Consider the following 112041-nt stretch of genomic DNA (forward strand, 5'->3'; position numbering starts at 1 on the left):
CGCTTCTCCCCCCCCGCCCCCCCCCCCGCCCCCCCCCCCCCCCCCCCCCCCCCCCCCCCCCCCCCCCCCCCCGGCCCGCCCCCACCGAGGGGGGTGTCTTGGCACCAGACATTGGCGGCGGGCGCAAGAGCCAATCGATGCGGCCTTCGATCCTGGCAGAACCCGGCAGCAGCCCGGCAATGGCAAGCGCCAGCGTGCTCTTGCCCGAACCGCTCTCGCCGATGATGGCAAAGCGCTCGCCGGCGGGAATGTCGAGGCTGACACTCTTTAGTGCCGTCACCTCGGAGCCATCGCGGCGATAGGTCACCGTCAGATTGCGGATCGAAAGCAGCGCCGTCACGACAGGCCCCTCCTCACCGCCGTCGTCTCGACGACGCCTTCGCCGGCGAGATACACACCTAGCACCGTGAGCACGAGTGCTATTCCCGGAACGATCGACAGGAACGGCGCGGTGCGCAGCACGGCACGGCCTTCGGCGATCATGCCGCCCCAGGTAACGCGGTTGGGGTCGCCGAGGCCGAGAAAGGACAATGCCGCTTCGGTGAGAATCGCCGCGGCGACGATCACCGACGACAATGCCAGTACCGGCGGCAATGCGTTGGGCAGCACCTCGCGAAAGGCGATCTCCAGCGGATGCATGCCGATGACGCGGGCGCCCGCTACAAAATCGCGCTCGCGGATCGACAGCACTTCGGCTCGCGCCACGCGTGCCGGTCCGGTCCAGGCGCCCAGTGCGATCGCCGCGACGACGACGCCGAGCGACGGCCCGACGATGCTGACGAAAGCCAAAGCCAGCAGAAAAGCTGGCACGGTCTGGAAAGCGTCGGTGATGCGCATCAGCACTTCGTCGATAAGGCCGCCGGCGAAGCCGGCCAGCGTGCCGATCACTGCGCCGACGGCAAGGGCGGCGGCGGCGGCCGCCAGGCCGACCGCCAGCGAGGTGCGGGCGCCGTGGAAAAGCTCGGCCAGCATGTCACGGCCGAGGCGGTCGGTGCCTAGTGGTAGCGACCAGTCCTGGAACGGCGGCAGCAATGCCGGCCCGGCAATGGCCTGCGGATCGCCGGGAAAGAACAAAGGTGCGGCAAGCGCCACGGTAAACAGCGCCGCCAGGATGACAATGCCGGCGATCGCTTCCGGCGTCCGGAGAAAACGGCGAAGCGGGTTCACGCGCCGGCCTCATTGGCTCCGACGCGCGGATCGAGGACGGCGTAGGCGATGTCGACGAGAAGGTTGATGATGACGACCAGAACGGCGCTGACGAGAATGATGCCGAGCAGCAACGGCGTGTCGCGTGCCGCCACCGCTTCCTGCGCCAATCGGCCAAGGCCTGGCACCGAAAAGACGCTTTCGATGACGACGCTGCCGCCCAGCATTTGCGCGGACTGCAGGCCAAGCATGGTGACCAGCGGCAACAGCGCGTTGCGGGCGACATGGGCGAGCACGACGCGACGGCGGGAAAGTCCCCTGGCGCGAGCGGCGAGGACAAAATCCTGCCGCCAGACCTCGGCCATGCCGGCGCGCATCATGCGCAGATAGAGCGCGAGATAAATGAAGCCGAGCGCGGAGACCGGCAGGACGAGATGGCGGGCGATGTCGCCAGCGCGATCAAGGCCGGTCCTGGCCGAGGCGATGCTCTCGATGCCGCCGATCGGAAACCAGCGCAGGTCGACGGCAAAGACGATGATCAGCACCAGCCCGAGCCAGAAGCCCGGTATGGCATAGACCGCCAGCGAGCCGATAGACAGGAAGCGATCACGGACGCTGCCGGGTCTGGCGCCGGCATAGATGCCGAGCACCGAGCCGAGTCCGACGGAGAGCGCGGTGGCGCTGCCCATCAACAGCAGCGTGTTGGGCAGGCGCTCGGTGATGACATCGCGGATCGGCCGCGAAAAGGTGACGGACTGGCCAAGGTCGAGATGCAGCAGCGCCCAAAGGTAATTGGCCAGCCGCGTCAGCTCAGATTGGTCGAGCCCCCAGCGGTGACGCAACAGCTCGATCATGCCGGCGTCGCCGCCGGTCGAGACGATGTAGGCATCGACCGCATCGCCGGGAGCGGCTTCGAGCAACAGGAAGGTGCCGATGACGACAATCAGCAACACGAAGATGCTGCCGACGAGGCGACGGCGAAGGAGGGTGAGGGCGCGGCTCATGGCGTAGCGCTGATAGGAGAGCCAAGTCTTCGGTGCCGCGCTCTACGGCGCCCCCCTCTGTCCTGCCGGACATCTCCCCCACAGGGAGGGAGATTGGCAGCTTCGGCGTTGCCGGCCGTCTTGCAACGCTGGAGATTGGCGAAAGCGATAATGACAGCCGATCTCCCCCCTCGTGGGGGAGATGTCCGGCAGGACAGAGGGGGGCGCGAAGGGACTCTCATCGCTGAAGCTGAGCACCCACACAAGCGGCGCGCAAGTCTGGAGAGACTTCCTTACCCCTCCAGCCAAGTGTCCGCCCAGTTCGACACCGCCCAGCGCGGGGTGTTGGCGATGTTCTTGACCGTATCGCGGGCGACGCTGATGAAACTCCATTCGGCGACGTTGATCAGTGGCAGGTCGGCGGCAACTTTTCTCTGGAACTCCTTGTAGAGTTCGGTGCGGGCGGCGGTGTCAAGCGTCTCCGATGCCTTGGCGATCAGAGCGTCGAGATCGGCGTTCTTGTAGCCGCCCTGGTTGGAGAAAGGCACCCCGTCGGGAATGCCGCTCTGCACCAGGATGGTGGTCGAGATCGCCGGATCGCCGCGGAACACCGGCGGCCCGACCGCAAGGTCGAAGGCGTGGTCGGTGTAAACCGCCTTGATATGCGCGGCAGAGTCGTTGTTGACCAGCTGGGCGTCGATGCCGATGGCGGCGAGCGCCTGACGAAGATAGTCGCCGAACTGCTTGGTCTCGTTGAAATAGGGCGCCGGCAGCAGTTTCAGCGAAAAGCGCTTGCCATCATCGCCTCGGCTGTAGCCGGCCTCGTCGAGCAAGGCGTTGGCCTTGGCGACGTCGAAAGCATAGGTCGGCACGTCGGCGGTGTAGAATTGCGGGTCGTTTTTCGGCACCGGGCCAGTGGCGGTAGCGGCATAGCCGAGAAACACCGTCTTGACGACGAAATCCTTGTCGATAGCGTGAGCGATCGCCTGGCGCACTTTCAGGTCGGCCAGCTCCTTGCGGCGATGGTTGATCTCGACGACCAGTTGGTAAGTCAGCCCTTCGTATCCTTTGGTGATCACCTTGAGGCCGGGCACTTTGGAGATGCGGTCGAGATCGGCCAGGGGCACGGCGGAGAAGGCGGCGAGCTGGATCTCTTCGGCCTCGAGCGCGCTGGCCGCCGACGTGCGGTCCGGCAGCACCTGATAGATGATCTCATCGAGATAGGGCTCGTCCTTGCCCCAATAGTCGGTGTTCTTCTCCAGCCCGTAATATTCGCCGGGCTTGTATTCGGCAAATTTGAACGGTCCGGTGCCGACCGGGGCGTTGTTGGCCGGGTTGTCCTCGATCTTTCCGGTCTCGTAGATGTGCTTGGGCACCACGCTGCTCAGCGCCGGCAAGGCGTTGCGGATCAGCTGGAACGGGGTCGGCTTGGCGAATTTGAACACGGCGGTCGCCTCGTCCGGCGTGTCGACCGCCTCCAGATCCTTGAACACGGTGCGGCCGAGATTCTGCAGCGGTTTCCAGACCTGCAGCGCCGAGAAGGCGACATCGGCTGAGGTGAAGGGCTTCCCGTCATGCCATTTGACGTCCTCGCGCAGTTTGAACGTCACCGACAGGCCGTCGGCGGCGCCTTCCCAGCTGAGCGCCAGCCGTGGCTCGAGCCCGTCCTTGCCGCCGAAGGAGGCCTCGGCCAAGGTTTCCACGATCTTGCTCGAGATGAAGAAGACGCCGTTCGAGGCGACAATCGCCGGATTAAGATTGCGCGGCTCGGAATCAGCGGCGACAACCAGTCGTCCGCCCTTTTTCGGCGTCTGCGCCCAGCCGATCGTCGGCATGGCGGTGGAGGCCAGCAGCAATGCCGAACCCGCAAGCATCGTACGCCTGGAAATGGTGAACTCTGGCATGATCGAACTCCGTCCTCTCCGCGACCCGGCCGGGTGCGCCGTACCCTTCGGACGCTCGTGAGCATCCTGCAAAGCTGATTATGGCCCTTGTCCGGGGTTTCGCCAGAGACGGAATTGGCGCATCCTCACGTGGCTTTGAAATTTCCGTCCGCTGGACCAGTTACAGGGAAGCGGTCCAATGCGCTGATCTGGCCGGACCAGATTAGACCATGCCGGTAGCGGAATGAGCTTTTGGCGCCCGCTCGACCCATTCTGGCTGGACCAGACCGGGCAAAATGATGCAGATTTGAGGGGAGCCAAGGCTCTAAAACCAGAAAGGCCGGCGCCACGTGCGGTCGGTCATGGCACTTCAGGGAGAGAGACAATGAACGTTGCTCCGGGCAAGAATGTCGTCGGCAGCGTGCCGTTCGACCAGGCCAGGGTGGACGGGCTGATGGAGGAAGCCGGCATCGACGTGCTGCTCGCCACCTCCAAGCACAACACGCAATATCTGCTTGGCGGCTACAAGTTCATCTTCTTCGCCGCCATGGATGCGATCGGCCATAGCCGCTATCTGCCTGTCGTCGTCTACGAGAAAGGCGGGCCGGAGCATGCCGCCTATATCGGCAACCGCATGGAGGGCGGCGAGCACCAGAACCATCCGTTCTGGACGCCGACACTGCATGCCGCCTGCTGGGGCACGCTCGATGCCGCCAACCTGGCGGTCGAGCATTTGCGGAAGATCGGCAAGGGCAATGCCCGCATTGGCATCGAGCCCGCCTTCCTGCCCTCCGACGCCTATATGCTGATCCGCAACGCGCTGCCGGACGCCAAGCTGATCGACGCCACGCACATGCTGGAGCGCATGCGAGCAATCAAAACCGAAGCCGAGCTGGAGAAGCTGCGCATTGCTTCGGAGCTGATCACCGATTCCATGCTGGCGACCATCGGCTGGGCACGCGAAGGCACAACCAAGAGCGAGATCATCGAACAGCTCAGGCGCGAGGAGACCAATCGCGGCGCGCATTTCGAATATTGCCTGTTGACGCTAGGCTCCAGTCACAACCGCGCGGCCTCGCCGCAAACGTGGAAGAAGGGCGAGGTGATGTCGATCGATTCCGGCGGCAACTACCACGGCTATATCGGCGACCTTTGCCGCATGGGCGTGCTGGGTGAGCCTGACGCCGAACTCGAGGATCTGCTGGCCGAGATCGAGACGGTGCAGCAGGCGGCCTTCTCCAAGGTAAAGGCGGGCACGCTGGGCGGTGACATGATTTCTCATGCCGAAGGCGTGCTGAAGAAATCCAAGGTTGCGGCCTATACCGATTTCTTCGCGCATGGCATGGGGCTGATCACGCACGAAGCGCCGTTCCTGATGACCAACCATCCGGTGACCTATGAAGGCACCTATGCCGCAAAGCCGCTGGAGAAGAACATGGTGCTTTCGGTCGAGACGACCATGCTCCACCCGACGCGCGGCTTCATCAAGCTGGAGGACACGGTGGCGGTGACCGGCGCCGGTTACATTATGTTCGGCGATCGGGGTAGGGGCTGGAACAGGGGCGGGGCTTAGGCGCCGTCTATCTCAATTCCCACCTGACGGCAGCAGCCTGAAATCCGGCAGGTCGCGCAGTGCCAATTCCGGCCCGGCCGGCGAATAGACGACGAAAAGCTGCATCGGCGCGTCGCCGGTATTGAGCGTCGAATGGAAGCGGCTTTCCGGCACATAGATGGTGCAACCGGGGCCGACCTTCTCGACGACCGGATTGCCCTTCTCGTCTTCGACCATCTGCTCGCCATTGCCTGAGATGACGAAAATGATCTCCTCGGCACCCGGATGGTTATGACGCGTATGGCCCTTGCCCGACGGCAGGTCGACGACACCACCGGAAAAGCGCTTCGCGCCGTTCACTTCGGGAGCGACCGTCAGCGACAGCCTGCCCCAGTCGAAGCCGAAGGCGCTGACGTCTTTTGGGTATACGAACACCTTGCTGTTGTCGGTCATCGTCTCACCCCTTCTTCTACGCAGCGCCGAACGTGACGGCCTTGAAATCCGCCGTTTGCCTGGCGATCGAAGCTTCCGCCGGCAGCCGTTCCATCGAACTCGCGCCGTAGAAACCGTGCAGGCCCTTGCAGCGCTCGAGAATATATTTGGCGTCGTCCGGCATCGAGATCGGCCCGCCATGGCAAAGCAGGATGATATCCTCGCGCACTGAGCGTGCCGCTTCGGCAATGGCGTCGATCTCCTTCACACAGTCGTCCAGCGATTTAGCCGAGGTCGCACCGATCGAACCGCCGGTGGTCACCCCCATATGGGCGACGACGATGTCGGCGCCGGCTTGTGTCATGGCGCGAGCCTCGTCTGGATTGAAGACGTAGGGCGTGGTCAACAGGTCGAGTTTGTGAGCCTCGGCGATCATGTCGACCTCGAGCCCGAAGCCCATGCCGGTTTCTTCAAAACTCTGCCGCATCTGGCCGTCGAACAGGCCGATGGTCGGAAAGTTCTGCACACCGGAAAAGCCCATCGTCTTCAACTCGGCCAAAAGCAGCGGCATGATGACGAAGGGATCGGTGCCGTTGACGCCGGCCAGCACCGGCGTCTTCTTCACTACCGGCAGCACTTCGTAGGCCATCTCCTTGACGATCTCGTTGGCGTTGCCATAGGCGAGCAGGCCGGCGGCCGAGCCGCGCCCGGCCATGCGGTAGCGGCCGGAATTGTAGATGATGATCAGGTCGATGCCGCCAGCTTCCTCTGCCTTGGCCGACAGGCCGGTGCCGGCACCGCCGCCGACGATCGGAACGCCGTCCGCGATCATCTTGCCGAATTTCTCCAGGATTTTCTTGCGCGGTATGGCGGCCATATCTTGGTGTCTCACTGTCTGGCGATGTCGAGGAAGGCCGTTGTGGCGGCCCAGGCGAATTCGGGGTCGTTGATATGCAGCGGCAGGCGCAGAACGCGCCGCGTTTTGGCGGGTTTGATGGTGCGCTCGATCGCCTCGAACAAAGCTGCATCGGCTTCAGGGTCGAAGAAGGCGCCGCCTTCGATGTCGAGCGCCGACACGCCTTTCTCCGGAATGAGGAAACGAACCGGACCCTGGCAGAGGCTCAGCCTTGTACCGATCCATTCGCCGATCATTCTGCTTTCGTCGGCGGTGGTGCGCATCAGTGTGACGTTTGGATTGTGCTCATAGAATAGCCGGCCGCGATAGCGTTCCGGAATTGTTGGCGGCGCCCAGAAATTGACCATGTCGAGCGCGCCGACCGAGCCGACATAAGGCAGCCCGGTGCGGGCGATGGCACCAAAGCGATCGTCCGTCGCCGGCAGCACGCCGCCAAACAGCAAGTCGCAGACTTCGGTCGTTGTGATGTCGATGACGCCGGACAACAGGCCGCTGTCGGCCAATTTTTCCATGGTGCGGCCGCCGGTGCCGGTGGCGTGGAAGACCATACAGTCATAGGTGGAACGAAGCTCATCGGCGATCGCGGTCACGCATGGCGTGGTGACGCCGAACATGGTGAGGCCGAGCGACGGTTTGCCGTCGGGCGGCGGCGCCGGATTTGCCGCCATGGCTGATATCGCCTGGGCGGCATTGTGCAGCACGACACGGGAAAGCCGGTTGAGGCCGGCCATGTCGGTCACCGACGGCATCATGACGATGTCGGAGACGTCGACATAAGGCGCGGTGTCGCCGGAGGCCAAGGTCGAAACCATGATCTTGGGCAGGCCGAGCGGCAGCGTGCGCATGCCTGTGGTGATGATCGAGGTGCCGCCGCCACCGCCGATACCGATAATCCCGGCAATATCGCTACGCGATTGAACAAATCGGGCAAAGGCGGCAGCCATCGCCGCCACTGCGGTGCCGCGGTCGTCGACGCCGAGCACGGCATTGCGACCCTCTGAATGGTGGCTGGCGACCTCGTCTGCCGAAACATCGACCGGCACGGTCGCGCCGCGTGTTCCGATGTCGACACGGGCAATCGAAGCGCCGGTTGCGGCGACCGCATCGGCCAGAAAAGCGAGTTCCTCGCCCTTGGTGTCGGCGGTACCCACCACATAGATGCGCTTCATCGCGTTTCTCCGGTCCTGGGCGTGTCCGGCGCTGCCGCCCCTTTGCCTGGCCATTCGACGGCGCGAAGGGCCATTGCAATTTTTTGAGACGCGCGTATCGTATTGACATGAATGTCTCACGTCAACAAGCCGCAACGGACGACGATGCCGGCCAAGGGCCGAACCCGCGGGTAGAGCGCGGGGCGCGCGCGCGCACCAGGCGGCTGATGCTGGAGACGGCGACAAAGCTGATGCAGGCGGGCGCCACGCCCTCGGTCAGCGAGGTGGCGGAGGCGGCGGAAGTCTCACGCGCCACCGCCTATCGGTATTTTCCGAGCCAGGCGGCGCTGGTGCAGGCGGTGGTCGATGAGGGGCTTGGGCCGATCCTTACCTGGAAATCGAGCTCTGCCGATCCCGAGCGCCGGGTGGCCGAGCTGTTCGAGACCGCCATGCCCCGCATCGAGGCCTTCGAAGCGACGTTCAAGGCGGCGCTGAAACTGTCGCTCGACCAGTGGGCGCAGCGACAGGCAGGCACGCTTGACGGCGAACCGGCGTTCACGCGCGGCCATCGCGTCGATCTTTTGAAAGATGCGATCGCGCCACTCAAAGGCCGGTTGCCGCCGCGCGAATTCAAGCGGCTCGCGCAGGCGCTGTCATTGATCTTCGGTGTTGAGATGCTGATCGTACTGAAGGATATATGGGGATTGGATAGCCGCAGAATGATGTCGGTCGCGCAATGGGCCGCCAGCGCGCTGGTACGCGCAGCTGTGACGGAATCGATGATTGAAGGAGATGGGATCGCACCGATGACGGCCGCTAGATGACGCCAATCTGGTTCGACCAGATTTTCAACCTGACTATTCATGCTACTAGCGATGCAGCGGTCCAAGTAAGGCATTCATGTATCAAGGAGTAGGAAAATTCAGGGAAAACAGGCAGATATCGCAGAAACCAACTTGTCTGCGTGTCCGCCACCGTCCAAGAAAGGGCTTGACGTTCGTCTGAAATTGGTAATACCAGATCAGGACAAATAAAGCGGATCAAAGGGTGAAGGCTAATATCCGTTTCGGTCGAACGAGGAGGCTCAAAAACCGGAACGGTGCCGTCACGGGAGGACTACCAGGGCCGGCCTCGCCGCCGGCTCGCATGACGCGGTAGAATGCGCACAAGGGAGGAAATCATTATGCGCAAGACAATGACCAGCTTGCTTGCTGGTATCGGCCTAGTGCTCGCCTGCGGAACGTCCGTCTACGCGCAGGAAAAGGAACTTACAATCTTCTGGGCGGAATGGGATCCGGCCAATTACCTGCAGGAACTCGGCAACGAGTACGAGAAGGAAACCGGCGTCAAGATCACGGTGGAAACCACACCGTGGCCCGACTTCCAGACCAAGGCCTTCACCGAGTTCAACGCCCATGGCGACGCCTATGATATGGTCGTCGGCGACTCGCAATGGCTCGGTGCCGGCTCGACCGGTGGCCACTATGTCGACCTGACCGACTTCTTCAACAAGCACAAGGTCGGCGATGTGATGGCACCGGCGACGGTGAAGTACTACGCCGAATATCCGGGCGGCAGCAGCAAGTACTGGGCCATCCCGCTTGAAGGCGACGCTGTCGGCTGGTCCTACCGCAAGGACTGGTTCGAGGATCCGAAGGAAAAGGAAGCCTTCAAGGCCAAGTATGGCTACGATCTCGACGTGCCGAAGGATTTCAAGGCGCTGCGCGACATCGCCGAGTTCTTCTACCGGCCGGACCAGAAAAAATACGGCATCGCCATCTACACCGACAATTCCTATGACGCGATGGCGATGGGCTTCGAAAACGCGCTGTTCTCCTTTGGCGGCGAGCTGGGTGACTATAAGACCTACAAGGTCGATGGCTTCATCAACTCCGACAAGGCGATCGCGGCGCTCGACGCCTACAAGGAACTCTACAAGTTCACGCCTCCGGGCTGGGCCAAGTCGTTCTTCGTCGAGGACAACCAGGCGATCACTGAAAACCTGGCGGCGATGAGCATGAACTACTTCGCGTTCTTCCCCTCGCTGATCAACGAGGCGTCGAACCCGAACGCCAAGAACACCGGCTTCTTCGCCAATCCTCCCGGCCCGAACGGGGACCAGTTCGCCGCACTCGGCGGTCAGGGCATCTCTATCGTTTCCTACTCGCAGAAGCAGGAAGAGGCGACCAAGTTCCTGGAATGGTTCATCAAGGACGAGACCCAGAAGAAATGGGCAGCGCTTGGCGGCTACACCTGCAGTGCCGCCGTGCTCAAGTCGCCCGAATTCCAGAACGCCACGCCCTACAACAAGGCGTTCTACGAGACCATGTTCAAGGTCAAGGACTTCTGGGCGGTTCCGGAATATGCCGAACTGCTGCAGCAGCTCAACCAGCGTATCTATCCCTACATGATCGGCGGCGAAGGCACCGCCAAGGAGACGCTGGACGCACTGGCAGCCGACTGGAACGCGACCTTCAAGAAATACGGCCGCGGCCAATAAGTATGAAGCTTCACGGAGGGGGCGTTCGTGCCTCCTCCGTTTCTTTTTCTGATTTTTGAACCGGGAGCAGGGTCTTGGCGACCACGATGATCACCACGCTGGACAGGTCCTCGCGGGCCGCTGCTCGCGGTCTAAGCGACATTTCGATCCGCAATCTCTTCATCATCCCGACGATCCTGTTTCTGATCGTCTTCAACATCTTCCCGCTGATCTATTCGCTGGGCTATTCGTTCACCGATTTCCGCGCCTCGACCAGCGCGGCGGCGAATTTCGTCGGGCTGCAAAACTATCGCGACCTGCTCAGCGATCCCTATGTCTGGTCCAATTTCGCCATCACCGCAAAATACGTCATCATCTCGGTCGCCGGCCAGCTGCTCGTCGGCTTCGGCGTGGCCATGCTGCTCAACCGCGACATTCCGCTCAAGGGCCTGCTGACGACGCTCCTGTTGTTGCCGATGATGCTGTCTATGGCCGTCGTCGGCCTGTTCTGGAAACTGCTCTACGATCCGTCCTTCGGCATCATCAATTATGCGCTCGGCCTCGGCACCTTCGAATGGCTGTCGGATCCGAAAATGGCGCTCTATGCGGTCGCGCTGACCGATATCTGGATGTGGTCGCCCTTCGTCATGCTGTTGTCGCTGGCCGGCCTGTCGGCCGTGCCCAAGCATCTCTACGAGGCCGCCGCGATCGACAGGGCCGGGCCGTTCTACACCTTCTTCCGCATCACGCTGCCGCTGGTCGCGCCGATCCTGATGATCGCGGTCATCTTCCGCACCATGGAAGCGTTCAAGACCTTCGACCTCGCCTATATCCTGACCAGCCAGCCGACGGCCGAGCTGATCTCGATCCGGCTCTACAAGATGGCGTTCCAGGAATGGCAGACCGGGCGCTCCTGCGCGCTCGCCTACATCGTGCTGATCATGGTGCTGGCGATCACCAACATCTATGTCAAATACCTCAACAAGGTGAAGGAGCGCTGAGATGGCCGCAGTCCGCACTTCTTCCGAAATCACCTTCAACCGGGTCGCCATCGTCGCCGTCCTGCTGGTGACGATCATCTTCCTGGCGCCGATCTACTGGATAGCCTCGACGGCGTTCAAGCCGCGCAACCTCGCCACCACCATTCCGCCGACGGTGATTTTCCAGCCGGAGATATCGCCCTTCGTCAAGTTGTTCACCAAGCGTTCGCAGCTGCGCAGCCCGCCATCACCGGAGGAGTACGCGGCTGCGCCGTGGTGGGAGCGCGTCGTCTTCAATGGTGGCGAAAAGATCGTGCGCGACGGCAAGGGCCAGGTGCAGTGGTCGGGCTATCCGAGCCGTTTCATGAACTCGCTGATCGTTGCCATAACCTCGACCGTCCTGGCCGTCGGCATGGGCACCTTTACCGCCTATGGGTTCTCGCGCTTCAAGGTGAAAGGCGAGGCAGACCTGCTGTTCTTCATCCTGTCGACGCGCATGCTGCCGCCGGTGGTCGTCGCCATTCCGATGTTCCTGATGTACCGGGCGGTCGGCCTCAACGATTCCCATATCGGCCTGATCATCCTTTACACCGCCTTCAACCTGTCCTTCTCGGTGTGGCTGATGAAAGGCTTCATGGACGAGATCCCCAAGGAGTATGAGGAGGCGGCCCTCGTCGACGGCTATACGCGCATGGAGGCCTTCTTCAAGATCGTGCTGCCCGAGGCCGCCACCGGCATCGCCGCCACCGCCGTGTTCTGCTTCATCACGGCGTGGAACGAATATGCCTTCGCACTGATCATGACCAGCCGCCGCGCCCAGACGGCGCCGCCTTTCATTCCCAGCCAGGTCGGCGCCGGCCTGCCGGACTGGACGGTGATTGCCGCCGGAACCTTCCTGTTCCTGCTGCCGGTCGCGATCTTCACCTTCCTGCTCCGCAACCATCTGCTGCGCGGCATGTCCTTCGGAGCGATCCGCAAATGAGTTTTCGCGACATCAATCAGAAATATCTCGAACCGGGCAGCCAGGTGCTGATGGTGCTCGGCATCATCGCGCTCTGCCAGCCATGGCACATGCTGCTGCACAGCTACGGCGTGACCATCATCCTGATCGGCCTGATCGGCTTCAACATCACCTCCAAGATCGCGCCGGAGGAGAAGGCCGGCACCGGGCAAGGGGCAAACCCGGGGGCGCAGCATTGACCCAGATCGAGCTTCGCGGCGTCCAGAAATTTTTCGGCGCCGTCCAGGTCATCAAGGACCTCAACCTGAAGATCGACGACAACGAGTTCATCGTGCTGCTCGGCCAGTCGGGCTGCGGCAAGACGACGACGCTCAGGGCCGTTGCCGGACTGGAGACGATCGACGGCGGCGACATCCTCATCGACGGCAAGCCGGTCCAGCATCTCAAGGCCGCCGACCGCGACATAGCCATGGTCTTCCAATCGTTCTCGCTCTATCCGCATATGAGCGTCTACGAGAACATCGCCTTTCCACTGAGGGCGACGCGCAAGAGCAAGGCCGAGATCGACAGCGAGGTGCGCTCGGTCGCCAAGACGCTGCAGATCAGCGATCTCCTCGCCAAGAAACCATCCGCCCTGTCGGGCGGCGACATGCAGCGCGTCGCGATCGGCCGAGCCTTGGTGCGGCGGCCGAAGGCGATGCTGATGGACGAGCCGATCGGCGCGCTCGATGCCAAGCTGCGCGAGGAGATGAGGGCCGAGATCAAGCGGCTGCACATCAAGCAGGGCTCGACCAGCATCTACGTCACTCACGACCAGATCGAGGCGATGAGCCTCGCCGACCGCATCGTCATCATGCATGAGGGCGTACTGCAGCAGGTCGGCTCGCCGGACGAGGTCTATTCGCATCCGGCGAATCTTTTCGTCGCGCAGTTTGTCGGCAGCCCGGTGATGAACGTCGCCGACGCTTCGGTGACCGAGAAAGCCTCGTCGGCCTCGGTCACGGTCGGCGATGCGGCCGCCGGCTTCGAATTCCCGCGCACCTTGCTGTCGAAGCTCAACGGCCATGTCGGCGGCCAGCTCGCGCTCGGCATCCGGCCGGAAGGCGTTCTCGTTCGCCGCGAAGCCGCCGAGGGGTTCTTGCCGGTGGAGACGCAGATCGTTGAGCCGCTCGGCTCCTTCGATATCGTCGACCTCAAGGTCGGCTCCAAGATGCTGCGTGCACGCACCAAGAGCGGCTTCATCGGCGGCCCCGGCGAAAGGGTCTTCGTCAGAATCGATCCCAGCCAGGCGCATTTCTTCGACACGGCGAGCGGCAAATCGCTGGGAGTGAGACTCTGATGGCCCACATCCAGCTCAAGAACATTTCGAAGAAATTCGGCAACCACACCGCTTTGACCGGGCTCGACCTCGACATCGCCGACGGCGAGTTCTTCGTCCTGCTCGGCGAGACCGGCGCCGGCAAGACGACGACGCTGCGCATGATTGCCGGCCTGGAAAAACCGAGCGAAGGCCAGGTCTTTATCGACGGCGTCGATGTCGCCGATTGGGGCGCGGCCGAGCGCGACGTGGCGCTGGTGCTGCAGCAATATTCGCTCTATCCGCGTTATACGGTGCGCGAAAACCTCGAATTTCCGCTGAAGCCGAAGATCCGCCGGTTGCCCGATGCCGAGATCAAGGATCGTGTCGACCGCGCTGCCAGGACACTGCGGATCGAGCATCTGCTCGACCGCAAGACCGACCGGCTTTCAGGCGGCGAGATGCAGCGCGTCTCGATCGGCCGCGCCATCGTGCGCAAGCCGCGGGTATTCCTGATGGACGAGCCGTTGTCGGCGCTCGACGCCAAATTGCGCGAGGCGCTGCGCACCGAATTGAAGAACCTGCAGATGCAGCTCGGCGCCACCTTCCTGTTCGTGACGCACGATCAGATCGAGGCGATGTCGATGGGTGACAAGGTCGGCGTGCTCAACCATGGCCGCATCGTCCAGACCGGCACGCCATACGAGATTTACAACAATCCGCGCGACACCTACGTGGCGAGCTTCGTCGGCTCGCCGCCGATGAATCTCATCGACGGCAAGCTTGTTAACGGGCGTGCGGTGATGGCACCGCTGAATTCCGACTTGCCGTTGGCGGGGGGGCCCAAGCCTTCGGGGGGGGCCAAGACGGGCGGGGCGACCGACGGTCGCCCGCTCGTCTTCGGTATTCGTCCCGAGGACGTCTATCTTGAGACCGGCGCGCCGGTCGAGGCGCGGGTCCATGACGTCGAGAACCATGGCGTCGAGAAGATCCTGACGCTGCGGGTCGGCGACGCCATGCTGCGCGCCACTGTGCCGGCCAGGACCGACGTGCAGATAGAGCAGCCGGTGCGCTTTGCCTGGAACCCGGACAAGGTGGTGCTGTTCGACAAGGGCAGCGGAATAAGCCTGCGTCACGCCGGCTAAGTACAAGCCTCTTTACTGCAGCTAGAGCGGGATGCGTTCAAATTGACCGTGCATCCCGCTCTAGCTATCTATTTTAGTCGCATTTGTGCGACGCCGTGTGATTCCACTTGGCTGCGAAATGCTCGAGTCTTCCCGTCATCCCCCGTACGGGGGATGCGGATGCTCCGATTTGTCGAATAGGCTGATCCTTTGGTCCCAAACGGGCTTTGCACGCCCAATTTGGAGACCCAAAACGGAGGGTTGGCTATGGGAAATCTGTTACGCAGCTTTGCGATGATCCTGCTTGTCGCGGGTATGGGATTGTCGGCGGTGCATCTGAGCGACGCGCAGGCAGCCAAGAAAGTTGTCGCCGGTGCGAAGGTCGACGCCAAGAAGATCAAGGATCTCAACGGCACGGTCAATCTGTCCACCAGTGACTGCAAGCTGCTGTTGAGCGGCACCGTCGTCGAAGTCTCGGATGGCAGGTGCGGGGCTTCCGGCAAATATTGCAAGAGCAGCGCCGGCTCGGCCTGCATCACCGAGCAATAACATGGCCAATGTTTAGCCGGCCTGGCGGATCTCCGCCTGTTCCTCGGCCCGGAAATGGCTGGGCGGCGATCCGATGACCCGCTTGAAGGCGCGGCTGAAGGAGGCGTCGGATTCGTAGCCGAGGCGCGCCGCGACGACGGAAATCTTGAGCCGGTCGCGGACCAGCCATTGCCGCGCCTGGTGCATCCGTACCTGCGTGACGTACTTTGCCGGTGTTTCGCCGACAATGGTTGCGAAGCGCTCGGCGAAACCTGATCGTGAGGCGCCCATCATCTTCGCCAGAGCCACCACCGTCCAGTCGCGGTTCGGTTCCAGATGGATCGCGGCGAGCACCCGACCGATCTCGCGGTCCCTGACGGCCGCAATCCATCCGGAAGAGTCGCCGCAGCCGCGCTCGACCCATGAGCGGATGACGGTCGCGGCAAGCACATCGGCTAGCCGCGCCAGGATGCCGCCGGAGCCGACGCGCTCCATCGTCACCTCGCGGGCCATCGCCTCCAGCAAATGCGGGATACCTGGCTCATAGGCTTCCAACTCATGCGCGCGCATCACGTCCGGCATCATGCCGAGCAAGGGGTGCAAGCCATCGAGATTGAAATACATGCTGCCGAAAAACAGCAAGGTGCCCGGACGGCAGCCGGGCACGCCGTCATTCGACATGCAATAGACACCCTTGCAGATCTCCTCGACCTCATAGCCGTGGATCGGCGCCGCCTCGATACCCGGCTCGCTCGCCAGCGTGTGGGCTGAACCGCGCGGCAACAACACAGCGTCGCCCGCCTTGAGCTCGACCCAGTCGCCGGACGGCTGCAGCAACCAGCAGCCTTTGCTACCGATGAAATGAAACCGTGCCGCCGCCTGAGCCGGAAAATGGATGCCCCAGGGTTCCTTCATCTCGCAACGGCCGTAATCGACGCCTTCGAGGCGCAATCCGCGCAATATGTCTGTCAGTGGATCACCGGTGACAGGGATTTTGGACGAACGGTCAAGCATAATGGTGTTTCTAGCATGGAAACTCCGGACAGTCACTCCCTATGTTGCACTGCAGCCAGATGCTGCGCTGCAACCAGATCGGAGATCCCTCATGACCGAACCCGCGACAGGCGTCATGGACGCCGTTCTCGACGCATCGGAAACCGGCGAACGGTCCGAGCCCGCATGGGGAGCGGTGGTCTCCCTGGCGCTCGGAGTCTTCGGCCTGGTGACCGCAGAATTTCTGCCGGCCAGCCTGCTGACGCCGCTTGCGCAGGATCTCGGCATCACCGAAGGCGCCGCCGGGCAGGCGGTAACGGCCACCGCCGTCATTGGCGCGATTGCGGCGCCGACCATGGCCATTGTCACCAAGCGGCTGGACCGCAGGCTGGTCATGTGGGCGCTGACGGTGCTGCTTGTGCTGTCAAATCTGGTAGCCGCGTTTGCGTCGTCGCTTCCCGTTCTTCTGATCGCCCGCATCATGCTTGGCATTAGTCTCGGTGGCTTCTGGTCGATGTCGGCAGCCATGGCGATGCGGCTCGTTCCGATGCGGCTGATGCCGCGCGCCATGTCGATCATCCTCACCGGGGTTTCGGTGGCGACGGTCTGTGCGGCTCCGGTCGGCGCATATGTCGGCGACATCTGGGGATGGCGGACGGCCTTCATGATCGCCGCCGTGGTCGGCGCGCTGGCGCTGCTGGTGCAGGTGGCTACCATTCCGAAGCTGCCACCGGCAGGTACGGCAGGTTTTCGCACGCTGCTGGAGGTGATGAAGCGGCCGATGATCAGGGTGGCACTGCTGGTGGTCCTGCTGGTCGCCTCGGGACACTTTGCCGGCTTCACCTATGTCCGCCCGTTTCTCGAGAAGGTGCCCGCGCTGGACATCGAGACGATCTCGCTTGTGCTGCTCGCCTACGGCATTGGTGGCTTCTTCGGCAATTTTGCCGGCGGCTTCATTGCCGAACGCAGCCTCAGGGCAGCCGTCAGCCTGGCGCCTCTGCTGATCGCGTTTTCGGCGCTCCTGCTGCTGGTGGTCGGAGGCTCACCCGTCGTGGCTGCAATAGCGGTGGCCAGCTGGGGCGTTGCCTTCGGTGCCGTTCCAGTCGGGCTGCAGACCTGGCTGGTGCGGGCCGCCCCCGATCAGGCGGAAAGCGCCGGCGGGCTGATGGTTATGACGTTCCAGGTCGCCATCGCGTTGGGCGCCGTCTTCGGCGGCCTGCTGGTCGACAATACCGGCGTTGCCAGCGCCTTCGCCTATTGCGCGGCGGCGACGTTGCTTGCGGCACTGGCGGCGTTCTTACTTGGCCCCAAGGCGATCGACGGTCCCAAGGCCTAAAGCGCGTCGCACTCGATCGGCCTTATGCGACGCGCTTTAGATTCTTTTTTTTATGCATGTCGTTATCACAAAACCGCTGCACACTTTTGCGCGACATGCATTAGACGGAACGGCCGTCGAAGTCGAAGACCGGCACCGCGGCGACGTCCAACGCCTCGATGCAATGGATATTGATATAGGCACTTCGCCCGCTCCCTTCGCCGACATCCTCGGCGAAGGGGTGGATGCCGCAGCTGCGGCAGAAGCGGTGGGCGATGACATGGTTGCCGAAGCTGTAGCGGCCGAGATCATCGCCCCAGGCAAGCACCCGCATGCTCTCATGCGGCACTGCCCATAGCAGTGCACCCTTGCGCGAGCAGATCGAGCAATTGCACCGTACGGCTCCGGTCAGCTCGCCTTCGACCTCGAACGCGACCTTGCCGCAGTGGCAGCTGCCTTTGTAGAGCATCGGGCCTTCCTCCTTCGGTTCGACAGGTGCAAACCCGACCGTGCCGGGTTATGTCTCCTGCGGCCAGTTTGTGGCTGCTACATTAAGACGTTGCAAGCGTGCGGAGTCCGACACCGAAAATGCAATCAGCCCGTGATCGCCTCGAAAAAATTGTTTCGCGTCTTGCTGCTCGCGTGGGCGATGAGAGCGTTTTCGTAAAGCTCTATCCTGAAGCAGCACGGGCGGCGGCCGACGCCGCCGATGCGCGGCGAAAAGCCGGCGTCACGCTCGGGCCGCTCGATGGGGCTATCGTCTCGATCAAGGATCTGTTCGATGTCGCTGGCGAGCCGACCACGGCGGGCTCGCTGCTGCTCGCCACCGCAGCGCCGGCGCTGCGGGATGCCATTGTCGTGCGACGGCTGCGCCAGGCCGGTGCGGTCATCCTCGGCAAGACCAACATGACCGAGTTCGCCTTTACCGCGATCGGCGTCAACCCACATTACGGCACGCCCGGCAATGCAAGTGATGCCAGCCGTATTCCGGGCGGCTCGTCCTCAGGCGCCGCGGTTTCGGTCGGCGAGGGCACCAGCCAAATCTCTATCGGTTCCGATACCGGCGGATCGGTGCGCATTCCGGCATCGTTGAATGGCGTCGTCGGTTTCAAGCCGACGGCGCGGCGCGTGCCGCTCGCGGGTGCGTTTCCGCTGTCGGCCACGCTGGACTCGATCGGTCCGCTGGCCCGCACCGTCGCCGAATGTGCGGCGGGCGATGCGGTGATGGCGGGCGAAAACCTGGCGGCACTGTTGCCGCTGCCGCTGGACGGCCTGCGCATCGGTATTCCGCGCGGCGTGCTGTTCGATGATACGCAGGAAGAGGTCGCGACGACGTTCGACCGGTGTCTGCGCAAGATAGAGCTTAGCGGCGCACGGCTTGTGGAGCGGTCGATCGACGACCTGCTTGCCGATCTGCGCGCGGCAACCCAACGCGCGTCGATCGCGGCGATGGAAGGGGCGGAGATCCATGCCGACTGGCTGGCGACGGGAGCGACGACGCCGGTCGACCCGCGGGTAAGCGGGCCATTGTCGCGCGCCGGCGCCATTCCGGCCACGGTCTATATCAGGGCAATGCGCCGTCGCGCAGCACTTGCCGCCGCGATGGATGACCGGCTGGCGTCGGTCGACGTGCTGGCCCTGCCGACCACGCCGATGGCCGCGCCGACGATCGTCTCGATGACCGGCGACGAGGCCCTGTGCGACAGGACGGAAGGCCTTCTGCTGCGCAACACGCAGGTCGCCAACCAGTTCGATCTTTCAGCCATCTCGCTGCCGATGCCCGGAATGATGCGTCCGGCCGGGCTGATGCTGGTGGCGCGCAATGGCCATGACCACCACCTGCTGCGTATCGCAGCGGGGGTCGAGGCACTGCTTGCAAATTGATCCGATAGCGCGTGTCAGCGCGACGAGCAGTGGCCGCGTTCGCTATCCTTGGCGGCGCGTTCGATGCCAGTCGCGACCAGCCAAGGCAGGGTGTATCGCTTGCCGTTGAAGGTCCGGGTGCGGTTCTCGATCGAGCCGACAACAACGACCTTGCCGGCATAGAGCTTGTCCGAAAGATCGAGGCCCTTGTCTTGCTGCGGCAGGCGATCGATGTCGATCGAAACGCCTTTGACGAACTTGCCGGTGTCGAGGTCGAGCGCGCTGTTCGATGGACAGGGTGCCATCACGCAGCGCAAGCCGTTGTCGCAGAACACGTAGCTGCCCTGTCCGTTGGCCAAGGCATGCGCCGCCGCCATGCAGACACTGGCGGTCAGCAGGAATTTTGTGGTGTTTCCCATACCGGCAACGTCGCTGGCGAATTCGGGAAAATTGAGGCGTAGCCTTTGCTTAGAAATCGGCAGGGAACCGCCGCCGGTAGTGCTCGACCACTTCGGGATTGCGCAGATTGACCGGCAATCTGTTGGCCAGCACCAGCAAGGCTTCGCCAGCCGCGCCGACGCCCATGCGCATCATCGACTGTTCGGTGATCCCGGCCATGTGCGGGGTGACGATGACGTTGTCGAAGCCGAAGTAGGGATGGTTGGGCGGCAGCGGTTGTGTCGCAAAAACGTCGAGCGCGGCGCCGCCGATGCGGCCCTTCTGCAAGGCCTCGATCAGCGCGTCGTCGTCGATCACCGGCCCGCGCGAAACATTGATTAGCAGCGCATCCGGCTTCATCCGGTCAATACGTTCCCGGCTAATCAGCCCCCGCGTTTCGGGCGTCAGCGGGCAGCACAGAACGATGATGTCGCTCTGCTCGATGAGCGCATCGATCGACAAGAAGCCGACGCTGTCCGGCGCCGGCTGCATGCTGCGCGTCGTTGCCACCACATTCAGATCGAAACCATGGGCGGCGATGTGGCCGACCGCCTGGCCAATTGCGCCGAGGCCGACAATGCCGATCGTCTTGCCGGCAAGCTCATTGGCCATGACGGTGTGTTCGCGGCCGGCCAGCCAGCCCTTCGCCCGCAAGTCGCGGTCCAACACACGAAAGCGCCGAAGCAGCGCCAGTGCCGCGAACATCACATATTCGGCGACCGAGCGCGCGTTCACTCCCGGAACGTTCGCCACCAGCACGCCCGCCGCGTTGGCCGCTTCCATCGGTACCATGTCCAGCCCGGCGCCGTGGCGGATCGCGGCCCTGAGCCTGGTCGCGCCTTCGAAAAGCGCCGCAGGCAACGGAGCGCGAACAATGATGACATCGGCGTCCCTTGCCTCGGCGGCCAGCGTGGCCGCGTCGAGAGCGGAGGCAACGACGAGTTCGCCGGCCCCTGTCAGCATGGAAGAGGCACGGGGGTGCAGTCTGTGTGTCGACAGGATCTTGGGCATTTCAGGCCTTTTCGAGCGCTGGGCTTTGCGGTTCCGCCTCACGCCCCTCGATCAGCCCCTTCCAATAGCTTTCGGCGCCTTGCAGATGAGCGCTCATCAGCGCCTGGGCGAGGTTGCCGTCGCGGCGCAGCAGCGCCTCGTAGATCTGGATGTGCTCGGCATGCGAGCGCACGCTGCGTTCGGGATCGTTGAAATAGATCGGCAGGCGCATCTCGCCCATCATGTAGTAGACGCTGCAGACATTGTGGAACACACTGTTCTTGGTCGCCCGCACGATCTCGAGGTGGAACTCGCGGTCTTCCCTGGCAAGGCCTTCGCCGGCCGCTATGCGATCCTCTGAGGCCTTCAGGATCTCGCGCAGCCGCTCGAAATTCTCCTCGGTGGCGCGGGAACAGGCAAGTTCGGCGGCCTTGATCTCGTGGATCTTCCGCAACTCGACCGTCTCGTAGATCTGGACAGGATCGAGCGGCAGGCCGGCGCGGGCGAACAGCGCCATAGCCTCGACGCTCGCCTGCTTTGTATCGATGTAGATGCCGGACTTCGCCCGTCGTTCGACGATGCGCATGGCCTCGAGAATGGCCAGCGCCTCGCGGATCTGACCGCGGCTGACGCTGAAATGCTCTGCCAGTTCGCGCTCCGACGGCGTGCGGCCCGTCTCCTTGTCCGAATGGGAGAACAGGTAGGCGGCGAGTTCCGCGAGAAGGTTCTTTTCTTTCATGTCAGCCGTGTTGCGCGTGCGCCTCCAGGAACCGCTCCGAAATAGTGAATCCCAGCCCGGGTCTATCAGGGATCGCTACCATACCGTCCTTTGCTTCGACAGTCTCTTCGATCAGATCGTGGATCATCGGGTTGGCCCCGAGTGAATATTCGACGGTGAAGCTCGCCGGCGAAGCGGCGCAAACATGCAGCCCGGCAAAAAAGCAGGGCGCGCCCGCCCAAAGGTGCGGCGCAAAGCGCAGATTGAAGGCGCTGGCGATGGTTCCGATCTTCATCGCCTCGCTGATGCCGCCGCAAAAGGCCGGATCCGGCTGGAAGATATCGGCGGATTTGAGTACGGCGAGATCGCGGAAGGCGTAGCGCGTCGCCTCACTCTCGCCGGTGGCAATCGGGATCGAGCCGCAGGCGCGCACCTCAGCCATGCCGCGCTTGTCGTCGGCGATCACCGGCTCCTCGAACCAGGCGAGATCGAGGTCGCCGGCGAGATGGATGAAGCGCTTGGCTTCGGCCACCGTGTAGGTGCCGTGCGCGTCGACCATCAGGTCGATGTCGGGACCGAGCGCCTGTCTTGCAGCGCGGACGCGGGCGGCGGAGACGTGCGGGGCGCCGTCCATGGCGCCGACGCGCATCTTCAGCGCCTTGAAGCCGCCCTTGGCGACGTAGGATTGCAGCTGATCGCCGATGGCTTCCGCAGTGGCCCAGCCGCCGGAAGCATAGGCCGGCATGCGGTCCAGCTTGCGGCCGCCGAGCAGTCGCCAGACCGGAACGCCGAGTGATTTGCCGAGAATGTCCCACAATGCGATGTCGACGGCGCTGATAGCGGCGATGCTCATGCCGCGTCGCGCCAATTGCGGCATGGCGTGGCCGGCGCGGGCGGCGCTGTCGTGACGCGCGCCATTGTAGAGCATCTCCCAGATGACGCCGATGTCGGCCGGGTCGAGGCCGACCAGCTGCGGCCCGACCTCATGGTTCAGCAAATGGACAAGGGCGCCGTAGCTGCCGGCGCTGCCGGCGGCGTTCTTGCCTTCGCCCCAGCCGACAAGCCCGTCGTCGGTTTCGATGCGCAGGATGGCGGCGTCGAACGTCGCCACCTGACCGAAGTCGCTGCGGTGCTGCTTCGCGGCTTCGATCGGTATGCGAACCCACCAGGCTTGGACCGTCTTGATGCGCATGTTCATCCTCGGCCCGGCCGCTGTGAGGCGGAAGGGCTTTTTCCAAACGGCTTGGCTACTTGATCAGCGGCAGCAGCGTTTCCGCATTGATGCGCATCTGGTCAGTGTAGAATTTTTCCGTGAGCACGCTGGAGCCGTGGTCCTGAATGAATTTCAGCTGCTCTGGCGAGATGTCGACCGGATTGCGTTCGACCATGTCGGGATAGGGGGCTGCCGGCGTGCGGTCGACTGGGGCGACGAATTCATTGGTCAGCGCGCCGTCATAGCCGATCTCCTTCAGCGTGCCGACAATCTTCGGCCAGTCGATCTGCCCGAGGCCGGCAGCGAAGCGGTTGTTGTCGGCGACATGGAAGTCGTACAGGCGCTTGCCGACCTGCCGGATGGCGTCATAGACGTTAAATTCTTCCATGTGGATGTGGTAGGCGTCGAGGCAGACGCCGCATTCGGGGCTGACCGCATCGGCAAGGGCCAGTGCCTGGGCGCCGCGGTTGAACAGGTAGGTTTCGAAGCGGTTGAGCGGCTCGACCGCGATCTTGACGCCGACCTTCTTGGCGTGGGTGAAGCATTCCCGGGTGGCGTCGACCACCCATTTCCATTCCTCTTCCTCGGTGCCGTCCGGCACGACCTTGCCGACGGTGGCGGGAACCAGCGTGATGATCTCGCCGTCGAGCTCGCTGACCATGGTCAGCACGTCCTTGACATATTGCACCGAGCGCTCGCGCTGGCCCTGGTCCTTGGCGGCGAGATTGCGCTCGCCCAGCATCAGCGTCACCGCTCCCCAGCAACGGATGCCGTACTCGTTCAGCAGCGCGCGTGTTTCCTTGGTCTTGTACTGTTCGGGTTCGCCGGAAATCTCGATCGACTCATAGCCGAATTTCTTGATGCGCTTGAGCGTCGTTTCCAGCGGCTCCGCCCGCATCCAATTGTGCGTCGAAAGATGCATGGTCTATCCTTCCCAGAATCGCCTGTACCAGTTCGCCTGCGACGCACTCTGCCGAAGTGCGCTGCATGATTCCTCCCCAAGGCCTCCCAGCATTTTTTTGGCAAACTGGTTCGACCAATTGGGCTTGATGGGAGGTCTACAGTAATTTCATCTGGACGGCAAGAAGTGCTACCATCAAGCGCCGTCTCTTGCTTACAGCATTGATTACGTTGAATTATGTTGGGCAGCTCGGCATGGTTGCAGGACTACGGCCGCGCGTCAAATGGCTTGACCAGATTTCGGCATTTGGTAATACCAGAATAGCGGCGCCGAGCGCGCTGTGCAAAGAGACCAAAGAGGCTGGCCCTGTTTTCAATCGGCGCTATGCTTGGTCGCGAAACATAGGGAGATGCCGATGCCGACGACGATGAAGGGGCCTGGTCTGTTCCTGGCGCAGTTTGCGGGCGACGCCGCTCCGTTCAACTCGCTGGCCTCGATCACCAAATGGGCGGCCGGTCTGGGCTACAAGGGCGTGCAGATCCCGACATGGGACGCCCGGCTGTTCGATCTCGAGAAGGCAGCGTCGTCGAAGGCCTATTGCGACGAGGTGAAGGGCATCTGCGCCGATGCCGGCGTCGAGATCACTGAACTGTCGACGCATCTGCAGGGTCAGCTGGTGGCGGTGCATCCGGCCTACGACGCACAATTCGACGGCTTCGCTCCACCTGCGGTGCACAACAATCCAAAAGCCAGGCAGCAATGGGCGGTCGAGCAGATGAAGTTCGGCGCCAAGGCGTCGAAGAATCTCGGGCTCAAGGCGTCGGTGTCGTTTTGCGGGGCGTTGGCCTTCCCTTACCTCTACCCGTGGCCGCAGCGGCCGGCGGGATTGATCGAGGAAGCATTTGCCGAACTCGGCAAGCGCTGGAAGCCGATCCTCGACGTCTATGACGAGAACGGCGTCGATGTCGGCTACGAAATCCATCCGGGCGAGGACGTGTTCGACGGCGCGACATTCGAGATGTTCCTCGATGCGGTCGGCGGCCACAAGCGCTGCAACATCAACTACGACCCGTCGCACTTCCTGCTGCAGCAGCTCGATTATCTCGAATTCATCGACATCTACCACGAGCGGATCAAGGCGTTCCACGTCAAGGATGCCGAGTTCAATCCGACCGGGCGGCAAGGCGTCTATTCGGGCTACCAGAGCTGGACCAACCGTGCCGGGCGGTTCCGCTCGCTCGGCGACGGACAGGTGGATTTCGGCGGCATCTTCTCCAAGCTTACCCAATACAACTATGATTCATGGGCGGTGCTGGAATGGGAATGCTGCCTGAAGCACCCGGAGGATGGTGCTGCCGAGGGCGCTCCCTTCATCCAGCATCATATCATCAGGGTTACGGAAAAGGCATTCGACGATTTCGCCGGCGGCACGACCGACAAAAAGGTGCTGCGCGGGATGATGGGGATCTAACACAGCTTTCCCTCCCCCTTGAGGGGAGGGTCGATCCGCGCAGCGGATCGGGGTGGGGTCGCTGGGTTGAGCTCGGCATTGACCGACCCTCCCGGCCCTTCGGGCCACCCTCCCTCAAGGGGGAGGGGTATCTCAGACAACGAGGGAGAAAATCATGGTCGGCGCATCGAAGGCGGAAACCGGGGGCGGTCCGATCCGCTACGGCATGGTTGGCGGCGGACAAGGCGCCTTTATCGGCGCGGTGCACCGCATCGCGGCGCGCATGGACAACGAGTTCGTGCTGGTCGCCGGCGCGCTGTCATCGAATCCGGAGCGCGCCAAGGCCTCGGCGGCCGAGCTTGGGCTCGATCCGGCACGCAGCTACGGCTCCTATGCCGAGATGGCCAAGGCGGAGGCCAAGCGGCCGGACGGCATCGAGGTGGTCGCCATCGTCACGCCGAACAATGTGCACGTGCCGGCTGCCAAGGCTTTTCTCGAGGCCGGCATCCACGTCATCTGCGACAAGCCGCTGGCGACGACGCTGGCCGAGGCAAAGAAGCTGGCGGCGCTGGTCGAAAAGACCGGCAAAGTGTTCGTGCTGACGCATAACTACACCGCCTATCCGATGGTGCGGCAGGCACGCGAGATGGTGGCCAAGGGGCAGCTCGGCGATATCCGCATCGTGCAGTCGGAATATCCGCAGGACTGGCTGACCGAGGACCTGGCCGCCACCGGCCAGAAGCAGGCTGCGTGGCGCTCAGACCCCAAGCAGGCGGGTGCGGGCGGTGCGCTGGGTGATATCGGCACCCATGCCTACAACCTTGCCCGTTTCGTCTCCGGGCTGGAGCTCGATTCGTTGTCGGCCGATCTCGATGCCTTCGTGCCGGGGAGGCTGCTCGACGACAACATCAATGTGCTGCTGCGCTTCAAGCCGGTCGGCGGGTCGCACCCGGCCAAGGGCATGGTCTGGGCCAGCCAGGTGGCGCCCGGCCACGAGAACGGGCTGAAATTGCGTATCTACGGCTCGAAGGGCGGGCTCGAATGGGTGCAGGCCGACCCGAACTATCTCTGGTACACGCCGTTCGGCGAGCCGAAGCAGTTGATTACCCGAAATGGCGCCGGCGCGCTCCCCGTCGCGGGGCGCGTCAGCCGCGTCCCGCCAGGGCATCCGGAAGGCTATCTCGAAGGTTTCGCCAACATCTACCAGGAAGCCGCGCGGGCTATTCGTGCGGCGCGCCGGACGGGCGGCAAGCCGGCTAAGGATGTCGTCTTCCCAACCGTGCAAGACGGCGTCGAAGGCATGGCCTTCATCGAAGCCTGCGTGAAGTCGTCTAAGAAGAATGGGGCGTGGACGAAGCTTTGAAGGGGTGGTGATATTCAGGTCAGGCCGAGCCGAAAATGGCAGTTTTCCTGCGCTTCCGGTGCTCACGTACCAAAAGTACGCTCCGCTCCGGTTCTCGGAACCTACCATTTTCGGCTCGGCCTGACCTGAATCTACCACTCCTCGGGGGCGATCGAGCGAATGAAGGGAGGGGCGTCGATGAAGATCGGCATGTGCATGCTGTTGTGGACGACGGCCGTGTCGAAAAAACACGAGCCGCTGTTGAGAGACATCAAGACGACCGGCTTCGACGGCGTCGAAATACCGGTCTTCTCCGGCGCGCCGGACGGCTACAAGAAGCTCGGTGATCTGCTCGACCGAATCGGGCTGCAACGCACCGCCGTCTCGGCCATGGGCGATCCGGCGATGAACCTGATCTCGCCGGATGCCTCGACGCGCAAGGCCGGTATCGACTACATGAAATGGGCGATCGACTGCGCGCAGGCGCTTGGCGCAGACACGTTGAGCGGCCCGTTGCATTCGACGCTCGGGGCCTTCTCGGGCAGCGGGCCGACGGCGGCCGAGAAAAAACGTTCGATCGCTTCGCAACGCGCTATTGGCGACCATGCCGGCAACAAGAGCGTCACCATCGGGCTGGAGGCGCTCAACCGCTTCGAATGCTATCTGCTCAACACGATGGACGATTTGTCGGAGCATATCGACGCGATCGACCGGCCGCACATCAAGGCGATGTACGACACCTTCCATGCCAACATCGAAGAGGCCGACCCGATCGGCGCCTATACACGCAACCGCAAGAACGTCGTCCATATCCACATTTCGGAGAACGACCGCGGCGTGCCGGGCCGCGGTCACATCCCCTGGAAGGAGACTTTCTCCGCCATCCGCGAGAGCGACTATGACGATTGGCTGACGATCGAGGCGTTCGGCCGCTCGCTGAAGGATCTGGCCGCGGCCACCAAGGTGTGGCGCGACTTTTCCGAAGGCCCGGAAGCTGTTTACCGCGACGGCTACAGGCACATCAGGAGCGGCTGGAAGAAGGCGGCCTAACTGCCGCCGGCGCAACGCGGCCGTCACCCCTGGCCGGCCTGGATCCTGTTGTAGTCGTGGATCGTCCTGCTCAAGCGGCGGCGCAGGAAATTGGAAATGTTGTCGAAGATGAAAACGACGAGCAGGACCAAGAGCACCATGTAGAAGACATTGGCCCAGTTGGAGTTGGTGCGCATCGCTTCCCAAAGCTTCAGGCCGATACCGCCGGCACCGACAGCGCCGATGATCGTTGCGCCCCTGGTGTTGGATTCCCACTGGTAGAGCGTCTGGCTGATGAAGACCGGAATCACTTCCGGCAGCACGCCATAGCGCTGCACCAGCAAGCCGTTGGCGCCGGTCGACTGGATGCCCTCGCGCGGCTTGTCGTCGATGTTCTCGAGGCCTTCCGAATAGACTTTGCCGAGCGTGCCGATCTCGGTGAAGAAGATCGCGGCGCTGCCGGCAAGCGGGCCCGGGCCGAAGGCGCGGGTGAAGAACAGCGCCCAGATCAGCATGTCGACCGAACGCATGAAATCGAAGAAGCGCTTGAGCACCTGACTGATCACGCCGCTCGGGGTGATGTTGCGGGCGGCAAAGAAGGCGAGCGGGAAGGCGACGATGCCGCCGAGCAAGGTGCCGAGAAATGCCATGACGATGGTCTGGGACAGCTTCGTCCAGACATCGCCATGCTGCCACTGGGCGTTGTACCAGATATTGTCGGCGGCCAGCGTGATGTTAGATGTGCCCGGCTTGAGCTGGGGTCCGGACATCAGCAACGAGACCACCTCGCCGGGCGACTTGCCGAAGAAGGGCGAGCGTGTGTCGAAGACGAAATTCGCCCAGCCGAGGAAGCGCTTGCGGACCTTGACGCGATCGACGGTTATGCGGACCTCGCCGGCAAAGCCCATCCTGGCGACGATTTCGTCGTCGTGTGCGGTGATCCAGTCCGGCACCAGGCCGGATATCACCGGCTTGCCGCTGGCCAAGGACACCGGCACCGTCTGGCCATTGGCGACCAGCATCGCCTCGGTCTTGTCGAAGGTAACCGATTTGGCCCGGCCGTCGATCAGAATGGTGTAGGAGCCGTTCGCACTGGTGATGACCCAGTCGGGATGAGGATCTTCGCCGAGCGCGGAAAAACGCGGGTATTTGGGCGTGATCTGAGGCTGATCGAAACGGAATTCCGGCTGCAGATCGTAGCTGATCCATTGCGTCAGAAAGAGCGGCAGGCGCTCCCAGTGGGATTCCCTCAGAACTTGCGGCAGGCTGAAGAACCACAAGGTGTAGACGAGGTAGAGCAGGATGCCGGCGAACAGGACCAGCGGGCCGAAGCGTTTGTACAGGGGCCGCCGGAACACATGGGGGAAGCGCTCCTCGATCGACTGCATCTCATCGGCGGTCATTGCGGCCATGCTCAGGCGCCCATCATGAAAGCCTGCTCGCCGACGAGCTTGCGGCGAAGCCAGGCAGAGAACTGATCGACGAGGAAGATGGTGGTGAACAACAGCAGCACCAGAGCCAGCGTCTTGGCGCCGAAGCCGCGCGAGATGGAGAGCTTCAGCTCCTCGCCGATGCCACCACCCCCGACCGCGCCGATGATGGTCGAGATGCGGACATTGATCTCGATCCTGAGCAGCGTGTAGGACGTGAAATTGGGCAGCACCTGCGGCAGGGCAGCGAAGCGCATGCGCTCGAACCAGTTGGCGCCGACGGCGCGCAGGCCTTCTTCGGCGCGCATGTCGATGTTTTCGTTGATCTCGTAGAAGAGCTTGCCGAGGGCGCCGATCGAATGCAGGCCGATGGCGATGATGGCTGCGACCGGGCCGGTCGAGAGGATGGCTGCGAACAGGCCGGCAATGACGATCTCCGGGAAGGCGCGAAGCAGTTCCATGAAGCGCTTGACGACGAGCCTGAGCACCGGACTGGGCGTCAAGTTGCGCGCCGCGATGAAGGAGAAGGGCACCGCAAAGACGAAGCCGATGAAAGTGGAAACCAGCGCCACGTTGAGCGTGGTGAGCATCAGCTCGAAATATTCGGGTAGATAAAAGCCGCGCCAGAGATAGACGCGGCCAAGCGGGAAGTTGAACTCCTGGCTGCCTTTGTCGTGCGGCGATGCGATGTCGAACAGCGCGCGCCAGACGTCATTCCAGTCCTTGGGAACAAGCCAGCTAAGGAAATCCAGTATGTGCGGCAGCCGATCGAAGAAATGTCCGGCATTGGCCTCGTCGGCGAACCACATGGCTGTGCACATGGCAACAAGCAGCAAGCCGATGCCGAGCGCGGTGTAGAACCGGCGCAAGGACGTCTGGCGTCGCCAGGTGTCGGCCGTCCGCCGGGTCGCGTCTGAACGGATCGTGGCTGAGATGGTCATGATCGGCATGCAAAAAGGGCGGCGCTGGTAAGGCCGCCCTTTTCAATTGCATTCACCCGCCGATCGCGGCTTTGCGGGCTTCGACGATGACGCTGTAGAAGTCCGGCTTCACTGGAACGTAGCCAGTGAAATCGCCGCCTTCGATGGCTTCGAAGCAAGGCTTGTCCTTGGCCGGCAAGCTGGTGAAGAAGTTGGCGAGCTTGGCGCTCATATCGCCGCCGAGCGCGGTGCGCACGACCAGCGGGCCATTCGGGATCAGGCCGGAGCGCCAGACTTCGACGAAGTCGTTGGGGTCGACGGCGCCCTTGGCGACTTCCTTGTGGAAGGTGCCGGACGTGTAACCGTTCTTGAAGTCGCCGATGCCCGAGGAGTCGTCAACCGCCACGTCGACCTTGCCGTCGCGGACGGCGAGAAGGTTGTTCTCGTGGCCGCCATTGAACTGGGTCGAGGCGAAGAAGGTTTCGTTCGAAGCGCCGGTGTCCTTCGGGATCTGGGTCAGCGGGATCAGATAGCCCGACGTCGAATCCGGGTCGGCATAACCGAGCTTCTTGCCCTTGGCCGATTTGATGTCGGTGATGCCGGACGACTTCAGCGCCAGGCCTATCGAATAATAACCGGTCGCACCGTCGGTCTGCTGGGTGGTGAGGATCGGGGTCACCGCGTTCGGATCCTTGAGGTAGACGCTGGCATAGCCCGACGCACCAAGCTCGGCGAAATCGAGCGTGCCGCCGAGCAGGCCCTGGATGACGCCGTCGTAGTCGGCGGCCGGGAACAGCGAGACCTTCTCGAAGCCGAATTCGGACGTCAGGTGATCGGCGAGGCACTGAAAATTGCGCAGCCGGTCCGCTTCATTTTCACCGCCAAGGATACCGATGCGGAATTCCTTGATATCCTGGGCGTGAGCGGCACTGGCCGCGATGGCGAGCAATGAAACCGCGCCAAAAACCATCTTCCTGAACATTGGGTCTCTCTCCTTTGATCCGGCCTCGCGCCGGTTGCGATCGAATTTTGACGAGTGCCTTTGACGCGGGCGGCGATCAGGCCGTTCTCAATAACCAGGAAACGCTGGCTCGAGCGGTCCGGCGGATGCAGCGATTTTCTGTTTGATGGCGACACTGGTCGAGGTGATGGCCTCGGAGATTTCGCCGCCATTGCTGTCGGCGCCATAGACCATGCGCACCGCCTCGCGATTGAGGTCTTCGGGCGGGCCGTCGAAGACGACCTTGCCGGCGGCCATGCCGATGATGCGGTTGCAATAGTTGCGCGCCGTATCCAGCGTATGCAGATTGGTGATGACGGTGATACCCTCGCGCAAATTGATATCCTGCAGCGAATCCATCACCACTTTGGCGTTGAGCGGATCGAGCGAGGCAATCGGCTCGTCGGCGAGCAACACCTTCGGCTGCTGCATCATGGCACGCGCGATCGCAACGCGCTGCTGCTGGCCGCCGGAAAGCGTGCCGGCGGGCTGCAGCGCGGTGCGGGCGATGTCCAGGCGCTCGAGGGCTGCAACCGCCTCGGCGCATTCGTTGCGGGAGAACATGCCGAACAGGTTGGACAGGGTCGAGCGGTGGTTGAGCCGGCCGAGCAGCACATTGGTCAGCACATCGAGGCGCGGCACCAGATTGAACTGCTGGAAGATCATGGCACAGTCGCGTTGCCAACGCCGGAGCGGCGAGCCGCGCAACCCGGAAACCTCGACGCCGTCGAACAGGATGGATCCCTGGCTGGGATCGATGAGGCGGTTGATCATGCGCAGAAGGGTCGATTTGCCGGCGCCGGAGCGGCCGATGACGCCGACCATCTGTCCTTGCGGGATCGAGATGTGAACATTGCTGACGGCGGTGTTCTTGCCGAACCGGCGGGTGACGCCGCGGATTTCGAGCGTAGCTGACATGGTGCAGGCTCCAGTCCAATCGCAATTGAAGGTCTGTTAACCCTCGCTAGCGCAGCTACGTGAACCTGCGGTGTCTGATTGATGTCAGTTTTGTTACCGCCCACAGCCTGGAGCGGGGCGGGATCAACTCGGCGCGAGAAGCTCGAATGGTGAATGGTGATAAGAAAGGCTTTCCTGAGCCTCGAAATTTATTCGCTGCCCGCCATTACCATTCACGATCCTTAGCCACCATACTTCTCCAGAAAAGCCTCCGCCGACAGCTCCCGGAAATCGTCGAGCGCGGCGCGCAGCCTTGCATGATCCCAATCCCACCAGGCGAGCGCCTGATAGCGCTCCGCGGTGCGGCGGTCGAAGCGCTCGCGGATCGGCTTGGCCGGTACGCCGCCGACGATGGTGTAGGGAGCGACGTCCTTCGATACCACTGCGCCGGCACCGACCGCCGCACCGTCGCCAACGGTGACGCCGGGCAGGACGGTCGAGCCATGGCCGAGCCAGGTGTCGTGGCCGATGGTGACGCGTTTGGCGCGGCGCTGAGCGAAGAATTCGCTCTCGTGCTCGGCGTCGTCCCAATAGTCGGAGGCGCGATAGGTGAAATGGTGCAGCGTCGGCCGCCAGGTCGGATGATTGGTGGCATTGATGCGGACGCTGGCGGCGATGTTGGCGAATTTGCCGATTGTCGCGCACCAGACGCTGCAGTCCTGCATCATGTAGGAATAGTCGCCGATCATGCTTTCCGAAACCCGGCTTCGGTCGGCGATCTCGGTCCAGCGGCCGAGCGTCGAGTTCTCGATCTCCGCCGTCTCGTGGACCAGCGGGGCCTCCGACAATTTCCTGGTCATGCGGCGATTTTCCCAGCGGCGAAGGCGGTCACGTCTATGATGCGATCGGCGACGGCTTCGCGCACGTCGTAATCGTGGAAGATGCCGAGCAAAGCGACGCCCGCCGCCTTCTTGGCGGCGATCAGGGAAATCACCACGTCCCGGTTCTTCGCATCAAGCGAAGCGGTCGGCTCGTCGAGCAGCAGGATCGGATGCTCGGTGATGAAGCCGCGCGCGATGTTGACGCGCTGCTGTTCGCCGCCGGAGAACGTCGCCGGCGGCAGCGCCCAGAGTTTTTCCGGCAGGTTCAATTGGGCCAGCAAGTCGCGTGCCTTGCCGCGCGCGGCTTCGCGCTCCTCGCCGCGCTCGACCAGCGGTTCGGCGACGACATCGAGCGCCGAGACGCGCGGCACGGTGCGCAGGAACTGGCTGACATAGCCGATCGTGAGCCGGCGCACGGCTAGCACGGTGCGCGGGCTGGCCGTGGCGAGATCGATGAGCCCGTCCTCGTGCTGGACGATGATCTGGCCTGCGTCGACGGCATAATTGCCGTAGAGCATTTTCAGGATCGAGCTCTTGCCGGCGCCGGACGGGCCGCCGAGCACGGAGCATTCGCCGGCCCTGATCGCGAAAGAGACACCGGCGACGACAGGCAGTTTGATGCCGTCGCGCAGATGCATGGTGAAGCTCTTGGCGACATCGGAGACGACGAGCGGGGTTGCCATCAGAGGGTGCTCCATTCGCCAGTCGTTTGCGGGCCAACACCCCCCTCTGGCCTGCCGGCCATCTCCCCCTCAAGGGGGGAGATGGGCAGCCTGACTATCTCGCTCGTTCTGCAACGTTGTAGGATGGCGAAACCGGGAGTGATAGCCAATCTCTCCCCTTGAGGGGGAGATGCCAAGCGATGCCAAAGAGGGCAGGCCAGAGGGGGGTACGCCGGAGCAATCATCGTCACACCTGCAGAATCGAGGAGACAAGCAACTGGGTGTAGGGCGCGCGCGGATCGTCGAGGACGCGGTCGGTGAGGCCGCTTTCGACAACACGGCCGTCCTTCATCACCATCATGCGCTGCGACAACAGCCGCGCCACGGCGAGATCGTGGGTGACGACGATGGCCGCCAGGCCGAGATCGGTGACCAGCCCCCGCAGCAGATCGAGCAGGCGTGCCTGTACCGAAACGTCGAGGCCACCGGTCGGCTCGTCCATGAACACCAGCCGCGGCCCTGTGACCAGGTTGCGGGCGATCTGCAGGCGCTGGCGCATGCCGCCGGAGAAGGCGCGCGGCTCGTCGTCGATGCGGTCCTCGTCGATCTCGACGCGCGACAGCCAGTCGACCGCCGTCGCGCGGATCCTGCCATAGTGGCGGTCGCCGACCGCCATCAGCCGTTCGCCGACATTGGCGCCGGCCGACACCGTCATGCGCAGCCCGTCGGCGGGGTTCTGATGGACAAAGCCCCAGTCGGTGCGCATCAGGAAGCGGCGCTCGGCCTCGCTCATGCGGTAAAGCTCACGGAACTGGCCGTCGCGCATGCGGTAGCTGGCGGTGCCGGAGCTGGGCAGCAGCCGAGTCGACAGGCAGTTGAGCAAAGTCGTCTTGCCGGAACCGGATTCGCCAACCACCGCCAGCACCTCGCCCGGCCACAGGTCAAAGGTGACGTTCTCGCAGCCGACGCGCGCGCCGTAGAATTTGGACAGCGCCGAAACGCGCAGCAGCGGTGCGTCGGTCATTCAGCTGGCTCCATTTTTCCTGGGGCAAGATGGGTCTCGGGCGCGAGGTGGCCGCGATGGCCTTCGGCGCGCCGCTTCTCGCAATGATCGGTATCGGAGCAGACGAACATGTGGCCGCCATGGTCGTCGAGGATGACCTCGTCGAGATAGACGTTCTCGGCCGCGCACAGCGCGCAGGGCTGGTCGAAGGTCTGCACTTCGAAGGGATGATCCTCGAAGTCGAGGCTGACCACCTCGGTAAAGGGCGGCAGTGCATAGATGCGCTTTTCACGGCCGGCGCCGAACAATTGCAAAGCCGGCGAACGATGCATCTTCGGATTATCGAATTTCGGCGTCGGCGAGGGGTCCATGACATAGCGGCCCTCGACCTTGACCGGGTAGGCGTAGGTGGTGGCGATGCGGCCGTGCTTGGCGATGTCCTCGTAGAGCTTCACATGCATGAGGCCGTATTCCTCCAGCGCATGCATTTTGCGCGTCTCGGTCTCGCGCGGCTCGAGGAAGCGCAGCGGCTCGGGGATCGGCACCTGATAGACCAGCACCTGACCGGCACTCAGCGGATATTCAGGGATGCGGTGGCGCGTCTGGATGATGGTCGCCTTGGCCGTCTCGGTGGTGACGGCGACATTGGCGACCTTCTTGAAGAAAGCGCGGATCGAAACCGCATTGGTGGTGTCGTCGGCGCCCTGGTCGATGACCTTGAGTACATCGTCCGGGCCGATGATCGAAGCGGTGACCTGCACGCCGCCGGTGCCCCAGCCATAGGGCATCGGCATTTCGCGCGACGCGAACGGCACCTGATAGCCGGGGATGGCAATGCCCTTGAGGATGGCGCGGCGGATCATCCGCTTGGTCTGCTCGTCGAGATAGGCGAAGTTGTAGGTGGCGATGTCGGTCGGTTGTCCGGTCATTCGGCGGCCTCCCTCTTCTCTTCGGCCTTGCCGGCGTTTTCGCGGGCGTCGTGCGCGGCGCGCATGCGGCGCACGAGGTCGAGCTCGGCCTGAAAATCAACATAGTGTGGCAGCTTCAAATGCTCGACGAAGCCGGTCGCCTGGACATTGTCGGAATGCGAGATGACGAACTCTTCGTCTTGCGCGGCGGCGACGACATCTTCGCCGAATTCGGTTGCACGAAGAGCGCGGTCGCATAGCGCCATGGCCATCGCCTTGCGCTCGCTCTGGCCGAAGACGAGGCCGTACCCGCGGGTGAATTGCGGCGGCGCCTTGGCCGAGCCCTTGAACTGGTTGACCATCTGGCATTCGGTGACGCGGATGCTGCCGAGCGGCACGGCAAAGGGCAGTTCCGGCACGTCCAGTTCCAGTTCGACCTCGCCGATACGAACCTCGCCGACGAAAGGATGGTTGCGCGCATAGCCGCGCTGGGTGGAATAGCCGAGCGCCAGCAGAAACCCCTCGTCACCGCGCGACAGCGCCTGCAGGCGGATATCACGCGCCATCGGGAATTCGAGCGGCTCGCGGGTGATGTCGCCGGGGACATGATCCCCGGGCATGTCGCCGTCGGGTTCGATCAGGCCTTCGCGAGCGAGGATGGCCGAGACGCGCGGCATCGCCTCCGCTTCGCCTGCACGCTGCTCCGGTTCGGCGACTTCGCCGCCGGCGGCAAGCTCGGGATCGAGCAGCCGGTGGGTGTAGTCGAAAGTCGGGCCGAGCAACTGCCCGCCGGGCAGGTCCTTGTAGGTCGCCGACACGCGCCGTTCGACCAGCATCGAGCCGGTTTCGATCGCCCTGGTATAGCCGAAGCGCGGCAGCGTCGTGCGATAGGCGCGAACCAGGAAGATCGCCTCGATCATGTCGCCGCGCGCCTGGACGATGGCGAGTGCCGCCAATTCCCTGTCGTAGAGCGAACCTTCGCTCATCACCCGGTCGATGCCGAGCGCCAGCTGCTCGACGATCTGGTCGAGCCGAAGTGCGGGCACCGAGCGATCGCCGCGCCGGCGGTCGGCGAGCAATTTGTGGGCGTTGCGGATGGCTGCTTCACCGCCTTTTACCGCGACATACATCCTACGCCTCCATCGTCTTAATGCGCGTCGTGCGCGGCAGGCAGGCAATTGCGTCGGACGTGGCGAGGATGATGTCGACACCCCGCGGAAAGCGCTGATTGTTCTGCTTCCATTGCTCGACGAAATGACGCGGCATTTGCGCCGGCGCGATCGTCGCCGTCTTCTCGATGCCCGGGCCTTCGAGCAGCAGCGGAGCGCCGGAGACGAGATCGCCGACCTCAAGGATCAGCGTCGTCGAACGATCGGGATAATCCTGGGTGCCTTGCGAAAACCCGTCGAGCGCCATCATCTCGGCCGGCGTGGCAATCAGCGCGAAATGCGCGTCGGCCGGGGTGTTGGCCAGCGGCGCGCCGGTATGGAAGCCAAGCCAGGATTTCACCGCCGCCGACCCCTGCAAAGCCGGGTCGAGCCAGAGCGGCGTGTCGTTGTCGCACAGCGCCAGAGCAATGGCACCGGCGGTGGCCGACAGCGGCACGGGGGGGTGGGCGAGGGCCGGCAAGGGCTGCACGCTGCCCGGCCGCGCCATCGCGTCCATCACAGCGCGGAATACGGTCTGCGCGTTGAATACCGGATCGGCGAAGCCGCCTTCGATCGATTGAGTGGCGAGGTCCATCAGTCTTCTCCGCGCACCATTGTGAAGAAATCGACCTTGGTCGCCGCCGTCTCGGCGCGGCGCTGGTCACGGGCCTTGGCCAGTGCCGCCTGCAAGGGCGCGACGAGCCTGGTCTCGACCCCGTTGCGGTGGGCCGGGTCCTGCCACAGCGCATCGGCGATTGCTGCCAGCCTTGCCTTCTGCTTGTCGCGGCCGAGCGCATAGCAGTGGCCGACATGGCCGGACGCAAGCCGCACCGTGGCACGGGTGACCGTCGCCTCGCCGACATTGAACGGCGCGCCGCCGCCGCCGATGCGGCCGCGCACGGTAACCAGGCCGGTTTCGGGGCCACGCAGAAGTTCCGCTTCACAAGGCAGGCCGGCTTCGTCCCAGAGGCGGACAATGTCGTCCCCGGCCGATTGCGCCAGCGTCGCCATTACGGCCTTGCGCTCGGCCTGCTCTCGCGCTTCCCGTCCTCGCATGGCCGCTACTCCTCGTCTGCGTGCATTTGTCGATTGATATAGACAACTATACAAATTATATCTATTATCTAGCGCGTGTCTATGACGTGTACGTGACACGGGCCAAAAGGTCGGCGCAAAGATTGGGGCGGGAAATGATCGGGCAAGCAAACAGCATCGAGCGGCGCAGCGGTGTCGCGCTATGGCGGCAGATCGCCGACCAGATCCTGCACTCGATCGCCGTCGGCGATTTTCCCGAGAATGCCGCGCTGCCGCCGGAGGTGGCACTTGCCGAACGCTATGGCGTCAACCGCCATACGGTGCGCAGCGCTATCGCAGCCCTGGTGCAGGAGGGTGTGCTCAAGGCGGAGCAAGGGCGTGGCACCTTCGTGCTGTCGCGAAAGCGGCTGTCCTATCCGATCGGCGCCCGCACCCGCTTTTCCGAGGGATTGCAAGGACAGGCGTCCGAGCGGCATATCACCTTGCTCGCCTCATCGGTCGAGCCGGCCAACCGTCGTGTCGCAGAGGGCTTAGGCCTTGCGCAGGGGGCCGACGTGATACGCCTGGAAACGCGGGGCGAAGCCGATGGAATGCCGGTGTCCCGCGCTGCCGGCTGGTTCGATGCCAGGCGCTTTGCCGGCATCGATGCTGCCATGGCAGAAACCGGTTCGATCACGGCATCGCTGGCACGTTTCGGCATCGACGACTATCTCCGGCAATCGACCGTGCTGTCGGCGCGCCATGCCGATGCCGCCGACCTTGCCGACCTCGACCTGCAGCCCGGCGCCATCGTGCTGGTGACGGTCGCCGTCAACGTCACGCCCGACGGTCAGCCGATCCAGTTTTCGGAGTCGCGCTTCCCGGCCGAGCGCATCGAACTCAAACTGTCGGCGCTTTGAGACGCGGCTATCGTTGTGTCATCCGACCTGGATGACCGCCTTGATCAGCCCGGATTTCTCATGTGCCCAGCGGGCGAGGTCGCGCGGCGTCTCGCCAAGCGTGGTGCGGTGGGTGACTAGCTTTGCCAGCGGCACCGCACCGTTGCGGATTGAAGCGGCGACATGGTCGAAATCGGCGCGCAGAGCGTTGCGGCTGCCGATCAGCATCATCTCGCGCTTGTGGAATTCGGGATCGGAAAAGGCGATGTCGTCCTTGACGACGCTGACCAGCACCAGCGTGCCGCCATGCGCGACATGGGCGAAGGCCGACTGCACCGACTGGGTGTTGCCGGTGGCGTCGAAGACCGCGTCAAAACCATCGCCGTCGGTCGCCTGCCGCACCAGATCAGCGGCGGCGCCCTGCGAGCCGTTGAGGGTCGCGAAGCCGAGTTCGCTTTCGGCGAAACCCAGCCTCTCGGCACTCATGTCGAGCAGCGTCACGTCGAGCCCGGCGATGCGGGCGAACAGCGCCGTGCCGAGCCCGATCGGGCCGGCGCCGATGACCAGCGTGCGCGCACCTGGATCAGCCAGCGAGCGCCGCACGGCATGGGCGCCAATCGCCAGGAATTCGACGGCTGCCGCATCGCCCAGCGACAGGCCGTTTGCCGGATAAAGATTTTGCGCCGGCACCAGGATCTGCTCGCACATGGCGCCGTCGCGATGGACACCGAGCACCTCGATCCTGACGCAGCAATTCGGCTTGCCTTGCCGGCAGGCGATGCATTTGCCGCAGGCGAGATAGGGATTGACGATCACCGGCTCGCCGACGGTGAGATCGACGCCCTCGCCAACCTCGATCACGGTGCCCGAAACCTCGTGGCCCATGATGCGGGGATAGGCGAGGAACGGGTGCTTGCCGTCGAAAATGTGATAATCGGTGCCGCAGATGCCGACATGGTTGACCGCGACCAGCGCCCAGCCCGAGGGCGGCGCGCCAGGCGCCGGGCGATCTTCCAGGACAAGTTCGCCGGGCGAGCGGCAGACGACGGCTTTCATGCTTCAATCCAGTCGGTTCATGGCACCGCCGGCTCTGCTGTTGCGAGGCCGGCGGCTGTTAGGGGGCGATCTATTTGCCGCGGCGGCGCAGCCCGTCGAAATAGACGATGACGATGATCAGCACCCCGGTGATGATGCGCTGCCAGAAGGCGTTGACGTTGAGCAGATTGGCGCCGTTGTTGATGGTGGCAAGGATGAAGGCGCCGAGCAGCGGCCCGTGCACGGAGCCGACAGCGCCGAACAGCGACGTGCCGCCGATCACCGAAGAAGCGATCGCCTGCAATTCCCAGCCCTCGGCCTGCGTCGGATTGCCGATGCCGATGCGCGACGCGAGCAGCACGCCGACGAAGGCCGCACACAGCCCCGACAACGTATAGGCCATGTAGATTGTGCGCTGGACGTTGACGCCCGACAGACGCGATGCCTCGGCGTTGGAGCCGACCGAGAACAGGTAACGGCCCCAGCGGCTGTGGTGCAGGAAGATGTAGGCCGGAATGCCGACCAGGATCACCATCCAGAACAGATTGGGGACGCCGACGAAGGAACTGCGCGAGAACGTCTGGAAGGCGTCGTTGTTGATCGAGATCGAGTTGCCGTTGGTCATCAACAGGCCGATGCCGCGCAGCGAGGTCAGCGTCGCCAGGGTGATGATGAAGGGTGGCAAGCCCATCTTGACGATGCCGAAGCCATGGAACATGCCAATGGCGACGCCGACCAGCAAGGTAATCAGGATGGCTAGGAAAACCGGTGTGCCGGCGTTGATCAGCATCGCGACGATGACGGTGGCGAAGCCGACAACGGCGCCGACGGAAAGGTCGATGCCGCCGGTGATGATGACGAAGGTCTGGCCGACCGCCAGGATGGCGATCATCGACCCTTGCCGCAACAGGTTCGAGATGTTGTTGGCCGAGGCGAAGCTCGGCGTCGCCACCGACAAGATGATCCACAAAAGAACCAGCAGTGCCAGCAGTGTCAGCCCGAACAGGGCGTTGTAGTTGCGTTTCGGCCTTTCGGCAGCGATCGCCTCGGTGCTCATATCCGTCCTCCCGGTCTTTCTTGTTTCTCGGCCAGCGCCTGGGTGAGGATCTCCTCGTGATCAGCGGTATGAAACCCATGCGTGGCCACCAGCTTGCCGCGCCGGAACACGTGCAGCGTGTCGGCGAGCTCATAGACCTCGGGCAGGTAGGACGAGATCAGGATGATGCCGGCGCCCTTGGATAACAGCGCGCCAAACAGGCGGTAGATCTCGGCCTTGGTGCCGACATCGACGCCGACGGTCGGCTCGTCGAAGATGAACAGCTTGGCGCCGTGCGCGAGCCATTTGCCGATGACGATCTTCTGCTGATTGCCGCCGGACAGGCTGGAGGCCAGCGCACTTCGCGTCGGCGTCTTGATGCGCAGGTCGGCGATCTGGCGATCGGCCTGGGCTTTTTCCTGCGCGCGGGAGATCAGCAGATTGCTTGAGATGCGCTTGTAGATCGGCAGATTGAGGTTGAGCCCGACCGGCAGGTTGAGGCAGAGGCCCTGGTCGCGGCGGCTTTCCGGGGCCAGCGCCATGCCGAGCCTGATCGCGTCATGTTCTGAATTGACCTTGACCTCCTTGCCCTCCCAGAGGATCTGGCCGGCCGCCTTGCGGTGGCGGCCATAGAGCGTGGTGACGAACTCGCTGCGGCCGGCGCCGATCAGCCCGTAGAGGCCGACGATCTCGCCGGCGCGGACGGACATCGAGACATTTTCGAAACCCTTGCCGGACAGGTTCCTGGTTTCTACAAGCATCGCGCCCGGGGTGAAATGCTCCTTGTGGTAGACCTGCTCGATCGAGCGGTTGATCATCATCTTGACCAGCTCGGCGTCATTGGTCTCGGCGATATTCCTGGTGCCGACCAGCGTGCCGTCGCGCAGCACCGAGACGCGGTCGGCGAGCTCGAACACTTCTTCCATGCGATGGCTGATGTAGATGATGGTGACGCCTTCGCCCTTCAGCCGGCGGATCAGCGTGAACAGCTGGTCGGCCTCCTTGCGGGTGAGGTAGGCGGTCGGTTCGTCGAAGATCAGGAATTTGGTGCCGCGCACGGTGGCGCGGGCGGCGGCGATCAACTGCTGCTGACCGATGGTCAGGTCACCCAGCTTGACATGCGCCGGCAGGTCGAAGCCGAGATCGTCGATGATCTTCTGCGCCTGCCTGACCATCGCCCGCTGCTGCAGGATACCGAAACGGGAATCCTCCTCGCCGAGGAACATGTTGGCGGCGACGGTGAGATGGCGGCACAGGACGACTTCCTGATGCACGGCATTGATGCCGAGCGCCATCGCCTCATGCGGCGTCGCCAATGCGGCAGGCTTGCCCTCCCAGATGACGTCGCCGGAGGTGCGCGGCATGACGCCGGTCAGAAGCTTGATCAGGGTGGATTTGCCGGCGCCGTTCTCGCCGACGATGGCGTGGATCTCGCCGGCCTTGAAGGCGAGGTCGACCGGCTTCAGCGCGTGGGTGCCGGGATAGCGCTTTTCCAGCCCGCAGAGTTCGAGGATGGTCCTGCCCGGTTCAAGCGTTGGGGCCGGATGGAGTTCCTGCGCCGTCGACATCATGACAATCCTCCCAAATTGGCCCCCAAAGATTGGCCTCGCGATTGGCACGAGTGGGATGTTTCCGGGGCGAAAAGGCCCCGGAAACAGTTCACAGCGGCGATGCTCAGTCGAGCTTCGGGTTGAGCAGCGCGTCGATCTTCGGATCCTTCATGTTGGCCTTGGTGACCAGGTTGGCGCCGGTGTCGACATTGGCTTCGACCTTCTCGCCCTTCGAGGCGGCAAGCGCCGTCTTGATGCCGTCATAGCCCATCCGGTACGGATCCTGGACGACGAGCGCCGAAATGACGCCGTCATTGAGGAACTTGATCAGCTTCTCGTCGCTGTCGAAGCCGACCAGCCCGACCTTGCCTGCGAGGCTGTTCTCGGCGATCGCCTGACCGACGCCCTGCGCCATGATCAGGTTGGAGGCGAAGATGCCCTTGAGGTTGGGGTTGGCGGTAATCAGGTCGGTGGCGATGTTGAGGCCGGTGGTGGCCTGGCCGTCGGCGTATTTGTCGGCGACCAGCTTGAGGCCCGGATATTTGGCGGCGAGCTGTTCCTTAAAACCCTGGGCGCGCTGTTCGAGCGAGCCGGCGCCCGGAAGCGCGGTGATCAGGGCGACGTCGCCCTCGACCTTGCCGCCATTGGCTTCGCCGATGGCTGCTGCAAGGCCGTCAGCGGCGACGCGGCCGCCCTGAATGTTATCGGTGGTCAGGAACGAGGTGAAGGCCTTGGAGTCGGCACCGGAGTCGATACCGATGATCTTGACCTTGGTGGCGGCCTCGTCGATCGGCTTGCCGAGCGCCTTGGCTTCGGTTGGCGCGATGACGACAGCGGCCGGGTTGCCGGCGACGGCATTTTCGAGGATCGAGATCTGGCCGTTGACGTCGGTCTCGGCCTGGGCGCCGAGCTCCGGCACGTTGACGCCCAGGTCCTTGCCGGCCTTGCGGGCGCCGGCCAGGACGATCTGCCAGTAGAAGGACGTGGTGTCCTTGACGATGATCGGAATGGTCACGTCGGCCGCGGATGCCGGGGCCGAATGCATCACGCCGGCAAGCATCGAGGCGGCTGTGAGTGCCACGAAGGCGCGGCGATTGAGAATGCTGGTCACGAATTTCATTAGGAGTCCTCCCTAAGTCGCCCGGTGAATGTTATGGAAGCTCCATTCGGATGGCGCGGCCGAAACGGAACTTTATCAATAAAAAACATTTACCGCATTTTGATAATGCATCATCTCGGTAGGCGCAAGCGCTGTTTGATGCCTGCTTCGAATGGCTGGGCGGAAGAGTTCTTTCTGTCGGAGCTCCGCTGCCAATCTCCTCCAATATCCCGCATGGAATATTAATTCCATCACTCAGTCAATATGGAATGTTCATTCTTTTTTTGGGATGTACGAACTGTGACACCTGGCGATCACGTCAGGTGTTCGCGACTGCCGCGAGCGGTCCGGCTTAGAGCGTCGCTCCGAGGTGCCACGGCACGAACTCGTTGTCGCCGTAGCCGAATTCCTCGCTCTTGGTCTTGCGGCCCGAAGCTGTCTCGACGATCAGTTCGAAGATCTCGCGGCCCATGCCGGCAATGGTCTTTTCGCCCGAGGCGATGACGCCGCAATTCACGTCCATGTCCTCTTCCATGGTGTGGTACATGGTCGAGTTGCTGGCGACCTTGATCGACGGCGTCGGCCGGCAGCCGAAGCAGGAGCCGCGGCCGGTGGTGAAGACGATGACGTTCGCGCCACCCGCCACCTGGCCGGTGGCCGAGACCGGGTCGTAGCCGGGCGTGTCCATGAACACCAGCCCGTGCCCGGTGACCTTTTCGGCATAGCCGAAGACGCCGTTGAGCGGCGTCTGGCCGCCCTTGGCGACCGCGCCGAGCGACTTTTCCAGGATGGTGGTCAGGCCGCCGCGCTTGTTGCCCGGCGAGGGATTGTTGTCGATGGATGCGCCATGCTTGGCGACATGGTCTTCCCACCATTTCACGTAGCCGTCGAGCTTGGCGGCGATCTCGGGAGTTGCGGCGCGATAGGCAAGCAGGTGCTCGGCGCCGTAGATCTCCGTCGTTTCGGAGAGGATGCCGACGCCGCCGACGCCGGCCAAAATGTCGACGGCCGCACCCAGCGCCGGGTTGGCAGTGATGCCGGACATGCCGTCGGAGCCGCCGCATTGCAGGCCGACGACGATCTCGCTGACCGGGATCGGCTCACGCTGAAGCTTGCCGACCTCTTCGGCGATCTCGGCCAGCACGACCAGCGCCTTCTCGACCGATTTGCGCGAGCCGCCGGCTTCCTGGATGTTGAAATGGCGTTTTCCCGCGGCGACGCCCTTCTGGCCATAGAGGGTGAGCTGGTTGACCTCGCAGCCGAGCCCGACCATCAGCACGCCGCCGAAATTCGGATGACGTGCATAGCCGGCCAGCGTACGGTGCAGCACCATCATGCCATCGCCGGTGGCGCTCATGCCGCAGCCCTGGCCGTGGACGATCGGGACGAAGCCGTCGATGCCGGGATATTGCGGCAGAAGCGTGCGGTTCGCCGCGTCGGCGATGGCATGGCAGACGGTGGCCGAGCAATTGACGCTGGCGAGAATGCCGATGAAGTTGCGCGTGCCGGCACGGCCGTCGGCACGGCGGTAGCCCATGAAGGTGCGGGCGCGGTCGGCCTCGGTCGCGTGCACGGCCTCGCTCGGCGGCACCACCGGCAAACGCCCGCTTTCGAAGACCAGATTGTGCGAATGGACATGCTCGCCGGGCGCGATATCCTGCGTGGCACGGCCGATTGCCTGGGCGTATTTGACCACGGCTTCGCCGGCGGCAATCGGCTTGATCGCCACCTTGTGGCCCGGCTCGATCAGCGCGGCGGCGGCGGCGCCGCCCGGCAGTACGGTGCCGATCTCGATGCGGCCATTGGCGACCGCGACATTGTCGGCGGGAGACAGAAGAATGCTGTTTGCGGCGTTCACGGGAGCTTCCTGGGTATGTTCCTGGGTGCGCGAGCGGATTGACACGCGGCTCTTAACATATAATGTCTTTTATCGTGAAAAAACATTTTTGCGTCAATTGTTTTTTCGCCAGAGCGCGACGCGTCTTTTGGATGCGCGACGTAGGCTCTACAACCAAAACTAGCGTTGCGCATGATGTTTTCCGAAGCGATTCCGATTTCATGCGCGAGAAAAGCTTCACGCCGGCCGCAAACGCCGGCGCGCCACGGGGCAGGGGATGTCGAAGAGCAACAACGTATACAAGGACGCCTATAATCGCGGTCTTAGGCTGCTCGACGAAACCAGGAGCCTGCCTTCGGAGCCGGAGCTGGGCACGCTGCTCGGCGTCAGCCGCACGACCGTCCGCACCATCCTTGCCCGCATGGAAGAGACCGGGCTGATCGATTGGAACAAGCGCAGCAAGACGGTTCTGCGCGAGCCGCGCCCGGACGATTTTTTTCCCGAGGAAGAGACCGACACGCTGGCCGAGATCATCGAACGCTCCTTCATGCGGCGGCTGCTTGCCGGTGGCGCCGAGGCCGGCATGCAGATCAACGAACTCGAACTGGCGCGCGAGATCGGCGTCGGCACCACCAGCGTGCGCGAATTCCTGATCCGCTTCTCGCGCTTCGGCCTGATCGAGAAGCGCCGCAACAGTCATTGGGTGCTGAAAGGCTTTACCCGCGCCTTCGCGCTGGAGCTGACCGAAATCCGCGAGATGTTCGAACTGCGCTCGGCCGCCGCCTTTGCCGCTCTGCCCGAGGACAGCCCGGTCTGGGCCGACCTCGACAGCCTGGAAGACGAGCATCGCCTGCTGGCGCGCGAGATCGCCGTGCGCTTCAACGCGTTCTCCGAGCTCGACGAGCGCTTTCACCGGCTGATCCACCGCGCCTCGCACAACCGCTTCATCGTCGATTTCTACGACGTCATCGCCATGATCTTCCACTACCACTACCAGTGGAACAAGGCGCAGGAGCGCGAGCGCAACGAAGTCGCGGTCCAGGAGCATCTCGCCTATATCGCCGCGCTCAAATCGCGCGATCTCGCCAAGGTCGACGCCGCCTGCCGCAAGCACCTGAAATCGGCCCGCCACACGCTGCTGACGTCGATCCCGGAGGGCAGGCAGCCGCTGCGCGCGTGATTGTGTTGCGTTGCCGCAGCAACGTTTTGGCGATTTTCCGGCCGCCGGCTCCGTGCTAGAGAGCTGACGTTGCTGCGTGAAGAGGCTGGTTCTTGACCATACGCCGGAGACGATGGAGCATGCCGGTCGCGTTCGCCGCGGCCTGGCTTTTCGTGCTCCAGTCGATGTTCGGCGCGTTTGCTTCCGGCATCGAGCCGAACGCCTCGCAATTCGATGCTTTCGGCAACACGATCTGCACCCATGACGGTGCGGCGCAACTCCCGGCCGGGGATCCGCATCAGCAGCACATGCCGGCTTGCTGCATGCTTGGCTGCAACCTCGTTTCGGCGGTCTACGCGCCGCCCGATGCCACCGGGAGCCTGTCTCGCAGCCCTTCCGTCGAAACCATCGCCTTTTTCCTGCCGGCCTTCCGGCATCGCGATTTCGCCCGCGCCCGCACTCCGTCCAATCCGCGCGCACCACCGGCGACGGCCTGATCCGTTCTGGTTTGCGCCGCGCACACCCTTGGCCGGCGCGTTTATCGACATCGTTCGCGACCGGCATCGGCGCGATCTCTTAAAATCCACGGAGCAATCATGTCTCACTCTTTTCGCGCTGCCGCATCCAGCCGCAGGCGCTTCTCACTGGGTAGTTTCGAGCAGCGTCTCGGCGTCGCCCTTTGCGTTCTTGCCCTCCTGTTCGCCAACGCCCAGACGGTGTTGGCACATGAGTTCAAGCTTGGCGGTCTCGAGATCGGGCACCCCTGGTCGCGCGCCACGCCAGCCGGCGCCAAGGTAGCCGGCGGCTACTTCACCATCACCAACACCGGCAGTGCGCCGGATCGCCTGCTGTCGATCACCTCCGACATTTCGGCCAAGGCCGAACTGCACGAGATGGGCGTCAGCAATGGCGTCATGACCATGCGGCCGGTCACCGGCGGCCTCGAAATCCCGGCCGGTGGCAAGGTCGCATTGGCGCCCAACGGCTATCATTTGATGTTCATGGATTTGAAGCGGCAGCCCAAGGAGGGCGAAATGTTCTCCGCCACGCTGACCTTCGAGAAAGCCGGGCCCGTGCAGATTGAATTCGCCGTGCAAGGCATAGGCAGCCCGGCACCCCAGGACGACGACTGACTTGGCCGCTTCGAGAGGTAGCATCATGAAGAAATCTCTTTTGCCCGGCTGCGCGCTTCTCGTCCTCGGGACCAGCGCGGCCTTCGCCCACATCACGCTCGAAACGCCGGAGGCGGCGGTCGGCTCGACCTACAAGGCGGTTCTTCGGGTGCCGCATGGCTGCGAGGGCAAGGCGACGACCGCCTTGCGCGTGCAGATCCCGGAAGGGGTGCTCTCGGTCAAACCGATGCCGAAGCCGGGTTGGACGCTGCAGGTCAAGAACGGCAAATACGAGAAGTCCTACCAGCTTTACGGCCAGGCAGTGACCAGCGGCGTCAAGGAGGTCGACTGGAGCGCCGGCAGCCTGCCGGACGAATTCTACGACGAATTCGTCTTTCGCGCGACACTGGCATCCGACCTGCCGGCAGGCCAGACGCTGCATTTCCCTGTGGTGCAGGAATGTGACGGCGTTGCCGATCGCTGGATCGAGATTCCGGCGGCCGGGCAGGCTGAGGACGCGCTGGAATTTCCGGCGCCCGGCCTCAAGCTGCTGCCGAAGAAGTGAGCTCCAGCGGCGCGCTTTGGCGGATGAGCGCGCCGCTGCTCTTGGCGGTGAGATGAGCGCGGCATCCTTCCTGCGGCAAGCTTGCATGGCCGGCAACTATTCTGGCCGGCTTGTGGCTGGCCTGCTGGCCGCCGTCCTGCTGCTCGCCGTAATTGCCGCGCCGAACCCCGCCTTCGCCCATGCGGCGCTGATCAAGGCCGAGCCGGCTGACGGTGCGGTGCTGGCGCAGAGCCCGTCGCAGATGTCGCTGACCTTCAGCGAGCCGGTTTCGCCGCTGGTGCTGACGCTGGTGCGGCCCGACGGCACGGCGGTCCCGCTGAGCTCTTTCCAGCTCAGCGGCCAGACCGTCGAGATCGACAATCCGCAGGCGCTGACATCCGGCACGCATGTGCTGAGCTGGCGAGTGATCTCCGCCGACGGGCATCCGGTCGGTGGCTCGGTGCTGTTCTCGGTCGGCGCACCGAGTGCTGCGCCGGCCGCCTCCGAAGCCGTCGACCGGGTGCTTCGAACGGCGATCTGGATCGGCAAGATTTTTCTATATATCGGCCTGTTTTTCGGCGTCGGGGGTGCCTTTGCGCTGGCCTGGCTGGCGCAAGGCGGGCGATCCGGCCAGCGCCTGATCGTCGCGGCAATCCTGTGCGGGCTGGCCGCCGCACCGCTGTCGCTCGGCCTGCAGGGGCTGGATGCGCTTGGCGCGCCGCTTGCCCGGCTGGCGCAGCCGGTCATCTGGCAGACCGGGCTGGGCACCAGCTTCGGCTGGACGGTGCTGATCGCGCTGATGGCGCTCGGCCTCAGCCTATTATCGCTGGTCGTGCCGCCCGCCGACGCAAAGCCGCTCGCCTTGGCCGGACTGGCTGGCGTCGGCGCAGCACTTGCCGCCAGCGGGCATGCCAGTGCCGCCGAGCCGCAATGGCTGACCAGGCCGATGGTGTTTCTGCACGGAACTGGTATCGCCGTCTGGGCCGGGGCGCTGGCGCCGCTTGGTCTTGCCTTGAAACGGCAGCCGGCCAAAGCCGGGCCATTGCTGCGACGGTTTTCGCGAGCGATCCTGTTCGTCGTGGCCGTGCTTGCGGCAGCCGGCATCGTGCTCGCCGTCATCCAGGTGCAAACGCCGTCGGCGCTGGTCCACACCGCTTATGGCCGGCTGCTGCTGCTCAAGCTCGTGCTGCTCGTCTTTCTGTTCACGCTCGCCGCCGTCAACCGCTTCAAGCTCACGGCCTCGGCCGAGGCAGGAAATACGGAAGTCCAGCGGCGGCTGGCCCGCTCGATCGCCATCGAGGTGCTGATCGTGGTGGCGATCTTCGGAGTTGGCGCCGGCTGGCGCTTCACGCCGCCGCCGCGGGCGCTGGCAATCGCCGCGGCACAGCCGGCATCGGTGCATATCCACACGCAGCAAGCGATGGCCGATCTCAGCATTGCGCCCGGCCACACCGGACCTGTTGCTGCTTCGATCTTCATCATGAGCGGCGATTTCGGCCCGCTCGACGCCAAGCAGGTGACGCTGGTGCTGTCAAAGCCCGATTCCGGCATCGAGCCGATAAAACGCCCTGCGACGAAGCCCGGCGACGGCACCTGGCGCGTCGACGATCTCGTCATTCCGGTCGCCGGCCGGTGGACAGCGCGGCTCGATATCCTGGTCTCGGATTTCGAGATGGTGAAGATCGAAGCGCCGATCGATATCCGGCCATGAAGACGGCGCTGGTCTGCGCAACACAATTCGGCGAGACGGTTGACGCGGCCTTGAAGGCCCGTCAATCATCGTCATCAAGAATGGGCATCCAACCCAATCGCGGGCTCAAACCAACAAGATCCGAAAGCAGGGAAGAAACGATGGAAAAAGCCGAAATCGGCCTGATCGGCCTTGGCACGATGGGCTCCAACCTCGCGCTCAATATCGCCGAGAAGGGGCACCGCATCGCCGTCTTCAACCGCACCGCGGCGCGCACCGATGCCTTTGTCGAAAATGCCGGCGCGCTCAGGGATAGGGTGGTGCCTTGCTACAGCCTCGAGGAACTGGCCGCCGCGATCCGGCCGCCGCGGCCGATCATCATCATGGTGCTGGCCGGCAAGCCGGTCGACGAGCAGATCACGGCATTGCGCGGCGTGCTGTCGGCCAACGACATCGTCATCGACGCTGGCAATGCCAATTTCCGCGATACGATGCGGCGCTTCTCCGAGCTTACCGATTCGGGCCTGACCTTCATCGGCATGGGCGTGTCCGGCGGCGAGGAGGGCGCACGCCACGGTCCCTCGATCATGGTCGGCGGCACCGAAGAGTCCTGGAAGCGCGTCGAAAAGGTGCTGACCGCCATCTCGGCCAAGTTCAAGGGCGAGCCTTGCGCGGCGTGGCTTGGCACTGACGGGGCCGGCCATTTCGTCAAGACCATCCACAACGGCATCGAATATGCCGACATGCAGATGATCGCCGAGATCTACGGCATCTTGCGTGACGGGCTGGGCATGGGACCGAAAGAAATCGCTGAGGTGTTTTCCCAGTGGAACACGGGCAGGCTCAACTCGTACCTGATCGAGATCACCGCCAAGGTGCTGGCCGCCGACGACCCCAAGACCGGCAAACCGGTGGTCGACATCATCCTCGACCGCGCCGGCCAGAAAGGCACCGGCAAATGGTCGGTGATCGAGGCGCAGCAGCTCGGGATTCCGGCCACCGCGATCGAGGCGGCTGTGGCGGCCCGCGTGCTGTCGTCGATCAAGGACGAGCGGCTGGCCGCCGAAAAGGTCTATGGCGGCGGCGTGAGCAGGATTTCCGGAGACAGGGACGCCCTGCTCGGCGATCTCGAGCTGGCGCTGTTTGCCGGCAAGATCGCCGCCTACGCGCAAGGCTTCGCGGTGATGAGCGGCGCGTCGAAGGAATTCAACTGGAACCTGCCGATGCCGGTCATCGCCAAGATCTGGCGGGCAGGCTGCATCATCCGCTCGCAATTGCTGGATACGATGGCGGAGGCCTTCGGCGCCGGCGGCGCAGCCACCAACCTGTTGATGGCGCCGGCTTTCGTCTCGTTGATGCAGGAGGCACATCCGTCGCTTCGCCGTGTCGTGGCAAGGGCGGCCGAAGCAGGCTCGCCGGTGCCGGCCCTGTCATCCGCACTTGCCTATTTCGTCAGCTACCGGCAGGGTCGCGGCACTTCGAACCTGATCCAGGCGCAGCGCGATTTCTTCGGCGCGCACGGCTTCGAGCGCATCGATGGGCAGGGTGCTTTCCATGGCCCGTGGGGGAGTGGCGCGGCGGGTTAGCGCCCTATTTCGGCCGTCCAAGCCGCCTCGGCGACTTCCCAATAGCTGCCGTTCTTTCGCCGGGGCAACGCCGCAACTGTCTGCTGCGCATCATAGCGCGTCCAAAAGCAAGGCACCCCGAGCCGATCCGACCAATGCTTGTGGCAGCTTCGGCGCGCGCCGCTATCCGACCACGAAAAAAGCGTGACCCGCGCAGGACGAAACGAAGCGGAGGCGAACGTTGGAGCTACCTCAATGCCCGATTGGAAGCGGTCAGTGGCGGTCGTTTGACCTGTGCGGGGCCGCCAATCGGCAGGCCCCGCAGGCTGCTGCCTCAGTGGCCGTTGGCCGCTATCGAAACCGCCTCCCAATCCTTCCAGGTCTGGAGGCGCTTGGCGTAGATATCCACGATGGTCTTGGTTGGGGTGAGCCCGAAAAAGATCCGGGTCGGGGGCTCGGCGGCATCGACGACCTGCAGGATCGCCGGACCCGTCGCCGTCGGTTCGCCAATGAACTCCGCGGGCAGGTTGGCCCAGATGTCTGCCTGGCCACGGCGCAGAGGGTCATACTGCGGCGCCGGGTTGGCGTGGACGGCCGAGCCCCTGCCCCAGTCGGTGGCATAGCCGCCCGGTTCCACCAAGGTCACTTTGATGCCGAACGGGGCAACCTCCTGCGCCAGCGACTCGGTGAGGCCTTCGACCGCCCACTTGGAGGCGTGATAGGCCCCCAGATTGGGGTAGGACATCAGGCCACCGATGCTGGACACCTGGATGATGTGGCCATGCCCCTGCTTGCGCAGGATGGGCAAGACAGCCTGCGTGACGTTCAGCACACCGAAGAAATTCACTTCGAGCTGATCGCGCACCTGCTGCTCCGTGACTTCTTCGACCGCACCGAAAAGGCCGTAGCCGGCATTGTTGACGACAACGTCGAGACCACCAAATGTTTTGGCAGCCTGTCCGACAGCGGCAATTGCGGCGGCGCGATCGGTCACATCCAGCCGCAGGGGCAGGACCGCATCGCGGAATTGAGTGACGAGATCCTGCAAGGCCTCAGGCTGCCGGCTCGTCGCGGCAACCCTGTCGCCGCGCTTAAGTGCGGCTTCCGCCCACACTCGACCAAAGCCACGGTTGGCGCCTGTAATGAACCAGACTTTCGACATCGATCTACCTCATGGTTGCGTGCCATTGGGCACTTCTCTTGAGGTAGGCAGGCCCCCTGTCGAATTCATTTGCAGGTTGCGACAGAAAACTGGCGATGGGCGCCAATCTCTAGTTTAGGCGAGAGGCCTCGGTGTTCTGCTCGCGCCACCGTGCGGGGGTGACACCTTCCCATTCGCGGAAGGCGCGATAGAACGAGCTGGTATCCTGATACCCTAATAGATAGGCAATCTCATCAGCCGCGTTCGCGCCGCTGGCCAGCATTTCGCGACCGAGTTCCTGGCGGGAAGCCTCCAGCAGCAGCCTGAAACTTGTCCCAGATTCCGAAATACGGCGCTGCAGCGTGCGTTCGCTCATCCCCAGGACGTTGGCCACGTCCGATAGTTCGGGCTTGCCGCTGGCCAACCGCCGCTTCAGGACAATCTTCACTTGTTCTGGCAACGAGCTTTGCGCATCGATCTCGTCGAGCGAGGCCAACAGTGCCGGTGTAAGGATGGCGAGCAGCTCGGGGTTGTGCCCAGCGAACGGTCGATCCAGATCATCGGCACGCAGCACCAGCTGGTTCTTGGGCGCCCCGAAGGTTATTGGCGCTCCGAGGTACTCCTTGTGCGCTCGGGTCGTCGGGCCTTTTCGGGTCATGTCCACTCGCAGCGGGACGATGTGACGACCTGTTCCGCGTCGTCCCAGTTCAAGGATTGCTGCAAACGTCACATCGACCGCTACGTCAGGCTCCGTGCCAACGGCGTGGATCCAGTCGAAGCTGACAAAAGCCTCACCATCACGTTCTATCACGTGCAGCTCTTCCGGGGTGCAAAGCCGCTTGAACCTGGCAAGACGGTTGAGGCCGTCACGGAAATCCTTGGCGAAGAAGGCCGACATGGTCGCGGGGGGATGGACCGATGTATCTGCCGCGACTGTGATATGCAGCCCGATCGCAGGGTCGCCCGACAGCTCCTCCAGTGCTTGCCAGAGTTCGAAGTATTGGGCGGTATTGACCCAAGCGTCTTCGGAAATGTGGAGGGTCGCAGGCAACCGAGCTTGCCTCAACAATGCCGCTGGTGAGATGCCAGCCCGCTCTACAGCGCGCCAAAAGGCCTGTGGGACTTTGCCTCTGTCGATTGGTAGCCGTGTCATGGCAGTCTTTCACTCACCCGTAATGGCGGCATATGAGCGCCGCTGTCCTATCGTCGTCTAGCCCGGCCCCAGGTCGATCACAGCGTACCCGAATCCGCCACCGATCCAGTCATCCATCTGCCCTACCGGGTCGTCCACTGTGTGACCGGCAGGGTGGACCGTAACGGTTGCATGCTCAACTGCGTGGCGCTAGCGCGTCGGGCGGCGTGAGTGCTGGTGAGGACACTGCGCAGCTTAGCGGCCTGCTGGTCGATGGCCTGCGGGCCGTTGCCGGTGAGCAGCCGCACGGACGGCTCGTAGGCCAGTAGCGGGGCGGCGATGTTGAGGGAGGTCGCGAGTGTGGAGCCAGCTTCCTTGATGGCCGCGTCGACGAAGTAGGAGGTTCGGGTCTTTTTGCCGGGGACGCGTGGGTAGAGGAACCGCAGCGCGAACAGCTCGCCGATCGTGGGGACGGTCGAGATGGTGGCGGCGAGGAACGGGTTGTCGCTGACGAGGTAGGGGTGGCCCTGAGCGTCGATGCGCTGCCGGGTGGAGGTCACCGCCACAGGCGCGTGGCAGATCAGCGAGATGATGACGCCGTTCTCCCGGGCTATGTGGAGGGTTTCGCCGAGCCACGGGTTGTCACGGAAGTCGACCATGGGGGCGTGACCGCCGGGGGTGTGGATGAAGTCAAAGTCGGCGAAAGTGAACGGGTCGGCCGAGTCGCGGTGACGCTGGACGAGTTCCTGTAGCGAGTGGAAGGTGCCCTCGGGCAGCTTGTCGAGGCGGCGAACCAGTTCGGGGCGGTACTCGGCGAGCTCCGGCTCGCTGTTAGGCAATAGTTCGGAGACCGGGACCCGGCCGATGTGCCGCTCCAGCAGCTGAACTTCCTGCTCGCGGCGGGCGACCAACGCGGGGTGGCGCTGCCGGAAGCTGTTGACGTCGAACGAGCGGCGGCGCTGCTGCATACGGAGGGGGATGGTCATGGCGCCGGTCTTCTCGATGGATTGCACGGACAGGGCCATGCCGTTGATGTCGAGTTGAGGGGCGTTGCCGTCGGGGGTAGCGAAGGTGAACTCGTAGTCGTTCTCGAACTCCTTGAGCACTTGAGCCATCTCGACCAGGAAGAACCCGGTCGAGATCGACTTGACGTCGGCCGGTTCGGCCAGCGGCAGCTGGCGGCCGGACGAGATGAGGATCAGTGCGCGGCGCTTGGTGGTGGGCATGACTTGTTCCTTTCAATGCTTTCGGCCGGGGTGAGGGTCAGGCCGTCCCTGCCATTCATCGGCGGATTTAGGCACGCCTCCTGTCGCATTCACTTACAGGATGCGACAGAAAACTTGCGATGGCCGCCAATCTCTCGGTGTTCTGCTCGCGCCACTGTGCGGGGGTGACGCCTGTCACCTGAGCACGCGTCAGTACGCGCGGCTGGTCGACGAGTGGGGGACCGCGATTGGGCTGACACCTGAGGACTACGGCACTCACTCGCTGCGCAGGACGAAAGCGTCGCTCATATACAAGGCGACCGGCAATCTACGAGCGATTCAGACTTTGCTCGGACATAGCAAGATCGAGAACACAGTTCGATGCCGGACGGGCGCAAAACTTTCCTGCGCCGGGCAACATATAGCTTTCCGGCCCCTGCCAGATTGCCGAGGTCGAGACTACGCGTGTTGTAACCGCATCATAACACGAAAAAGCATCTGCGGATCGCCCGTTTCGCGAACCGTCTCGAGCGCCGCGGGTTCCTGAAGGTCCGCTTCTTAAGATCCGATCCTCGAAGCTGCCGGTCAACTACCGGCCCCAAGGTTGCCAGTCAGCAGCGCGCATTTTGCAACCAAGTGGAATCACTTGGCGCCGCAGAAATGCGGCTATGACAAATAGATGGAGCGGGAGTTCAATTTGAACGTATCCCGCTCTGGTCGGGAGGGCGATAAGCCTGCACTTCGCCCGGCTTGCTCAGGCTCTGCAGGGAGCCAGGTGCGGCGCCGCCGATCCAGCCCAGCACCGAGCGGGCGAGTTCGGCGCCGGCAAGCCGGAAGTTCTCGTTAACGACCAGCAATTCGCTGCGAAACAGGTGCAGAAGCTCCGACGATTGTTTGGACACCACATCGACATCGCGGCCAAGCTTGAGGCCGGCGTCTTCGATGCCGGCGACGATGGCGAGCGTCGCGGCGGCGGCGCTGCTGATGAAACCGTCCGGGCGGCTTTCGCGGCGCATCAGCTGCGCCGTCCGCATTCTGATCTGCTCGATCGAATGATCGATCGAAACGGTGTTGAACGGAATCTCGCTGGCGCCGACCTCGCTCAGCGCATCGGCAAAGCCGGCGAGCGTGTGGCCGTGATAGGTCAGCTCGACCGGCGGCGCCAACAGAGCCAGCCGGCGGCGGCCGAGGCCGGCCAGATGGCGCACCGCCTCGGCTGCGAAAGCGTAATTGTCGAAATCATGATAGGGATGGATCAGCCCCATGTCGGTGCGGCCATGCGTGGCAAAGGGGATGCCGCGCTCCAGCATATAACGGGCCCTCGGATCGTTCGGCTGCGTGCGCGAAATGATGACGCCGTCGGCTGAACCGGTTTCCACCAGGTAACGGATCGGGTCGAGCGGATCCTGGGAGCGCGAATAGGGCGTCACGATCAAATGATAGGGTGTGTCGGCGATGACTTCGGAAACGCCGTAGATGATGTCCGAGACAAAGCTCATGATCTCGTGCTCGGTGTTGAGCACCAGGCTGATGACATTGGTCTTGCCGGTGCGCAGGCGGACGCCGGCACGGTTGGGGCGATAGCCGATCTGCTTGGCGACAAGCTGGACGCGCCGCCTGGTCTCGGCGCCGATCTCGGGGGCGTCCTTCAGCGCGCGCGACACGGTGGTGACGCCCAGCCCGGTCATGAAGGCGAGCGTCTTCAGCGTCGGCCGGCCCTGGCCCGACGCGTCGTCGGCCTTCTCTTTTTGATGCCTGTTCATTCGTCCCGCCCCGTCAGGCGCATAACAGTTGCCGGACAGCCCGGCAATCGGCCGGCCGCGCACGCCGCGGCCTTCACCGAATGAGACCGCTATATACTGAAACGTTACAGATTGTCACTGCCGTCGCGATATACTGGTGACATGCGCAAAACGAGCGGTACTCCGGTCGGCGCAAAAACGAACGATTGAAACGGGCTTTTCCGGTTTTCTGGCGTCGCAGCATCAATTTTTTGCAATGCAACCTCGCTTGTTGCAATGCGGTAGCTCGGCGGGCTAGGCGATTTTATTCGCGCTTCGAAAAAAATTGATGCCGGATTTGCCTGAGGGGTTGCGCGTCCGAAGCAATTGCCGTATCCAAAATCTGTAACGTTTCAGATTCTGGGAGGAACGAAATGCGATACCAACTCATGACTGCTGCGCTGGCATTGACGACCGCGCTGCAATTCGCCGGCCCGGCGGCCGCGACGGATCTGGAAGTCACCCATTGGTGGACCTCCGGCGGCGAAGCGGCAGCGGTCGCCGAACTCGCCAAGGCTTTCGACGCAACCGGCAATCATTGGGTGGACGGCGCTATCGCCGGCTCCGGCGGCACGGCGCGGCCGATCATGATCAGCCGCATCACCGGCGGCGACCCGATGGGCGCGACCCAGTTCAATCACGGCCGGCAGGCGGAAGAATTGGTGCAGGCCGGATTGATGCGCGACCTCACCGATCTCGCCACCAAGGAAAAGTGGACGGAAATCGTGCAGCCGAAGAGCCTGCTCGACGGCTGTACCCTCGACGGCAAAATCTATTGCGTGCCGGTCAATATCCACTCCTGGCAGTGGCTGTGGCTGTCGAATGCCGCCTTCGAAAAGGCCGGCGTGCCGGTGCCGAAGAACTGGAATGAATATGTCGCTGCGGCGCCCGCGCTTGAAAAAGCAGGCATCCAGCCGCTCGCGGTCGGCGGCCAGCCCTGGCAGGCCTCCGGCGCTTTCGACGTGCTGCTCGCGGCGGTCGGCGGCACCGATGCCTTCCTCAAGGTCTATAAGGACAAGGACGCGGAATTCGCCGCCGGACCCGAAGTCGCCAAGGTCTTCAAGGCCGCGGACGACGCCCGCAAGATGGCGAAGAACACCAATGTGCAGGACTGGAACCAGGCCACCAATCTGGTCATCACCGGCAAGGCCGGCGGCCAGATCATGGGTGACTGGGCGCAGGGCGAGTTCCAGGTTGCCGGCCAGACCGCCGGCAAGGACTATACTTGCCTTCCGGGCCTCGGCCTCAACGAGATGATCGCCACCGGCGGCGACGCTTTTTACTTCCCGCTGCTGAAGGATCCCGAAAAATCGAAGGCGCAGGAAGTGCTGGCCCACACGCTGCTTGATCCCAAGACGCAGGTCGCCTTCAATCTCAAGAAGGGTTCGCTGCCGGTGCGCGGCGACGTCGACCTCAAGGCGGCGAACGACTGCATGAAGAAGGGGCTCGAAATCCTCGCCAAGGGCAATGTCATGCCTTGGACGGACCAGTTGCTTTCGCAGGATACGCAGAAGCAGAAGGAGGATCTGTTCTCCGAGTTCTTCGCCAAGCAGGACATGACCGTGGAAGATGCGCAGAAGCGCTTCGCCGCCATCGTCGGTTCGGCCGATTGAGCGATCGACCAACCGCCTCACTCCCGCCCCTGCGAGCGCAGGGTCGGGAACTCGGGTCAAGGCCTCTTGACCCTCCCGCCCTTACCCGATCCAGCGCGGCTGTGCAGATGAGCAAGAGCGAACGCCCCAGCCAACTCTTTCGCAACCTCAATGCGAAAATCGCCTCGATCCCAATGATCTTCACCGCGCTGGTGATCTTTGTCGGCGGCACCGTCTGGACGGTGTTCTATTCCTTCACCAATTCCAAGTTGCTGCCGCGGCTGCACTTCGTCGGTCTCGACCAGTATTACCGGCTGTGGGCGACGCCGCGCTGGCTGATCTCGATCGAGAACCTGCTGATCTACGGCGTGCTGTCGCTGGTGTTCTCGCTGGTAATCGGTTTCCTGCTTGCTGCCCTGCTCGACCAGAAGATCCGGTTCGAGGACACGTTCCGGACCATTTTCCTCTATCCCTTCGCCCTGTCCTTCATCGTCACCGGTCTCGTCTGGCAGTGGCTGCTCAACCCCGAGTTCGGTGTCCAGGCAGTGGTGCGCAGCCTCGGCTGGACGAGCTTCAGCTTCAATCCGCTCTATGATTCCAGCATCGTCATCTACGGCATATTGATCGCCGCTCTCTGGCAAGGCACCGGGCTCATCATGTGCCTGATGCTGGCGGGCCTGCGTGGCATTGATGAGGATATCTGGAAGGCCGCGCGGGTCGACGGGATACCGACCTGGAAGACCTATCTGTTCATCATCATACCGATGATGCGGCCGGTCTTCATCACCACGCTGGTCATCGTCGCCTCCAACATCGTTCGCGTCTATGACCTTGTCGTCGCGCAGACCAGCGGCGGGCCTGGTATCGCCTCCGAAGTCCCGGCCAAGTATGTCTATGATTACATGTTCTTCGCCCAGAACCTCGGCCAAGGGTTCGCCGCTTCGACGATGATGCTGCTGTCGGTGATCATCGTCATCGTGCCGTGGGCCTATCTCGAGTTCGGAGGCAAGAAGCGTGTCTGACCATGCCGTTTCATTGCCCGCCATTGGCGGCGCCGGCGGGCTCGAAGCCTACGGGCCGAGCGGGCCGAAGCCGCGCCACACGTTCTCGCGCCGCAACATCTTCCTCTACGGCACGCTGATCGTGGTCGCGCTCTATTATCTCTTGCCGCTCTACGTGATGGTGGTGACATCGCTCAAAGGCATGCCCGAGATACGTCTCGGCAACATCTTCTCGCCGCCGATGGAGATCACCTTCGAGCCCTGGGTCAAGGCCTGGTCGAGCGCCTGCACCGGGCTCAACTGCGACGGGCTGTCGCGTGGTTTCTGGAATTCGGTGCGCATCACCATCCCGTCGGTGATCCTGTCGATCGCGCTCGCCTCGGTGAACGGCTATGCGCTGGCCAATTGGCGCTTCAAAGGGGCCGACACTTTCTTCATCATCCTGATCGTCGGCGCCTTCATCCCCTATCAGGTGATGATCTACCCGATCGTCATCATCCTGCGCGAGGTTGGCCTCTACGGCAGCCTCAGCGGCCTGGTGATCGTCCATTCCATCTTCGGCATGCCGATCCTCACACTTTTGTTCCGCAACTATTTTACCTCCATGCCGGAGGAGCTGTTCCGGGCAGCGCGTGTCGACGGCGCCGGCTTCTGGGGCATCTATTTCCGCATCATGCTGCCGATGTCGCTGCCGATCTTCGTCGTCGCCATCATCCTGCAGGTGACCGGCATCTGGAACGACTTCCTGTTCGGCGTCGTCTACACCCGCCCCGACACCTATCCGATGACGGTGCAGCTCAACAACATCGTCAACTCGGTGCAAGGCGTGAAGGAATACAACGTCAACATGGCAGCCACCATCCTGACCGGCCTGGTGCCGCTGATCGTCTATTTCCTGTCCGGAAAATTGTTTGTGCGCGGCATCGCCGCCGGCGCGGTGAAAGGATGATGGCGATGAACGCAAACGGCAGCGTTGAGGTAAACGGCAACAGCGGGGCAAACGGCACCAGCGTCTCGATCCAGAACCTGTCGCTGAATTTCGGTGCGATATCGGTGCTGCAGACGCTCAACCTCGATGTCGCGGAAGGCGAGTTCATCGTGCTACTCGGCCCGTCCGGCTGCGGCAAGTCGACCTTGCTCAACTGCATTGCCGGGCTGCTCGACGTTTCTGAAGGCCGCATCTTCATCAAGGGCAAGAACGTCACCTGGGAAGAGCCAAAGGATCGCGGCATCGGCATGGTGTTCCAATCCTACGCACTCTATCCGCAGATGACGGTGGAGAAGAACCTGTCGTTCGGGCTGCGCGTTGCCGGCCTTGCCAAGGACGAGATCGCCAAGCGCATCGCCCGAGCCGCCGAGATCCTGCAGATCGAACCGCTTTTGCACCGCAAGCCGGCGGCCCTGTCCGGTGGCCAGCGCCAGCGCGTGGCGATCGGGCGCGCACTTGTGCGTGACGTCGATGTCTTTCTGTTCGACGAGCCGCTCTCCAACCTCGACGCCAAGCTGCGCGCGGAATTGCGCGTCGAGATAAAACTGCTGCATCGCAAGCTCGAGAACACCATGATCTACGTCACCCACGACCAGATCGAGGCGATGACGCTGGCCGACCGCATCGCGGTGATGAAGGGCGGCGTCATCCAGCAGCTCGATGCACCGCAGACCATCTATAACCGGCCGGTCAACCGGTTTGTCGCCGGCTTCCTCGGCTCGCCGGCAATGAACTTTCTCGACGGCAGGCTGGAGCAGGCGGACGGCGACTGGCACTTCGTCGCCGAGGATGTGCGGATACCGCTTGCCACCTATGCTTTCGAGAAGGACCCGGTGGCGGGGCCGGCCGTGTTCGGCATCCGCCCCGAGCATGTCGCGTTCAACAGCGGCACGGGATGGCCATTCGCAGCCACGGCAAATGTCGAAGTCGTCGAGCCGATGGGTTCCGACACGCTGGTCTGGCTGAAGCTCGGCGGCCAGAATTTCACGGTACGGGTGACAGCCGAGCGTACGCCAAACAACGCCGAGGCGGTCGGCATCGGTTTTGATCCGATGCGCGCTTCGCTTTTCGACGCCGCCACCGGCAACCGCCTCTAGAGCATGATTTAGCCTCCCAAGACGCTTCCATTCCCCCCAAGACCCCATCCCCCCAAGACTAACCATCCACAAGAAAACGGACAGAGACGATGAACTGGTCATTCCAACTTTACAGCGCCCGCAATTTCCAGCCCTGGGAGGGCGTGCTCAAGATGCTGGGCGAGCTTGGTTACAGCCAAGTCGAAGGGTTCGGCGGCGTCTATGACGATCCCAAGGCGTTCCGTGCCGAGCTCGACAAGAACGGGCTTGCCATGCCGACCGGGCATTTCTCGATCGACGCGCTCGAGAAGGATTTCGACGGCGTGCGCAGGACGGCCGACGCGCTCGGCATCACGCTGCTCATCTGCCCGTTCCTGAACGCCGAGTTCAGGCCGGCTGACACAGTCGGCTGGCGCGGCTTCGGCGAACGCCTGGCCAAGGTCGGCGAGACGGCCAAGAAAGCCGGCTATGGCTTTGCCTGGCACAACCATGATTTCGAGTTCAAGGCGCTCGCCGACGGCTCGGTGCCGCAGGACCACATCCTTTCCTCCGCGCCCGACATCGGCTGGGAGATGGATGTCGCCTGGGTGGTGCGCGGCGGCGTCGATCCGCTGCCCTGGATCGAGAAGCACGGCAAGCGCATCGTCGCCGTCCACGTCAAGGACATGGCCAAGGCGGGCGAGGGCCTCGACGAGGACGGCTGGTCCGACGTCGGCCACGGCACCATCGACTGGCCCGGCCTGATCAAGGCGCTGCGCGCCAAAAGCGCTGCAAAATACTACGTCATGGAACAGGACAACCCCAACGACATCGAGCGCTTCGCCCGCCGCTCGATCGCAGCCGCCAAGACCTATTAGGAGCACACCAGCATGGCAACAAAACTTGGCATCGGCGTCATCGGCTGCGGCAACATCTCGAAGGCGTATTTCTCGCTGGCGCCGCTGTTCCGCGGCATCGAGATGCGCGCCTGCGCCGACATCAACATGGAAGCGGCGAAAGCGCGGGCAAAAGAGTTCAAGCTGCGCGCCGAGACCGTCGAGGGGCTACTCAAGGCCGACGATATCGACATCATCGTCAACCTGACCATTCCGGCGGTGCATTACGAGGTGTCGAAGCAGATTCTCGACGCCGGCAAGCATGTTTATTCGGAGAAGCCCTTCGTGCTCTCGGTCAAGGAAGGGCTCGACCTGAAGAAACGGGCCGAAAGCAAGGGGCTGCGCATCGGTTCGGCGCCCGACACCTTCCTCGGCGGCGCGCACCAGCTTGTCCGCGACCTGATCGACACCGGCAGGCTCGGCAGGATCACCAGCGGCACCTGTCATGTGATGAGCCATGGGATGGAACATTGGCACCCCAATCCGGACTTCTTCTTCCAGCCGGGCGCCGGGCCGGTGCTCGATATCGGACCGTATTACATCACCAACCTGATCCAGCTGATCGGGCCGGTGAAGCAGGTCGCGGCTTTTGCTTCGATCCCGATGACGGAACGCATCATCAGCTCGAAGCCGCGCGCCGGCGAAAAGATCCCGGTCTCCACGCCGACGACGATCCATGGCGTGCTGGAATTCGAGAACGGCGCCGTGGTGACGCTCAACACCAGCTGGGATGTCTGGAGCCATGGCCACGCGCCGATGGAGCTCTATGGCGAGGCAGGCACGGTGTTCGTGCCGGATCCGAATTTCTTCGGCGGCGAGGTGCGCTACACCGAGGCCGCCAAGCCGGTGAAGAAGCTGCCGAAATGGCGGCATCCGTTCGGCGTGCCCAACGAGATGCATTCGCATGGCATGATGGCCAACTACCGCACCGCCGGCCTTGCCGACATGGCGATCGCGATTACCGAAGGCCGGCCGCACCGCTGCTCGATGGAACTGGCGCTGCATGCCGTCGATGTCATGACCGGCCTGTTGCGTTCTGGCGAGACCGGAAAGTTCGTCGCCATGCAGACCAGCTGCGAGCGGCCCGCGGCACTCGGCGTCAAGGCAGCGAAGGAGCTGCTGGCGAAGAAGAAAACGAAGTAGGCGGCGCACCTCCCAAGCACCGTAAAAGCCTCTCCCCGTTTGCGCGGGGAGAGGCTAAAGGTGCGGAAGGCTCGGCTGCCGTGCGTCGCGGCGACAGCCGTCGGGCTCGTTTCGATATGAGGATTTCCCATGCCCTATGTTCCCGCCGAGAACCGCTACGAAAAGATGGTCTACAATCGCTGCGGGCGGTCCGGCCTGAAGCTGCCGGCGATCTCGCTCGGGCTGTGGCACAATTTCGGCGACGACACGCCGCATAGAACCAAGCAGGCGATCACGCGCAAGGCCTTCGATCTCGGCATCACGCATTTCGACCTCGCCAACAATTACGGCCCGCCGCCCGGCTCGGCGGAGCGGGCCTTTGGCGAGATCCTGCGGACGGACTTTGCCGGTTATCGCGACGAGCTGATCATCTCGACCAAGGCCGGCTACGAAATGTGGGCAGGACCTTACGGCGAATGGGGCGGCCGCAAATATGTGCTGGCCAGCCTCGACCAGAGCCTGAAGCGGATGGGGCTCGACTATGTCGATATCTTCTATTCCCATCGCTTCGACCCCGACACCCCTCTGGAAGAGACGATGGGCGCGCTCGATCACGCGGTGCGCTCGGGCAAGGCGCTCTATGCCGGCATTTCCTCCTATAATTCACAGCGCACCCGCGAAGCCGCCGACATTTTGAAGCAGCTCGGCACGCCTTGCGTGATCCATCAGCCGAGCTATTCGATGCTCAACCGCTGGGTCGAGGATGACGGCCTGCTCGATACGCTGGAGGGGCTTGGCGTCGGTTCGATCGTGTTCTCGCCGCTGGCACAAGGCATGCTGACCGACAAATATCTCGGCGGCATCCCCGATGGCAGCCGCGCCAGCCAGGGCAAGTCGCTGCGCCCGGCATTCATCAACGATAAGTCGATCGCCAATATCGAGGCGCTGAACGTCATCGCGCGTCGCCGCGGCCAGACGCTGGCGCAGATGGCGCTGGCCTGGGTGTTGCGCCGGGGCAGGGTGACGTCGGCACTGATCGGCGCCAGCCGGCCTGAACAGGTCGTGGATTGCGTCGGCGCGCTCGAGACGCTCGACTTCAGCGATGCCGAGCTCGCCGAGATCGACACCTTTGCACGCGAGTCGGACATCAATCTCTGGGCGACGTCGGCCGAGCGCAAGGGGCCGCCAAGGAAGTAGGCGACTCCGGCATCCGGTCGCCGAAGGGCGACTGCTTCCGGGACGCTGAGCATGGAATGGCCGGGCAGCCGTGGAATGAAGGGCCGGATGCGTATCGCAAGAAGGTCGTTTCGACCGATTCGGGGTTAGGCGATGAATCAGGAAATCCGGCTTTTTGGCGCTATCGCGGTCCGCCCCGCCGTCCTTGCTCTCATATCCCAGTTCGAAACGGCCACGGGGTTCACAGTTGCGGTCAGGTGGGAGCTCAATCCGGCAGTAAAGAAGCAGATTGAAGCAGGGGAAGCTTTTGACATCGTTATCACCAATCCGAACCTGGTTCAGGATCTGACCGCCTTGGGAAAGGTCAAGGCGGGAAGCCAGGTAGCGTTTGGCCGAATAGCAATGGGAGTGGCGGCCAAGTCAGGCAGTCGACCGCTCGACATTGGGTCCGTGCAAGCATTCGAACAGGCGTTGAAGAGCGCCAGATCGATCGCCTATGCCAGTGAAGGAACCAGCGGTGGCTACTTCTCCGGTTTGCTGGAACGGTTGGGGATAGCGGACGAGGTGAAGCCCAAGCTGGTGGCCATACCAGGAGGGCAGACAGCGCCGGCCGTGGGCCGTGGGGAAGCCGAGTTGGGGGTCGTTCCCGTGACTTCGATTCTCGCGGCCGCTCCCGAGGTCATGCTTGTCGGTCAGTTTCCGGCAGAACTCCAAAGTTACGTCGACTTCGCCATTGGCATCAGTGCCGGTTCAACGAACGCAGAAGCTGCCGAGCAGCTGTCGGAATTTCTGATGTCGGCAGCCGTTGATGACATCCTGGCGGCAAAGGGTGTCGAGCGCCGCTAGAGCGTGCGATGAATCACGCCACAGGCACGCTGGAGATTGCCTCCTCAAACAGGCTCTAACTTTCGGCTGTCTTGAGGTTCCGCGCGGCTTCCTCGAGCGTCGCTCTGTCGTTGCCGAGCCTGTCGATCAGCTCTTGCGCCTGATCACCGGTTATCCCGGTGCGCATCGCCAGTGCCTCGACCGTCAGAACGTCGGAACTGGCGATCACTCCAGCCGGACCGCGGTCCGCGTCGTCGAGGTCAAGCTCTCGCTTCGCCTGCTGCCAATGACGCTCATGTTCGCCGTGCGGGCGGCCCTCGCGCACCCAGATTTCATAGGCTCGCTGCCGAATTTTTTCATGTCGATCGTCATCCATGGCGGTTCCTCCCTTGTGGCGTTTCACCAACGCGGGGAGCGCCGGAATGATCCGATGTTGATGCCGAATTCGCACACATGCCGGACAAATCCCGGGTTCTCACCGAACAAACACCGGACAGAATCGTTTTGCCGAGGAACCTGTACAGTGGGCCGACCGTTGAGCCGAGCCTTCCGCAAAGGAGATTACAATGGCCGACGACCCGAACGAATCCGCAGCACCGAAGATGACTCAACGTGAAGCTCAGGAAGCCCTGGAGAAGCAGGTCGCGCAGCTGAGGCGTGAGATCAACAAGATCAATCGGACCTTGGCCGAACGCGCGGAAGAGGCGATCGAAGAGGCCGGCGACTGGTATGACAGCGCTGCTGACCGCGCGTCCCGGACGGCGCAAGCCCTGCGCAACAGGGCGCAGACGGTTTCCGGGGTCGTCCAGGAGAATCCCGGCACAGTATCGTCCGCATTCATACTCGGAGCGGCCGTAGGGGCGCTACTGGGCCTCGCCTTGGCGGCCACAGACCAGCGCCGCGATCGCTGGTTCTAGTTCCGACCAAAAGTTTCCGGGCAGAAGCGGCGGGATTGCTCGCGCCGTTCGTTCGTTCAGCGGGTGACGCCGGTCAGGGCGTGGCCGGCTTCTGAGCGGTGCCGAGGGCTTTGGGCGCTGCGGCTACGGGCGCTGCCGTCTTCATCTTGTCCTCGATCCAGCCAGTGTAATTGGCCAGCCGCGTGTAGATGCCGTAGGCGTTCTTGTGGCCGCAGGCGGCGCCGCCGTCGGCCGGACCTTCGCCCCAGCTGACGACACCGACCTGCACCGGACCGTCGGCTCCGATTATGAACAGCGGTCCGCCGCTGTCGCCATTGCAGGCGTCGCGCTCGCCGCTGGCGGTGCCGGCGCAGATCATGTTGCTGGTAAGCGGATCGGCCATATCAGCAGCAATTGCATTGGCGGCCGCCTCGATGCCCCTTTCCGAGTAACGCATGCGGCGGGCGAGCTCGCCGAGCGCAGCCTTCAAATCATGCCCATAAATCGCCTTGATGCCGCTGTTGCAGGTTGCGTTCGGCTGGAGGTCCAGGTCGGCGACCATCAGCGCGGTGGGAAATGTTCCGTCCTGCATCTTGCCCCAGCCGGTGACCGACGTCTTGCCGGCGTCGGGGGTCGGCTCACGGGCAATTTTGATGATCGGGGCATCGGCCGGCTCGGCCAGCCGGATCAGGCCGAGATCGTTGTCCAGCGTCTGCTCGCTGTAGCCCTCGTTGACGATGATCTCCACCGCCTTGTAGCGCTTGCCCTCGCTGAGATCGGTGGCGCCGGTGAGCACGGTGACCACATCAGGCGAAATCGGCTCGCTGTCGTCATTGAGGCAGTGCGCCGCCGTCAGCACCCATTGCGGCGCGATCAGGCTGCCGCCGCAGAACTGAGCATTCGCCTGCGAGGCCGGGCTTTTGTCCAGTTTGCCGGTGGTCAGCAATGCCACCTGGAACGGGTAGGCGCCCGTCTCGGCCTGCTTGCCGCCGTAGACGCGCTCGGCGCCGTCGGGGTTCTCCGCCCTGGCCTTTGCCCTGGCCTCGGCCACGCGTTTCATCGGCGAGATCGCCGCCTCCGGCCGGGCGGCCGCGTCCGTGGCATGAACGGAATCAACGACCGGCAAGGCCGCCGCGATGCCAAGCAGCGCGGCGGCGGCAATCGGTCTGAACCTGTGGATGATCTTCACCTCGAACCCCCTGAGACAATATTCCGACAGGTCAGCCACGGACGCATGATCCACTGAAATGGAACCGGCCGGTGAGATCATGCTCCAAGGCGAAGCGCGATCCGTCACAAAACCGAGCACCACTTTTGCTAATCGTGCTGTCGAGCCAAGCCCGCCCAAATCCTATAGCCCCCCACGGGCTATGTGGAAGCAATTTGTCGTTGCCAATGTTGGATTATTTTAGGCAGTATACCGTTGCGGGCATTTTTGGCGGGGACCTAAACTGGCTGCACTGAATAATGGCCCGGTAAAGGCGCAGGCAACCAATTTCATTTTTCGTCACCACCACGATCTCGACAATATTTCTGTATCTTGATCCAGTCCTTGCTGACTTTTGGGAGAGTCTCACCATGACAAAACTGACACATAGCATTATTGCGTCCGCGTTGCTTTCCACCGCAATGTGGGCGGTTCCTGCCTTGGCTGCCGATCCAGGCTCCGCCAATGCCGGCAACGGCGAAAGCATGCGCGACGTGACATCGGGCGATTACAAGCCCGGCCGGGCGAAACCGATCGCCCCGCCGAAACTGACCGACGACGAGGCCAACCGCGCCGCGCCGCTCGCCGACGAAGCAACGGCGGTTAAATCCTATGGCATCGTCGGCCGTTCCGCCGATGGCAAGGACATCAAGATCGACCCGAACGAGACGCTGAAGGACCTTGTCATCAAGGAAATGAACGCGCCCGCCGACGGGCAGAAGTCCGATAATTCCGGACTAAGCGGAGGCGAAGAGGCCGGCCGCCAGGTGTTCGGGACGGACGACCGCGAGCAGATCAAGAATACCAAAACCTACCCGTTCACCGCGATCGGCTATCTCGAAGGCAAATCGAAGAGCGGCAGCTATGGCAGCTGCTCGGCGACACTGATCGGCCCGCGCACGGTGCTCACCGCGGCGCACTGCCTCTACAGCCACGAGGACAAGGCCTGGCTCGACGATATCCTGTTCGTGCCGGCTCTCAATGGCAAGACCGCCGACGACGCTCCGTTCGGCGCCTTCACCTATGAAAGCGCCTATATCGTCCAGGGCTTCATCGACAATTACCAAGGCTTTTACGGCTCTGTCGTGCCGTGGGATCTCGGCATCGTCACCCTCAAGCAGGATGTCGGCACCAATCTCGGCTGGCTGGGCTATGCCAACTATGTGGATCTCGGCGATTTCACCGCCAACATCATCGGCTATCCCGGCGACAAGCCGATGGGCACGATGTGGAAGGCGACCTGCGAAGTGCACGCCGAAAACATCGCCACCGAGTATTTCCAGTACGACTGCGACACGTATCCAGGTTCGAGCGGCAGCTCGGTCTATGCCTATGACAATGGCTCCAAGCAGCGCGTCATCACCGGCGTGAACGTGGCCGAGAGCCCGGATGCCAATACCGCCGTGCGCCTGAACGCCATCAACGTCCAGTGGATCAACAGCCTGTACAAATAGGCCTGCAGAGTGCGCGCCGCGATCATCGGGGCGGGTTATCTATTTTAGCGGCATTTCTGCGACGCCAAATGTGATCACACTTGGCGGCAAAATGCTCCAATCAAAGCCGGCGGCGGAGCATTTCCGTCGCCGGCTTTCGCATTTTCGGGGATTATCTGGATTGGGCCGGGGGTGGCGCCTGGCGGACATAGTTCTCGATTGGCAGGGCGAAGGTCGGCGAACCGGCCTTGCGCTCCTTGTCGATATAGCCGGCAAAATAGCTCCAGAACGAGGCGGCATAGTCGCGGAAATAGGAGTCGGCGACCTGACGCGAGCAAAGCCTGCCTTCGACGCAGAAGGAAAGACGGTTGAGGAAATAGACGATGCGGTCGAAATTGTCGCTGAACTCGGCAAGCGGCATGTCGCCGCCGGTTGCGCTCATCGCCTCGATGCCGATGCGTTGCCGATAGACCTGTTCCTCGGTCGGCGTGGGATTGGCGCTGAGCAGATTGCCGTATTTGGCATTGAGCGTCGCCAGGCGTTGCTTGAGGGCCCGTTGCGCCTGCTGGTAATCCTTGCTTTCCCAGAGCTCGACCAGCGACATCGTCTGTTCGACACGCTTCTGCTCCTGGTTTGCCAGGAACTGGTAGACCGAAAAGATCAAGGTGAAGATGATCGCCAGCCGTACCAGCAATCCGGACCAGGCATAGACAAGCATGCGCCAGTCGCGATCGGTGAACGGGTTCGCCTCCTTCTTGACCTCGTGATTGCTCACCCAAGGCAGGCCTTCGACGGTTTCCGGCAGTGACGCCGGCTTCTTTTGCGGTACCGGCGCCGCCCCTGCCTGCTGCGTTGCGTCGCTCCCTGCTTTCGTCATCCGCAGCTGTCCAGTTCGATGATAGCTGACGGATCGAGCACGATGCCCGGCGTCTCCAGCTTCTTCTTCAGGCAATCCAGCTGCGCCCGCGAAACGATGAACTGCACGTCAGGCTCCACCTGCGGCTTGCCCGGCGACGGCAACGGCTCGACCACGCCGCGTGAGGTGCAGCTGCTGAGATCGACGACGACGGCGGTGTTGCCGGTTTTGGCGATCTGGTCGTACTGATCGAGAAAGCAACTCGCCAGTTCGGAGTTGATGACGACCTCCTTGGCGCAAAGGCCGCAGATCTCGTCCGCCGAGGCATTGGCGGCCAGCAACAGCCCGGCGACAAGGCCGGCGGTTGTTGCGCGCCACGAAAATACCATCCTGTTCACGAACGCCCTCATCCGTTCCGTTCGGCCGCCGACAGCGGCGGTCGAAGAATGTTCATAATCAGCCGATTAGGCAAGAGGCCCGGCCGGGCGCTTGATCCCGCTTCACGCGCGCGGCACCGTCTCCATCGGGAAGATCATCACGGCGCCCTTCGACCCCTTGTCGTCGGTGAGCCGCATGGCCGACCGCGTCGCCGGCGCCATGCCGATATCGGCCAGCATATCGGAGAAACTTGGCTGTCCCAGTCCGCGCGTTACCGAGATAACCCCCGCTTGCGCCAGGAAGCTCAGGTCCTGCTTCTCGCTCTGCGGCGGCGCCTCGGTCAAGACGGCGATCATCCGCTCCATGCCGAAGCTGGTGTCGGTGAATTTGAACAGGCCTTCCTCGAGCACGGCGCCCTCGGTCAGGCGCTCGGCAAGAAAATGCTGGATGGAATAGTCGGAGCCGACATAGAGCACGTTGATGTCAACCAGGTTGGTCGAGCCGTTCCTGACCAGCACATGCACCTGATCGTCGGGCGAAACACGCGGCACCGTCGACGGCTCGATAGGCTGCAGCGCGTCACTGTCCAGACGCTTGATCCGGAACTCGACGTCGACCTCTTCCGGCCGATAATCCGAAGCGGCGGCCAGCCTCGACAGGCCGATGGCGCGGAAGATTTTTGTCAGGTTCCTGGCCGCGGCGTCGATCAGCTTTTCGCGGCCGTCCGGATGAATGACGATCAGCGGCGGCTTGCTGCCATCCTTGAGCGTCATGTCGCCCGAAGCTGGCAGGAACCACAGCGCCGGCGCGTCGGTGGCGTCTTCTGCGGCGCCGGCAATGGCATTCTCGCGCAGCACGGCGAGACGCAGATCTGCGCTCTTGCCCGGCTCGACCAGCGCGATGTGGAACCCTGAGTTCTCCCTGGCCGCCAGATCGTCGAGAACCGAGTTCGCCAGCGCAGCCTCTTTCTCGAGGCCTTTGGCCGCTGCCGGCCGCGCGACCACGAGCTTGTAGTCGACGGCGAGCTCGGCGAGCCGGGCATAGGCATTGGCGGGGATGTCAGCCAGCTTGAGCGCCGGCTTGCCGCCGAACTCGACCGGCTGGACCCGGCTCTCCAGGTTCTTTGCCGATCGCACCTGGAGATAACCAAGCGCCTCGGACAGCGGCGACAGCGCCGACGGCAAGATTGCCAGCTTGCTGCCGGGGGTGAGGCGATGCAGCAGTCCGGCGCCGATCGTGGCTTTGTCGTCCTTGACGACGATCGGCCATTGCATGACCGCATCGGTCTTGTCGGTGCCGAAGACGCGTGCGTCGAGTTCTCCCTCGAACAGCGGCGTTGGCCGGGTGCGGCCGTCCGCCGAATATTGCTGCAGCACCGACTGACCGAGCTGGCGGTAGGTGATGTTGGGGTTCTCGGCCAGTTTCGACAGGATGGTGAAGGTGAACAGCCCGAAACGCGGCGCATCGGCCGTGCCCCTGGGCAGCGGCATCTCAGGCGTCGTCTCCACCGTCTGCGCCGCGTAGAAGGCGACCAATTTACCCTTGGTGGTCGGCTCGGCGCCGGTCGGCGCCAGCTTGAAGGCCGGCTTGCGCTGCCCGTCCTCGTCAAAGCCGCGCGGCGCGGCCGACGCAATCCCGTCATAGGCTTTCACCGCAGCCGCCCTGGCAGCATCGTCGCCGCCGACCAGATCGGCGAACTCGACCTTGCGTTCCAGCTCGTCGTCGACCTCGGCGGCGCGCGTCGCCGTGCCGGAATGGCAGCAGTCGAACACGGCCCAGATAAAGGCGCCCTTGTCGCGAATGGCGTCGAGCGCGGTGCCGATCTCGTTGTCGACCAGCGCATTGGGCACGCCCTGTTCGCGGTTGACCCATTTGTCGATGTCGGACGGCAAGAAAATTTCGTCGAGGCCGTCGGTCTCGTCGCCCTTGGTCGCCGCGGGCTGTTGCGCGCCGTGACCGGACAAATGCAGATAGACGAAATCATCACGCTGGACCTTGGCGGCAAGGTCGGCGAGTGCTGCCTTGATCGCCGCATGTGTCGGCGGTCCGTTGGCGCCTTCGACATCCTTGGCGAGCAGCGTGACGTTTTCGGCCAGGAATTTTACCGGCGCGGGCGTGTTCCCCAGGAGGTAATCGCGCACCAGGCCGGCATCGTTTTTCGGTCCGATCAGCCAGTTTTTCTTCGGCAGGTTCGGGTAATCGGTGCAGGCAACAAGCAGCGCATGGTAGGTGCGCGCCGCTGCGAATGCCCGAAACGGCACCAGGCCGGCAGCGGCCAGCGCAGACGTGCCGGCAAGCAGCGTCCGCCGCGTCACTTTGATCATGGTTGCTTCCCCAAGCCCGATCGAATTTCCAAGCACGGCCAGCCTGGCTGACGATTTTGTCAGTATTTTGAATATGGCGCCGCCGGCCAGCCGACCACCGGCTGCGAATAGAAACAGTAGCAAAAATAGCAGTTCGTCGCTATCTCAGTGCAAGAGGTCGAATTGCATGCGAACTGGCAGTGATCGGCACGGAGCGGCTTGGAACGGGATCATGGCGGCAAGGGATGTACTGACGAAGAACCAGCTTTGCGTTCTCGAGAAACTCGAGGCCGCCAGCGGGCCGCTCAGCGCCTATACGTTGCTCGACCAATTGCGCGAGCGCGGTTTTCGTGCACCGCTGCAGATCTATCGGGCGCTCGACACGCTGGTGAAGTCCGGCTTCGTGCACAGGCTCGAAAGCCTCAATTCCTTCGTCGCCTGTGCCGAGCCGCACGACCACAGCCATTCGATGACGGCGTTTGCCATCTGCGACAGCTGCGGCCAGGTGACCGAGTTCTCCGACCACGATGTCGGCCACCGGCTCGACGAATGGGTGCGCTCGACCGGCTTCGCCGCCAAGAAGGCGGTGATCGAGTTTCGTGGGACTTGTGCGAAGTGTTTGGCTGAAGCGGCTTGAGGGCTTACTAAGCCGCGAGATGCTGGCGGGACAGCGCCCCCCCCTCTGTCCTGCCGGACATCTCCCCCACATGGGGGGAGATCGGCAGCTTCAATTTCACCGCCCATTTTTGCAACGCCGACGGTTGGCGAAAGCCGGGGCGACATCCGATCTCCCCCCTTGCGGGGGAGATGTCCGGCAGGACAGAGGGGGGTGGGAAGGATCGCGACTTAGCCGGCTGCAGACGGGACGTTAATGCGCCTCTTCCCAGTTGTTGGCGGCGCGGGCGTCGACGTGCAGCGGCACCGACATCGATACCGCCGGCATGGCGGCGTTCTCCATGACGTGGCAGACGACCGGGATCGTCGCCTCGACCTCGGCTTCGGCCGTCTCGAAGACCAGTTCGTCATGCACCTGCAGCAGCATGCGGGCGGAAAGCTTCGCCTTCTCCAGCGCCTCGTCCATGCGGATCATGGCGCGGCGGATGATATCGGCGGCGGTGCCCTGCAGGCGTGCGTTGATCGAGGCGCGCTCGTTGAACGCCCGGATCGAGGGGTTTGACGATCTGATCTCCGGGTAGTGGATGCGGCGGCCGAAGATGGTCTCGACGAAGCCGTGCTCGCGCGCATAGGCCTTGGTGGCGTCGATATAGTCGCGGATGCCGGGGAAGCGCTCGAAATATTTCTTGATGTAGTCACCGGCTTCTTCGCGTGCGATCGACAGCTGGTTGGCGAGGCCAAAGGCGGAAATGCCGTAGATGATGCCGAAATTGATCGCCTTGGCACGGCGGCGCACTTCCGAAGGCATGCCCTCGACCGGCACGTTGAACATTTCCGAGGCGGTGATGGCGTGGATGTCGGCGCCGTCGGCGAAGGCCTGCTTGAGCTGCGGGATTTCGGCGACATGGGCGAGCACGCGCAATTCGATCTGGCTGTAGTCGGCGGAAACCAGCTTGTTGCCCTTGTCGGCGATGAAGGCCGTCCTGATCTTTCGCCCCTCGACGGTGCGCACCGGAATGTTCTGCAGATTGGGGTCCGAGGACGACAGCCGGCCGGTCGTCGTCGCGGCAAGCGCGTAGGAGGTGTGGACGCGCTTGGTGTCGGGATGGATGAAGCCGGGCAGGGCATCGGTATAGGTCGATTTCAGCTTGGTCAGCTGGCGCCAATCGACGATCTTGCGCGGCAATTCGTGGCCTTCGGCGGCGAGGTCTTCGAGAAGCTGCGCCGAGGTCGACCATTGGCCGGTCTTGGTTTTCGAACCGCCGGGCAGGCCCATCCTGCCGAACAGGATGTCGCCGAGCTGTTTTGGCGAGCCGATGTTGATGCGCTCGCCGACCAGCTGGTAGATCTCGTCCTCGAGCCGCGCCGCACCTTGTGCCAGTTCGCCGGAGAGCCGCGACAGGATCTGCCGGTCGACGGAGATGCCGCGTTGTTCCATCCGTGCCAGGACTGGCACCAGCGGCCGTTCCAGCCGTTCATAGACCGAGACCAGGCCCTTGGCGGCAAGGCGTGGCTTCAGCACCTGCCAGAGCCTGAGCGCGACGTCGGCGTGCTCGGCGCCGTAAGCCGTCGCCTTGCCGAGGTCGGCCTGATCGAGGCCGACGAAGTTTCTTCCCGAACCGGCCAGTTCCTTCAGCGGAATGGTCGCGTGGCCGAGCCATTTATCGGCCAGCGCCTCCAGGCCATGGCCACCATGGGTGCCGGCCTCGAGCACGTAGGAGATCAGCATGGTGTCGTCATAGGGGCCGATCTCGATGCCATGACGGCTCATGACGACGAGGCGGTATTTCATGTCGTGCACGATCTTGAGGACAGATTTGTCCTCGAGCAGCGGCTTGAGCAACGCTAGTGCGTCGCGGATCGAGATCTGGTTGTCGACCGCGCCGCCGCCGAGCAGGTCGCCATTGCCGTTTTTATGGGCAAGCGGCACGTAGGCGGCGTGGCCGGGCGCGACGGCCATGGCAAGGCCGATCAGTTCGGCCCGCATCGGATCGGGCGAGGAGGCCTTAACGTCGAAGGCGACGATGCCTCTCTCCATCGCTTCGGCGATCCAGGCCTTCAGCGTCGCGGCGTCGCGGATGCAGGCGTAGGCGCCGGTGTCGATCTTGCGGACGGTCGCAGCCTCCAGGCGAAGCGCCGAAAGCAGGGATGGGGTGTCGCCTTGCTTGGCTTCGGCCGGGACTTCGGAAGCCGCTTCGTCCGACGGGGGTGCGCGCTCGGCGGCCGCGGGCACGCCAAAACCCATATCGGGGCCATGCGCGGTATCGGCACGCTCTATCGTCACGGCAGTGGCCGCAACGTCGCCCGCGTCGGTTCCGGTCGCTTCGGCGACGCGGCGGGTCAGCGTCGAGAATTCCATGGTCTTGAGAAAGCCGATCAGCCTGGGACCGTCCGGCGCGTGCAACACGAATTCGTCAAGCCCCTCGGTCACCGGCACATCATTCCTCAGCGTCACCAGATCACGCGAAATGCGCGCCTTGTCGGCGTTGGCGATGATCGATTCGCGCCGCTTGTCCTGCTTGATCTCGCCGGCGCGGGCGAGCAGCGTATCGAGGTCGCCGAACTGTTCGAGCAATTGTGCCGCCGTCTTCGGCCCGATGCCGGGCACGCCTGGCACATTGTCGACCGAATCGCCGGTCAGCGCCTGTAGGTCGATCATTTTCTCCGGCGGCACGCCCCATTTCTCGATCACCTCGGGAACGCCGATCTGGCGGTCCTTCATCGGGTCGTACATGGCAACCGTTGGGCCAACCAGTTGCATCAAATCCTTGTCGGAAGAGATGATGGTGGTGTCGGCGCCGGCTTCGCAGGCAAGCCGGCAATAGGTGGCGATCAGGTCGTCGGCCTCGTAGCCTTCCGTTTCGATACACGGCAGGTTGAAGGCCCTGGTCGCCTGACGGATCAGGCCGAATTGCGGGATCAAATCTTCCGGCGGCGCCGAGCGGTTGGCCTTGTATTCGGGGTAGAGGTCGTTGCGGAAGGTTTTCGACGAATAGTCGAAGATCACGGCGAAATGCGTCGGCACAATGCCGACGTCGGTGTTGCGGGCGTCCTGCGTCAGCTTCCAGACCATGTTGCAGAAGCCGAGCACGGCACTGGTCGGCAGCCCGTCGGACTTGCGCGTCAGCGGCGGCAGTGCGTGATAGGCGCGGAAGATGTAGCCGGAGCCGTCGATAAGGAAGAGATGATCGCCTTTTTTCATGGCACGAGGGATAGCGCGGCGCAGCGCCGCGGTCCATGCCAAAGGCGGCTTGTGGCAAGGGTTCCGGCAACACCCTGACAAATGGCGCGAGATTGGCCGGCCCATGAAGGCTTGGTCACAGCTTTGTTCGCTCACGCCTATGTTACAAAAGTGTAATTTTTGTGCCCTTGAATCGCCACGTTCGCAGACACAGATAAACGCCATCGGCAGTTTTCGCCGAAGTCCGGAGCAAGGCCCGTCCCCCGCCTATCCCGGACACTTGCGGCAGCCTATCCCCCCTCTCCGGGCTGCCGCATCGTTTCGAGTAAGGCCGCCGTGGTTCCCCCTCCACCACGGCGGCATTTTTTTGCCTTTCGACCCGATCCTGCCCGTGGCCCAACGTTCGCGGGCTTTCCGTTTGGCCGCATGGGCTCTAGATTCGCCGCCAGAATCGAAAGGCCCGCCTATGTCCGCAGTTTCCCCTGTCCTCGACCGCCTCGACAAGAACTTCGACCAGAGCCTGGAACGCCTGTTCGGCCTGCTCAGTATCAAGTCGATCTCCACCGATCCGGACTACGCGGCCTACTGCCGCAAGGCCGCCGAATGGCTGGTCGCCGAGCTCAAGTTGATCGGCTTCGACGCCAGCGTGCGCGACACGCCAGGGCATCCGATGGTGGTCGCGCATCACGACGGGCCAGCCGGCGCGCCGCATCTGTTGTTTTACGGCCATTACGACGTGCAGCCGATCGATCCGATCGAGTTGTGGGAAAGCGACCCGTTCGCGCCGGCGGTCAAGGAGATCGAGCCCGGCCACAAGGTGATCACCGGCCGCGGCGCGGCCGACGACAAGGGTCAGCTGATGACCTTCGTCGAGGCCTGCCGCGCGTGGAAGCAGGTGCATGGCGGATTGCCGTGCCGAATCACGATCCTGTTCGAGGGCGAGGAGGAGTCCGGATCGCCGTCGCTGAAACCGTTTCTCGAGGCGAATGCGGATGAGCTGAGGGCCGATTTCGCGCTGGTCTGCGACACCGGCATGTGGGATCGCGATACGCCGTCGATCTGCGTCTCGCTGCGCGGGCTGGTCGGCGAGGAGATCACGGTGAGTGCCGCCGACCGCGACCTGCATTCCGGGCTCTACGGCGGTGCGGCGGCCAATCCGATCCGCATCCTGGCAAAAATCCTGGCCGACATCCACGATGAGGATGGCCACGTCACCATTCCGGGTTTCTATGACGGCGTCGAGGAAACGCCGTCGCAGATATTGCAGTCGTGGCTGTCGCTGGGCGAGACCGCCGAGACCTTCCTCGGCCCGATCGGCCTGTCGATTCCGTCCGGCGAAAAGGGCCGCTCGGTGCTCGAACTGACCTGGGCGCGCCCGACGGCCGAGTTCAACGGCATCATCGGCGGCTATACCGGCAAGGGCTTCAAGACGGTGATCGCCGCGCAAGCCTCGGCAAAAGTCTCCTTCCGCCTCGTTCACAAACAGGATCCGGCAAAAATTCGCGCCGCCTTCCAGGCATTCGTCAGGCAGCGCGTTCCGGCCGACTGCTCGGTCGAATTCCACCCGCATGGCGCCTCGCCGGCGATCCAGCTTTCCTACGACTCGCCCTTTCTCGCCAAGGCCAAGCAGGCGCTGTCCGACGAATGGCCGAAGCCGGCGGTGGTGACCGGCAGCGGCGGCTCGATCCCGGTGGTCGGCGATTTCCAGACCTATCTCGGCATGGAATCGCTGCTGGTCGGTTTCGGTCTTGACGACGACCGCATCCACTCGCCGAACGAGAAGTACGAGATGAGCTCTTTCCACAAGGGCCAGCGCTCCTGGGCGCGCATTCTCGAGGCGCTGACACGCTGAAATTGCGTCACAATCAACTTTGTGTTGATTTTTCACCGGATCACGGCAAGGACGGGCACGGCCCGTCGCGTATCGCTGCACGGGGCCGCGACCGGAGAAGACGATGAGCGACATACGTTTCCACAAAAACGATTTGCCCGGCCTGCTGCATTACGATGTCGGGGCGGTCGCTATCGACACCGAGACGCTCGGGCTGAACCCGCATCGCGACCGGCTCTGCGTCGTGCAGATCTCACCGGGCGACGGCTCGGCCGACGTCATCCAGATCGCGCCCGGCCAGAGGAAGGCGCCGAACCTCGTCAGCCTGCTGAAGAATCGCAGCATCACCAAGCTCTTCCACTACGGCCGCTTCGATCTCGCCGTACTCTACAACGCCTTTGGCGTCATGCCGGAGCCGGTGTTCTGCACCAAGATCGCGTCGCGGCTGACGCGCACCTACACCGACCGGCACGGGCTGAAGGACATCTGCTTCGAGCTTCTCGGGGTCGGCCTGTCGAAGGCGCAGCAATCCTCGGACTGGGCGGCCGAGACGCTATCGCCCGAGCAGCTCGAATATGCCGCCTCCGACGTGCTCTATTTGCACCGGCTGCGCGACGTGCTGAGCGCGCGGCTGGCGCGCGACAACCGGACCAGGGAAGCCGATGCCTGCTTCCGCTTCCTGCCGACGCGTGCGAAACTCGATCTGATGGGCTGGGATGAGGAGGATATCTTCGCCCACAGCTAATGGCCCTCTGGCACTTTAACGCCATCGGCCGGGAGGAATTGAAATGGCTGCGCGAAAACCAATCGAAACGGCACCGAAGGACGGCTCCAAGGTCACCGTCTACTGGCAGGACAGCGACGGCGTGATTAACGAGAGCATCGCGCAATACCGTTCGCTCGACCGGCTGAAGGCGGCCGGCGGCGACTGGGACGAAAGCGACGCCGGCTGGTGGGCCTATACGGACGGCCATACGCAAAAGAAGATCGACCCGATCAGCTGGCGGCCGGCCTCCGACGACCCGGACGCGGACGACTGAGGGTTGTCGCAACCGCCGACCTGAAGTGATTATTCTGAGGCAACGCGTATTTTGTTCTTGCTTTGTGCCGGCAGCTATGCTACTAATCCACTATGGTGCTCATTGGCGCCAACGACCCGCCCGCCAAGGCGGGTTTTTCGTTTCGGCTTTGGCGCTGTCGCGGGCCGGGCGTGCTTCGCAAGTGATTGAATACAGTTTACTTCGATTTTTCCCGACTTAACCCGCCCTTAAATCGCCGCATCTAGTCTTCAACCCGAACGCCATAGGCATGGGGAAGACAGCACAGCGCATGGCGAACCGGAAAGACAGCCGCATCGAGCCCAGCTTCGAGGCATCGCCGGGGGCGAGGTCCTCGGCGGGTTTTTCGGTGAGCGAGGAGGACCGCGTCGTGCCGAGCAACCGTAAAGCCTCTACTGCAAAGCGCAAATCGTCCAAGGCCAAGCCGTCGCGTGGCGGGCGCGGCAAAGGCCGGCGCGGCCTGTTCGGCGTGCTCGGCCGGCTGTTCTACTGGTGCTTCGTGCTGGCCATCTGGGGCGGCATCGCCACTGCCGGCATCGTCGTCTACTACGGCGCGAAGATGCCGGCGGCCACCACCTGGGCCATTCCCGACCGCGCGCCCAACATCAAGATCGTCTCGGTCGACGGCCAGCTGCTTGGCAATCGCGGCATGAGCGGCGGCGAGGCCGTCGGCCTGCACGAAATGTCGCCCTATATTCCCGAGGCCGTTATCGCCATCGAAGACCGCCGCTTCTATTCGCATTTCGGCATCGACCCGATCGGCCTGTCCCGGGCCATGGTGACCAATGTGCTCGGCGGGCATTTTTCGCAGGGCGGTTCGACGCTGACCCAGCAGCTGGCCAAGAACCTGTTCCTGACGCCGGACCGCACGCTGGAGCGCAAGGTGCAGGAAGTGCTTTTGGCGCTGTGGCTGGAGCACAAGCACACGAAGGACCAGATCCTCGAAATGTACCTCAACCGGGTCTATTTCGGCTCCGGCGCCTACGGCGTCGAAGCGGCCTCGCGCCGCTATTTCGGCAAGAGCGCGCGCGATGTCACGCTGCCGGAGGCGGCACTTCTCGCCGGGCTGCTCAAGGCGCCGTCGCGGCTGTCGCCGGCGCGCGACCCGAAGGCGGCCGAGCAACGCTCGCAGCTGGTGCTCGCCGCGATGCGCGACGAGGGCAAGATCAGCGCCAAGGAGATGACGACGGCGATGAGCGCGCCGGCGACGCGCGCGCCGTCCTACTGGACCGGCTCGGAAAACTATGTCGCCGATACGATCATGGAAGAACTGCCCGACCTGATCGGCGACGTGCGCCGCGACATCGTCGTCGACACGACCGTCGATCTGACGCTGCAGAAGCTCGCCGAGCAATCGATCCGGAGGCTGATCGACCAGAGCGGCAAGAAGCTCAACGTCAGCCAGGGCGCGCTGGTGTCGATCGACAATTCCGGCGCGGTGCGCGCCATGGTCGGCGGCTATGACTATTCGACCAGCCAGTTCGACCGCGCCTCGGAAGCGCGCCGCCAGCCGGGCTCGGCGTTCAAGCCGTTCGTCTATATGGCGGCGCTGGAATCCGGCCGTACGCCCGACAGCGTGCGCAATGACGCGCCGATCAAGATCGGCAACTGGACGCCCGACAATTACGGCGGCAAATATTTCGGCAAGGTGACGCTGGCGACGGCGCTGGCAAAATCGCTGAACTCGGTGGCCGCGCAGTTGACTATGGAAGTAGGGCCGAACGCGGTAGTCGAGGCGGCGCACCGCATGGGCATCCAGTCAGAGCTGACGGCCAACACTTCGATTGCGCTGGGCACCTCGGAAGTGACGCCGCTGGAACTGACCTCGGCCTATGTTCCCTTCGCCAATGGCGGTTACAAGCCGGACATCCATTTCATCCGCCGGGTCACGACGAGCGACGGCAAGGTGCTCTACGAAAACAATGGCGGCGGTGCGCCGCGCGTCGTCAAGCCCGATGTCGTCGGCATGATGAACTCGATGATGACCGGCACGGTCGAGATCGGCACGGCCAGGAAGGCGGCGTTCGCCTGGCCGGCCGCCGGCAAGACCGGCACCAGCCAGAATTCGCGCGACGCCTGGTTCATCGGCTATACCGCCAATCTCACCACCGGCGTCTGGTTCGGCAATGATGACGGCAGCGCGATGAAGAAGGTCACCGGCGGCGCATTGCCGGCGCAGGCCTGGCACGAGTTCATGGTCGCCGCGCATGAGGGGGTGCCGGTGCGGCCGCTGCCTGGAACCTGGAAGTCGACGCCGCCCGACACCATCGTCCCGGACGACATACCGTCCGATACGGCGCCGCCGGCGCCGGTCGCTTCCGTTGGCCAATCAGCGCCGCCTGCGTCAGCCACCCAGTCGGCTTCGCGTCCCGTGCGTCCCGCCGAGACGGTCGATGCCGGCGGCCTGGCCATGCCGGGTGTCGACGGCACCACCGAGTCGATCAAGCATCCGGTGCCGCCCGGCAATGTCGGCGGCCCGGTCAAGAAGCGGCAGACCTCGATCCTGGACATTCTGACAGGCGGCTGAACGACAGGCCCTCGCCACCGCTGCCGCGTTCCGCTACATCTCCTGCTTGGAGACGCGACATGGCTGAACCCGACACCAGAAAAACCATCGTGCTGACCGGCGCCAGCCGCGGCATCGGCCATGCCACGGTCAAGCGCTTTTCACGTGAAGGCTGGCGCGTCATCACCTGCTCGCGCCAGGCTTTTGCCGAGGACTGCCCGTGGCCGGCCGGCCCGGAAGACCACATCAAGGTCGATCTCGCCGACCAGGAGGATGTCGGCATCGCCATCTCCGAGATCCGCCACCGGCTGGAGGCGCATGGCGGCCAGTTGCACGCGCTGGTCAACAATGCCGGCATCTCGCCGAAGCTCAAGGACGGCAACAGCCGCATGAACTCGATCGACACGCCGATGCATGTCTGGCGCGACGTCTTCCAGGTGAATTTCTTCGCCCCGATCATGCTGGCGCGGGGACTGTTCAAGGAGCTGGCCTCGGCCAAGGGCTCGATCGTCAACGTCACCTCGATCGCCGGCACCCGCGTGCATCCTTTCGCCGGCACCGCTTACGCGACCTCGAAGGCGGCACTCGGCTCGCTGACCCGCGAGATGGCGCATGATTTCGGCCCGCACGGCATTCGCGTCAACGCCATTGCGCCGGGCGAGATCGACACCGCCATCCTGTCGCCGGGCACGGAAAAAATCGTCGAGACCATTCCGCTGAGGCGGCTCGGCACCACCGCGGAAGTCGCCGACATCATCTTCTTCCTGTGCTCGCAGCAGGCGTCTTACGTGACCGGCTCAGAAATCCACATCAACGGCGGCCAGCACGTTTGAGCGAGCAGACCGATCGATATGAGCGTTTCACCGAAACCAACGTGGTTGGATCGCTCATTATCTACGAATGGGCCGCCAGTTTAGATATTTCCGGCGCGCGCGACATACTGGATCGCATAGTCGAGGTCCTCGGCTCTGCGCCTGACATCGCCACGGTCACAGACGAAAAGACGGGCAAGGATTATCTCTACCGAAATTTTGCGAAACGCGACGTTATAACCAAGAAAGATTGGCAGTCGGTCGGGTACTTGTGGAAGAGAAGTCCGAATGTGCTATCGGATTTTTCTATAGACATTGGCTGCTCTGTCGATCGTTTCAGGCTCTTCGAGATTCATATCGATCGAGCTGCTAACGCAGACGCGAAAAAAACCTTCGAAAGAATCATCAAGCTGCTCGTTCAAGAGCTTCAGCCGATCTATGGCGTAGGATTGTCCATGCCATATTCCTGGGGCCCAAGAGCGTTTGCGCGTGGCTCAACGTCTTCCCGCTTCGCGACCGTCGACAAAACCTTCTATGGCCCGCCAGAACAGCTACGGGCGCAATCCTTTGTTTTCGGCCGAACCTTTCATGCGCGAAGTGATGAACGGCACCTCGACGTAAATCTCCGGAATGTATTCCCGTTCAACTTGCTGTCCCAGGGGCATTTGGACCGTCGGATCGACCGCAAGCGGTTGCAGAATTGGATTCTGGACAACGCCTATGGTGTCTTGCGGCAACTGTCGCCTGTGTCATGGCGGTGGGATGTTCCGCCCGAAGACATTCAAAAAATCAGAAAATCTCTGATCGATGCAGGAATCACGATTGTGAAAGAGTAGCCGTCGTAGCGGTGTCGGCAGCCAAAGCCGGCTCGGTCCTGCTCGCCGTCACCACTTCGACGATCCCACGGGCGATCTCGCGTTCGCCCATGATGACGGTGTCGGCGCCAAGATTCTTGAGGTGCTCGACCTCGGCATCGGAATGGGCGCGGGCGATGATTTCGATTGCCGGATTGGCTGCGCGGGCGCGCAGCACGACCTGCCCGGCCTCGAAGGCGTTGGGGATGGCCAGGATCAGCCGCTTTGCGCCGTCGGGATGGGATGCGGCGAACACGTCGCCATTCGCCGCGTTGCCGGCCACGCTTTCGATGCCGTCGGTCTTGAGCTTCGCCAATGTCTTGTCGGCATCCTCGATGACGAGGAAGGGCAGGGCGGCCTGCTTCAGCGAGACGCCGACGAGGCTGCCGACCCGGCCGTAGCCGACCAGGATGGTGTGGCCGGTCAGCCTCGTCCTGGGCGGCGGGCCACCCTCCTTCGCTGGCGGCGCGACCGAAGCCACCTGGCCGGGCTCGGTCGCCGGGCCGATCGGCCTTGCTTCGCCGGGCGGCGCCGTCCTGCCGGCGCGTGCTTCCAGCCAGGGTTTCATCCGGTCGACGGCAAGAAACATCAGCGGATTGAGGACGATCGACAGGATGGCGCCGGCGAGGATGAGGTCGCGGCCTTGTTCGGGCAGCAGTTTCAGCCCGACACCGAGTTCGGCCAGGATGAACGAGAATTCGCCGATCTGGGCAAGGCTTGCCGAAATCATCAATGCCGTTGTGACCGGATAGCGGAAAACGACGACGATGACGAAGGCTGCCAGCGATTTGCCGACAACGATAATGGCTAGCGTCGCCAGGATCGGCCAGCCATTGCTGATCAGGCTGAACGGGTCGAACAGCATGCCGACTGAAACGAAGAACAGCACGGAAAAGGCGTCGCGCAGCGGCAGCGATTCCTCGGCCGCCCGGTGGCTGAGCTCGGATTCGCTCATGATCATGCCGGCGAAGAAAGCGCCGAGAGCCAGCGAGACGCCGAACAGCTTGGCCGCGCCGAAGGCGACGCCAAGCGCAATCGCAAGCACGGCCAACCGGAACAGTTCGCGCGATCCGGTATGGGCGACGTAGTGCAGGATCCAGGGGATAAGCCGGCGGCCGACCACCAGCATGACCACGACGAAGGCCGCGACCTTGGCCAGTGTGATGCCGACGACGCCCCAGACGCCGTAGCTCGTCGGCAGCGACAGCAGACCGCTGGAGTGCACCTCCACCTGCTCTTGGCCGCCGAGCACGCCGGCCAATGCCGGCAAAAGCACCAGCGCCAGCACCATCGCCAGATCCTCGACGATCAGCCAGCCGACGGCGATGCGGCCACGCTCGGTCTCGATCAGCCGCCGCTCCTGCAGGGCGCGCAACAGCACCACGGTCGAGGCCACGGAAAGCGCCAGGCCGAAGACCAGCCCGGCGCCCATCGACCAGCCGAGCATCCAGGCGAGGCCGGCGCCAAGGGCTGTCGCGAAGCCGATCTGCACGATGGCGCCGGGCACGGCAATGGCGCGGACCGACAACAGGTCCTTCAGCGAGAAATGCAGGCCGACGCCGAACATCAGCAGGATGACGCCGATCTCGGCCAGTTCATTGGCGAGGCCAGCATCGGCAACGAAACCCGGCGTGTTTGGTCCAACCAGAACGCCGGCGACGAGATAGCCTACCAGCGGCGGGACACGGAAGCGGTTGGCAAGTGCGCCGAAGACGAAAGCCAGCCCCAGACCGGCGACGATGGTGGCGATAAGGGGCGTGTCATGCGGCATTGTCTATGGAGCGCCTTCAGGAATTGCGATGTCGGATGTGCGCCGCCCGAAAGCCGCCGCCTTGGCAGTATGGAGGCTGGGACAGTCGCGAGACAACCCGCAATCCCCATGAAATCGATGACAAGGCAGCAAAAGACGGAGAGCCGGCAAGCGTTGCCACCCGGCGCGGCCTGCTCCAGGCAGGCGATTGATACGGAAAAGGGCTTATCCCGTTCGCGCAGGCAGACGCTGTTAATTGTGCATTGATAGAACTGGGATTCATCCGTTAGCAGACCGAAGCGGTCCTCGGGATGGAAGATGGGTGCGACGCATCAGGCACGATTCGCCAACCCGTGTCCTGTCAGATCGTGGCAGCCTCCTACTGCGCCACAGGCGTTTTTGAAGCCGGGCGCTTGCGGATGAGACAATCTTCGACAAAGACTTTGGGAAAGCGGAGAACCTTGGAGGAAGTATGGTTGAAATCGCCAATACAGCCGCAGAGCACATTGAGAGTTTCCATGCGGCTCTCGACGTTGTCGCGCGGGAGCGAAAATACCTGACCATGCTTGAAGCGTTCCCGCTTCCTGAGACACGCGATTTCGTTTTGAATATGATTAAGCAGCGAAACCCGCATATCGTGGCGACGGAAGGAGACCGCGTTGTGGGATGGTGCGACATCACCCGCCATTTCTTTCCATCTCACGCTCATCGCGGAAGTTTAGCGATGGGAATCATACCCGATTATCGTGGACAAGGATTGGGCCGTCGCCTTATCACCGCCGCCTTAGAAAAGGCTCGGCAAGAAAACTTCGTTCGCGTTGAACTCTCGGTGCACGCCGATAATAGCCGGGCCATAACGCTGTATGAAAAAACTGGTTTCGTTACGGAAGGTGTCCTCAGGCGTAGCGCTTGCATTGATGGTCGCTATGTCGACACCATCTGCATGGCCGTGATGCTCGACGGTCAATGACGATGCTGGCGCATCCCGACCGACGTTTTGTCGCCGTGATCCGGCCCCCAGTCAGCTTTGAACCGATTGGAACGTGGCGAAGGAGGCCCATTTCGACATCTTCCGGAGCGAGGCTTGGAGGGGGAACGTGCCGCCTTGTGTTTCTCTCTTCACCCTTGCGTCGGGGTGGGAGGGCGGAACGCTGCCCTCATCCGCCTACCGGCACCTTCTCCCCGTAAGTGACAGGGAGAAGGGGCTTGGACGCAACGCTGGCAACCCCCCTCTCCCCGTCTTTCACGGGGGTCCGAAGGACAGGCGAGACAAGCGGCTCGCCCCGGAATGGGTAAGGGTGAGGGGCAGCACAAACCTGATGCGATTGCCCTGGGCTGCTTCAGCCTCACGATCAATAAGGAATGTACGCACCGCCGATGCCCGATCAGGTCGCCTGCAGCAGGCTCTCGATATCGGGTATGCTGTGGTTGGTCAGCGTCTTTGGAATTTCGGCCGTTATCTTGTCGGTGACCTCCTTGTGCAGTTTCCGGCGCATGTCGCCCAGCACTGGCGGCGGTGCGATCAGCACGATCTCCTTGAAGGTGCCGCGATGCGCGAGCTTGTAGAGCCGGTCGGCAATCTCGTCGGCAAAACGCTCCTTGCCGAGGCGGTGCCAATCGGTGTCCTCGACCGCACTGCGGTGGACGGAAGGGCCGTCGCTGTAGCGGCCGGGGCGGTCCGTGCCTTGCTCTCGGGTTGCCGGATTTTCCTGCTCCATCTCGTGCACGACCTGAAGGTCGGGATATTGGACGTCTCCACGGTTCTCGAGGAACAGCGCCTTTTCGCCATCTGCCACCACGATCCACAGTCCGCGTTTCAGTCTGACGTTGCTCATGGGGCGCTCCTTTTTGATTTTTCAAGCCCATAGCCGGGCCTTTGCCGCAGGGGCATGACCGGGCTTGGCCCTATAGAGCAAACGCGTGCCGAGGCGTGAATGTTCCGGTACTCGGACCCGGTATCTCCGACAGGAGCCGGCGAGAGCGCCAGGCTGTCTTTGATGGCTCGGTTGGCATCCGGCGGCTTTAATCTACTAAATTGGTAGAAATTAGAAAAATCTGTTTTGTGGCTAGCTCGGCCAGCCGCTAAAAAGGCAGCGGATCAGGGGCCGCAACAGCAGCTTCAATCCGCTCCGCATCTGAATGTGGAATATTTTTCTCTTGGCCGTTATGCTTGCAGAAAAGAGATTGCCTGCTACGAAGCGATGCGCGAGTGGGTGCCTTCTGGTTTTTCGCGCCCCCGCGTAGAACTGGCAAACGGTTCCAGGATTCCGCTCGTCATGCCGCAAGCCAAGCCCAAGCTAAATGCCTTTCCCGTCTTCATGCGGGTCGAGGGCGAAGCCGTCGCCATCGTCGGCAGCGGCGAGGAGGCGCTGGCCAAGGCGCGGCTGCTCGCTCAGTCGAGCGCTGTGCTGCGCATCGTCAGCGATGCCGCAAGCGCCGATCTGCTGGCCTGCATCGCCGAGACGGGCGCCACCCACATTGCCGACGCCTATGATGCAGCACATCTCAATGGTGCGGTGATGGTGTTTGCCGCCAGCGGCGATGAGGCGCTCGACCGGCGCGTTGCCGGGGATGCGCGCCGGCTGGGCATTCCGGTCAATGCCGTCGACCGGCCGGAGCTCTGCGATTTCTTCACGCCGGCACTGGTCAACCGCGCGCCGGTCGCCATTGCCATCGGCACGGAAGGTGCCGGCCCGGTGCTTGCGCAGATGCTGCGCAGCCGCATCGACCGCATGCTGTCGCCCTCGCTCGGGCCGCTCGCGGCACTTGCCGCGTCGTTTCGCGGCGCCGCCGAAAAACTGCTGCCGAAAGGCAATGCCCGCCGCCGCTTCTGGAGCGATTTCTTTGGCGGCGCGCCGGCCCGTGCCGTGGAGGCCGGCGAGCTTTCGCAGGCGCATGATGCGGCCGTCGGCCTGCTGCTTTCGAACGAACCGGCATCGGGCCATATCGCGCTTGTAGGCGCCGGTCCCGGCGCCGAGGACCTTTTGACGCTGCGCGCCCATCGCCTGCTGATGGAAGCCGACGTGATCGTCCATGACGCGCTGGTGCCGGAGGCCATCGTCGCCATGGGCCGCCGCGATGCCGAACGCCTGCCGGTCGGCAAGCGCAAGGGCTGCCATTCCAAGAGCCAGGCCGAGATCAATGCGCTGCTGGTCGAGCTTGGCCACGCCGGCAAGCGCGTCGTGCGGCTGAAGTCCGGCGACCCGCTGGTGTTCGGCCGGGCCGGCGAGGAGATGGCGGCACTTCGCGATGCCGGCGTCGCCTACGAAGTGGTTCCGGGCGTCACCGCGGCCTTCGCCGCCGCCGCCGATTTCGAACTGCCGCTGACGCTGCGCGGCGTGTCGTCGTCGATGGTGTTCACCACCGGCCACGACCTCAAGGGAAATTCGCTGCCCGATTGGGCAAAGCTCGCCATTTCGGGCGCGACGGTCGCCGTCTATATGGGGCGCTCGGTCGCCGCCGAGGTCGCCGGCCGGCTGATCGAAGCCGGCCTGTCGCCGGACACGGCCGTCGCCGTGGTCGAGAATGCCAGTCTTGCCAACCGCCGCCGTTTCCACGGCACGCTCGCCGACCTGCCGTCGCTGGAGGCGCGCGCCGACCTCAGCGGCCCGGTGATGACGATCATCGGCGACGCCGTCGCCGGCGCCAATTTCGAACGGTCCGAGCCGCTGGCCGCACACAGGCAGGACAGCGTGGCCCGTGCTGCCGCGGAAGGAGTGAACCAATGAAAGTGCTGACCGCGAACCGTCTCGCCGACGGCATAGCCGTCTGGTACGCCAATGGCGGCTGGGCCGAGATCATCGACCATGCCGACATCGCCCATGACAAGGCGGCCGAGGACCGGCTGGAGGCGATCGGCGCCAAGGCCTCCGCCGACAACGAGGTGGTCGACGTCAATCTGATCGACGTGACTGTGGTCAACGGCACTGTCGAGGCGGTCCGGCTGCGCGAAAAGATCCGTGCCGCCGGCCCGACCACCCGCCACGATCTGGGCAAGCAGGCCCGTCCGCAGGCCGCACGCGCGGCATAGATGACACAAGCATGATCCCGATCGTGCTCGAACGAAGAAAATAACGGGCGGACGCGCCCGGAAAGACCTGAAAATGTACCGTTACGATGAGTTCGACCACGATTTCGTCAAGGCCCGCGTCGCCGAGTTCAGCGACCAGGTCGCACGGCGGCTTGCCGGCGAGATCACCGAGGACCAGTTCCGGCCGCTTCGGCTGATGAACGGCGTCTATCTACAGCTGCATGCCTATATGCTGCGCATCGCCGTGCCCTACGGCACGCTGAACAGCAAGCAACTGCGTATGCTCGGCCACATCGCACGCAAATACGACAAGGGTTATGGGCATTTCACGACCCGCCAGAACATCCAGTTCAACTGGCCGGCGTTGTCGGACATCCCGGCGATCCTGGCGTACCTGGCAAGCGTCGAGATGCACGCCATCCAGACCAGTGGCAACTGCATTCGCAACGTCACCGCCGACCACTTCGCCGGCGCCGCCGCCGACGAGGTTGCCGATCCGCGCCCCTATGCCGAAATCCTGCGGCAATGGTCGTCGGTGCATCCGGAGTTTTCGTTCCTGCCGCGAAAATTCAAGATCGCGGTGACCGGCGCCGAGCGCGACCGCGCCGCCATCCAGACGCATGACATCGGCCTGCATCTGAAGAAGAACGCCGCCGGCGAGCTTGGTTTCGCCGTCTATGTCGGCGGCGGCCAGGGCCGCACGCCGATGGTGGCCAAGAAGATCCGCGACTTCCTGCCCGAAGCGGATCTGTTGTCCTACTGCACGGCGATCCTGCGTGTTTACAACCTCTATGGCCGGCGCGACAACAAGTTCAAGGCGCGCATCAAGATCCTGGTCCACGAGACCGGCGTCGAGGAGATCACCCGCCAGGTCGAGGCCGAATGGCAGGAGTTGAAGGACGCCGAGCTGAAGCTGCCGGAAGCCGACATCCGCGCCATCGACGCCTATTTCGCGCCGCCGGCGCTTGTCGATCGGCCGGAAGGCGACGAGGCGGTCAAGCTTGCCCGGCTCGACTCGAAGAGCTTTTCCGAATGGCTGGACCAGAATGTGGTCACCCATCGCCATCCCGACTACGCGGCGGTGACCATCTCGCTCAAGGGCATTGGCGAGACGCCCGGCGACGCCTCCGACAGCCAGATGGAAGCGGTCGCAGACATTGCCGAAAAATATTCCTTCGACGAGCTGCGCGTCAGTCACGAGCAGAACCTGATCCTGCCGCATGTCGCGCGTGCCGACCTCAAGGCGGTCTATGACGCGCTTGTCGATATCGGGCTGGCGACGGCCAATTCCAACCTGATCAGCGACATCATCTCCTGCCCCGGCCTCGATTATTGCGCGCTGGCGACAGCGCGTTCGATTCCCGTGGCACAGGAAATCTCGCGGCGCTTCGCCTCGCTGGAGCGCCAGCGCGAGATCGGCGAATTGAAGCTGAAGATTTCCGGGTGCATCAATGCCTGCGGCCATCACCATGTCGGCCATATCGGCATCCTCGGCGTCGAGAAGAAAGGCGCCGAGCTCTACCAGGTGACGCTCGGCGGCTCGGCCGACGAGAACACCTCGGTCGGCGAGATCATCGGCCGCGGCTTCAGTTCGGAAGAGATCACCGATGCCATCGAGCAGATCGTCGAGACCTATCTCGGGCTTCGGCTGGACAGAAACGAAAGATTTATCGACGCCTACCGCCGTGTCGGTCCCGCGCCGTTCAAGGAGGCGCTCTATGCTGGCGAAACCAAGGCCGCTTGACCGGATCATCGACGTCGAGGCCGGCATCGCCGCCGAAGCGGCGGGTCTCGACGCGCTCTATGGCCATCTAAAGCCGCTGGAGATTATCGAGCGGTCGGCCCGGGAATTCTTTCACGGCGAAATCGCCGCCGTCTCGTCCTTCGGCGCGGATTCGGCGGTGCTGCTGCACATGATCGCGGAGATCGACCGCACGCTGCCGGTGATCTTTCTCGACACCGGCAAGCATTTCGAGGAAACGCTCGGCTATCGTGACGCGCTGGTCGCCGATTTCGGGCTGACCGATATCCGGGTGATCAGGCCCGACGATGCGGCGCTGGCAAGGATCGACCCGACCGGCAATCTGAACGAGACTGATACCGACGCCTGCTGCGACGTGCGCAAGGTCGAGCCGCTGGCGCGCGGCGTCGAGCCGTTCCGCGCCTGGTTCACCGGACGCAAGCGCTTCCAGGCCGCGACCCGGGCAGCGCTTCCGGTGTTCGAGGCGGTCGGCTCGCGCATCCGCATCAATCCGCTGGCGCACTGGACGACATCAGACCAGGCCAGCTACATGCGCGCACATGCGCTGCGTGAAAACCCGCTCGTCGCCTATGGCTATCTGTCGATCGGCTGTTTCCCTTGCACGCAGCCGGTGCAGCCGGGCGACGACGCGCGCAGTGGCCGCTGGGCCGGGCACGCCAAGACCGAATGCGGCATCCATTTGTCGGGGCTGGAGAAGTCGCTGACCGATGCCTCACTTTAGGGTATATTGATATTCAGGTGATGCCGGCCTGCAAACGGCGGCTTCCTGCGCTTCCGGCGCTCACGTACCCAAAAGTACGCTCCGCTCCGGTTCTCGGAAGCCACGCAGTTTGGTCGCTTCGCGCCCGCCTTCGGCTCCGGCTCGGCCTGACCTGAATCTCAACACACCCCTGAGGTGTTTTGCACTTTAGAACCTTGTGGACTTGGGAATTTCTTGATGAGCGAATTGATAGCGGAAAACGCCACCCGGCTGTGGACGCCGAATGGTTTTTGCGAGGACGAGTGGGTTCATGCCGAAAGCGCCGAGGCGCTGGTCGGCAATGGCCGCTTCATCCTGCCGCTGCAGGCGTTTCTCGGCCTCGATCGGGAGGTGCGGCGGTCGGCGAAGGAACGCATCGGCGTGCTGCTGCAGCCCGGCGATCAGCTCGAGAAGATCGCCGGCCTGCTCGACCAGCTGTCGCTGGTGGCGCTGGCCTTCCCGGCGTTCAATGACGGCCGCTCGTTCTCCAAGGGCGAATTGCTGCGCAGCCGTTACCATTTCACCGGCGCCATGCGCGCCACCGGGCAGGTGCTTATCGACCAGCTGCCGCACATGCTGCGCCTCGGCTTCGACGAATTCGAGATCTCGCACCCGGTGCTGCTGAAGCGGCTCGAGCAAGGCCGCACCGGCGGACTGCCGCTGTTCTACCAGCCGGCGGTGAAGCCGGAGGCCAAAGGCCCGAAATATTCCTGGCGGCGGGTGCGCGCCAGCTAGAAGCACGATCTGGTCGGACCACATTGCCGATTCGATCTTTTATTTTGCCCGTCCCCGTCTTAGGATAGGTCCATTATTTCGCGATCCGAATAAATGTGGCCACAAGGGAGGAACCGGGTATGGCTGGCAAGAAGATATTGATGCTCGTTGGCGAGTTCAGCGAGGAATACGAGATTTTCGTCTTTGAACAGGCCATGCATGCGGTGGGCCATACGGTCCATGTCGTTTGCCCCGACAAGAAGGCCGGCGACATCCTGAAGACCTCGTTGCACGACTTCGAAGGCCACCAGACCTATACGGAAAAGCTCGGCCACGACTACATCCTCAACAAGACGTTTTCCGAGGTCAACCCGGCCGAATACGACGCCGTCTACGCGGCGGGCGGGCGCGGGCCGGAATATATCCGCATCGACAAGCGCGTGCAGGCGCTGGTGCGGCATTTCCATGAGGCCGGCAAGCCGATCTTCACCATCTGCCACGGCGTGCAGATCCTGATCGCGGTCGACGGCGTGGTGCGCGGCAGGGAAGTCGCGGCGCTGCAATATTGCGAGCCGGAAGTCACGCTGGCCGGGGGCATCTATATCGATGTTGCGCCGACCGGTGCCCATGTCGACGGCAATCTGGTGTCGGCCAAGGGCTGGCCGGGCCTTGCCGCCTTCATGCGCGAATGTCTGAAAGTGCTGGGCACCGAGATCCGCCAGGGAGAGATCCTGATGCGCGACCAACGCCAGGCGGCTTAAGCTCGGAATTTGGAGCCGCCGCGCCCCTAATGCATGTCGCGCAAAAATGTGCAGCGGTTTTGCGATAACGGCATGCATAAACAAGAACTTAAAGCGCGTCGCATGAGGCCGGTCGAGCGCGACGCGCTTTAGGTGCGGCGGTGCGTCTACACGGCCATCCGCGCTTCGCGGAACGAGACCAGCTTGCTGCGGCTCTCGTCCCATAGCGCCAGCTTGACGCAGCGCAGGCTGTCGAGAAGCGTGACGCGGCCGATCTCACGCAACTCCGGATAGTCCCTCAGCACTTCCGGAAGCCGGTAGCACGGCACTTTGGCCGAGAGGTGGTGCACATGGTGGACGCCGATATTGCCCGTGATCCAGTTCAGCACCGGCGGCAGGTCGTAATAGGACGAGCCGTGCAGGGCAGCGTGCTGGAATTCCCACTCGGAGTCCTTTGTCCACTCCGTTTCCTCGAACTGATGCTGGACGTAGAACAGCCAGATGCCGGCCGATCCGGCGAGAATGACGATCGGCAGATGCACGACCAGGAACGCGCCGGGGCCGACGAACCAGATGAGCAGAGCGGCGATGACGGCGATGGCGAGATTGGTGGACATCGACGACACCCAAGGGGTGAGGCCGCCCCGCATCATGCCCAAGGGCAGTCTCTGCTCGAAAATGAAAATCCATATCGGACCAAGGCCAAACATCACCAGCGGATGGCGATAGAGGCGATAGGCGAGCCGGCGCCGCCACGACAGTTGCCGGTATTCGGCGACGGTCAGTGTCTTGATGTCGCCGGTGCCGCGCTCGTCGAGATTGCCGGCGCTGGCGTGATGGGTTGCGTGGGCGCGGCGCCAGCAATCGTAGGGCGTCAGCGTCAGCACGCCAAGGACGCGGCCGATCCAGTCGTCGGCATAGCGATTGGCAAAGAAGGAGCCGTGACCGCAATCGTGCTGGATCATGAAGATTCGCACCAGAAAGCCGGCGGCCGGAAGGATGAGGACCAGACCCCACCAATGGCCATAGGCATAGGCGGCCGAGGACAGCGCCCATAACGTGGCGAAAGGGATGAGGGTGATGGCGAGTTCGACAGCGCTGCGACGTCTGTCGGGCTTTTTATAGCGCGACAGGATTTTCAACCAGGCGCGCTTGCTGTTTGCCACAGCTTCGGGGGAAATCATGTTCATCATGAAACATAGGCGGAGCAGGGCGCTGCCGCAAGACGGAGATCACGCAAAGTTACTGCGCGTAAATGTCGCGCGATGGCAACCGGCCACAATTGCCGGTCGCGTCCCTGGCAACGGCGCGCTACCGACGGCGCCCGCCTGCGACCACCTTGGCTTCCACGCCGTCCAGGCGGTCGAGCAATTCCTTCAGACGGTCGGGAATATCGGACTCGGTGCGGAAGGCCGGCAAGGTGCGCAGAAAGCGCTTGGTCGCTTCGGTGCCGAGCTGGCGCCGGATATCGGCGGCGAGCCCGTTGCGTTTTTCGCCGTTCCTGCGGGGCATCATCTCAAAATCCTGTGTCGGCTTCGAAACTCTTCCAAGGGAGGAATGGTTCCCGCATTGTAGTAGCCTGGCAAGCAAAGCCGGCGGTTACGGTAAAGTTTGAATTAAAATCGAAAGGTTTGCGCCGTCCGCCATCAAGCCGCAACAGCGGCTGCAGTATCGCTTGCCCCTTGATTTTTGGCCGCTAAACCTCGATATCGGGCGCAAATCCACACCATTTGAAAATGACGGGAAACGGCGATGAGCGACCAGGCAAAAGACGAACGCGCGCCCGATGAAGCCGAGAAGACCGAGGCTGCCGCGGAGCCAAGGGAAGGCGGCGTCGACGGCGACTATGAAGCGCTTGTGCGGCTTCTGAAGGAAAACGAAGAGCTGAAGGATCGCGCGCTGCGCGTGGCGGCCGACATGGAGAATTTGCGCCGCCGCACCGCCCGAGACGTCCACGATGCGCGCGCCTATGCGGTCGCCAATTTTGCCCGCGACATGCTGTCGGTATCAGACAATCTGCGCCGTGCGCTGGATGCCATCCCGGAGGAGGCCAAGGCGTCGGGTGATGCCGGCTTCAAGGCGCTGATCGACGGCGTCGAGATCACCGAGCGCGCCATGCTGTCGGCGCTGGAGCGCCACGGCGTGAAGAAGCTCGAGCCCGAGGGGGAGAAATTCGATCCGAATTTCCACCAGGCGATGTTCGAGGTGCCCAATCCCGACGTGCCGGCCAACACGGTCGTCCAGGTCGTGCAGCCCGGCTATTCGATCGGCGAGCGCGTGCTGCGGCCGGCCATGGTCGGCGTCGCCAAGGGCGGCCCCAAGCATGTGGCAAGCGAAGCGCCGGTGGAGCCGGGGCCGGTGAACGAGCAGGCTGAGAAGGATGCGTGAACTGGGAGTAGGGCTCCGTTAGCCAGCAACCGCCACCAAAGCGTGAGGGATGATCGACCGCCCCCAACCTATCCGATTTCAGGGCGATCAAACAGTTCGCCGTGCAGGCTTTCCTGCCCTCAGCTCAGCAGTTCACAGCCATAGCGGCGGACCACGTCGGGGAATGTCTCCATGTCCGGCATTCCTTCGCCGTCCGGAGGAATGCGCCTGTCGGCGGTGGGCACACTGGTCGCCCTCAGAAGTTCCTCGAAACCGCCAGGCGTGAAGAAGAACAGCATCCGGGCCGGCCCACGCTTGACCGTATAGCGGTGCGGCACATCGCGTGGCCCAAAGAGAAACGAACCGGGTCCAGCCATAATCGCCTTACCGCCGATCTCGAACTCGATCTCGCCTTCCATCACCAGGAATGACTCGTCCTCGCGATGGTGCACATGCAGCGGCGCCTCACCTTCGCTCTCGAGCACTTCGATCAGCGTGAACTGGCCCGCCGTCTGGACCGCTGTCGCCTTGATCACCGCTAGCGAGCCAAGCCACCAGCGCGCCTCTCCTTCCAAGGCGTGACTGCAAAAGGCGTGGGGAGTGCTCCTGCCAGCTTCGCCGCCAGCCACGGCCGCCACAGAATGGTAGCCGACCTTGATCGAGGCGGAATTCACCATCGAGCAATAGTTTTTGATGCCGGGCAGGGAGGACCAGACCTCGCCAGCCGCCTTGGCGCTGTCCATGTCCGCCCATTCGAATATCTCCGTCCAGCCGCCTGCGGATTTGAGCAGGCGACGGTTGAGGAAACCCTTGAGCTTTCGCACCTCGTCATTCACTTCATCCCTAGTCTGCAGGAACATCTGCTCGGTGAATCCGGGCTTCAATGCAAATTCAGTGATTTCAACGACATTCGTGTCCATGACTTCCTCCCTTTGCCATCTGACCTGTGTTTCGCCTCCCGCATTCTGTTCGCTCAAGACGTGCTCGTCCGGCCTCTGCCTTTGAGCCAGCAGAGCGCCATTGTCGTTGCCGTTTCGACGGCGAGGTCCACCGTCATGCCGCGTATCCGCATGGCGTTGAACGTCGGAAAGTCGAATAGAAAGCTGATTGCCTGCACGACATCATCGCCCGGACCGTCGTGCGCCAGTGCCTCACGCACGAATCCGGCCACCATGTGTCGCAGGTATTCCTCCCATTCCCGCATGGCCGGAAGCTCGCGCTCGCGCAGGTCGCTTTCGAGATGCCGTCCGCCACGTTGGTAGAAGGCGAACAGCTCGTTGGCGACCCGGCGTAGCCGTTCTTCAGGATCGGTCGCGTCGCCGATTATCTCCGTCACTGCTTCGGGCGACGGAGGACGCAGGCGCTCCATCAGCAATTCGCCGCACGCCGGCACCAGGTCATCCAGAGTAGGAAAATGCTTGTAGACGGTGCCAACGGCGACATCGGCTTCCGTAGCGATGTCCTTCCAAGTCGTGCCAAAGATGCCGTTCTGGGTGTGCAGCTTGATTGTCGCGTCGAGAATGCGCTGCCTCGTCTTGGCGAAGGCGGCAGTCCGGGAAGCCATGCTGTAGCGGCGAGGGGACATAGACGTCCACCCAAATAATTGAATGAACAATTCAATCATTTAATTTATCTGGAGTCAATCCAGATTCGCAGGAGCCACTCGCTATTCCCCACTCGGTATTTCATTATTCCCTCCATGAACCCGATCGAGCTTCTCGACTACGCCGGCGTCGCCGTCTTCGCGGCGACCGGTGCGCTGGCCGCCTCGCGCAAACAGCTCGACATTATCGGTTACCTGTTTCTGGCTAGCGTTGCCGGCATCGGGGGCGGAACGTTTCGCGACGTCATCCTCAACGTGCCCGTGTTCTGGGTGGGAAACCGCGACTATGTGCTAATCTGTGCGGCGGTGGCGGTCGTCGTCTTCTTCAGCGCACATCGTTTCGAGTCGCGCTACAAATTGCTGCTCTGGCTCGACGCCATAGGTCTTGCCGCATTTTCGGTGATTGGCGCGGCCAAGGGGCTGACGATCACCGGGTCACCTGCAGTTTCGATCGTCACCGGCATGCTCACCGCAACCCTTGGCGGCATTCTGCGCGATCTGTTGACAGGCGAGCCTTCGGTGCTCCTGAGACCGGAAATCTACGTTACCGCAGCGCTTGCCGGCGCCGGCCTCTACACACTTGGCGATTTCGCCGGACTGCCGCCGCTTGCGTCGGGCCTGGCAGGTTTCATGGCGGCTTTCTGCGTACGCGGCGGCGCGCTGAAATTCGGCTGGGCCTTTCCGTCCTACAAAAGCAAGCCTGGCCGGCGTCCGGAAGATATTCCCTGATTTAAGGTGTCAGGCTGCAAACCGCTGCGCTTCCCCGCCATAATAATTGACGTAGCGGGCACCGATCTCCTTGACCGGCATCACCACGAACACGTCGACCGTCGAGAATTCACGGTCGATGACGCAACCGTCGCCGATGCGCGCGCCGACGCGCAGATAGCCCTTGACCAGCGGCGGCATCGCGGCGATCGCCGCCTTGGTGTTAACGGCTTCGATCGGCATCAGATCCATCGAACAATAGCGCCCGGCGACGGCACGCACGTCCCACGATGAATTCGTCCGGCAGTGGTGGGCAAGATAGGTCAGCGCCTCTGCATGTGCCGCCGGCACGGTGCCGTGGAACGACGCGCAGCCGGTCATCACGCCAATGCCGTAATGATTGATATAGGCCCAGATGCCTTGCCACAGCGCCTCGATGGTGCGCTTGGAGCGGTATTCCGGCAGAACGCAGGAGCGGCCGAGCTCGAGGAAGCGCTGGCCGGGATGTCGCGCGATCAGCTTGGTCAACTCGAATTCGCCTTCGGAATAGAAGCCGCCCGCCGCCGCGGCAATCTCCTGCCGCAGCAGGCGGTAGGTGCCGACGATGCGGCGATGCTCCGGACCGGAAAGCGAAGTATCGAAGACCAGCAGATGGTCGCAGAGGGGATCGAAGCGGTCGGCATCGCGGCGGTCCTGCATCTGGAACAGGTCCTTCCTGGCACCAAGCTCGTCGTAGAACACCCGGTAGCGCACTTCCTGCGCGGCAGCGATCTCGGCCTCGTTGCGGGCGAGCCGCACTTCGAGATTGCCGATGCGGCCGAGCGATGCGCCTTTTATGACGGCATCGGCATTCCGGCCGACGAGCAAAGGCCCGCTGGCGTTCGGCCGAGCATCACATTCCGGCATGACTGTATGCACGAGTGATTCTCCTTCGAGCCATCCCTCTTGGCACGGGGATACGGTGTAGGTGCAACAGGATTGTGACAGTACCGTGATACGGCTCTGCGGGCAATACTTCGTCGGCTGGGTAATCTATCGACCGTCTATGTTGTGCCTCAGGCGGCCACTTGCCCTTCAACCGCATGAACCAGGGCATCAGGGTCGAGCGGCTTGGTGACGAAGCCGCTGGCACCGTGAGCGAGCACGGCGTGGCGGGTCTTTTCCTGGCTGTCGGCCGACAGCACCATGATCGGCACCGGCGGCACCGCGGTCTCCTCCTCATGGCGGCGGATCGCGGCGATGGCGTCCAGACCGTCCATGACAGGCATATGCAAGTCCATCAGCACCACGTCGTAGCGGTGCTTATGGCCGGTGCTGATGACCGCCTCGACCGCGGCCTTGCCGTTGCCGACCACTTTCACCCGATGCCCCGCCTTCAGCAGCGTGGCGCGGGCCAGCATGGCGTTGATGTCGTTGTCCTCGGCGATCAGCACCGACAGGCCCTGCTGGCGGCCGCCAATGGCGTGCACAGCCTGCGCGCCGCGCTTTTGCGGTTGCGGCTCGGCTATGACCGGCGCGTGGCTGGTCAAAAGCACGCGCAGCAATGTCTCGCCGCGCACCGGCCTCGCCAGGAAGGTGGCGTAACCGTTGGCACGGAACTCGCCAAGCATGCCGCGGTCGGTCGGCGCGATCAGCGTCACTGCCTCGCAATCGACAAATCCGCTCTGGCGCAGGCGCCTGAGCAGCCTGCCGTCGCTTTGCTCCATGGCAGCATCGACCAGAAGCACGTTGCAGCCCTCGGCGAAAGGGGCGGCCTGGGCGGCGGCGGCGGCCAGATCGACCGTTCCGCCATTGGCGCGAATGGTGCGGGCGATGGCTTCGGCCTCGACCAGGTTCTTCGACACGATCACGGCATGCCGGCCCGACAGCGCGTTCTGGCGGATCTGCAGCGCCTCGACGGCGGAGATAGCGGGAATCTCGAAGACGAATTCCGACCCCTGGCCAAGTCGGCTCGAGACCGAGATAGTGCCGCCCATGGCGGTCACCAGGCGCTTGGAGATGGCAAGACCGAGACCGGCGCCGCCATGCGCACGGGTCGAGGTGCCGTCAGCCTGTTCGAAGTCCTCGAAGATGCGCTCCATGTCCTCCTCGCGCAGACCGGGGCCGGTGTCGGTGATGGTGAAGCGGATGCGGTTGGTGGTTTCGGTACGGACGCGGCCGATGCTTGCCAGGACGCCGCCGCTGTCGGTGAACTTGACGGCGTTGCCGATAAGGTTGAGCAGCACCTGCCTGACCCTGCCGGGGTCGGCGGTGATCAGCTGCGGCACGTCGGGTTCGACATGGCAGCCGAGGCCGATATCCTTGGCAAAAGCCCGCGCCGCCAAAAGCTCGATGACATTGTCGGCGATCTCGCGCACCGACATCGGTTGCGGTTCGGGATCGAAGCGGCCGGCCTCGATCTTGGAATAGTCGAGCAGGTCCTCGATCAGCGCCAGCAGCGCGCTGGCCGAGGTCGAGATGGCGCCGACATAGGTCCGCTGCTCGGGCGAAAGGCTGGTGTCGGCGAGAAGCCGGGCCATGCCCATGATGCCGTTCATCGGCGTGCGGATCTCGTGGCTGACGGTGGCGAGGAAGCGCGATTTGGCCTGGCTCGCATATTCGGCCCGTTCGCGGGCGGTGATCAGCGAGGATTCGGCGCGTTTGCGGGCGGTGATGTCACGGGCGATGGCGCGATGCGAAACGGCGCCGCTGTCCTTGTCGCGCACCGACAGCTCGATCCAAGAGAACCAGCGTGGGCCGTCCGGCGTGCGAATGGCGACATCAGTGGAACTCAGGCATTCATGGTCGGAAAAGGCGGCGTCGGGAACGATGCCGACATCGATGGCTAGTTCGGCCAGGGTCTTGCCGGCGAGGTCGCGCTGGTCGGTTTCGACAAGGTCGGCGAAAACCTTGTTGGCGTAGACGATATGGCCGTCGCGGTCGCGGTGGACGACGAGATCGCCGAGTGCATCGATCAGACCGCGAAAGCGCTCCTCGCTCTCCTGCATCTCCCACATGCGGTCGGCCAGCGTCTCGATCTCGGCGCGATTGCGGGCGGTCGTGGCGTCGAGCAGGGCCACCGCGCGACGCTGGGTGCGCCTGTTGCGCAGATGCATGGCGAGCCCGGCGATGGCTGTCGCCAAAAGGCCAATGGTGATGAAGATCGGCGCTCCGGTCAGATGCGACAGGCCTGCCAGCACGACGATGGCGACGAGAGTCAGGAAGGGCAGGCCGTGGCGGTTGGCGTCCGGCAATTCCGGCGCCAGCGGCGGCGCGGCGACAAGCTGCCGCCCTGGCGCCCCGGGGACGGGGACCGTCCCGCCGGCCCGTTCGGCTGGCTCCGCCTCTCTGATGCCGGGTTCCGCAATCATACGGAATTCCTGCCAGACAGAGCTTATTGAAGGTTGTGGTTGATCGTTCGAATTTTAGCGGTCGCGCTCTTTTGTCCCTTTGGGGCCTCACATGTCCACCACCACGCGGCCGCGGATCTTGCCCTCGACGATGTCATGCGCGGCGCCGATGATGCCGTCGAAGCCGATGCTCGTCGACAGGCTGGCAAGCTTTGCGTGATCGAGATCGGTGCCGATGCGGCGCCAGGCCTCGATGCGGACCGCCTTGGGCGCCATCACCGAATCGATGCCGAGCAGCGAGACGCCGCGCAGGATGAACGGGGCGACGCTTGCCGGCAGGTCCATGCCGCCGGCGAGGCCGCAAGCCGCAACGGCGCCGCCATAGGAGGTCATCGACAGGACGTTGGCCAGCGTGTGGCTGCCGACAGCGTCGATGCCGCCGGCCCAGCGTTCCTTGGCTAGCGGTTTTGCAGGCTGCGCAAGCTCGTCGCGTGAAATCACTTCCGCGGCACCGAGGTCGGTCAGATAGGCGCTTTCGGCACTGCGGCCGGTCGAGGCGATGACGTGATAGCCGAGGCTGGACAGGATCGAGACCGCGACCGACCCGACGCCGCCGGCAGCGCCCGTCACCACCACAGGGCCGCGGTCGGGCACGATGCCGTGGCGCTCCAGCGCGATGACGCAAAGCATGGCGGTGTAGCCGGCGGTGCCGACCGCCATCGCATCATGCGGGCTCATGCCGTCCGGCATTGGTACAAGCCAGTCGCCGTTGACGCGGGCGCGTCCGGCAAAGGCGCCGAAATGCGTCTCGCCGACGCCCCAGCCGTTCAATATGACCTTGTCACCCTCGCGCCAGTCGGGATTGGAAGACGAGATGACGGTGCCGGCGAAATCGACGCCCGGCACCAGCGGCCAGCGGCGGATCACCGGCGCCTTGCCGGTGATTGCAAGGCCGTCCTTGTAGTTCACCGTCGTCGCCTCCACCGCGACGGTGACGTCGCCTTCCATCAGGTCTGCCTCGGTGAGCTCGGTCACCGCGACCGACTGGTTTTTCTCGGCGTCGCGCGAAACGAGGATGGCTTTGAAGGTTTCGGGCATTTTTTCTCCTCGGGCTTGCAAATAAGAAATGTGCGGTGCCGGGCGAGTGAGGTCAATCGCTCGATGTTCCGCGCCACCAGCCAATGAGTTCATCGAAGACGACCAGCACGGCACCGACCGAAATGAAGGCATCGGCGAGGTTGAAGATCGCGAAGGACCAGACCGGCGTGTGAAACAGAATATAGTCGATGACATGGCCATAGGCAGCGCGGTCGATCAGATTGCCGAGCGCGCCGCCGACGATCAGCGCGAAGCCGACGCGGGCAAGCAGGTGGCCGGGCGGCGTGCGGGCCGCAAGGTAGAGAACGAAAGCGACCACCAGAACCGCGACGACCACCAGGCCGGTGTCGCCGAAGGACGAAAACAGCGAAAACGCGATGCCGGTGTTGTAGGTGCGGTACAGCGCCAGGAACGGCAGGAGATCGAGCCTTTCCTGGAAGGCAAGGCCGGTCTCGACCAGATATTTCAGCCACTGGTCGAGCGCTATCGCGGCGACAACCAGAAAAGCGTAGGGGCTCCAGGACTTCATGGTTTGCAGTTTCACGGTTTGGGATGTCATGGCCTGGCGTCCTCCGGGCCGAGCTTCAGCGCGCCGCGCCGGATTTCGAACAGCATGACGCCGGTGGCCACCGCCAGGTTGAGCGAATCGGCGCGGCCGGCCTGCGGGATCCGCAGCAGCCGGTCGCAGCTTGCGGCAAGCTCGTCAGGCAGGCCTTGCTGCTCGTTGCCCATCATTAAAAGCACCGGGCCTTTTGAAAAATCGACCGAGCGGTAATCGACCGCACCCTTAAGATGGGTGCCGGCGACGAGGCCGGGAAAGCTCTTTCGCCAGGCGAGAAAAACCTCGGGGGTCGCCCTGGCGACCGGCACGGCGAAGATCGAGCCCATGGTGGCGCGTACCGTCTCGACCGAAAAGGGGTCGGTGGTCTCGCCGACAAGGATGACGCCTTTGGCGCCGACGGCGTCGACCGTGCGGATGACGGTGCCGAGGTTGCCGGGGTCGCGGACGCGGTCGAGCGCCACCCAGACGTCGCCATCATGGGCGCGAATGTCCTTCAGCGGCAGCAATTTCTGCGAGAACACACCGACGACCATTTGCGGATTGTCGCGGCGGGTGATGGCGACCAGCACCTTTTCCGAAACTTCAAGTACGGTGCCGCCGGCGGCAACCGTGCGCGCCGCGACTTTTTCAACCGCCGCATTGCCACGTCCGGCCTTGGCGAAAACCAATGTCCTGATCGACCAGCCGAGATCGAGCGCGTCGATGACCAGCTTCAGGCCTTCGGCCATGAAGGCATTCTGCTGGTCGCGGAATTTCTTCTGCGCGAGCGCCTTGATGTCCTTGACCAGCGGATTGGCGAGGCTGGTGACTTCCTTCACCTGCCCTGGCGCGCCTGCATGCCGTTCGTACGCACTCATTCAGGCCACCCAGCGCGAGAACAGCGAGGTCGAAAGCGCCCGGCCGGCGGATTTCTCGCGGATGATCAATTCGCCGGATTCGACCGTGCCGCCCATGCCGGCGAAGGTGTCGCGCATCAAGGCATGAATGGCGAAGAAGGAGGCGCGGATCGAATAGGCGGTCAGCACCACAGCGAGCGGCTTCGGCGTCAGGATCGCACGGCAGATGTCGGTCAGCGCCGGCAAATCCTCGAACAGCTGCCAGACCTCGCCCTTCGGTCCGCGGCCATAGGCGGGCGGGTCGAACAGGATGATGTCGTAGCGGCTGCCGCGGCGCTCCTCGCGCTCGGCGAATTTCACGGCATCGTCGACGATCCAGCGGATCGGCTTTTGCGACAGGCCCGCCATCTCCTGGTTTTCGCGTGCCCAGCCGATCGCCTTCTTGGAAGCATCGACATGGGTGACCTCGGCGCCGGCACGCGCTGCCACCAGCGAGGCAAGGCCGGTATAACCGAACAGGTTCAGTACCTTCACCGGCCGTTTTGCCGCCGCAATCAGCCCGGCCATGTGGTCCCAGTGCGAGGCCTGCTCGGGAAAGACGCCGACATGGCGAAACGAAGTGAAGCGGCCGAGATAGTCGATGCCGTCATGCTTCATCGGCCAGGTCTCGCCGAGCGGCGTCTTCGGAAAGCGCCAGCGGCCGATGCCTTCCTCGTCGGTATCGCCGGTGAAAATGGCATCGGCGCGTTCCCAGTCCCTGGCCGGCAATGCCTTTTGCCAGATCGCCTGGCCCTCCGGCCGAACGATGCGGTAGGGGCCGTATTGTTCGAGCTTTTCTCCGGCGCCGCTGTCGAGCAGCGCGTAATCCTGATTGGCGCCGACTTCGAGGATCAGCGGCAGATGTTCGGCAGGCAGCGCGCCATCGCGGCGCGAAAGTGGGCGCGGCGCTGCTTTCTGCTCGGACCGGTCCTGCGGTTTCGTCTCCGGACCAGCGGTTGGATTGGCGTCGCGCCGCCGCGGCTGCTCTATCCCGCCTTTCGCGGGCGGGCGGCTGTCGCGGCGTTTGTCGCGAAAAGGTTTCAAGAAGGCGCATCTCCGGACGGCGGCTGCGCCGCTTCTGCCACAGCGAATTGACCGGCGCAACAAAAGGGCTGCAGGCGTTTGCGAACGGATCAGCCACGCCTGATCGACAGCAGCCCGACTGCGAGCGCGATGAAACCGACGGCCTTGAAGCCGGTGACGACCATATGGCCGGCTTCCCAGCGGCTCCGGATAGCTTCGAAATTGCCCGGGATCGGTCCAGGCACCCAGGTGGCCAGGACATCGTTTGCCGGTTTGACGAGCGCAACCCACGCGACAAGCGCCATCAGATAAAGCATGGTGGCGGCCAACACCCACCAGAATGCCGGGCGGTCGCCGCGCAGCATCCATGCGAGGAGCCCCGGACAGGCGACGGCCGCCACGTCCAGCGGTGCGCCGACAGTCAAAAAGAACTGGAACTGAGCATTGAAGACCGTGGTTTCTCGCCAGAGCGAAGGCGGCCATCTGGTCAGCCGCGGCACCGATTCCAGTACGTGGGCGAAGGATGGTCCGAGGCTTAGGGCAGCAACGGTGGCGGTCAAAACCGACCAGAACAACAGAAAACCGCGTATATCCATAATGGCCAGACAACGGCGTCAGGCCGCATACGTTCCGGTCGGCGATCATCCTGCTTGCCGCCGAAAGCGCAGGCGCACTATCGTCCATCCAAATTGGGCATCCATCCAAATCGGGTTGCGATCCATGTCCCGCGCCGAACGCCTGCTCGACCTGATCCAGATCCTGCGCCGGCATCGCCGGCCAGTCAGCGGCCGCAGCCTTGCAGGCGAAATGGGTGTGTCGATCCGCACGCTCTATCGCGATATCGCCACGCTGCAGGGGCAGGGCGCGCCGATCGAGGGCGAGGCGGGGCTGGGCTACGTGCTCAGGCCAGGCTTCATGCTGCCGCCCTTGATGTTCACCGACGAGGAGATCGAGGCGATCGTGCTCGGTTCGCGCTGGGTGGCCAAGCAGCCGGACTGGCGGCTTGCCAACGCCGCCACCGACGCGCTGGCCAAGATCGCCGCGGTGCTGCCGGACGATTTGCGCGAAGAGCTCGATGCCTCGACGCTGCTGGTCGGGTCGCGCACCGAGGTCACCGAAGGCATCGATCTCGGCATGGTGCGGCAAGCCATCCGCGAGGAGCACAAGCTGAGCTTTGTCTATCGCGATGCCGGCGGCGCTGCCTCCGAGCGCACCGTCTGGCCGTTTGCACTCGGCTTCTTCGACAAGGTGCGCGTCGTCGCGGCGTGGTGCGAGATGCGCCAGGATTTCAGGCACTTTCGCGCCGATCGGATATCCGGCCTCAACGCCACCGAGACGCGTTATCCGCGCCGTCGCCAGGTGCTGCTCAAAGAATGGCGGGCGACGCTCGACAAGCCAAGCTAAGGCTGCCGCTCAGTTAAGACTGTTGCCAGAATCTGGCAGTGGTGCACGCTATGCTCCTCCAGTCGAAACCATCTGGAGAGCAATTCATGACACCGCCCAATTTCGTCATCCTCTATGTCGACAAGCCTGAGCAAAGCGGCGCCTTCTACAGCGCGCTGCTCGGACGCGAGCCGGTCGACACCTCGCCGACCTTCGTGTTGTTCGTGCTCGACAACGGCTTCAAACTCGGCCTCTGGTCGCGTCATACCGTAGAGCCGGCCGCGGCGGCCGCAGGCGGTGGCGCCGAGGTCGTCTTTGCGCTGGATACGCCTGGCGCTGTCGACACCACCCATGCCGAGTGGGCCGACCGTGGGCTGACCATCCTGCAGAGCCCGACCGACATGGATTTCGGCCGCACCTTCGTCGCGCTCGATCCGGACAACCACCGGCTGCGGGTTTATTGGCAAAAGGAGTAAGGCAGTAGGGCAGTAGGCGAGAGCAAAGTAGCACTAGGCGCGGCGCCGCACGATTAGCACGGTTTCCTACTGCCCTACTGCCCTACTGCCCTACTGCCCTACTGCCCTACGCTTGCGCGATACACGGCAATGCCGGCGGCCAGGTCCTCGAGGGCCGCGCCGACCGACTTGAACAGCGTGATCTCGTCATTGCCCTGCCGGCCTTTTTTCTGGCCGCGTGCCAGTTCATAGAGGTCGGCGACGATGGCTTGCGGCTTCAGCACGCCGGAGGCCAGCGGCTGGACGATGTCGCCGGCTTCCTTGGTGGCGCCGGCGCGGGTGTCGACATAGACGCGGGCGCGTGCAATCGCGTCGTCGTCGCTTTCGCGCATCGCCGGCGTGAAGCCGCCAACCAGATCGACATGGGTTCCCGGTTTCAAGAGTACCCCTTTGATCAGTGGCGCGGTGGTGATGGTCGCCGATGACACGATATCGGCCTGGCCGAGTTCGACGTCGAGATCGCCTGCGGCGTCGGCCGCAAAACCCTCGGCACGCAATTTCACCGCGACCTTTTCGGCGTTGGCCGGCGTGCGGTTCCAGATGCGGATGTTCTTGATCGGCCGCACCGCCGAATGCGCCTTTGCAAGGAATGGCGACAGCGCGCCGGCGCCGACCACCAGCAGCCGTGATGCGTCTTCGCGGGCCAGATAGGAGGCGGCCAGCGCCGAGGCGCAGGCGGTGCGCCACTGCGTCAGCCGCTGGCCATCGATCAAGGCCTGCGGCTCGCCGGTGGCGCCCTCCAGCAACAGGTAGAGGCCCATCACCGCAGGCTTGCCGACGGCGTTGTTGTCGGGCGACACGGTGACGATCTTGACGCCGATATGGCCATCGACCGAGGTGCCGGCGGCGTTGAAGTCGGTCCAGGCCGGCATCAGAAGCAGCGTCGAGGCGGCACCGTCGGGCCGCTCGACCGTGTGATGGTGCCTGACCGGCTGCACGGCGCCGTCGCGAAAAGCGGCGCGCAATGTCTCGACCAGCCCGGGAAAGGTCAGCGCGCGGTCGACCTCGGCGGCGGAAATGGTCAGCATGAAAGGGCTCCGTGGAGAAATAGGCCGGTTGCGCTTCCGGCCCGAGCCGCGGCTCAGTTCATCGGCTTCGGCAAGGCCGGGCCCTGCGACGCGGTGGGCGCGCGGCTGACCGCCAGACGCAGGTTCTCGGCCTCGGCGCCGCGCTGGCGCGCCAGCTTGCGGTAGCGGCCCTGCTTGATCCAGGTCGCCAGGCTGCCGACGATCATGCCGATGGCCAGCGCCAGGAACAGGAAAATGAACAGCGGCACGGTCAGCGTCAGCGCCGGATTGCCGGGATTGAACGGATCGAGCGTGAAGGCCACCGGTTCGCGGTTGGCGACGGCCAGCGCAATCAGGATGACGGCCAGCGGCACGAAAACCACGATGAGGATGAAGCGATTGAACATGTTTTTCCGTTCGGAAGAAAAGGCAGCAACGGGTCGGCGGGCGCCGCGCCTATTTGCCTCCGTTCAGCCTTTCACGCAATTCCTTGCCGGTCTTGAAGAACGGCACCCATTTCTCCTCGACCTCTACGGATTCGCCGGTGCGCGGATTGCGGCCGGTGCGGGCAGGGCGGTTTTTCACCGAAAACGCGCCGAAGCCGCGCAACTCGACCCGGTTGCCCTCGGCAAGCGCGTCGGTGATTTCATCGAAGATGGCGCCGACAATGTTTTCGACATCGCGCAGGAAAAGATGCGGATTGCGCGTGGCGATGATCTGCACAAGTTCGGATTTGATCATGAAAAGGCTCCCCGTGAAAGCAGTGCCGCCGAAATTATCAGAATGATTTTATTTGCTTTTTCACTCCCAAGCGGCTCCTCAAGGGTGCCAGACGGAAACGAGACCGTCAAGAAACAAGCGGTCCGCTCCAATTTCGTGAAGGACGTCGCCGCCATGGCCAGGCAGGCCAAGCGCAGCGCCGACGGTCTGCGCCATCGCCTTGGAGAACAGGAAACCACCGCGTTTTTCCGTGTCCTTCCATTCCACCACCTTGAGCTTGGCATCGACACCCTTGCCTGCAAGCCAGTCGATCGCTTCGGCCTCGCCGCCGACCGCGTCGATCAATCTGTTGGTGACCGCCTGCCGGCCGGTGAAGATCGACCCGTCCGCGAGCGCCAGCGCCTCCGGCTTGGTCATGTTGCGGCGCTCGGCGACGATGCCGACGAACCAGTCGTAGCTGTCGAGAATGAGTTTGCGGACCATGGCGCGTTCATCGTCATTGGTCGGCTTGAAGGGGGAAGGCGAGGCCTTCAAGGGCGAGGATTTCACCTCCTCCAGCTTCACGCCGAGCTTGTCCATGAGGCCGCTGACGTCCGGGTACTGGATCAGAACGCCGATCGAGCCGACGATCGAGGATTTGCGTGCGACAATATGGTCGGCCGCGGTGGCTATCATGTAACCCGCCGACGCCGCGAGCGTGCCGACCTCGGCCACCACCGGCTTGTCGGCGGCGAGCTTGCGCACTGCCTCGTAGATCGACTCGCCACCGACGGTGGTGCCGCCGGGTGAATCGATCGACAGGATCACAGCCTTGACGCGCGGCGACTGACGGATGGCTTCCAGCCGCTTGATCAGTTCTTCGTCTTCGGTGATGGTACCTTCGATCTTGACCTTAGCGATGTGGTCGACAGCCGCGCCGGTGAAGTCGTCACCATAAATCCACGCGGAAAAGGCGATCAGCCCGGCTGCGGCGACAAGAATCGCCGCAACACGCCAGAATGTCAGCTTGCGGCGCAAGCGGCGGCGGTCGATCAGGTCGTCGGCTCTCAATGCCATGGTCAGCCTCGTAGTCGGTGGGAGCAGATGCTTTTAAAGCAACCATTCGCGCCCGGCTACCGTTTCCTGACGGCCTTCGCCAAAGCCGTCTTCGGCGTTCGGGCAAGCTTCAACCTGTCGCGTTCCACAGGCTCTAACACTGTGCGCCCATATCTGGTATGAGGTTCAGGCTGCGCTGGGGCCATTTTCGTTGTATAGGGGCGGCTGTCATATTTTTGCGGTTTTCCTCGGCTTGTGCTTGCTTGAGGGCGCCGGCACCCCACCTATAGGGCGGCCTGGCGGGCAGGGGTTTAGAAGAAGCAGTCATGTTAGCGGGACCAATCGAACCGACCAACACCGAGACGGAGTTGGCTCCCAAGGCCGCAGGCCGGGCGCGGGTCGACGCCTTTGACATCGCGCAGCGTCATTCGCGCCGGGTGCGGATCCTCAAGCTGGCCGTGCCGCTGGTCGCCGCCCTGATCGCGGTCGCGTTTCCGGTCTATTCCTATCTCATGGCTCCCGCTGCAATCGAGGTGCAGGCCGACGGCGGCTCCTTTGCCAATGGCAAGCTGGTGATGGCCAATCCCAAGCTCAACGGCTTCACCAAGCAGAACTTGCCCTATTCGATGACGGCCCTGCGCGCCATACAGGACGTCAGCAAACAAGGCATCATCGATCTGGAAGGCATCAAGGCCAGGCTGCCGATTGCGGCCGACAACACGGCCGCCATCGATGCCGCGCGCGGCACCTATGATCGCGACGGCAACACGTTCAGCCTGACCAGCGACGTGACGGTATCGACCACGGATGGCGTGGTGGCAAAATTCAAATCAGTCTATCTCGACATGGGCGAAGGCACTATGAAGACAAGCGAACCCGTCGATGTCAGCCGCGGCGGGTCGCGGATCAGGGCGGATTCGATGTCGGTCCAGGACAATGGCAAGGTCCTGGTTTTCGAGAACAAGGTGCGCGTCGACATCGATCCCGCCAGTTTGAAGGCGGCAGAGGCAAAGAGCGGAGAGACCAATGCGGTTCAGTAGTTCGGCACGGCGCCTCGCCGCGGTTTCGGCGTTGCTGACCCTCGGGCTGCCATTGGGGCTCACCCTGGGGACGGCTTCGTCGCTGGCGCAGTCCAGCGCCACCAGCCAAATGTCCGGCCTCAGGCTGTCGGGCGACAAGCCGATCCAGATCGAAAGCGACAAGCTCGAGGTGCGCCAGGCGGAAAGCGTCGCCGTCTTCACCGGCAACGTCAACGTCGTCCAGGGTCCAACCGTACTCAAGGCCGGCAAAATGACGGTCTATTACGTCAGGGATGCAGCCGCCGCCAAAGGCGCCGAGCCGGCGGGTGCCGCGGCGATGACCGGATCCGCCAACATCGACCATCTCGTGGTCGACGATAAGGTCTACATCAAATCGGACAATCAGGTTGCCACCGGCGACCGCGGCACCTTCGACATGAAGACCGAGGTGCTGGTGCTTTCGGGCAGCAAGGTCGTGCTCTCGCAAGGCGACAACGTGCTTGTCGGCTGCAAGCTTACCGTGCAGATGAAGAGCGGCCTTGCCCAGGTCGACGCCTGCGGCGGCCGCGTCATGATGTCGATCACGCCGCAGGCGAAGTCTGGAGCAGCGAAACCCTGATGACCGGCATATCGTCGCTGCTGGCGCGTCTTCCAGGGCGCGCCGCCAGCAAACTTGCGGCACCGGCCAGGGTCACCGTCGAAGCGGCAAAGTTCAAGGGAACCTTGATCGCCAAGGGGCTGACCAAAAGCTACAAGGGCCGCAAAGTCGTCAGCGGCGTGACGCTGGGCGTGCGCGCCGGCGAGGCGGTTGGGCTGCTCGGCCCCAACGGCGCCGGCAAGACGACCTGTTTCTACATGGTGACCGGGCTGGTGCCGGTCGATGAAGGCACCATCGAGATCGACGGTTTCGATGTCACGTCGATGCCGATGTATCGCCGCGCCCGTCTCGGCATCGGCTATTTGCCGCAGGAAGCGTCGATTTTTCGCGGCCTGAACGTCGAGCAAAACATCCGGGCCGTGCTCGAAGTGGTCGAAAAGAGCCGCAAGGAACGTGAGCGCCTGCTCGACGAATTGCTCGAGGAATTCCACATCAGCCATCTGCGCAAGGCTCCGTCGCTGTCGCTTTCCGGCGGTGAGCGGCGGCGCCTGGAAATTGCCCGCGCCTTGGCAACCCGCCCCGCCTACATGCTGCTCGACGAACCGTTCGCCGGCATCGACCCGATCGCCGTCGCCGACATCCAGCAGCTCGTTCGCCATCTGACGGCACGTGGCATCGGCGTGCTGATCACCGACCACAATGTGCGTGAGACCCTTGGCCTGATCGACCGCGCCTACATCATCCATGCCGGCCAGGTGCTGACCCATGGCCGAGCCGACGAAATCGTCGCAAATGCCGATGTGCGGCGGCTTTATCTTGGCGAGGGATTTACGCTCTAAATGCGAAATTCCGGTTCGAACGGGATTTCCGGCGTAGTCCGGCAGCTTTTTCTTCGATTTTCTGCCTGAAAAACGCGCTGGCAGGCGAGTTTTTCCGCACCTCGCCTTGACAAGCAAAAGCCGGGCCAGTTTCTATGCTGGCCTGGAAAATTCTTTCCGGCAGTGCGGGTGCGTAGACGGGGCGTTTGAAACCGAACCATGGCGTTGGCGGCAAAACTACAGCTACGACAGTCGCAGTCGCTGGTGATGACGCCGCAGCTGATGCAGTCGATCCGCCTGCTGCAGTTCACCCACCTCGAGCTGGAACGCTTCATCGACGACGAGATCGAACGCAATCCCCTGCTGGAACGCGCCGAACCGCAGGACGACGCCGCCAGCGACCAGGCGCAGAAGAGCGACGCCGCATCGGAACCGGCCGCCGACGGCGACTGGTTCGAAGCGGAGACGGCGTGGAGCGCCGAGGCGATCTCGGAAAAGCTCGATACGTCGCTGGAAAACCTGTTTCCCGACGATCCTGGAACGAGCGAGCGGCTCGGCCCCGACCTGACGGCGCAATGGAAATCGGCGTCCGGCAATAGTTCCGCCTCTTCCTCCGACGGCTTCGATGTCGCGGATATGGCGGCGGCTACCATCACGCTGCGCGACCATGTCGGCGAGCAGGTGGCGCTCGCCTTCGCCGATCCGGCCGCGCGCCTGATCGCCAGCGAGCTT

110 protein-coding genes and 1 pseudogene (1 of these 111 only partly in view) are annotated in these 112041 nt (G+C 63.3%); 54 read left to right on the forward strand and 57 right to left on the reverse strand.

Annotation, left to right across the window (positions count from 1 at the left end):
• The 4 genes from NKG95_RS21530 to NKG95_RS21545 all read right to left on the reverse strand — a co-directional run.
• On the reverse strand, positions 1-340 hold a 340-nt coding region (locus NKG95_RS21530; RefSeq protein ID WP_353042428.1), incomplete at its 3' end, for an ATP-binding cassette domain-containing protein.
• Positions 337-1167, reverse strand: coding sequence for an ABC transporter permease (locus tag NKG95_RS21535; RefSeq protein WP_353042430.1), 831 nt, complete (start codon positions 1165-1167; stop codon positions 337-339). The genes NKG95_RS21535 and NKG95_RS21530, both read right to left, overlap by 4 nt.
• Positions 1164-2150: an ABC transporter permease gene (locus NKG95_RS21540; protein WP_353042432.1), complete on the reverse strand. Its 987-nt coding sequence runs from the start codon at positions 2148-2150 to the stop codon at positions 1164-1166. Before NKG95_RS21540 ends, NKG95_RS21535 begins: the two co-directional genes overlap by 4 nt.
• 272 nt (positions 2151-2422) lie before the next feature.
• Positions 2423-4033 (reverse strand): ABC transporter substrate-binding protein, encoded by a 1611-nt coding sequence (locus tag NKG95_RS21545; protein WP_353042434.1) that lies wholly within the window; start codon positions 4031-4033, stop codon positions 2423-2425.
• A gap of 364 nt (positions 4034-4397) precedes the next feature.
• Here NKG95_RS21545 and NKG95_RS21550 point away from each other — a divergent pair, with 364 nt between their 5' ends.
• Positions 4398-5585: a M24 family metallopeptidase gene (locus tag NKG95_RS21550; RefSeq protein ID WP_352484965.1), complete on the forward strand. Its 1188-nt coding sequence runs from the start codon at positions 4398-4400 to the stop codon at positions 5583-5585.
• Between the two features lie 12 nt (positions 5586-5597).
• On the opposite strand, the gene NKG95_RS21555 is transcribed toward NKG95_RS21550, so the two are convergent.
• Genes NKG95_RS21555 through NKG95_RS21565 form a run of 3 tightly spaced genes read right to left on the reverse strand, consistent with a single transcriptional unit; the run spans position 5598 to position 8081 of the window.
• Positions 5598-6017, reverse strand: coding sequence for a cupin domain-containing protein (locus NKG95_RS21555; protein ID WP_023722310.1), 420 nt, complete (start codon positions 6015-6017; stop codon positions 5598-5600).
• A gap of 16 nt (positions 6018-6033) precedes the next feature.
• Positions 6034-6873: a phosphoenolpyruvate hydrolase family protein gene (locus NKG95_RS21560; protein ID WP_353005925.1), complete on the reverse strand. Its 840-nt coding sequence runs from the start codon at positions 6871-6873 to the stop codon at positions 6034-6036.
• An 11-nt stretch (positions 6874-6884) separates the two neighbouring features.
• Positions 6885-8081: a Tm-1-like ATP-binding domain-containing protein gene (locus NKG95_RS21565; protein WP_353042436.1), complete on the reverse strand. Its 1197-nt coding sequence runs from the start codon at positions 8079-8081 to the stop codon at positions 6885-6887.
• 107 nt (positions 8082-8188) lie between these two features.
• Here NKG95_RS21565 and NKG95_RS21570 point away from each other — a divergent pair, with 107 nt between their 5' ends.
• The 8 genes from NKG95_RS21570 (at position 8189) to NKG95_RS21605 (ending at position 15450) form a co-directional block, all read left to right on the forward strand.
• A complete protein-coding gene (locus NKG95_RS21570) occupies positions 8189-8884 on the forward strand; it encodes a TetR/AcrR family transcriptional regulator (protein WP_353042438.1) in 696 nt (231 codons plus the stop codon).
• Between the two features lie 359 nt (positions 8885-9243).
• Positions 9244-10560, forward strand: a complete 1317-nt coding sequence (locus tag NKG95_RS21575) for an ABC transporter substrate-binding protein (protein ID WP_023722314.1) — start codon at positions 9244-9246, stop codon at positions 10558-10560.
• Between the two features lie 74 nt (positions 10561-10634).
• The gene (locus tag NKG95_RS21580; protein WP_023722315.1) at positions 10635-11540 is read left to right on the forward strand and encodes a carbohydrate ABC transporter permease; all 906 of its coding nucleotides are present in this window, start codon (positions 10635-10637) and stop codon (positions 11538-11540) included.
• A 1-nt stretch (position 11541) separates the two neighbouring features.
• The gene (locus NKG95_RS21585) at positions 11542-12501 is read left to right on the forward strand and encodes a carbohydrate ABC transporter permease (protein WP_353042440.1); all 960 of its coding nucleotides are present in this window, start codon (positions 11542-11544) and stop codon (positions 12499-12501) included.
• Complete coding sequence (locus NKG95_RS21590; RefSeq protein WP_023722317.1) at positions 12498-12719, forward strand: hypothetical protein; 222 nt, start codon at positions 12498-12500, stop codon at positions 12717-12719. Before NKG95_RS21585 ends, NKG95_RS21590 begins: the two co-directional genes overlap by 4 nt.
• Positions 12716-13819 (forward strand): ABC transporter ATP-binding protein, encoded by a 1104-nt coding sequence (locus tag NKG95_RS21595; protein WP_353042442.1) that lies wholly within the window; start codon positions 12716-12718, stop codon positions 13817-13819. Before NKG95_RS21590 ends, NKG95_RS21595 begins: the two co-directional genes overlap by 4 nt.
• Positions 13819-14922, forward strand: coding sequence for an ABC transporter ATP-binding protein (locus tag NKG95_RS21600; protein ID WP_353042444.1), 1104 nt, complete (start codon positions 13819-13821; stop codon positions 14920-14922). The genes NKG95_RS21595 and NKG95_RS21600 overlap by 1 nt, the downstream gene beginning before the upstream one ends.
• Positions 14923-15168: 246 nt before the next feature.
• The gene (locus tag NKG95_RS21605) at positions 15169-15450 is read left to right on the forward strand and encodes a hypothetical protein (protein WP_353042446.1); all 282 of its coding nucleotides are present in this window, start codon (positions 15169-15171) and stop codon (positions 15448-15450) included.
• A 12-nt stretch (positions 15451-15462) separates the two neighbouring features.
• Here NKG95_RS21605 and NKG95_RS21610 read toward each other — a convergent pair whose 3' ends face one another.
• Positions 15463-16443 (reverse strand): AraC family transcriptional regulator, encoded by a 981-nt coding sequence (locus NKG95_RS21610; RefSeq protein WP_353042448.1) that lies wholly within the window; start codon positions 16441-16443, stop codon positions 15463-15465.
• A gap of 91 nt (positions 16444-16534) precedes the next feature.
• Here NKG95_RS21610 and NKG95_RS21615 point away from each other — a divergent pair, with 91 nt between their 5' ends.
• A complete protein-coding gene (locus NKG95_RS21615) occupies positions 16535-17758 on the forward strand; it encodes an MFS transporter (protein WP_353042449.1) in 1224 nt (407 codons plus the stop codon).
• 100 nt (positions 17759-17858) lie between these two features.
• On the opposite strand, the gene NKG95_RS21620 is transcribed toward NKG95_RS21615, so the two are convergent.
• Complete coding sequence (locus NKG95_RS21620) at positions 17859-18206, reverse strand: GFA family protein (RefSeq protein WP_352483636.1); 348 nt, start codon at positions 18204-18206, stop codon at positions 17859-17861.
• A 119-nt stretch (positions 18207-18325) separates the two neighbouring features.
• Between NKG95_RS21620 and NKG95_RS21625 the strand changes: the two genes are divergently transcribed.
• The gene (locus tag NKG95_RS21625; RefSeq protein ID WP_353042452.1) at positions 18326-19621 is read left to right on the forward strand and encodes an amidase; all 1296 of its coding nucleotides are present in this window, start codon (positions 18326-18328) and stop codon (positions 19619-19621) included.
• A 14-nt stretch (positions 19622-19635) separates the two neighbouring features.
• Here NKG95_RS21625 and NKG95_RS21630 read toward each other — a convergent pair whose 3' ends face one another.
• Genes NKG95_RS21630 through NKG95_RS21650 form a run of 5 tightly spaced genes read right to left on the reverse strand, consistent with a single transcriptional unit; the run spans position 19636 to position 23881 of the window.
• Positions 19636-20019 carry a hypothetical protein gene (locus tag NKG95_RS21630; protein ID WP_353042454.1) on the reverse strand — a complete coding sequence of 128 codons (384 nt, stop codon included), beginning with the start codon at positions 20017-20019 and terminating at the stop codon, positions 19636-19638.
• A gap of 49 nt (positions 20020-20068) precedes the next feature.
• The gene (locus tag NKG95_RS21635; protein ID WP_353042456.1) at positions 20069-21049 is read right to left on the reverse strand and encodes a hydroxyacid dehydrogenase; all 981 of its coding nucleotides are present in this window, start codon (positions 21047-21049) and stop codon (positions 20069-20071) included.
• 1 nt (position 21050) lies between these two features.
• Positions 21051-21767 carry a FadR/GntR family transcriptional regulator gene (locus NKG95_RS21640; RefSeq protein WP_352483633.1) on the reverse strand — a complete coding sequence of 239 codons (717 nt, stop codon included), beginning with the start codon at positions 21765-21767 and terminating at the stop codon, positions 21051-21053.
• Between the two features lies 1 nt (position 21768).
• Positions 21769-22938, reverse strand: a complete 1170-nt coding sequence (locus tag NKG95_RS21645; protein WP_352495521.1) for a mandelate racemase/muconate lactonizing enzyme family protein — start codon at positions 22936-22938, stop codon at positions 21769-21771.
• Positions 22939-22993: 55 nt separating this feature from the next.
• Positions 22994-23881, reverse strand: coding sequence for a sugar phosphate isomerase/epimerase family protein (locus tag NKG95_RS21650; RefSeq protein ID WP_023721982.1), 888 nt, complete (start codon positions 23879-23881; stop codon positions 22994-22996).
• A 394-nt stretch (positions 23882-24275) separates the two neighbouring features.
• Between NKG95_RS21650 and NKG95_RS21655 the strand changes: the two genes are divergently transcribed.
• The 3 genes from NKG95_RS21655 (at position 24276) to NKG95_RS21665 (ending at position 27702) form a co-directional block, all read left to right on the forward strand.
• Positions 24276-25331, forward strand: a complete 1056-nt coding sequence (locus tag NKG95_RS21655) for a sugar phosphate isomerase/epimerase family protein (protein ID WP_031194931.1) — start codon at positions 24276-24278, stop codon at positions 25329-25331.
• Positions 25332-25485: 154 nt separating this feature from the next.
• Entirely contained in the window at positions 25486-26673 is a 1188-nt protein-coding gene (locus NKG95_RS21660; protein ID WP_023721980.1) for a Gfo/Idh/MocA family protein, read from the forward strand.
• Between the two features lie 177 nt (positions 26674-26850).
• Positions 26851-27702: a sugar phosphate isomerase/epimerase family protein gene (locus NKG95_RS21665; RefSeq protein ID WP_352483631.1), complete on the forward strand. Its 852-nt coding sequence runs from the start codon at positions 26851-26853 to the stop codon at positions 27700-27702.
• 23 nt (positions 27703-27725) lie between these two features.
• Here NKG95_RS21665 and phnE (NKG95_RS21670) read toward each other — a convergent pair whose 3' ends face one another.
• From phnE (NKG95_RS21670) to phnG, 11 genes are all read right to left on the reverse strand, one after another.
• The gene (phnE, locus tag NKG95_RS21670; protein ID WP_353042458.1) at positions 27726-29093 is read right to left on the reverse strand and encodes a phosphonate ABC transporter, permease protein PhnE; all 1368 of its coding nucleotides are present in this window, start codon (positions 29091-29093) and stop codon (positions 27726-27728) included.
• A 2-nt stretch (positions 29094-29095) separates the two neighbouring features.
• A complete protein-coding gene (phnE, locus tag NKG95_RS21675; protein WP_031194926.1) occupies positions 29096-30052 on the reverse strand; it encodes a phosphonate ABC transporter, permease protein PhnE in 957 nt (318 codons plus the stop codon).
• Positions 30053-30104: 52 nt separating this feature from the next.
• Entirely contained in the window at positions 30105-31013 is a 909-nt protein-coding gene (gene phnD / locus NKG95_RS21680) for a phosphonate ABC transporter substrate-binding protein (protein ID WP_023721976.1), read from the reverse strand.
• A gap of 87 nt (positions 31014-31100) precedes the next feature.
• Positions 31101-31949, reverse strand: coding sequence for a phosphonate ABC transporter ATP-binding protein (gene phnC / locus NKG95_RS21685; protein ID WP_023721975.1), 849 nt, complete (start codon positions 31947-31949; stop codon positions 31101-31103).
• A 221-nt stretch (positions 31950-32170) separates the two neighbouring features.
• Positions 32171-32788, reverse strand: a complete 618-nt coding sequence (locus NKG95_RS21690; RefSeq protein WP_352483629.1) for a DapH/DapD/GlmU-related protein — start codon at positions 32786-32788, stop codon at positions 32171-32173.
• Positions 32785-33492: a phosphonate C-P lyase system protein PhnL gene (gene phnL / locus NKG95_RS21695; RefSeq protein WP_023721973.1), complete on the reverse strand. Its 708-nt coding sequence runs from the start codon at positions 33490-33492 to the stop codon at positions 32785-32787. The genes NKG95_RS21690 and phnL overlap by 4 nt, the downstream gene beginning before the upstream one ends.
• 226 nt (positions 33493-33718) lie before the next feature.
• Complete coding sequence (phnK, locus tag NKG95_RS21700) at positions 33719-34495, reverse strand: phosphonate C-P lyase system protein PhnK (protein ID WP_353042460.1); 777 nt, start codon at positions 34493-34495, stop codon at positions 33719-33721.
• Complete coding sequence (locus NKG95_RS21705; RefSeq protein WP_352549395.1) at positions 34492-35403, reverse strand: alpha-D-ribose 1-methylphosphonate 5-phosphate C-P-lyase PhnJ; 912 nt, start codon at positions 35401-35403, stop codon at positions 34492-34494. Before NKG95_RS21705 ends, phnK begins: the two co-directional genes overlap by 4 nt.
• Positions 35400-36512, reverse strand: a complete 1113-nt coding sequence (locus tag NKG95_RS21710; protein ID WP_353042462.1) for a carbon-phosphorus lyase complex subunit — start codon at positions 36510-36512, stop codon at positions 35400-35402. Before NKG95_RS21710 ends, NKG95_RS21705 begins: the two co-directional genes overlap by 4 nt.
• Before the next feature lies 1 nt (position 36513).
• Positions 36514-37125 carry a phosphonate C-P lyase system protein PhnH gene (gene phnH, locus NKG95_RS21715; RefSeq protein WP_352495514.1) on the reverse strand — a complete coding sequence of 204 codons (612 nt, stop codon included), beginning with the start codon at positions 37123-37125 and terminating at the stop codon, positions 36514-36516.
• Positions 37125-37586 carry a phosphonate C-P lyase system protein PhnG gene (phnG, locus tag NKG95_RS21720; RefSeq protein WP_023721968.1) on the reverse strand — a complete coding sequence of 154 codons (462 nt, stop codon included), beginning with the start codon at positions 37584-37586 and terminating at the stop codon, positions 37125-37127. Before phnG ends, phnH begins: the two co-directional genes overlap by 1 nt.
• A gap of 134 nt (positions 37587-37720) precedes the next feature.
• Between phnG and phnF the strand changes: the two genes are divergently transcribed.
• Positions 37721-38464: a phosphonate metabolism transcriptional regulator PhnF gene (gene phnF / locus NKG95_RS21725; RefSeq protein WP_352483624.1), complete on the forward strand. Its 744-nt coding sequence runs from the start codon at positions 37721-37723 to the stop codon at positions 38462-38464.
• 18 nt (positions 38465-38482) lie between these two features.
• On the opposite strand, the gene NKG95_RS21730 is transcribed toward phnF, so the two are convergent.
• From NKG95_RS21730 to NKG95_RS21750, 5 genes are all read right to left on the reverse strand, one after another.
• Positions 38483-39499 carry a zinc-binding alcohol dehydrogenase family protein gene (locus tag NKG95_RS21730; RefSeq protein WP_352495512.1) on the reverse strand — a complete coding sequence of 339 codons (1017 nt, stop codon included), beginning with the start codon at positions 39497-39499 and terminating at the stop codon, positions 38483-38485.
• A 70-nt stretch (positions 39500-39569) separates the two neighbouring features.
• Positions 39570-40535: an ABC transporter permease gene (locus tag NKG95_RS21735; RefSeq protein WP_352483622.1), complete on the reverse strand. Its 966-nt coding sequence runs from the start codon at positions 40533-40535 to the stop codon at positions 39570-39572.
• Positions 40532-42085, reverse strand: a complete 1554-nt coding sequence (locus tag NKG95_RS21740) for a sugar ABC transporter ATP-binding protein (protein ID WP_353042464.1) — start codon at positions 42083-42085, stop codon at positions 40532-40534. Before NKG95_RS21740 ends, NKG95_RS21735 begins: the two co-directional genes overlap by 4 nt.
• Before the next feature lie 103 nt (positions 42086-42188).
• Positions 42189-43184: an ABC transporter substrate-binding protein gene (locus NKG95_RS21745; RefSeq protein ID WP_023721963.1), complete on the reverse strand. Its 996-nt coding sequence runs from the start codon at positions 43182-43184 to the stop codon at positions 42189-42191.
• Between the two features lie 331 nt (positions 43185-43515).
• Positions 43516-45021 (reverse strand): UxaA family hydrolase, encoded by a 1506-nt coding sequence (locus NKG95_RS21750; RefSeq protein ID WP_352642651.1) that lies wholly within the window; start codon positions 45019-45021, stop codon positions 43516-43518.
• Positions 45022-45277: 256 nt separating this feature from the next.
• Here NKG95_RS21750 and NKG95_RS21755 point away from each other — a divergent pair, with 256 nt between their 5' ends.
• The 6 genes from NKG95_RS21755 to gnd all read left to right on the forward strand — a co-directional run bounded on the left by NKG95_RS21755 (position 45278) and on the right by gnd (position 51091).
• A complete protein-coding gene (locus NKG95_RS21755; protein ID WP_352483619.1) occupies positions 45278-46180 on the forward strand; it encodes a GntR family transcriptional regulator in 903 nt (300 codons plus the stop codon).
• 119 nt (positions 46181-46299) lie between these two features.
• The gene (locus NKG95_RS21760) at positions 46300-46656 is read left to right on the forward strand and encodes a DUF2946 family protein (protein ID WP_352483618.1); all 357 of its coding nucleotides are present in this window, start codon (positions 46300-46302) and stop codon (positions 46654-46656) included.
• A 99-nt stretch (positions 46657-46755) separates the two neighbouring features.
• Positions 46756-47292 carry a copper chaperone PCu(A)C gene (locus NKG95_RS21765; protein ID WP_353042466.1) on the forward strand — a complete coding sequence of 179 codons (537 nt, stop codon included), beginning with the start codon at positions 46756-46758 and terminating at the stop codon, positions 47290-47292.
• Between the two features lie 25 nt (positions 47293-47317).
• Complete coding sequence (locus tag NKG95_RS21770; protein WP_353042468.1) at positions 47318-47836, forward strand: YcnI family copper-binding membrane protein; 519 nt, start codon at positions 47318-47320, stop codon at positions 47834-47836.
• A gap of 52 nt (positions 47837-47888) precedes the next feature.
• Positions 47889-49526: a copper resistance CopC/CopD family protein gene (locus NKG95_RS21775; RefSeq protein WP_353042470.1), complete on the forward strand. Its 1638-nt coding sequence runs from the start codon at positions 47889-47891 to the stop codon at positions 49524-49526.
• A 140-nt stretch (positions 49527-49666) separates the two neighbouring features.
• Positions 49667-51091 (forward strand): NADP-dependent phosphogluconate dehydrogenase, encoded by a 1425-nt coding sequence (gene gnd, locus NKG95_RS21780; RefSeq protein WP_353042472.1) that lies wholly within the window; start codon positions 49667-49669, stop codon positions 51089-51091.
• Between the two features lie 313 nt (positions 51092-51404).
• On the opposite strand, the gene NKG95_RS21785 is transcribed toward gnd, so the two are convergent.
• The 3 genes from NKG95_RS21785 to NKG95_RS21795 all read right to left on the reverse strand — a co-directional run bounded on the left by NKG95_RS21785 (position 51405) and on the right by NKG95_RS21795 (position 54569).
• The gene (locus NKG95_RS21785) at positions 51405-52232 is read right to left on the reverse strand and encodes an SDR family NAD(P)-dependent oxidoreductase (protein ID WP_352642661.1); all 828 of its coding nucleotides are present in this window, start codon (positions 52230-52232) and stop codon (positions 51405-51407) included.
• 109 nt (positions 52233-52341) lie between these two features.
• Positions 52342-53364 (reverse strand): AraC family transcriptional regulator, encoded by a 1023-nt coding sequence (locus NKG95_RS21790; protein ID WP_353042474.1) that lies wholly within the window; start codon positions 53362-53364, stop codon positions 52342-52344.
• 122 nt (positions 53365-53486) lie between these two features.
• Positions 53487-54569 (reverse strand): type 1 glutamine amidotransferase family protein, encoded by a 1083-nt coding sequence (locus NKG95_RS21795; protein ID WP_353042476.1) that lies wholly within the window; start codon positions 54567-54569, stop codon positions 53487-53489.
• Between the two features lie 175 nt (positions 54570-54744).
• On the opposite strand from NKG95_RS21795, the pseudogene NKG95_RS21800 reads away from it, so the two are divergent.
• A pseudogene (locus NKG95_RS21800) lies at positions 54745-54930 on the forward strand (tyrosine-type recombinase/integrase); the annotation flags it as partial.
• 310 nt (positions 54931-55240) lie between these two features.
• Here NKG95_RS21800 and NKG95_RS21805 read toward each other — a convergent pair.
• Positions 55241-56311 carry a LacI family transcriptional regulator gene (locus NKG95_RS21805; RefSeq protein ID WP_353042478.1) on the reverse strand — a complete coding sequence of 357 codons (1071 nt, stop codon included), beginning with the start codon at positions 56309-56311 and terminating at the stop codon, positions 55241-55243.
• A gap of 392 nt (positions 56312-56703) precedes the next feature.
• On the opposite strand from NKG95_RS21805, the gene NKG95_RS21810 reads away from it, so the two are divergent.
• The 8 genes from NKG95_RS21810 to NKG95_RS21845 all read left to right on the forward strand — a co-directional run bounded on the left by NKG95_RS21810 (position 56704) and on the right by NKG95_RS21845 (position 65005).
• A complete protein-coding gene (locus NKG95_RS21810) occupies positions 56704-57942 on the forward strand; it encodes an ABC transporter substrate-binding protein (RefSeq protein ID WP_031194918.1) in 1239 nt (412 codons plus the stop codon).
• A gap of 107 nt (positions 57943-58049) precedes the next feature.
• Entirely contained in the window at positions 58050-58943 is an 894-nt protein-coding gene (locus NKG95_RS21815) for a carbohydrate ABC transporter permease (protein ID WP_023721950.1), read from the forward strand.
• Positions 58936-59871 carry a carbohydrate ABC transporter permease gene (locus NKG95_RS21820; RefSeq protein WP_352483609.1) on the forward strand — a complete coding sequence of 312 codons (936 nt, stop codon included), beginning with the start codon at positions 58936-58938 and terminating at the stop codon, positions 59869-59871. The genes NKG95_RS21815 and NKG95_RS21820 overlap by 8 nt, the downstream gene beginning before the upstream one ends.
• Positions 59872-59876: 5 nt before the next feature.
• Entirely contained in the window at positions 59877-61007 is a 1131-nt protein-coding gene (locus tag NKG95_RS21825; RefSeq protein WP_353042480.1) for an ABC transporter ATP-binding protein, read from the forward strand.
• Between the two features lie 89 nt (positions 61008-61096).
• Positions 61097-61843, forward strand: coding sequence for a sugar phosphate isomerase/epimerase family protein (locus tag NKG95_RS21830; RefSeq protein ID WP_353042481.1), 747 nt, complete (start codon positions 61097-61099; stop codon positions 61841-61843).
• A 12-nt stretch (positions 61844-61855) separates the two neighbouring features.
• Positions 61856-63004 carry a Gfo/Idh/MocA family protein gene (locus tag NKG95_RS21835; RefSeq protein ID WP_352816858.1) on the forward strand — a complete coding sequence of 383 codons (1149 nt, stop codon included), beginning with the start codon at positions 61856-61858 and terminating at the stop codon, positions 63002-63004.
• A gap of 129 nt (positions 63005-63133) precedes the next feature.
• Entirely contained in the window at positions 63134-64180 is a 1047-nt protein-coding gene (gene mgrA, locus NKG95_RS21840) for an L-glyceraldehyde 3-phosphate reductase (protein WP_352495501.1), read from the forward strand.
• Positions 64181-64312: 132 nt separating this feature from the next.
• Positions 64313-65005 carry a molybdate ABC transporter substrate-binding protein gene (locus NKG95_RS21845; protein ID WP_353042483.1) on the forward strand — a complete coding sequence of 231 codons (693 nt, stop codon included), beginning with the start codon at positions 64313-64315 and terminating at the stop codon, positions 65003-65005.
• Between the two features lie 55 nt (positions 65006-65060).
• Here the strand turns inward: NKG95_RS21845 and NKG95_RS21850 are convergent, their stop codons facing one another.
• Positions 65061-65360: a DUF2934 domain-containing protein gene (locus NKG95_RS21850; RefSeq protein WP_353042485.1), complete on the reverse strand. Its 300-nt coding sequence runs from the start codon at positions 65358-65360 to the stop codon at positions 65061-65063.
• Between the two features lie 190 nt (positions 65361-65550).
• Between NKG95_RS21850 and NKG95_RS21855 the strand changes: the two genes are divergently transcribed.
• The gene (locus NKG95_RS21855) at positions 65551-65901 is read left to right on the forward strand and encodes a hypothetical protein (RefSeq protein ID WP_353026369.1); all 351 of its coding nucleotides are present in this window, start codon (positions 65551-65553) and stop codon (positions 65899-65901) included.
• 73 nt (positions 65902-65974) lie between these two features.
• Here the strand turns inward: NKG95_RS21855 and NKG95_RS21860 are convergent, their stop codons facing one another.
• Positions 65975-67108 (reverse strand): S1 family serine peptidase, encoded by a 1134-nt coding sequence (locus NKG95_RS21860; RefSeq protein ID WP_353042487.1) that lies wholly within the window; start codon positions 67106-67108, stop codon positions 65975-65977.
• Positions 67109-67458: 350 nt separating this feature from the next.
• On the opposite strand from NKG95_RS21860, the gene NKG95_RS21865 reads away from it, so the two are divergent.
• Complete coding sequence (locus tag NKG95_RS21865) at positions 67459-68541, forward strand: trypsin-like serine peptidase (RefSeq protein WP_031194911.1); 1083 nt, start codon at positions 67459-67461, stop codon at positions 68539-68541.
• 151 nt (positions 68542-68692) lie between these two features.
• On the opposite strand, the gene NKG95_RS21870 is transcribed toward NKG95_RS21865, so the two are convergent.
• The 3 genes from NKG95_RS21870 to NKG95_RS21880 all read right to left on the reverse strand — a co-directional run bounded on the left by NKG95_RS21870 (position 68693) and on the right by NKG95_RS21880 (position 72078).
• Positions 68693-69397, reverse strand: coding sequence for a DUF4760 domain-containing protein (locus NKG95_RS21870; RefSeq protein ID WP_352483605.1), 705 nt, complete (start codon positions 69395-69397; stop codon positions 68693-68695).
• Positions 69394-69765 carry a hypothetical protein gene (locus tag NKG95_RS21875; protein WP_352483640.1) on the reverse strand — a complete coding sequence of 124 codons (372 nt, stop codon included), beginning with the start codon at positions 69763-69765 and terminating at the stop codon, positions 69394-69396. Before NKG95_RS21875 ends, NKG95_RS21870 begins: the two co-directional genes overlap by 4 nt.
• 111 nt (positions 69766-69876) lie before the next feature.
• Entirely contained in the window at positions 69877-72078 is a 2202-nt protein-coding gene (locus NKG95_RS21880) for a caspase family protein (protein ID WP_353042489.1), read from the reverse strand.
• Positions 72079-72289: 211 nt separating this feature from the next.
• On the opposite strand from NKG95_RS21880, the gene NKG95_RS21885 reads away from it, so the two are divergent.
• Positions 72290-72694, forward strand: coding sequence for a Fur family transcriptional regulator (locus NKG95_RS21885; protein ID WP_353042491.1), 405 nt, complete (start codon positions 72290-72292; stop codon positions 72692-72694).
• Positions 72695-72925: 231 nt separating this feature from the next.
• Here the strand turns inward: NKG95_RS21885 and polA are convergent, their stop codons facing one another.
• The gene (gene polA / locus NKG95_RS21890) at positions 72926-75874 is read right to left on the reverse strand and encodes a DNA polymerase I (protein WP_353042492.1); all 2949 of its coding nucleotides are present in this window, start codon (positions 75872-75874) and stop codon (positions 72926-72928) included.
• Between the two features lie 445 nt (positions 75875-76319).
• Here polA and NKG95_RS21895 point away from each other — a divergent pair, with 445 nt between their 5' ends.
• The 6 genes from NKG95_RS21895 to NKG95_RS21920 all read left to right on the forward strand — a co-directional run bounded on the left by NKG95_RS21895 (position 76320) and on the right by NKG95_RS21920 (position 82896).
• The gene (locus NKG95_RS21895; RefSeq protein ID WP_353042494.1) at positions 76320-77705 is read left to right on the forward strand and encodes a M20/M25/M40 family metallo-hydrolase; all 1386 of its coding nucleotides are present in this window, start codon (positions 76320-76322) and stop codon (positions 77703-77705) included.
• A 103-nt stretch (positions 77706-77808) separates the two neighbouring features.
• Positions 77809-78429, forward strand: a complete 621-nt coding sequence (locus NKG95_RS21900; protein WP_031193995.1) for a ribonuclease D — start codon at positions 77809-77811, stop codon at positions 78427-78429.
• A 43-nt stretch (positions 78430-78472) separates the two neighbouring features.
• Positions 78473-78724 carry a hypothetical protein gene (locus NKG95_RS21905; RefSeq protein WP_353042496.1) on the forward strand — a complete coding sequence of 84 codons (252 nt, stop codon included), beginning with the start codon at positions 78473-78475 and terminating at the stop codon, positions 78722-78724.
• A gap of 289 nt (positions 78725-79013) precedes the next feature.
• Positions 79014-81269: a transglycosylase domain-containing protein gene (locus tag NKG95_RS21910; protein ID WP_353042498.1), complete on the forward strand. Its 2256-nt coding sequence runs from the start codon at positions 79014-79016 to the stop codon at positions 81267-81269.
• 59 nt (positions 81270-81328) lie between these two features.
• On the forward strand, positions 81329-82081 hold the full coding sequence (locus tag NKG95_RS21915; RefSeq protein WP_023718933.1) for an SDR family NAD(P)-dependent oxidoreductase: 753 nt from the start codon (positions 81329-81331) through the stop codon (positions 82079-82081).
• The gene (locus NKG95_RS21920) at positions 82078-82896 is read left to right on the forward strand and encodes a hypothetical protein (protein WP_353042500.1); all 819 of its coding nucleotides are present in this window, start codon (positions 82078-82080) and stop codon (positions 82894-82896) included. Before NKG95_RS21915 ends, NKG95_RS21920 begins: the two co-directional genes overlap by 4 nt.
• Here NKG95_RS21920 and NKG95_RS21925 read toward each other — a convergent pair.
• Positions 82877-84685, reverse strand: a complete 1809-nt coding sequence (locus NKG95_RS21925; RefSeq protein ID WP_353042501.1) for a cation:proton antiporter domain-containing protein — start codon at positions 84683-84685, stop codon at positions 82877-82879. The two genes, NKG95_RS21920 and NKG95_RS21925, sit on opposite strands and share 20 nt — an antisense overlap.
• A gap of 451 nt (positions 84686-85136) precedes the next feature.
• Between NKG95_RS21925 and NKG95_RS21930 the strand changes: the two genes are divergently transcribed.
• A complete protein-coding gene (locus tag NKG95_RS21930) occupies positions 85137-85634 on the forward strand; it encodes a GNAT family N-acetyltransferase (RefSeq protein ID WP_353042502.1) in 498 nt (165 codons plus the stop codon).
• Between the two features lie 415 nt (positions 85635-86049).
• Here NKG95_RS21930 and NKG95_RS21935 read toward each other — a convergent pair whose 3' ends face one another.
• Complete coding sequence (locus NKG95_RS21935) at positions 86050-86499, reverse strand: baeRF12 domain-containing protein (protein WP_023718936.1); 450 nt, start codon at positions 86497-86499, stop codon at positions 86050-86052.
• 441 nt (positions 86500-86940) lie between these two features.
• Here NKG95_RS21935 and cysG point away from each other — a divergent pair, with 441 nt between their 5' ends.
• From cysG to NKG95_RS21965, 6 genes are all read left to right on the forward strand, one after another.
• Positions 86941-88392, forward strand: a complete 1452-nt coding sequence (gene cysG, locus NKG95_RS21940; protein WP_353042504.1) for a siroheme synthase CysG — start codon at positions 86941-86943, stop codon at positions 88390-88392.
• A complete protein-coding gene (locus NKG95_RS21945; RefSeq protein ID WP_023718938.1) occupies positions 88389-88694 on the forward strand; it encodes a DUF2849 domain-containing protein in 306 nt (101 codons plus the stop codon). Before cysG ends, NKG95_RS21945 begins: the two co-directional genes overlap by 4 nt.
• A 73-nt stretch (positions 88695-88767) precedes the next feature.
• Entirely contained in the window at positions 88768-90438 is a 1671-nt protein-coding gene (locus NKG95_RS21950; RefSeq protein ID WP_353042505.1) for a nitrite/sulfite reductase, read from the forward strand.
• Complete coding sequence (locus tag NKG95_RS21955) at positions 90413-91177, forward strand: phosphoadenylyl-sulfate reductase (RefSeq protein WP_023718940.1); 765 nt, start codon at positions 90413-90415, stop codon at positions 91175-91177. Before NKG95_RS21950 ends, NKG95_RS21955 begins: the two co-directional genes overlap by 26 nt.
• A 216-nt stretch (positions 91178-91393) precedes the next feature.
• On the forward strand, positions 91394-91930 hold the full coding sequence (locus NKG95_RS21960; RefSeq protein WP_023718941.1) for a DUF934 domain-containing protein: 537 nt from the start codon (positions 91394-91396) through the stop codon (positions 91928-91930).
• A 119-nt stretch (positions 91931-92049) separates the two neighbouring features.
• Positions 92050-92670: a DJ-1/PfpI family protein gene (locus NKG95_RS21965; protein WP_352483597.1), complete on the forward strand. Its 621-nt coding sequence runs from the start codon at positions 92050-92052 to the stop codon at positions 92668-92670.
• Positions 92671-92816: 146 nt separating this feature from the next.
• Here NKG95_RS21965 and NKG95_RS21970 read toward each other — a convergent pair whose 3' ends face one another.
• Both NKG95_RS21970 and NKG95_RS21975 read right to left on the reverse strand, forming a co-directional pair.
• Positions 92817-93839, reverse strand: a complete 1023-nt coding sequence (locus NKG95_RS21970) for a fatty acid desaturase (protein ID WP_352483596.1) — start codon at positions 93837-93839, stop codon at positions 92817-92819.
• A gap of 121 nt (positions 93840-93960) precedes the next feature.
• A complete protein-coding gene (locus NKG95_RS21975; protein ID WP_023718943.1) occupies positions 93961-94164 on the reverse strand; it encodes a hypothetical protein in 204 nt (67 codons plus the stop codon).
• A 237-nt stretch (positions 94165-94401) separates the two neighbouring features.
• Here NKG95_RS21975 and grpE point away from each other — a divergent pair, with 237 nt between their 5' ends.
• Complete coding sequence (grpE, locus tag NKG95_RS21980) at positions 94402-95037, forward strand: nucleotide exchange factor GrpE (protein WP_023675250.1); 636 nt, start codon at positions 94402-94404, stop codon at positions 95035-95037.
• A gap of 119 nt (positions 95038-95156) precedes the next feature.
• Here the strand turns inward: grpE and NKG95_RS21985 are convergent, their stop codons facing one another.
• Together NKG95_RS21985 and NKG95_RS21990 are read right to left on the reverse strand one after the other, a co-directional pair.
• Positions 95157-95936 carry a cupin domain-containing protein gene (locus NKG95_RS21985; protein ID WP_352847375.1) on the reverse strand — a complete coding sequence of 260 codons (780 nt, stop codon included), beginning with the start codon at positions 95934-95936 and terminating at the stop codon, positions 95157-95159.
• Between the two features lie 53 nt (positions 95937-95989).
• Positions 95990-96640, reverse strand: a complete 651-nt coding sequence (locus NKG95_RS21990; protein WP_352483594.1) for a TetR/AcrR family transcriptional regulator — start codon at positions 96638-96640, stop codon at positions 95990-95992.
• A 75-nt stretch (positions 96641-96715) separates the two neighbouring features.
• Here NKG95_RS21990 and NKG95_RS21995 point away from each other — a divergent pair, with 75 nt between their 5' ends.
• On the forward strand, positions 96716-97348 hold the full coding sequence (locus tag NKG95_RS21995; RefSeq protein ID WP_023718946.1) for a trimeric intracellular cation channel family protein: 633 nt from the start codon (positions 96716-96718) through the stop codon (positions 97346-97348).
• Between the two features lie 9 nt (positions 97349-97357).
• On the opposite strand, the gene olsB is transcribed toward NKG95_RS21995, so the two are convergent.
• From olsB to NKG95_RS22030, 7 genes are all read right to left on the reverse strand, one after another.
• Complete coding sequence (gene olsB, locus NKG95_RS22000) at positions 97358-98233, reverse strand: l-ornithine N(alpha)-acyltransferase (RefSeq protein ID WP_023675251.1); 876 nt, start codon at positions 98231-98233, stop codon at positions 97358-97360.
• A 149-nt stretch (positions 98234-98382) separates the two neighbouring features.
• Complete coding sequence (locus tag NKG95_RS22005) at positions 98383-100677, reverse strand: PAS domain-containing hybrid sensor histidine kinase/response regulator (protein WP_353042507.1); 2295 nt, start codon at positions 100675-100677, stop codon at positions 98383-98385.
• Positions 100678-100764: 87 nt separating this feature from the next.
• Positions 100765-101754 (reverse strand): acrylyl-CoA reductase (NADPH), encoded by a 990-nt coding sequence (acuI, locus tag NKG95_RS22010; RefSeq protein WP_353042509.1) that lies wholly within the window; start codon positions 101752-101754, stop codon positions 100765-100767.
• Between the two features lie 52 nt (positions 101755-101806).
• Complete coding sequence (gene lspA, locus NKG95_RS22015) at positions 101807-102283, reverse strand: signal peptidase II (RefSeq protein WP_023718949.1); 477 nt, start codon at positions 102281-102283, stop codon at positions 101807-101809.
• A 26-nt stretch (positions 102284-102309) separates the two neighbouring features.
• Positions 102310-103173: a TrmH family RNA methyltransferase gene (locus NKG95_RS22020; RefSeq protein ID WP_353042511.1), complete on the reverse strand. Its 864-nt coding sequence runs from the start codon at positions 103171-103173 to the stop codon at positions 102310-102312.
• Positions 103174-104235 (reverse strand): RsmD family RNA methyltransferase, encoded by a 1062-nt coding sequence (locus NKG95_RS22025; protein WP_353042513.1) that lies wholly within the window; start codon positions 104233-104235, stop codon positions 103174-103176. It abuts the gene before it with no gap.
• 89 nt (positions 104236-104324) lie between these two features.
• On the reverse strand, positions 104325-104810 hold the full coding sequence (locus NKG95_RS22030; protein WP_352856872.1) for a DUF1772 domain-containing protein: 486 nt from the start codon (positions 104808-104810) through the stop codon (positions 104325-104327).
• Between the two features lie 124 nt (positions 104811-104934).
• On the opposite strand from NKG95_RS22030, the gene NKG95_RS22035 reads away from it, so the two are divergent.
• Together NKG95_RS22035 and NKG95_RS22040 are read left to right on the forward strand one after the other, a co-directional pair.
• The gene (locus NKG95_RS22035) at positions 104935-105618 is read left to right on the forward strand and encodes a helix-turn-helix transcriptional regulator (RefSeq protein ID WP_352856874.1); all 684 of its coding nucleotides are present in this window, start codon (positions 104935-104937) and stop codon (positions 105616-105618) included.
• A gap of 86 nt (positions 105619-105704) precedes the next feature.
• The gene (locus NKG95_RS22040) at positions 105705-106073 is read left to right on the forward strand and encodes a VOC family protein (RefSeq protein ID WP_031193999.1); all 369 of its coding nucleotides are present in this window, start codon (positions 105705-105707) and stop codon (positions 106071-106073) included.
• Positions 106074-106171: 98 nt separating this feature from the next.
• On the opposite strand, the gene lhpI is transcribed toward NKG95_RS22040, so the two are convergent.
• The 4 genes from lhpI to sppA all read right to left on the reverse strand — a co-directional run bounded on the left by lhpI (position 106172) and on the right by sppA (position 108895).
• Positions 106172-107140, reverse strand: a complete 969-nt coding sequence (gene lhpI / locus NKG95_RS22045) for a bifunctional Delta(1)-pyrroline-2-carboxylate/Delta(1)-piperideine-2-carboxylate reductase (protein WP_353042515.1) — start codon at positions 107138-107140, stop codon at positions 106172-106174.
• A gap of 53 nt (positions 107141-107193) precedes the next feature.
• Positions 107194-107526, reverse strand: a complete 333-nt coding sequence (locus NKG95_RS22050) for a DUF1049 domain-containing protein (RefSeq protein WP_353042517.1) — start codon at positions 107524-107526, stop codon at positions 107194-107196.
• Positions 107527-107575: 49 nt separating this feature from the next.
• Positions 107576-107860 carry an integration host factor subunit beta gene (locus tag NKG95_RS22055; protein ID WP_006200394.1) on the reverse strand — a complete coding sequence of 95 codons (285 nt, stop codon included), beginning with the start codon at positions 107858-107860 and terminating at the stop codon, positions 107576-107578.
• A gap of 78 nt (positions 107861-107938) precedes the next feature.
• On the reverse strand, positions 107939-108895 hold the full coding sequence (gene sppA, locus NKG95_RS22060; RefSeq protein WP_353042519.1) for a signal peptide peptidase SppA: 957 nt from the start codon (positions 108893-108895) through the stop codon (positions 107939-107941).
• Positions 108896-109200: 305 nt separating this feature from the next.
• On the opposite strand from sppA, the gene lptC reads away from it, so the two are divergent.
• The 4 genes from lptC to rpoN form a co-directional block, all read left to right on the forward strand.
• Positions 109201-109914 carry an LPS export ABC transporter periplasmic protein LptC gene (lptC, locus tag NKG95_RS22065; protein WP_023718957.1) on the forward strand — a complete coding sequence of 238 codons (714 nt, stop codon included), beginning with the start codon at positions 109201-109203 and terminating at the stop codon, positions 109912-109914.
• Complete coding sequence (locus NKG95_RS22070) at positions 109901-110512, forward strand: LptA/OstA family protein (protein WP_023718958.1); 612 nt, start codon at positions 109901-109903, stop codon at positions 110510-110512. The genes lptC and NKG95_RS22070 overlap by 14 nt, the downstream gene beginning before the upstream one ends.
• Positions 110512-111330, forward strand: a complete 819-nt coding sequence (gene lptB / locus NKG95_RS22075; RefSeq protein WP_023718959.1) for an LPS export ABC transporter ATP-binding protein — start codon at positions 110512-110514, stop codon at positions 111328-111330. The genes NKG95_RS22070 and lptB overlap by 1 nt, the downstream gene beginning before the upstream one ends.
• 198 nt (positions 111331-111528) lie before the next feature.
• Positions 111529-112041 carry the 5' end (the start) of an RNA polymerase factor sigma-54 gene (rpoN, locus tag NKG95_RS22080; RefSeq protein WP_353042521.1) on the forward strand. The gene runs 1014 nt beyond the window's last position, so the window shows 513 of its 1527 coding nt (coding positions 1-513); its start codon is at positions 111529-111531; its stop codon lies beyond the right edge, outside the window.

This window comes from Mesorhizobium sp. M1423 (assembly GCF_040317575.1).
Taxonomy (GTDB): Bacteria; Pseudomonadota; Alphaproteobacteria; order Rhizobiales; family Rhizobiaceae; genus Mesorhizobium.

Coding starts and splice junctions, on each gene's coding strand:
- NKG95_RS21760 (WP_352483618.1), top strand. CDS start 46,300: ATGCCGGTCGCGTTCGCCGCGGCCTGGCTTTTCGTGCTCCAGTCGATG.
- lspA (WP_023718949.1), bottom strand. CDS start 102,283: ATGAAGTCCTGGAGCCCCTACGCTTTTCTGGTTGTCGCCGCGATAGCG.
- NKG95_RS21970 (WP_352483596.1), bottom strand. CDS start 93,839: ATGAACATGATTTCCCCCGAAGCTGTGGCAAACAGCAAGCGCGCCTGG.
- NKG95_RS21655 (WP_031194931.1), top strand. CDS start 24,276: ATGCCGACGACGATGAAGGGGCCTGGTCTGTTCCTGGCGCAGTTTGCG.
- NKG95_RS21960 (WP_023718941.1), top strand. CDS start 91,394: ATGAGCGAATTGATAGCGGAAAACGCCACCCGGCTGTGGACGCCGAAT.
- NKG95_RS21870 (WP_352483605.1), bottom strand. CDS start 69,397: ATGACGAAAGCAGGGAGCGACGCAACGCAGCAGGCAGGGGCGGCGCCG.
- mgrA (WP_352495501.1), top strand. CDS start 63,134: ATGCCCTATGTTCCCGCCGAGAACCGCTACGAAAAGATGGTCTACAAT.
- NKG95_RS21855 (WP_353026369.1), top strand. CDS start 65,551: ATGGCCGACGACCCGAACGAATCCGCAGCACCGAAGATGACTCAACGT.
- NKG95_RS21600 (WP_353042444.1), top strand. CDS start 13,819: ATGGCCCACATCCAGCTCAAGAACATTTCGAAGAAATTCGGCAACCAC.
- NKG95_RS21805 (WP_353042478.1), bottom strand. CDS start 56,311: ATGAACAGGCATCAAAAAGAGAAGGCCGACGACGCGTCGGGCCAGGGC.
- phnE (WP_031194926.1), bottom strand. CDS start 30,052: ATGACCATCTCAGCCACGATCCGTTCAGACGCGACCCGGCGGACGGCC.
- NKG95_RS21740 (WP_353042464.1), bottom strand. CDS start 42,085: ATGATGTCGACGGCGCAGGAACTCCATCCGGCCCCAACGCTTGAACCG.
- NKG95_RS21880 (WP_353042489.1), bottom strand. CDS start 72,078: ATGATCAAAGTGACGCGGCGGACGCTGCTTGCCGGCACGTCTGCGCTG.
- NKG95_RS21705 (WP_352549395.1), bottom strand. CDS start 35,403: ATGACCGGACAACCGACCGACATCGCCACCTACAACTTCGCCTATCTC.
- NKG95_RS21565 (WP_353042436.1), bottom strand. CDS start 8,081: ATGAAGCGCATCTATGTGGTGGGTACCGCCGACACCAAGGGCGAGGAA.
- NKG95_RS21930 (WP_353042502.1), top strand. CDS start 85,137: ATGGTTGAAATCGCCAATACAGCCGCAGAGCACATTGAGAGTTTCCAT.
- NKG95_RS21775 (WP_353042470.1), top strand. CDS start 47,889: ATGAGCGCGGCATCCTTCCTGCGGCAAGCTTGCATGGCCGGCAACTAT.
- sppA (WP_353042519.1), bottom strand. CDS start 108,895: ATGGCATTGAGAGCCGACGACCTGATCGACCGCCGCCGCTTGCGCCGC.
- NKG95_RS21560 (WP_353005925.1), bottom strand. CDS start 6,873: ATGGCCGCCATACCGCGCAAGAAAATCCTGGAGAAATTCGGCAAGATG.
- NKG95_RS21765 (WP_353042466.1), top strand. CDS start 46,756: ATGTCTCACTCTTTTCGCGCTGCCGCATCCAGCCGCAGGCGCTTCTCA.
- NKG95_RS21825 (WP_353042480.1), top strand. CDS start 59,877: ATGAACGCAAACGGCAGCGTTGAGGTAAACGGCAACAGCGGGGCAAAC.
- NKG95_RS21620 (WP_352483636.1), bottom strand. CDS start 18,206: ATGCTCTACAAAGGCAGCTGCCACTGCGGCAAGGTCGCGTTCGAGGTC.
- NKG95_RS21690 (WP_352483629.1), bottom strand. CDS start 32,788: ATGACCAGGAAATTGTCGGAGGCCCCGCTGGTCCACGAGACGGCGGAG.
- NKG95_RS21975 (WP_023718943.1), bottom strand. CDS start 94,164: ATGATGCCCCGCAGGAACGGCGAAAAACGCAACGGGCTCGCCGCCGAT.
- NKG95_RS21875 (WP_352483640.1), bottom strand. CDS start 69,765: ATGGTATTTTCGTGGCGCGCAACAACCGCCGGCCTTGTCGCCGGGCTG.
- NKG95_RS21965 (WP_352483597.1), top strand. CDS start 92,050: ATGGCTGGCAAGAAGATATTGATGCTCGTTGGCGAGTTCAGCGAGGAA.
- NKG95_RS21905 (WP_353042496.1), top strand. CDS start 78,473: ATGGCTGCGCGAAAACCAATCGAAACGGCACCGAAGGACGGCTCCAAG.
- phnH (WP_352495514.1), bottom strand. CDS start 37,125: ATGGACCTCGCCACTCAATCGATCGAAGGCGGCTTCGCCGATCCGGTA.
- NKG95_RS21985 (WP_352847375.1), bottom strand. CDS start 95,936: ATGGACACGAATGTCGTTGAAATCACTGAATTTGCATTGAAGCCCGGA.
- NKG95_RS21770 (WP_353042468.1), top strand. CDS start 47,318: ATGAAGAAATCTCTTTTGCCCGGCTGCGCGCTTCTCGTCCTCGGGACC.
- NKG95_RS21555 (WP_023722310.1), bottom strand. CDS start 6,017: ATGACCGACAACAGCAAGGTGTTCGTATACCCAAAAGACGTCAGCGCC.
- NKG95_RS21925 (WP_353042501.1), bottom strand. CDS start 84,685: ATGCCGCATGACACGCCCCTTATCGCCACCATCGTCGCCGGTCTGGGG.
- NKG95_RS21710 (WP_353042462.1), bottom strand. CDS start 36,512: ATGTATGTCGCGGTAAAAGGCGGTGAAGCAGCCATCCGCAACGCCCAC.
- phnK (WP_353042460.1), bottom strand. CDS start 34,495: ATGACCGACGCACCGCTGCTGCGCGTTTCGGCGCTGTCCAAATTCTAC.
- NKG95_RS21570 (WP_353042438.1), top strand. CDS start 8,189: ATGAATGTCTCACGTCAACAAGCCGCAACGGACGACGATGCCGGCCAA.
- NKG95_RS21900 (WP_031193995.1), top strand. CDS start 77,809: ATGAGCGACATACGTTTCCACAAAAACGATTTGCCCGGCCTGCTGCAT.
- NKG95_RS21540 (WP_353042432.1), bottom strand. CDS start 2,150: ATGAGCCGCGCCCTCACCCTCCTTCGCCGTCGCCTCGTCGGCAGCATC.
- NKG95_RS21645 (WP_352495521.1), bottom strand. CDS start 22,938: ATGCGCATCAAGACGGTCCAAGCCTGGTGGGTTCGCATACCGATCGAA.
- NKG95_RS21755 (WP_352483619.1), top strand. CDS start 45,278: ATGTCGAAGAGCAACAACGTATACAAGGACGCCTATAATCGCGGTCTT.
- grpE (WP_023675250.1), top strand. CDS start 94,402: ATGAGCGACCAGGCAAAAGACGAACGCGCGCCCGATGAAGCCGAGAAG.
- lptB (WP_023718959.1), top strand. CDS start 110,512: ATGACCGGCATATCGTCGCTGCTGGCGCGTCTTCCAGGGCGCGCCGCC.
- NKG95_RS21625 (WP_353042452.1), top strand. CDS start 18,326: ATGCAATCAGCCCGTGATCGCCTCGAAAAAATTGTTTCGCGTCTTGCT.
- NKG95_RS21995 (WP_023718946.1), top strand. CDS start 96,716: ATGAACCCGATCGAGCTTCTCGACTACGCCGGCGTCGCCGTCTTCGCG.
- NKG95_RS21945 (WP_023718938.1), top strand. CDS start 88,389: ATGAAAGTGCTGACCGCGAACCGTCTCGCCGACGGCATAGCCGTCTGG.
- phnF (WP_352483624.1), top strand. CDS start 37,721: ATGATCGGGCAAGCAAACAGCATCGAGCGGCGCAGCGGTGTCGCGCTA.
- phnE (WP_353042458.1), bottom strand. CDS start 29,093: ATGGCCGCAATGACCGCCGATGAGATGCAGTCGATCGAGGAGCGCTTC.
- NKG95_RS21785 (WP_352642661.1), bottom strand. CDS start 52,232: ATGTCGAAAGTCTGGTTCATTACAGGCGCCAACCGTGGCTTTGGTCGA.
- NKG95_RS21955 (WP_023718940.1), top strand. CDS start 90,413: ATGCTGGCGAAACCAAGGCCGCTTGACCGGATCATCGACGTCGAGGCC.
- NKG95_RS21640 (WP_352483633.1), bottom strand. CDS start 21,767: ATGAAAGAAAAGAACCTTCTCGCGGAACTCGCCGCCTACCTGTTCTCC.
- NKG95_RS21665 (WP_352483631.1), top strand. CDS start 26,851: ATGAAGATCGGCATGTGCATGCTGTTGTGGACGACGGCCGTGTCGAAA.
- NKG95_RS21935 (WP_023718936.1), bottom strand. CDS start 86,499: ATGAGCAACGTCAGACTGAAACGCGGACTGTGGATCGTGGTGGCAGAT.
- acuI (WP_353042509.1), bottom strand. CDS start 101,754: ATGCCCGAAACCTTCAAAGCCATCCTCGTTTCGCGCGACGCCGAGAAA.
- NKG95_RS22050 (WP_353042517.1), bottom strand. CDS start 107,526: ATGTTCAATCGCTTCATCCTCATCGTGGTTTTCGTGCCGCTGGCCGTC.
- NKG95_RS21630 (WP_353042454.1), bottom strand. CDS start 20,019: ATGGGAAACACCACAAAATTCCTGCTGACCGCCAGTGTCTGCATGGCG.
- NKG95_RS22030 (WP_352856872.1), bottom strand. CDS start 104,810: ATGGATATACGCGGTTTTCTGTTGTTCTGGTCGGTTTTGACCGCCACC.
- phnC (WP_023721975.1), bottom strand. CDS start 31,949: ATGTCAGCTACGCTCGAAATCCGCGGCGTCACCCGCCGGTTCGGCAAG.
- NKG95_RS21810 (WP_031194918.1), top strand. CDS start 56,704: ATGCGATACCAACTCATGACTGCTGCGCTGGCATTGACGACCGCGCTG.
- NKG95_RS21990 (WP_352483594.1), bottom strand. CDS start 96,640: ATGATTGAATTGTTCATTCAATTATTTGGGTGGACGTCTATGTCCCCT.
- NKG95_RS21550 (WP_352484965.1), top strand. CDS start 4,398: ATGAACGTTGCTCCGGGCAAGAATGTCGTCGGCAGCGTGCCGTTCGAC.
- NKG95_RS21910 (WP_353042498.1), top strand. CDS start 79,014: ATGGCGAACCGGAAAGACAGCCGCATCGAGCCCAGCTTCGAGGCATCG.
- NKG95_RS21650 (WP_023721982.1), bottom strand. CDS start 23,881: ATGCATCTTTCGACGCACAATTGGATGCGGGCGGAGCCGCTGGAAACG.
- NKG95_RS21605 (WP_353042446.1), top strand. CDS start 15,169: ATGGGAAATCTGTTACGCAGCTTTGCGATGATCCTGCTTGTCGCGGGT.
- olsB (WP_023675251.1), bottom strand. CDS start 98,233: ATGCCGGAATGTGATGCTCGGCCGAACGCCAGCGGGCCTTTGCTCGTC.
- NKG95_RS21850 (WP_353042485.1), bottom strand. CDS start 65,360: ATGGATGACGATCGACATGAAAAAATTCGGCAGCGAGCCTATGAAATC.
- gnd (WP_353042472.1), top strand. CDS start 49,667: ATGGAAAAAGCCGAAATCGGCCTGATCGGCCTTGGCACGATGGGCTCC.
- NKG95_RS22020 (WP_353042511.1), bottom strand. CDS start 103,173: ATGAGTGCGTACGAACGGCATGCAGGCGCGCCAGGGCAGGTGAAGGAA.
- NKG95_RS21895 (WP_353042494.1), top strand. CDS start 76,320: ATGTCCGCAGTTTCCCCTGTCCTCGACCGCCTCGACAAGAACTTCGAC.
- NKG95_RS21575 (WP_023722314.1), top strand. CDS start 9,244: ATGCGCAAGACAATGACCAGCTTGCTTGCTGGTATCGGCCTAGTGCTC.
- NKG95_RS21615 (WP_353042449.1), top strand. CDS start 16,535: ATGACCGAACCCGCGACAGGCGTCATGGACGCCGTTCTCGACGCATCG.
- NKG95_RS22035 (WP_352856874.1), top strand. CDS start 104,935: ATGTCCCGCGCCGAACGCCTGCTCGACCTGATCCAGATCCTGCGCCGG.
- NKG95_RS21745 (WP_023721963.1), bottom strand. CDS start 43,184: ATGAAATTCGTGACCAGCATTCTCAATCGCCGCGCCTTCGTGGCACTC.
- NKG95_RS21845 (WP_353042483.1), top strand. CDS start 64,313: ATGAATCAGGAAATCCGGCTTTTTGGCGCTATCGCGGTCCGCCCCGCC.
- NKG95_RS21545 (WP_353042434.1), bottom strand. CDS start 4,033: ATGCCAGAGTTCACCATTTCCAGGCGTACGATGCTTGCGGGTTCGGCA.
- phnG (WP_023721968.1), bottom strand. CDS start 37,586: ATGCGAGGACGGGAAGCGCGAGAGCAGGCCGAGCGCAAGGCCGTAATG.
- NKG95_RS21790 (WP_353042474.1), bottom strand. CDS start 53,364: ATGACACGGCTACCAATCGACAGAGGCAAAGTCCCACAGGCCTTTTGG.
- NKG95_RS21885 (WP_353042491.1), top strand. CDS start 72,290: ATGGCGGCAAGGGATGTACTGACGAAGAACCAGCTTTGCGTTCTCGAG.
- phnD (WP_023721976.1), bottom strand. CDS start 31,013: ATGTTCAGGAAGATGGTTTTTGGCGCGGTTTCATTGCTCGCCATCGCG.
- NKG95_RS21915 (WP_023718933.1), top strand. CDS start 81,329: ATGGCTGAACCCGACACCAGAAAAACCATCGTGCTGACCGGCGCCAGC.
- NKG95_RS21815 (WP_023721950.1), top strand. CDS start 58,050: ATGAGCAAGAGCGAACGCCCCAGCCAACTCTTTCGCAACCTCAATGCG.
- cysG (WP_353042504.1), top strand. CDS start 86,941: ATGCCGCAAGCCAAGCCCAAGCTAAATGCCTTTCCCGTCTTCATGCGG.
- NKG95_RS22055 (WP_006200394.1), bottom strand. CDS start 107,860: ATGATCAAATCCGAACTTGTGCAGATCATCGCCACGCGCAATCCGCAT.
- lptC (WP_023718957.1), top strand. CDS start 109,201: ATGTTAGCGGGACCAATCGAACCGACCAACACCGAGACGGAGTTGGCT.
- NKG95_RS21835 (WP_352816858.1), top strand. CDS start 61,856: ATGGCAACAAAACTTGGCATCGGCGTCATCGGCTGCGGCAACATCTCG.
- NKG95_RS21635 (WP_353042456.1), bottom strand. CDS start 21,049: ATGCCCAAGATCCTGTCGACACACAGACTGCACCCCCGTGCCTCTTCC.
- NKG95_RS22005 (WP_353042507.1), bottom strand. CDS start 100,677: ATGATTGCGGAACCCGGCATCAGAGAGGCGGAGCCAGCCGAACGGGCC.
- lhpI (WP_353042515.1), bottom strand. CDS start 107,140: ATGCTGACCATTTCCGCCGCCGAGGTCGACCGCGCGCTGACCTTTCCC.
- phnL (WP_023721973.1), bottom strand. CDS start 33,492: ATGGCAACCCCGCTCGTCGTCTCCGATGTCGCCAAGAGCTTCACCATG.
- NKG95_RS21830 (WP_353042481.1), top strand. CDS start 61,097: ATGAACTGGTCATTCCAACTTTACAGCGCCCGCAATTTCCAGCCCTGG.
- NKG95_RS21730 (WP_352495512.1), bottom strand. CDS start 39,499: ATGAAAGCCGTCGTCTGCCGCTCGCCCGGCGAACTTGTCCTGGAAGAT.
- NKG95_RS21795 (WP_353042476.1), bottom strand. CDS start 54,569: ATGCCCACCACCAAGCGCCGCGCACTGATCCTCATCTCGTCCGGCCGC.
- NKG95_RS21865 (WP_031194911.1), top strand. CDS start 67,459: ATGACAAAACTGACACATAGCATTATTGCGTCCGCGTTGCTTTCCACC.
- NKG95_RS21660 (WP_023721980.1), top strand. CDS start 25,486: ATGGTCGGCGCATCGAAGGCGGAAACCGGGGGCGGTCCGATCCGCTAC.
- NKG95_RS21735 (WP_352483622.1), bottom strand. CDS start 40,535: ATGAGCACCGAGGCGATCGCTGCCGAAAGGCCGAAACGCAACTACAAC.
- NKG95_RS21590 (WP_023722317.1), top strand. CDS start 12,498: ATGAGTTTTCGCGACATCAATCAGAAATATCTCGAACCGGGCAGCCAG.
- NKG95_RS22040 (WP_031193999.1), top strand. CDS start 105,705: ATGACACCGCCCAATTTCGTCATCCTCTATGTCGACAAGCCTGAGCAA.
- polA (WP_353042492.1), bottom strand. CDS start 75,874: ATGAAAAAAGGCGATCATCTCTTCCTTATCGACGGCTCCGGCTACATC.
- NKG95_RS22070 (WP_023718958.1), top strand. CDS start 109,901: ATGCGGTTCAGTAGTTCGGCACGGCGCCTCGCCGCGGTTTCGGCGTTG.
- NKG95_RS21585 (WP_353042440.1), top strand. CDS start 11,542: ATGGCCGCAGTCCGCACTTCTTCCGAAATCACCTTCAACCGGGTCGCC.
- NKG95_RS21950 (WP_353042505.1), top strand. CDS start 88,768: ATGTACCGTTACGATGAGTTCGACCACGATTTCGTCAAGGCCCGCGTC.
- NKG95_RS21610 (WP_353042448.1), bottom strand. CDS start 16,443: ATGCTTGACCGTTCGTCCAAAATCCCTGTCACCGGTGATCCACTGACA.